At 59.3% G+C, this 114,070-nt stretch carries 112 protein-coding genes and 1 tRNA gene (2 of these 113 cut by a window edge); 84 read left to right on the forward strand and 29 right to left on the reverse strand.

The genetic code is table 11. The features are described 5' to 3' along the window. From murA to FHT78_RS23195, 10 genes are all read left to right on the forward strand, one after another. Positions 1-372, forward strand: partial view of a UDP-N-acetylglucosamine 1-carboxyvinyltransferase gene (gene murA / locus FHT78_RS23150; protein WP_183748918.1) — the 3' end only. The gene continues 921 nt to the left of window position 1, outside the view; the window shows 372 of its 1,293 coding nt (coding positions 922-1,293); its start codon lies off the left edge, out of view; the stop codon is at positions 370-372. Between the two features lie 114 nt (positions 373-486). Further along, positions 487-924: a DUF2948 family protein gene (locus FHT78_RS23155; RefSeq protein WP_183748919.1), complete on the forward strand. Its 438-nt coding sequence runs from the start codon at positions 487-489 to the stop codon at positions 922-924. 35 nt (positions 925-959) lie between these two features. Then, on the forward strand, positions 960-2,258 hold the full coding sequence (gene hisD, locus FHT78_RS23160; protein ID WP_183748920.1) for a histidinol dehydrogenase: 1,299 nt from the start codon (positions 960-962) through the stop codon (positions 2,256-2,258). Positions 2,259-2,262: 4 nt separating this feature from the next. Then, positions 2,263-2,736 carry a UPF0262 family protein gene (locus FHT78_RS23165; RefSeq protein WP_183748921.1) on the forward strand — a complete coding sequence of 158 codons (474 nt, stop codon included), beginning with the start codon at positions 2,263-2,265 and terminating at the stop codon, positions 2,734-2,736. Next, complete coding sequence (locus tag FHT78_RS23170; protein WP_183748922.1) at positions 2,733-3,218, forward strand: low molecular weight phosphatase family protein; 486 nt, start codon at positions 2,733-2,735, stop codon at positions 3,216-3,218. Before FHT78_RS23165 ends, FHT78_RS23170 begins: the two co-directional genes overlap by 4 nt. Positions 3,219-3,337: 119 nt before the next feature. Further along, a complete protein-coding gene (gene infA, locus FHT78_RS23175; RefSeq protein WP_003545338.1) occupies positions 3,338-3,556 on the forward strand; it encodes a translation initiation factor IF-1 in 219 nt (72 codons plus the stop codon). Between the two features lie 58 nt (positions 3,557-3,614). Continuing rightward, a complete protein-coding gene (locus FHT78_RS23180; protein WP_183748923.1) occupies positions 3,615-4,235 on the forward strand; it encodes a Maf-like protein in 621 nt (206 codons plus the stop codon). 20 nt (positions 4,236-4,255) lie between these two features. Then, on the forward strand, positions 4,256-4,468 hold the full coding sequence (gene yacG, locus FHT78_RS23185) for a DNA gyrase inhibitor YacG (RefSeq protein WP_113298516.1): 213 nt from the start codon (positions 4,256-4,258) through the stop codon (positions 4,466-4,468). Between the two features lie 176 nt (positions 4,469-4,644). After that, a tRNA-Phe gene (locus tag FHT78_RS23190) sits at positions 4,645-4,720 on the forward strand. Positions 4,721-5,095: 375 nt separating this feature from the next. Next, positions 5,096-5,902, forward strand: a complete 807-nt coding sequence (locus FHT78_RS23195) for a Ku protein (RefSeq protein WP_183748924.1) — start codon at positions 5,096-5,098, stop codon at positions 5,900-5,902. Positions 5,903-5,944: 42 nt separating this feature from the next. On the opposite strand, the gene ligD is transcribed toward FHT78_RS23195, so the two are convergent. From ligD to FHT78_RS23215, 4 genes are read right to left on the reverse strand one after another with little or no spacing between them, the layout of a single operon-like run. Next, positions 5,945-8,464 carry a DNA ligase D gene (gene ligD, locus FHT78_RS23200; RefSeq protein ID WP_183748925.1) on the reverse strand — a complete coding sequence of 840 codons (2,520 nt, stop codon included), beginning with the start codon at positions 8,462-8,464 and terminating at the stop codon, positions 5,945-5,947. Between the two features lie 2 nt (positions 8,465-8,466). Beyond that, on the reverse strand, positions 8,467-9,309 hold the full coding sequence (locus tag FHT78_RS23205) for a Ku protein (RefSeq protein WP_183748926.1): 843 nt from the start codon (positions 9,307-9,309) through the stop codon (positions 8,467-8,469). A gap of 12 nt (positions 9,310-9,321) precedes the next feature. Next, positions 9,322-9,555: a DUF2188 domain-containing protein gene (locus FHT78_RS23210; protein WP_183748927.1), complete on the reverse strand. Its 234-nt coding sequence runs from the start codon at positions 9,553-9,555 to the stop codon at positions 9,322-9,324. Positions 9,556-9,587: 32 nt separating this feature from the next. Continuing rightward, positions 9,588-9,851, reverse strand: coding sequence for a hypothetical protein (locus tag FHT78_RS23215; RefSeq protein ID WP_183749150.1), 264 nt, complete (start codon positions 9,849-9,851; stop codon positions 9,588-9,590). Positions 9,852-10,006: 155 nt separating this feature from the next. On the opposite strand from FHT78_RS23215, the gene FHT78_RS23220 reads away from it, so the two are divergent. From FHT78_RS23220 to FHT78_RS23230, 3 genes are all read left to right on the forward strand, one after another. Next, positions 10,007-10,435, forward strand: coding sequence for an OsmC family protein (locus FHT78_RS23220; RefSeq protein WP_183748928.1), 429 nt, complete (start codon positions 10,007-10,009; stop codon positions 10,433-10,435). A gap of 94 nt (positions 10,436-10,529) precedes the next feature. Continuing rightward, on the forward strand, positions 10,530-11,981 hold the full coding sequence (locus FHT78_RS23225) for an FAD/NAD(P)-binding protein (RefSeq protein ID WP_183748929.1): 1,452 nt from the start codon (positions 10,530-10,532) through the stop codon (positions 11,979-11,981). Between the two features lie 116 nt (positions 11,982-12,097). Further along, positions 12,098-12,994, forward strand: coding sequence for a DMT family transporter (locus tag FHT78_RS23230; protein WP_183749151.1), 897 nt, complete (start codon positions 12,098-12,100; stop codon positions 12,992-12,994). A 157-nt stretch (positions 12,995-13,151) separates the two neighbouring features. On the opposite strand, the gene FHT78_RS23235 is transcribed toward FHT78_RS23230, so the two are convergent. From FHT78_RS23235 to FHT78_RS23250, 4 genes are all read right to left on the reverse strand, one after another. Further along, positions 13,152-14,726, reverse strand: a complete 1,575-nt coding sequence (locus FHT78_RS23235) for a VOC family protein (protein WP_183748930.1) — start codon at positions 14,724-14,726, stop codon at positions 13,152-13,154. Positions 14,727-14,814: 88 nt separating this feature from the next. Next, on the reverse strand, positions 14,815-16,410 hold the full coding sequence (locus FHT78_RS23240) for a response regulator (RefSeq protein WP_183748931.1): 1,596 nt from the start codon (positions 16,408-16,410) through the stop codon (positions 14,815-14,817). A 3-nt stretch (positions 16,411-16,413) separates the two neighbouring features. Further along, positions 16,414-16,839 (reverse strand): response regulator, encoded by a 426-nt coding sequence (locus tag FHT78_RS23245; RefSeq protein WP_183749152.1) that lies wholly within the window; start codon positions 16,837-16,839, stop codon positions 16,414-16,416. After that, positions 16,826-18,967 (reverse strand): PAS domain-containing sensor histidine kinase, encoded by a 2,142-nt coding sequence (locus FHT78_RS23250; protein ID WP_183748932.1) that lies wholly within the window; start codon positions 18,965-18,967, stop codon positions 16,826-16,828. The genes FHT78_RS23245 and FHT78_RS23250 overlap by 14 nt, the downstream gene beginning before the upstream one ends. A gap of 201 nt (positions 18,968-19,168) precedes the next feature. On the opposite strand from FHT78_RS23250, the gene FHT78_RS23255 reads away from it, so the two are divergent. From FHT78_RS23255 to FHT78_RS23265, 3 genes are all read left to right on the forward strand, one after another. Next, complete coding sequence (locus tag FHT78_RS23255; RefSeq protein WP_183748933.1) at positions 19,169-19,540, forward strand: response regulator; 372 nt, start codon at positions 19,169-19,171, stop codon at positions 19,538-19,540. Positions 19,541-19,993: 453 nt separating this feature from the next. Further along, entirely contained in the window at positions 19,994-20,698 is a 705-nt protein-coding gene (locus FHT78_RS23260; RefSeq protein WP_183748934.1) for a helix-turn-helix transcriptional regulator, read from the forward strand. A 31-nt stretch (positions 20,699-20,729) separates the two neighbouring features. Beyond that, positions 20,730-21,167 carry a response regulator gene (locus FHT78_RS23265; protein WP_183748935.1) on the forward strand — a complete coding sequence of 146 codons (438 nt, stop codon included), beginning with the start codon at positions 20,730-20,732 and terminating at the stop codon, positions 21,165-21,167. A gap of 10 nt (positions 21,168-21,177) precedes the next feature. Here FHT78_RS23265 and FHT78_RS23270 read toward each other — a convergent pair whose 3' ends face one another. The 4 genes from FHT78_RS23270 to ybaL form a co-directional block, all read right to left on the reverse strand. Next, entirely contained in the window at positions 21,178-21,894 is a 717-nt protein-coding gene (locus tag FHT78_RS23270) for a HAMP domain-containing sensor histidine kinase (RefSeq protein ID WP_183748936.1), read from the reverse strand. 96 nt (positions 21,895-21,990) lie between these two features. After that, a complete protein-coding gene (gene secD, locus FHT78_RS23275) occupies positions 21,991-24,540 on the reverse strand; it encodes a protein translocase subunit SecD (protein WP_183748937.1) in 2,550 nt (849 codons plus the stop codon). 93 nt (positions 24,541-24,633) lie between these two features. Beyond that, positions 24,634-25,053 carry a hypothetical protein gene (locus FHT78_RS23280; RefSeq protein ID WP_183748938.1) on the reverse strand — a complete coding sequence of 140 codons (420 nt, stop codon included), beginning with the start codon at positions 25,051-25,053 and terminating at the stop codon, positions 24,634-24,636. Positions 25,054-25,066: 13 nt separating this feature from the next. Beyond that, on the reverse strand, positions 25,067-26,890 hold the full coding sequence (gene ybaL, locus FHT78_RS23285) for a YbaL family putative K(+) efflux transporter (protein ID WP_183748939.1): 1,824 nt from the start codon (positions 26,888-26,890) through the stop codon (positions 25,067-25,069). 78 nt (positions 26,891-26,968) lie between these two features. Here ybaL and FHT78_RS23290 point away from each other — a divergent pair, with 78 nt between their 5' ends. Continuing rightward, the gene (locus FHT78_RS23290) at positions 26,969-27,229 is read left to right on the forward strand and encodes a helix-turn-helix transcriptional regulator (RefSeq protein ID WP_183748940.1); all 261 of its coding nucleotides are present in this window, start codon (positions 26,969-26,971) and stop codon (positions 27,227-27,229) included. A 6-nt stretch (positions 27,230-27,235) separates the two neighbouring features. On the opposite strand, the gene FHT78_RS23295 is transcribed toward FHT78_RS23290, so the two are convergent. Next, a complete protein-coding gene (locus FHT78_RS23295; RefSeq protein WP_183748941.1) occupies positions 27,236-28,660 on the reverse strand; it encodes a glycosyltransferase family 39 protein in 1,425 nt (474 codons plus the stop codon). A gap of 652 nt (positions 28,661-29,312) precedes the next feature. On the opposite strand from FHT78_RS23295, the gene FHT78_RS23300 reads away from it, so the two are divergent. From FHT78_RS23300 to FHT78_RS23360, 13 genes are all read left to right on the forward strand, one after another. Then, positions 29,313-30,941: a globin-coupled sensor protein gene (locus FHT78_RS23300; protein ID WP_183748942.1), complete on the forward strand. Its 1,629-nt coding sequence runs from the start codon at positions 29,313-29,315 to the stop codon at positions 30,939-30,941. Positions 30,942-31,004: 63 nt separating this feature from the next. Then, complete coding sequence (locus FHT78_RS23305; RefSeq protein ID WP_183748943.1) at positions 31,005-31,301, forward strand: STAS domain-containing protein; 297 nt, start codon at positions 31,005-31,007, stop codon at positions 31,299-31,301. Then, entirely contained in the window at positions 31,298-31,663 is a 366-nt protein-coding gene (gene cheY1 / locus FHT78_RS23310) for a chemotaxis response regulator CheY1 (RefSeq protein WP_003570362.1), read from the forward strand. The genes FHT78_RS23305 and cheY1 overlap by 4 nt, the downstream gene beginning before the upstream one ends. An 18-nt stretch (positions 31,664-31,681) precedes the next feature. Then, complete coding sequence (locus FHT78_RS23315) at positions 31,682-33,976, forward strand: chemotaxis protein CheA (RefSeq protein ID WP_183748944.1); 2,295 nt, start codon at positions 31,682-31,684, stop codon at positions 33,974-33,976. A gap of 6 nt (positions 33,977-33,982) precedes the next feature. Then, the gene (locus FHT78_RS23320) at positions 33,983-34,450 is read left to right on the forward strand and encodes a chemotaxis protein CheW (protein ID WP_183748945.1); all 468 of its coding nucleotides are present in this window, start codon (positions 33,983-33,985) and stop codon (positions 34,448-34,450) included. Further along, positions 34,447-35,358 (forward strand): protein-glutamate O-methyltransferase CheR, encoded by a 912-nt coding sequence (gene cheR, locus FHT78_RS23325; RefSeq protein WP_183748946.1) that lies wholly within the window; start codon positions 34,447-34,449, stop codon positions 35,356-35,358. The genes FHT78_RS23320 and cheR overlap by 4 nt, the downstream gene beginning before the upstream one ends. Next, complete coding sequence (gene cheB, locus FHT78_RS23330; RefSeq protein ID WP_183748947.1) at positions 35,355-36,401, forward strand: protein-glutamate O-methylesterase CheB; 1,047 nt, start codon at positions 35,355-35,357, stop codon at positions 36,399-36,401. The genes cheR and cheB overlap by 4 nt, the downstream gene beginning before the upstream one ends. Then, the gene (locus tag FHT78_RS23335) at positions 36,401-36,790 is read left to right on the forward strand and encodes a response regulator (RefSeq protein ID WP_183748948.1); all 390 of its coding nucleotides are present in this window, start codon (positions 36,401-36,403) and stop codon (positions 36,788-36,790) included. Before cheB ends, FHT78_RS23335 begins: the two co-directional genes overlap by 1 nt. Then, positions 36,787-37,341 carry a chemoreceptor glutamine deamidase CheD gene (cheD, locus tag FHT78_RS23340; RefSeq protein WP_112541540.1) on the forward strand — a complete coding sequence of 185 codons (555 nt, stop codon included), beginning with the start codon at positions 36,787-36,789 and terminating at the stop codon, positions 37,339-37,341. Before FHT78_RS23335 ends, cheD begins: the two co-directional genes overlap by 4 nt. A gap of 16 nt (positions 37,342-37,357) precedes the next feature. Then, a complete protein-coding gene (locus FHT78_RS23345) occupies positions 37,358-37,747 on the forward strand; it encodes a hypothetical protein (RefSeq protein WP_183748949.1) in 390 nt (129 codons plus the stop codon). A 114-nt stretch (positions 37,748-37,861) separates the two neighbouring features. After that, complete coding sequence (gene fliF / locus FHT78_RS23350; protein ID WP_183748950.1) at positions 37,862-39,559, forward strand: flagellar basal-body MS-ring/collar protein FliF; 1,698 nt, start codon at positions 37,862-37,864, stop codon at positions 39,557-39,559. 592 nt (positions 39,560-40,151) lie between these two features. Further along, on the forward strand, positions 40,152-40,889 hold the full coding sequence (locus FHT78_RS23355) for a helix-turn-helix transcriptional regulator (protein WP_183748951.1): 738 nt from the start codon (positions 40,152-40,154) through the stop codon (positions 40,887-40,889). 8 nt (positions 40,890-40,897) lie between these two features. Continuing rightward, positions 40,898-41,644, forward strand: a complete 747-nt coding sequence (locus FHT78_RS23360; RefSeq protein WP_183748952.1) for a helix-turn-helix transcriptional regulator — start codon at positions 40,898-40,900, stop codon at positions 41,642-41,644. Positions 41,645-41,734: 90 nt separating this feature from the next. On the opposite strand, the gene FHT78_RS23365 is transcribed toward FHT78_RS23360, so the two are convergent. The 6 genes from FHT78_RS23365 to motA form a co-directional block, all read right to left on the reverse strand. Further along, the gene (locus tag FHT78_RS23365) at positions 41,735-42,175 is read right to left on the reverse strand and encodes a hypothetical protein (RefSeq protein WP_183748953.1); all 441 of its coding nucleotides are present in this window, start codon (positions 42,173-42,175) and stop codon (positions 41,735-41,737) included. Between the two features lie 5 nt (positions 42,176-42,180). After that, positions 42,181-43,260 carry a flagellar biosynthesis protein FlhB gene (gene flhB, locus FHT78_RS23370; protein ID WP_183748954.1) on the reverse strand — a complete coding sequence of 360 codons (1,080 nt, stop codon included), beginning with the start codon at positions 43,258-43,260 and terminating at the stop codon, positions 42,181-42,183. Positions 43,261-43,391: 131 nt separating this feature from the next. Next, entirely contained in the window at positions 43,392-44,429 is a 1,038-nt protein-coding gene (gene fliG, locus FHT78_RS23375) for a flagellar motor switch protein FliG (protein WP_183748955.1), read from the reverse strand. 28 nt (positions 44,430-44,457) lie between these two features. Then, positions 44,458-45,081: a flagellar motor switch protein FliN gene (fliN, locus tag FHT78_RS23380; protein ID WP_183748956.1), complete on the reverse strand. Its 624-nt coding sequence runs from the start codon at positions 45,079-45,081 to the stop codon at positions 44,458-44,460. 66 nt (positions 45,082-45,147) lie between these two features. Continuing rightward, positions 45,148-46,095, reverse strand: a complete 948-nt coding sequence (locus FHT78_RS23385) for a FliM/FliN family flagellar motor switch protein (protein WP_183748957.1) — start codon at positions 46,093-46,095, stop codon at positions 45,148-45,150. Beyond that, on the reverse strand, positions 46,096-46,968 hold the full coding sequence (motA, locus tag FHT78_RS23390; protein WP_183748958.1) for a flagellar motor stator protein MotA: 873 nt from the start codon (positions 46,966-46,968) through the stop codon (positions 46,096-46,098). Positions 46,969-47,215: 247 nt separating this feature from the next. On the opposite strand from motA, the gene flgF reads away from it, so the two are divergent. The 13 genes from flgF to fliP all read left to right on the forward strand — a co-directional run bounded on the left by flgF (position 47,216) and on the right by fliP (position 56,158). After that, positions 47,216-47,950 (forward strand): flagellar basal-body rod protein FlgF, encoded by a 735-nt coding sequence (flgF, locus tag FHT78_RS23395; RefSeq protein ID WP_183748959.1) that lies wholly within the window; start codon positions 47,216-47,218, stop codon positions 47,948-47,950. Positions 47,951-47,965: 15 nt separating this feature from the next. After that, positions 47,966-49,366, forward strand: a complete 1,401-nt coding sequence (gene fliI, locus FHT78_RS23400) for a flagellar protein export ATPase FliI (protein ID WP_183748960.1) — start codon at positions 47,966-47,968, stop codon at positions 49,364-49,366. Positions 49,367-49,368: 2 nt separating this feature from the next. Next, a complete protein-coding gene (locus FHT78_RS23405; protein ID WP_183748961.1) occupies positions 49,369-49,911 on the forward strand; it encodes a flagellar protein in 543 nt (180 codons plus the stop codon). A gap of 169 nt (positions 49,912-50,080) precedes the next feature. Further along, positions 50,081-50,473, forward strand: coding sequence for a flagellar basal body rod protein FlgB (gene flgB, locus FHT78_RS23410; RefSeq protein ID WP_007816099.1), 393 nt, complete (start codon positions 50,081-50,083; stop codon positions 50,471-50,473). Between the two features lie 4 nt (positions 50,474-50,477). Continuing rightward, positions 50,478-50,897, forward strand: coding sequence for a flagellar basal body rod protein FlgC (flgC, locus tag FHT78_RS23415; protein ID WP_183748962.1), 420 nt, complete (start codon positions 50,478-50,480; stop codon positions 50,895-50,897). Continuing rightward, a complete protein-coding gene (locus tag FHT78_RS23420) occupies positions 50,897-51,238 on the forward strand; it encodes a flagellar hook-basal body complex protein FliE (RefSeq protein ID WP_183748963.1) in 342 nt (113 codons plus the stop codon). The genes flgC and FHT78_RS23420 overlap by 1 nt, the downstream gene beginning before the upstream one ends. Before the next feature lie 19 nt (positions 51,239-51,257). After that, positions 51,258-52,046, forward strand: coding sequence for a flagellar basal-body rod protein FlgG (gene flgG / locus FHT78_RS23425; protein WP_183748964.1), 789 nt, complete (start codon positions 51,258-51,260; stop codon positions 52,044-52,046). 15 nt (positions 52,047-52,061) lie between these two features. Next, on the forward strand, positions 52,062-52,544 hold the full coding sequence (gene flgA, locus FHT78_RS23430; RefSeq protein WP_183748965.1) for a flagellar basal body P-ring formation chaperone FlgA: 483 nt from the start codon (positions 52,062-52,064) through the stop codon (positions 52,542-52,544). Next, positions 52,541-53,662 (forward strand): flagellar basal body P-ring protein FlgI, encoded by a 1,122-nt coding sequence (locus tag FHT78_RS23435; protein ID WP_183748966.1) that lies wholly within the window; start codon positions 52,541-52,543, stop codon positions 53,660-53,662. The genes flgA and FHT78_RS23435 overlap by 4 nt, the downstream gene beginning before the upstream one ends. Next, on the forward strand, positions 53,659-54,198 hold the full coding sequence (locus FHT78_RS23440; RefSeq protein ID WP_183748967.1) for a MotE family protein: 540 nt from the start codon (positions 53,659-53,661) through the stop codon (positions 54,196-54,198). The genes FHT78_RS23435 and FHT78_RS23440 overlap by 4 nt, the downstream gene beginning before the upstream one ends. Next, positions 54,195-54,908 (forward strand): flagellar basal body L-ring protein FlgH, encoded by a 714-nt coding sequence (flgH, locus tag FHT78_RS23445; protein ID WP_183748968.1) that lies wholly within the window; start codon positions 54,195-54,197, stop codon positions 54,906-54,908. The genes FHT78_RS23440 and flgH overlap by 4 nt, the downstream gene beginning before the upstream one ends. A 12-nt stretch (positions 54,909-54,920) precedes the next feature. Beyond that, a complete protein-coding gene (locus FHT78_RS23450; RefSeq protein WP_183748969.1) occupies positions 54,921-55,424 on the forward strand; it encodes a flagellar basal body-associated FliL family protein in 504 nt (167 codons plus the stop codon). Continuing rightward, positions 55,421-56,158, forward strand: coding sequence for a flagellar type III secretion system pore protein FliP (gene fliP, locus FHT78_RS23455; RefSeq protein ID WP_183748970.1), 738 nt, complete (start codon positions 55,421-55,423; stop codon positions 56,156-56,158). Before FHT78_RS23450 ends, fliP begins: the two co-directional genes overlap by 4 nt. 102 nt (positions 56,159-56,260) lie before the next feature. Here the strand turns inward: fliP and FHT78_RS23460 are convergent, their stop codons facing one another. Beyond that, positions 56,261-58,180: a glycosyl transferase gene (locus FHT78_RS23460; protein WP_183748971.1), complete on the reverse strand. Its 1,920-nt coding sequence runs from the start codon at positions 58,178-58,180 to the stop codon at positions 56,261-56,263. Positions 58,181-58,585: 405 nt separating this feature from the next. On the opposite strand from FHT78_RS23460, the gene FHT78_RS23465 reads away from it, so the two are divergent. The 26 genes from FHT78_RS23465 to folD all read left to right on the forward strand — a co-directional run bounded on the left by FHT78_RS23465 (position 58,586) and on the right by folD (position 83,954). Next, positions 58,586-59,494 carry a flagellin gene (locus tag FHT78_RS23465; protein ID WP_183748972.1) on the forward strand — a complete coding sequence of 303 codons (909 nt, stop codon included), beginning with the start codon at positions 58,586-58,588 and terminating at the stop codon, positions 59,492-59,494. 280 nt (positions 59,495-59,774) lie between these two features. Further along, positions 59,775-60,683: a flagellin gene (locus FHT78_RS23470; RefSeq protein WP_183748973.1), complete on the forward strand. Its 909-nt coding sequence runs from the start codon at positions 59,775-59,777 to the stop codon at positions 60,681-60,683. 253 nt (positions 60,684-60,936) lie between these two features. Further along, the gene (locus FHT78_RS23475; protein ID WP_183748974.1) at positions 60,937-61,845 is read left to right on the forward strand and encodes a flagellin; all 909 of its coding nucleotides are present in this window, start codon (positions 60,937-60,939) and stop codon (positions 61,843-61,845) included. Between the two features lie 290 nt (positions 61,846-62,135). Then, a complete protein-coding gene (locus FHT78_RS23480; RefSeq protein ID WP_183748975.1) occupies positions 62,136-63,089 on the forward strand; it encodes a flagellin in 954 nt (317 codons plus the stop codon). 191 nt (positions 63,090-63,280) lie between these two features. After that, the gene (locus tag FHT78_RS23485; RefSeq protein WP_183748976.1) at positions 63,281-63,919 is read left to right on the forward strand and encodes a hypothetical protein; all 639 of its coding nucleotides are present in this window, start codon (positions 63,281-63,283) and stop codon (positions 63,917-63,919) included. After that, positions 63,916-65,196, forward strand: a complete 1,281-nt coding sequence (locus FHT78_RS23490) for a MotB family protein (protein ID WP_183748977.1) — start codon at positions 63,916-63,918, stop codon at positions 65,194-65,196. Before FHT78_RS23485 ends, FHT78_RS23490 begins: the two co-directional genes overlap by 4 nt. Before the next feature lie 4 nt (positions 65,197-65,200). Further along, complete coding sequence (motC, locus tag FHT78_RS23495) at positions 65,201-66,499, forward strand: chemotaxis protein MotC (RefSeq protein WP_183748978.1); 1,299 nt, start codon at positions 65,201-65,203, stop codon at positions 66,497-66,499. A gap of 4 nt (positions 66,500-66,503) precedes the next feature. Then, a complete protein-coding gene (locus FHT78_RS23500; protein WP_183749153.1) occupies positions 66,504-67,946 on the forward strand; it encodes a flagellar hook-length control protein FliK in 1,443 nt (480 codons plus the stop codon). Continuing rightward, on the forward strand, positions 67,885-68,451 hold the full coding sequence (locus tag FHT78_RS23505; RefSeq protein WP_183748979.1) for a lytic transglycosylase domain-containing protein: 567 nt from the start codon (positions 67,885-67,887) through the stop codon (positions 68,449-68,451). The genes FHT78_RS23500 and FHT78_RS23505 overlap by 62 nt, the downstream gene beginning before the upstream one ends. A gap of 280 nt (positions 68,452-68,731) precedes the next feature. Then, a complete protein-coding gene (locus FHT78_RS23510) occupies positions 68,732-69,403 on the forward strand; it encodes a winged helix-turn-helix domain-containing protein (protein WP_183748980.1) in 672 nt (223 codons plus the stop codon). Between the two features lie 127 nt (positions 69,404-69,530). Next, positions 69,531-70,853 (forward strand): flagellar hook protein FlgE, encoded by a 1,323-nt coding sequence (locus FHT78_RS23515; RefSeq protein ID WP_183748981.1) that lies wholly within the window; start codon positions 69,531-69,533, stop codon positions 70,851-70,853. 20 nt (positions 70,854-70,873) lie between these two features. Beyond that, positions 70,874-72,325 carry a flagellar hook-associated protein FlgK gene (flgK, locus tag FHT78_RS23520; RefSeq protein WP_183748982.1) on the forward strand — a complete coding sequence of 484 codons (1,452 nt, stop codon included), beginning with the start codon at positions 70,874-70,876 and terminating at the stop codon, positions 72,323-72,325. Between the two features lie 3 nt (positions 72,326-72,328). After that, positions 72,329-73,381 (forward strand): flagellar hook-associated family protein, encoded by a 1,053-nt coding sequence (locus FHT78_RS23525; protein ID WP_183748983.1) that lies wholly within the window; start codon positions 72,329-72,331, stop codon positions 73,379-73,381. A gap of 36 nt (positions 73,382-73,417) precedes the next feature. Further along, a complete protein-coding gene (flaF, locus tag FHT78_RS23530; RefSeq protein ID WP_183748984.1) occupies positions 73,418-73,765 on the forward strand; it encodes a flagellar biosynthesis regulator FlaF in 348 nt (115 codons plus the stop codon). Next, entirely contained in the window at positions 73,762-74,211 is a 450-nt protein-coding gene (flbT, locus tag FHT78_RS23535; protein ID WP_112541506.1) for a flagellar biosynthesis repressor FlbT, read from the forward strand. The genes flaF and flbT overlap by 4 nt, the downstream gene beginning before the upstream one ends. Then, the gene (flgD, locus tag FHT78_RS23540; protein WP_183748985.1) at positions 74,202-74,660 is read left to right on the forward strand and encodes a flagellar hook assembly protein FlgD; all 459 of its coding nucleotides are present in this window, start codon (positions 74,202-74,204) and stop codon (positions 74,658-74,660) included. Before flbT ends, flgD begins: the two co-directional genes overlap by 10 nt. Positions 74,661-74,764: 104 nt before the next feature. Further along, entirely contained in the window at positions 74,765-75,031 is a 267-nt protein-coding gene (gene fliQ, locus FHT78_RS23545; RefSeq protein WP_112570812.1) for a flagellar biosynthesis protein FliQ, read from the forward strand. Between the two features lie 91 nt (positions 75,032-75,122). Continuing rightward, positions 75,123-77,210: a flagellar biosynthesis protein FlhA gene (gene flhA, locus FHT78_RS23550; RefSeq protein ID WP_183748986.1), complete on the forward strand. Its 2,088-nt coding sequence runs from the start codon at positions 75,123-75,125 to the stop codon at positions 77,208-77,210. Further along, positions 77,207-77,959, forward strand: coding sequence for a flagellar biosynthetic protein FliR (fliR, locus tag FHT78_RS23555; protein ID WP_183748987.1), 753 nt, complete (start codon positions 77,207-77,209; stop codon positions 77,957-77,959). The genes flhA and fliR overlap by 4 nt, the downstream gene beginning before the upstream one ends. Before the next feature lie 5 nt (positions 77,960-77,964). Beyond that, entirely contained in the window at positions 77,965-78,375 is a 411-nt protein-coding gene (locus tag FHT78_RS23560) for a hypothetical protein (RefSeq protein WP_183748988.1), read from the forward strand. Between the two features lie 34 nt (positions 78,376-78,409). Next, entirely contained in the window at positions 78,410-78,976 is a 567-nt protein-coding gene (locus FHT78_RS23565; protein WP_183748989.1) for a rod-binding protein, read from the forward strand. Positions 78,977-78,987: 11 nt separating this feature from the next. Further along, positions 78,988-79,353 carry a hypothetical protein gene (locus tag FHT78_RS23570; RefSeq protein WP_183748990.1) on the forward strand — a complete coding sequence of 122 codons (366 nt, stop codon included), beginning with the start codon at positions 78,988-78,990 and terminating at the stop codon, positions 79,351-79,353. Beyond that, entirely contained in the window at positions 79,353-79,895 is a 543-nt protein-coding gene (locus tag FHT78_RS23575; RefSeq protein ID WP_183748991.1) for a hypothetical protein, read from the forward strand. The genes FHT78_RS23570 and FHT78_RS23575 overlap by 1 nt, the downstream gene beginning before the upstream one ends. A 290-nt stretch (positions 79,896-80,185) precedes the next feature. Then, positions 80,186-81,034 (forward strand): WecB/TagA/CpsF family glycosyltransferase, encoded by an 849-nt coding sequence (locus FHT78_RS23580; RefSeq protein ID WP_183748992.1) that lies wholly within the window; start codon positions 80,186-80,188, stop codon positions 81,032-81,034. Between the two features lie 121 nt (positions 81,035-81,155). Continuing rightward, complete coding sequence (locus tag FHT78_RS23585) at positions 81,156-82,934, forward strand: succinoglycan biosynthesis protein exop (protein WP_183748993.1); 1,779 nt, start codon at positions 81,156-81,158, stop codon at positions 82,932-82,934. A gap of 120 nt (positions 82,935-83,054) precedes the next feature. Further along, positions 83,055-83,954 (forward strand): bifunctional methylenetetrahydrofolate dehydrogenase/methenyltetrahydrofolate cyclohydrolase FolD, encoded by a 900-nt coding sequence (folD, locus tag FHT78_RS23590; RefSeq protein ID WP_183748994.1) that lies wholly within the window; start codon positions 83,055-83,057, stop codon positions 83,952-83,954. 14 nt (positions 83,955-83,968) lie between these two features. Here the strand turns inward: folD and FHT78_RS23595 are convergent, their stop codons facing one another. After that, positions 83,969-84,994 (reverse strand): substrate-binding domain-containing protein, encoded by a 1,026-nt coding sequence (locus tag FHT78_RS23595; protein ID WP_183748995.1) that lies wholly within the window; start codon positions 84,992-84,994, stop codon positions 83,969-83,971. 297 nt (positions 84,995-85,291) lie between these two features. Here FHT78_RS23595 and FHT78_RS23600 point away from each other — a divergent pair, with 297 nt between their 5' ends. From FHT78_RS23600 to FHT78_RS23625, 6 genes are all read left to right on the forward strand, one after another. Next, positions 85,292-86,653, forward strand: coding sequence for an ABC transporter substrate-binding protein (locus FHT78_RS23600; protein ID WP_183748996.1), 1,362 nt, complete (start codon positions 85,292-85,294; stop codon positions 86,651-86,653). A gap of 171 nt (positions 86,654-86,824) precedes the next feature. After that, positions 86,825-87,838 carry a sugar ABC transporter permease gene (locus FHT78_RS23605; protein ID WP_183748997.1) on the forward strand — a complete coding sequence of 338 codons (1,014 nt, stop codon included), beginning with the start codon at positions 86,825-86,827 and terminating at the stop codon, positions 87,836-87,838. Position 87,839: 1 nt separating this feature from the next. Beyond that, positions 87,840-89,003 (forward strand): carbohydrate ABC transporter permease, encoded by a 1,164-nt coding sequence (locus tag FHT78_RS23610; protein ID WP_183748998.1) that lies wholly within the window; start codon positions 87,840-87,842, stop codon positions 89,001-89,003. Positions 89,004-89,038: 35 nt separating this feature from the next. After that, positions 89,039-90,691 carry an alpha-glucosidase gene (locus tag FHT78_RS23615; protein ID WP_183748999.1) on the forward strand — a complete coding sequence of 551 codons (1,653 nt, stop codon included), beginning with the start codon at positions 89,039-89,041 and terminating at the stop codon, positions 90,689-90,691. A gap of 20 nt (positions 90,692-90,711) precedes the next feature. Further along, on the forward strand, positions 90,712-91,803 hold the full coding sequence (gene ugpC, locus FHT78_RS23620; protein ID WP_183749000.1) for a sn-glycerol-3-phosphate ABC transporter ATP-binding protein UgpC: 1,092 nt from the start codon (positions 90,712-90,714) through the stop codon (positions 91,801-91,803). Between the two features lie 114 nt (positions 91,804-91,917). After that, a complete protein-coding gene (locus FHT78_RS23625; protein WP_183728680.1) occupies positions 91,918-92,331 on the forward strand; it encodes a hypothetical protein in 414 nt (137 codons plus the stop codon). 74 nt (positions 92,332-92,405) lie between these two features. Here the strand turns inward: FHT78_RS23625 and edd are convergent, their stop codons facing one another. The 5 genes from edd to FHT78_RS23650 all read right to left on the reverse strand — a co-directional run bounded on the left by edd (position 92,406) and on the right by FHT78_RS23650 (position 99,370). Continuing rightward, a complete protein-coding gene (edd, locus tag FHT78_RS23630) occupies positions 92,406-94,232 on the reverse strand; it encodes a phosphogluconate dehydratase (protein WP_183749001.1) in 1,827 nt (608 codons plus the stop codon). Positions 94,233-94,300: 68 nt separating this feature from the next. Beyond that, on the reverse strand, positions 94,301-94,999 hold the full coding sequence (pgl, locus tag FHT78_RS23635) for a 6-phosphogluconolactonase (protein WP_183749002.1): 699 nt from the start codon (positions 94,997-94,999) through the stop codon (positions 94,301-94,303). An 18-nt stretch (positions 95,000-95,017) separates the two neighbouring features. Then, positions 95,018-96,493, reverse strand: a complete 1,476-nt coding sequence (gene zwf / locus FHT78_RS23640; protein ID WP_183749003.1) for a glucose-6-phosphate dehydrogenase — start codon at positions 96,491-96,493, stop codon at positions 95,018-95,020. Between the two features lie 135 nt (positions 96,494-96,628). Further along, entirely contained in the window at positions 96,629-97,924 is a 1,296-nt protein-coding gene (locus FHT78_RS23645) for an FAD-binding oxidoreductase (protein WP_183749004.1), read from the reverse strand. Between the two features lie 9 nt (positions 97,925-97,933). Further along, positions 97,934-99,370: a glutamine synthetase family protein gene (locus tag FHT78_RS23650; protein WP_183749005.1), complete on the reverse strand. Its 1,437-nt coding sequence runs from the start codon at positions 99,368-99,370 to the stop codon at positions 97,934-97,936. 177 nt (positions 99,371-99,547) lie between these two features. On the opposite strand from FHT78_RS23650, the gene FHT78_RS23655 reads away from it, so the two are divergent. The 5 genes from FHT78_RS23655 to FHT78_RS23675 all read left to right on the forward strand — a co-directional run bounded on the left by FHT78_RS23655 (position 99,548) and on the right by FHT78_RS23675 (position 107,099). After that, positions 99,548-100,681, forward strand: a complete 1,134-nt coding sequence (locus tag FHT78_RS23655; RefSeq protein ID WP_246715405.1) for an NAD(P)/FAD-dependent oxidoreductase — start codon at positions 99,548-99,550, stop codon at positions 100,679-100,681. A 165-nt stretch (positions 100,682-100,846) separates the two neighbouring features. Further along, the gene (locus FHT78_RS23660; RefSeq protein ID WP_183749007.1) at positions 100,847-100,990 is read left to right on the forward strand and encodes a hypothetical protein; all 144 of its coding nucleotides are present in this window, start codon (positions 100,847-100,849) and stop codon (positions 100,988-100,990) included. 308 nt (positions 100,991-101,298) lie between these two features. Continuing rightward, positions 101,299-103,827, forward strand: a complete 2,529-nt coding sequence (locus FHT78_RS23665) for a HAMP domain-containing methyl-accepting chemotaxis protein (protein WP_183749008.1) — start codon at positions 101,299-101,301, stop codon at positions 103,825-103,827. A gap of 253 nt (positions 103,828-104,080) precedes the next feature. Continuing rightward, a complete protein-coding gene (locus FHT78_RS23670; RefSeq protein ID WP_183749009.1) occupies positions 104,081-105,925 on the forward strand; it encodes a methyl-accepting chemotaxis protein in 1,845 nt (614 codons plus the stop codon). Positions 105,926-106,229: 304 nt separating this feature from the next. Beyond that, the gene (locus FHT78_RS23675) at positions 106,230-107,099 is read left to right on the forward strand and encodes a LysR family transcriptional regulator (protein WP_183749010.1); all 870 of its coding nucleotides are present in this window, start codon (positions 106,230-106,232) and stop codon (positions 107,097-107,099) included. Positions 107,100-107,110: 11 nt separating this feature from the next. On the opposite strand, the gene FHT78_RS23680 is transcribed toward FHT78_RS23675, so the two are convergent. The 3 genes from FHT78_RS23680 to aceA all read right to left on the reverse strand — a co-directional run bounded on the left by FHT78_RS23680 (position 107,111) and on the right by aceA (position 109,854). Then, on the reverse strand, positions 107,111-108,211 hold the full coding sequence (locus FHT78_RS23680; protein WP_183749011.1) for a helix-turn-helix transcriptional regulator: 1,101 nt from the start codon (positions 108,209-108,211) through the stop codon (positions 107,111-107,113). Positions 108,212-108,314: 103 nt separating this feature from the next. Then, positions 108,315-108,551: a hypothetical protein gene (locus FHT78_RS23685; RefSeq protein ID WP_183749012.1), complete on the reverse strand. Its 237-nt coding sequence runs from the start codon at positions 108,549-108,551 to the stop codon at positions 108,315-108,317. 13 nt (positions 108,552-108,564) lie between these two features. Further along, entirely contained in the window at positions 108,565-109,854 is a 1,290-nt protein-coding gene (gene aceA, locus FHT78_RS23690) for an isocitrate lyase (protein ID WP_183749013.1), read from the reverse strand. 178 nt (positions 109,855-110,032) lie between these two features. On the opposite strand from aceA, the gene FHT78_RS23695 reads away from it, so the two are divergent. The 4 genes from FHT78_RS23695 to FHT78_RS23710 form a co-directional block, all read left to right on the forward strand. Continuing rightward, positions 110,033-111,427: an XRE family transcriptional regulator gene (locus tag FHT78_RS23695; protein ID WP_183749014.1), complete on the forward strand. Its 1,395-nt coding sequence runs from the start codon at positions 110,033-110,035 to the stop codon at positions 111,425-111,427. A gap of 128 nt (positions 111,428-111,555) precedes the next feature. After that, positions 111,556-112,653: a polyamine ABC transporter substrate-binding protein gene (locus FHT78_RS23700; RefSeq protein WP_183749015.1), complete on the forward strand. Its 1,098-nt coding sequence runs from the start codon at positions 111,556-111,558 to the stop codon at positions 112,651-112,653. 88 nt (positions 112,654-112,741) lie between these two features. Beyond that, entirely contained in the window at positions 112,742-113,884 is a 1,143-nt protein-coding gene (locus tag FHT78_RS23705; protein WP_183749016.1) for an ABC transporter ATP-binding protein, read from the forward strand. A gap of 4 nt (positions 113,885-113,888) precedes the next feature. Beyond that, positions 113,889-114,070, forward strand: the beginning of a protein-coding gene (locus FHT78_RS23710) for an ABC transporter permease subunit (RefSeq protein WP_183749017.1). It continues 730 nt past the right edge of the window; the window shows 182 of its 912 coding nt (coding positions 1-182); its start codon is at positions 113,889-113,891; its stop codon lies beyond the right edge, outside the window.

The raw sequence follows: 114,070 nt of genomic DNA on the forward strand, positions 1-114,070 counted from the left end.
ACCGATCCCTTCCCGGGCTTCCCGACCGACCTGCAAGCGCAGTTCATGGCGCTGATGACCCGCTCTACCGGCATCTCGCACGTCACGGAAACCATCTTCGAAAATCGCTTCATGCATGTGCAGGAACTTGCCCGCCTCGGCGCGAAGATCTCGCTGTCGGGCCAGACGGCCAAGATCGAAGGTGTCCAGCGGCTGAAGGGGGCGCCGGTCATGGCGACCGATCTTCGTGCCTCCGTTTCCCTCGTCATTGCTGGCCTTGCCGCCGAAGGCGAAACCATGGTTTCCCGTGTTTATCACCTCGATCGCGGCTTTGAGCGGCTGGAAGAAAAGCTGACCCGCTGCGGCGCCATCGTCGAACGCGTCAGCGAGTAAGAAAAGCGCACTTATGCGCCCTTTATCCTGGTTGCGTATTTGGCCGTCGCGCCTTATTTCCCTTGTCTGACGGATCGCCGCAGTTGCGGCAGAAAGACATGGGATAGAGGCTGGATGACCGACCTGAAGCTTGTTGCGCTCGATGCCGAGGACCTGGCGGTCATTTCCGCGCATGTACAGGACAGCGTCTTTAAGGTGGCCGATATCGACTGGTCGCCGCGCGACAAGCAATTTGCGCTCGCTGCCAACCGTTTCGTCTGGGAGGAGGCGGCCCGCAAGCGCAAAGGCTTTGAACGCCGCCGCGCCGCACTCGTCTTCAAACGCGTGCTGTCCGTCCGCTCGATCGGCATCGATCGCTCGAGGCGTGACGATGTGCTGTCGCTCCTCGCCTTGCGTTTCGAGCAGAAGGGCGACGGGCCGGAAGGCACGCTCGAGCTCTCGCTCTCAGGCACGGCCTCGATCGTCCTCAATGTCGAATGTATCGAGGTACAGCTTGCCGATATCGGCGGCGCCTGGGAAACCGGCTCCAGGCCGCGCCACCCCGGCACCTGAGCGCAACAGTTTCGAGTAAAGAAGGAATTCCTGCCTTGGCAATCTGGCTCAATCAGACATCCGACGATTTCGAGCTGCGCTTCGCGGCATTTCTGACCACCAAGCGCGAGATCTCCGAAGACGTCAACAATGTCGTGCGCGCCATCATCGATGACGTGCGCGCGCGCGGCGATGTCGCTCTGGCGGAATATTCTAAGAAGTTCGACAGCATCGATTATGCCACCGTGCCGATGCGCGTGAGCGAAGAAGAAATTGAGAAAGCCGTCGAGGTTACCCCATCCGAAGTCCTCGGCGCGCTGAAGGTCGCCGCACTCCGCATCGAATCCCACCACCGCCGACAGCTCCCGAAGGATGATATCTACGAGGACGCCATGGGTGTTGGGCTCGGCTCGCGCTGGACGGCAATCGAAGCTGTCGGCCTCTATGTGCCCGGCGGCACGGCGAGCTATCCGAGCTCGGTCTTGATGAATGCCGTACCGGCAAAGGTTGCAGGGGTCGATCGCATCGTTATCGCCGTGCCGGCAACGGGCGGTTCGGTCAATCCGGCGGTGCTGGCCGCGGCCAGACTTGCCGGCGTCAATGAAATCTACCGCGTCGGCGGTGCGCAGGCGATTGCTGCCCTTGCCTATGGCACGGAGACGATCGCCCCGGTTGCCAAGATTACCGGCCCAGGCAATGCCTATGTCGCCGCCGCCAAGCGGCAGGTCTTCGGCACCGTCGGTATTGACATGATCGCCGGCCCCTCTGAAGTGCTCGTCATCGCCGACAAGGACAACAATCCCGACTGGGTCGCCGCCGATCTGCTCGCCCAGGCAGAGCACGACGAGAGCTCTCAGGCGATCCTGATCACCGACGACGAGGACTTCGGCAAGGCTGTGGAAGCAGCCGTCGAGCGGCAGCTGAAAACGCTGAACCGTGCGGAAACCGCCGCCGCCAGCTGGCGCGATTTTGGCGCACTCATCCTTGTCTCCGATCTCAAGGATGCCATTCCGCTTGCAAACCGTATCGCCGCCGAACATCTGGAACTCGCCGTCGCCGATCCCGATCTCTTCGTGGACAAGATCCGTAACGCCGGTGCCATCTTCATCGGCGCCCATACGCCCGAAGTGATCGGCGACTATGTCGGCGGCTCCAACCACGTGCTGCCGACCGCGCGCTCGGCCCGCTTTTCCTCCGGCCTTTCGGTTCTCGATTTCGTCAAGCGCACATCGATCCTGCGGCTTGGCCCGCAGCAGCTTCGCGACCTCGGCCCGGCAGCGATTGCATTGGCCGTTTCCGAAGGCCTCGATGCCCATGCGCGATCGGTCGCGATCCGCCTGAACCTCGAAAGGTGAGGGAATGGCGAAGGACGGCTTCCGGCTCTGCGACGTTGTCCTTGACGATACGATCGGCCGTTCGACGCCTGATGTCGAGCATGAGCGGGCGGTGGCGATCTTCGACCTGATCGAGGAGAATTCTTTCACACCCGTCGGCCATGCCGGCGGGCCTTACCGACTGAACATTTCGCTGGTCGATTCCAAGCTGGTCTTTTCCATAACCACCGAAAAGGGCGAGGATGTCGCAACGCATATCCTGTCGCTGACGCCCTTCCGGCGGATCGTGAAGGACTATTTCATGATCTGCGAGAGCTACTATGAAGCGATCCGCTCCGCCTCGCCGAGCCGCATCGAGGCAATCGATATGGGGCGACGCGGCATTCACAATGAAGGCTCGCAGACGCTGAAGGACCGTCTCTCGGGCAAGATCGATGTCGATTTCGACACCGCCCGGCGTCTCTTCACGCTGGTCTGCGTGCTCTATTGGCGCGGATGACGGCGATGGAGCCGCATATCGAAACGCAGGACGGAAAGCGGCCGGGCGCCATCCTCTTCATGTGCGGGCTGAATGTCATCCGCTCGCCGATGGCGGAAGTGATAGCCCGTAGCATTCTGCCAGGTAATACCTATATAAGGTCCGCGGGCGTCCGCGCCGGTGAACGCGATCCTTTCGTCGATGTCGTGCTGGAGGAAATCGGGCTGTCGCTCGGCCGCCGACAGCCGCAGACGCTGGACGAGCTCGAGGACGATTATTTCGACCTCATCATCACGCTCTCGCCGCAGGCCCATCACGCAGCGCTCGAGTTGACACGGTCCAGCGCTGTTGATGTCGTCTATTGGCCGACGATGGATCCGACAGTGGCGACCGGAACGCGCGAGCAGATACTGGATAGCTATCGCGGGGTTCGAGATCACATGACCGACCTTATCGAAAGCCGGCTGCTCAAGAGAAATGGCATCGCCGCGCAATCGGCATGAAACAAAAGATAGAAAGCCCGATCTACGAGGTTCACAAATCCCCGTTGATTGTGTAGTTTCCGCGCAAATTTTGAGGCGCCCAGCGCCGCTTTGCCAACATACAGGAAGAAAACCCTTATATGCCGAAAGAAGAAGTCCTCGAATTCCCGGGTATCGTGACCGAACTTCTGCCGAACGCGACGTTCCGCGTGAAGCTCGAAAACGAGCATGAGATCATTGCCCACACCGCCGGCCGTATGCGCAAGAACCGCATCCGCGTTCTCGCCGGCGACAAGGTTCTGGTCGAAATGACGCCCTACGACCTGACGAAGGGCCGCATCACCTACCGCTTCAAGTAAGCTTGGTCTGCGAAGCTCTCCGGAGCTTCCGCTCCCGCCTGCCGATGGTCGAGGTTCCATGGCGCTGAAATACAAGCTCATTCTGGCCTCGGGCTCGCCCCGCCGCGTCGATCTGCTCAATCAGGCCGGCATCGAGCCTTCGCGCCTGATGCCGATGGATATCGACGAGACGCCGAAGAAATCGGAGCATCCGCGCTCGCTCGCCCGCCGCCTCTCTGGCGAAAAGGCGGAAGCAGCGCTTGCCGCCATCAAGGGCGACATCACCTGGAAGGGCAGCTATATCCTCTCCGCCGATACGGTCGTCGCTGTCGGTCGCCGCATCCTCGGCAAAGCGGAATTCGCCGATGAGGCATCGAACTCCCTGCACCTGCTCTCCGGCCGCAACCATATGGTCTATACGGGCATCTGCCTGATCACGCCTGATCGGAAAGTGCGCCAAAAAATTGTCGAGACCAAGGTGCGCTTCAAGCGTCTGTCGAGTTTCGAGATCGAAAACTACATCGCCTCGGGCCAGTGGCGCGGCAAAGCCGGTGCCTATGGCGTCCAAGGGCTGGCGGGCACCTTTGTACAGAAAATGGTCGGATCCTACACCAATGTCGTAGGGCTGCCGCTTTACGAAACCATTCTGCTGTTGACCGGCGAGGGCTTCGATGTCCACAGCCGTTGGCCCGAAGGCTGATCTCCCGCAAGGAGCAAACCATGTCTGATGAAATGAAAACCGGCGGCAAGGTTGAGCCGTTGCGCAAGACACGTCCTTGCCCGGAATGCGGCAAACCGTCGAACCGCGAACACTATCCCTTCTGCTCCAACCGCTGCCGCGAAGTGGACCTGTCGCGCTGGCTGACGGGGTCCTACGCCATTCCCGTGGCAGATGATGAGACGAAGGCGGATTATCCCGACGAGGAAAGCTAGGTTTTCCACCGCGAAGCCCTTATTTTTCCTCGCAAATCACCAAAGTCAGCAAGACCGTCAAAAAACTATCATTTGATGCTTGCCATGGGCGAACAAGATGCTATAACCCCGCTCGCTTCCGGGGCGCACCAAGGCCTCGACATTCTAAAAGCGGAATGTTTTCGTGAAGCAGGTTAGCCCAGGTAGCTCAGTTGGTAGAGCAGCGGATTGAAAATCCGCGTGTCACTGGTTCGATTCCGGTCCTGGGCACCATTTGATTTCACTCCATAATTAGCAAACTTTTGACCTCCCCAGCTCGCGAAATTGGCGTCCGTGGTAGCACACTGGTAGCGGCGATCTGGTAGCGACGGGTCGAAACAGTCGGCCCGCTCGATCGCGGCGAGGAAAGCGTGCACGTCCCTTACATATTCGTCTATCCGGCCCGCAAAATGGTCAGGCTCGGGCTCTGCAACATGGGAGAGGGCTTAATCTTTCGCTTGTATGAAGCGGCGTGAAGGCGCGCACTCATGACCGCGCAGCGCGATCCTCCGGCGTTGCATTCCGTAGAAACTCGCCAGTGGAGCCGGAAATTTTCACTCGATCTATACCAGTGGCGGAACCTCCCGCCGCCGTCACCGTTTATGCCGAATGGCCCGGCAAGCATTCTGGAAAGGTTACCTCAAACTCTCTCTTGTCACCGCGTCCGTTTCCCTGACGCCGGCGACGACGGAGTCGAGCAAGGTGCGGTTTCATGTGCTGAATCGCGCGACGAAAAACCGTGTCGAAAGCCGCTATGTCGATAGTGTCACGCACAAGCCCGTTGCCGAGAAGGATCAGGTGAAAGGCTATCCGCGTGGCGAGGATGATTATGTTCTGCTGGAGGACGAGGAGATCGAAGAGGTGGGGCTGGAAAGCACCCGCACCATCGATATCGACAGCTTCGTGCCGCGTGGTTCGATCGACTGGATCTGGTACGACAAGCCGCATTTCCTGGCGCCGGAAGACAAGGTCGGCACGGAAGCATTCTGCGTAATCCGGGAAGCCATGCGGGCCAATGATGTGGTCGGCATCGCCCGGCTGGTGCTCTATAGGCGCGAGCGGGCCGTGCTGCTGGAACCGTTAGACAAGGGCATAGTTCTTTGGACCCTGCGCTACGGTGACGAGGTGCGCGAACCGACCGCCGAACTCGACATGAAGGCAAAGGTCGACAGTGATTTGCTGGCTTTGATGAAGAAGCTGGTCAAGGAAGAAACGAAGGAATGGGACCCTTCGATGGTACAGGATCCGGTTCAGAAGCGGCTGAAGGCCTTGATCCGCGGCAAGGAAAAGAGCCTCAAGAAGGCTGCTCCGGCCCGCAAGCCGGCGCCGGTAAAATCGACCGGCAACGTCATCAACATCATGGATGCGCTGAAGAAGAGCCTTGCGGCCGAAAGTGGTCGCGGGAAGTCGCGGTAGTTCTAAAGGCTTCTCCCTACAAGGGGAGCGTCTTTCAAGAGCCTATCTCTTCCGCTTCTGCAACGGCTTGGCTGCTGCAAAGAACCCATCCCATGGATCCTTGCTGAGTGCATCGAGGCGCGCCGGCGTATTATCGACGGTGAAATAAGCAGGGCCGATTTCGGTTGTCAGCTCACTCCATTCCAGCGGCATCGAGACGGCGGCACCTGGCCGGGCGCGCGTGGAATAGGCAGCAACAGCAGTGTTGCCGCGGCCGTTCCGGAGGTAGTCGATGAAGATCTTGCCGCTGCGCTTCGCCTTGGTTGCGGTTGCAAGATAGCGGTCGGGGTCATCTTTCGACATGCTGTCGGCCAGCCACTTCGCAAAGCCTTTCACATCCACCCAGCCGGCCTTCGGCTCAAGCGGCGTCACCACATGTAGGCCTTTGCCGCCGGAAGTCTTGACGAATGCCGCAAGGCCCTCGCCCTCGATACGCTCCTTCAGTTCGTAAGCTGCCGCTATCACATTTTCCCATGGCACATCCTCGCCGGGGTCGAGGTCCATGGTGATCATGTCGGGCTTTTCCCAATTGTTTGTGGTCGTGCCCCAGGGATGGATTTCCAGCACCGCCGATTGCACCAGCGCTACGACGCCATCGAAATCGGTAACGCGCAGCAGCTTCTCGCCGCCCTTGTCTTTGGGATCGGTGATTTGCTCGATATGTTCGTTCATGCCTTTCCAGGCGTGCTTCTGGAAAAACCGCTGGTGGCCGGAAATCCCGTCAGGCAGGCGCAGCAGAGCAAGCGGCCGGTTGACGACATAAGGTGCCATGAAACGCCAGACCTGCGCATAGTAATTGGCGAGACCTTCCTTGGTGACGCCCTCGTCCGGCCAATAGATGCGGTCGGGATGGGTCAGCTGCACTGCCGATTTCGGCAGGTTTTTGGCGGTTGTCTTTTCCATCTCGCGCACAACGTCCTTTGCCGGCTTGTCCTCCCGCAGTCCGCGAAAGGCCGCGTGGCGCAGATTACCATCCGCCGACCATGCGCGGAACTCCACTTCGGCAACGAGCTGCGGCTTAACATAGTGCAAGCCTCGCCGCTCCTCGGCGGTCAGCTTGTCGTCGAAGGAGTTTTGCTTCATCTCCATTGCCGACAACCGCTCGTAAAGCATCTGTGCCGTCGCGACAGTGTAACCAGTGCCGACGCGGCCGACATGCTTCAGCGCGCCGTCCTCGTAATAACCCATGGCGAGCGAGCCGATAGCATTCTTCATAGCGGTCGAGGGTACGTAGCCACCAATGACGAATTCCTGCCGCTGCGAGCATTTTGACTTGATCCATTCGCCGTTGCGGCCGGAGACATATTTGCTGTCGCTCAGCTTGGAGACGACGCCTTCGAGACTGAGCCGGCAGGCATGGTTCAACACGAGACCGCCGTTCTCATTGAAGTGCGTGCTATAGCGCAGTTTGTCGCTATTTTCCGGAATTAGCTTCTCCAGCAGATGTTTGCGTTCGAGAAGACTTACGTTGAGCAGGCTATATCCATCGAGATGGATGAGGTCGAAAGCATAGAAGACGAAGCGGTCGTAACGGCCTTCACCGAGATCATGCTGCAGGGCGGAGAAATCCGATGCGCCGGTATCGCGCTCCACAACGAGTTCACCATCGATGACGGCCGTTTCAACAGGCAAGGAAGCGAAGGCATCAACGACGTCCTTGCCGAATTTCTCTGTCCAGTCCAGACCTCCGCGTGTCAGCATCCTCACGCGCCCGTCCTCGATCTTCACCTGCAGCCGGTAGCCGTCGAACTTGATCTCGTGGATCCAGCGTTCGCCGGCCGGTGGCTTGGGCTTCAGCTTGGCAAGCTCCGGCTCGATGAAGTCGGGCATGGCTCCCTTTTTCGCGCCTTTCGGCCAATCCCGCTGCAAGGCAGGGGCCTTTGCCTTCCGAGCTGGCGCCTTGGTCTTTACGGCAACAGCCTTGCCGCCCTGAGGTTTGGATTGCCAGGTTGCGTCAGGGTTTTCGGCGACCTCTTCCAGCTCGCGGCCGGTTTTGGCAGATTCCGGACGCTCTTTGAGGATATCCGGTGCACCCTCATGCCGGGCCTCTTCGTCATCGCCTTTGATCAGCAGCCAGTTCTCGCGCTTCTCGCCCGGCTTTCCGTGCATGCGCACCAGATGCCAACGCCCCTTCAATTTTTCGCCGTCGAGTTCGAATTCCATATGCCCCTTGCGGTAGGCCCTGTGCGGATCGCCAAGCGGCGTCCAGGTACCGCGGTCCCAGACGATCACGGTACCGCCGCCGTACTGGCCCTTCGGAATGATACCTTCGAAATCGCCATAGGACAGAGGATGGTCTTCGACGTGGACAGCGAGGCGCTTATCTTCAGGATTGAGGCTTGGGCCTTTTGTAACGGCCCAACTTTTCAACACGCCGTCCATCTCCAGCCGAAAATCGTAATGCAGCCGTGTGGCGTCGTGCTTTTGAATGACGAAACTGTTGCCCTTCACTCGGGCTGGCTTACCGCGCGGCTCCGGCGTGATCTTGAAATCGCGTTTCGCCTGATACGTCTCGAGCGCCATGATCAGCTCGCCTTTCTGCTGCTTCTATCGGAGGTTTTGCGCGGGGCAGGCTTTTTCGCCGGCGCCTTTCCGCCCATTTTCGCACTTTGGCGCAGCGCCTCCATGAGGTCGACCACCTTGCTCTCCGGCTCGCGCTTGCGTTTTGGCGGCGCGCGGCCTTCGATCTTGGCTTTCACCAGTTCGACGAGTGCCGCCTCGTACCGGTCGTGATATCCGCTCGGGTCGAAGCTGCCCTGTTTGGTGGCAATGATATGCCCGGCGAGCTCCAGCATCTCCTTGTCGAATTTGATATCGGGAATGTCCTTGAAGACGGAGCCTGCTGAGCGCACCTCATAGTCGAAGTTCAGCATGGTCGCGATGATGTGGTCGTCATGCGCGCGGATGAGCAATGTACGGTTGCGTTGGAAAAGCACGGCTTCGGCAAGGGCTACGACTTTACCATCGAGCATGCCTCTGGCAATCAATGCGAGGGCTTCCGCATCGTGCTCGTCGACCGGCGCCAGATAGTAAGGGCGGTCGAAATAGAGCTTGTCGATCTCATCGCAGGGAATGAAGCCCTGCACATTCAGCACCTTGTCGCTTTCCGGCATGATCTCGGCAATTTCGTCGCCTTCGATGAGGATGTAGTCGCCGCTCTCCATCCTGTAGCCCTTGACCTGCTCGTCGCGCTCCACGGGCTTGCCAGTTTCGCTATCAACGAACCGCCGCTCGACACGATGGCCCGTCCTGCGGTTGACGATATTGAAAGAGACGCGGTCGGAAGAGGAGACGGCCGTATAAAGGCCGACGGCGCAAGCGAGGTCGCCGACCTTCAGATGGCCCTTCCAGCTTGCGCGTGCCGCCATCGCCTCCTCCGTTCAGAGCCTGCTGTTGCCTTTGCCGGTTTCGATCTGCTGGAATTTCCAGCCGCTCCCATCCGGCGCCGGATAGGCGAGCAGCGCATCGCCGTTACCGATCTTCTGGCGTGCGGCTGCGTTTCTTGCGCGATCCATCGCCTGTTCTGCCGTGGCGTAGGGTTCGGACAACGTGTCGCCGAGCTTGTAGGCCCAGCCACTGTCATGCGGAACGATCTGATAAGTGATGTCGGCCATATGCTTTCCTCCTTGTCAGCCGTTTTGGTCATTCATTGCCGAGGCGAGCGGCTGCGCCGCTCGTCGAGCGCGATGATCTTTTCAAGCGATGCGATATCCTCGCTGGTCACGACAGGAACCGGATCGGCGGCGATCGCTTCCAGTACCTCTTTGGACACTGCACCGTTGCGGATTGCCCATTCCAACGTCTCGCGTGTCTCCCGCTCGGCCTTGAGCTGCGCATAGAGCGCGACGATCAGCCGGTCGCGAACATCCATATTTTTGTGCTTGCGGTCGATGTGACGGACATTGGGCATGAGAAAATCGTGCCTCTTCATGAGGTCGCTTCTGAAAAAAACTTCTGAGGGGTAGAAAGGTTCCGTTCGGCAGCGCTCAGCGGAATCAGATCACCACATTGCGGCTTTGAGCTGCAGACACTATTTGAAAGCTATATTCGACAGAGGATTTAAAAATGGCCGATCTCAAGGCTCGTCTCCGTCCCACCGGTGCAAATGCCGTTCTTGGCCGTACCGGTTTCCCGCATGTCACGTCGGTCACCGGCGGCGAGATCGATATCGTCACCAGCCCGTCACAGCCGGGCTTCAACCCGCTCGATCTGCTTTATTCCTCGCTTTCGGCCTGTCTCGTGCTGAGTGCCCGCATGGCGGCCAGCCAGCTCGGCATCCTCGACAAGATCACCGAGATCACCGCCGATGTAACCGGGGAGAAAGCGGCGGAAGGGCTGTCGCGCGTCGCGACATTCAACATCATCTTCTCCATCAAAGGCGACATCGACGAGGAAACGCGACGCAAGATTGCACATATGGCCGAAGACGAGATTTGCACGGTCAGCAACACCATCAGAGGCACCCCGGAATTCGCAACTACGATCTCCGGCTGATCGGATTGCCCGGTTTCAGCATAAAAATTATAGACAATAAGCCCGGAGCATTGCGTGGCCCTCGTGCTCAACCTATGCTCCGGCATCGATTGAAATGACGCCGGCTGAGATGCAGTTCCAGACAGAATCTTCGACCGAACAGAAATCGCAGCGGCCGCTTGTCGCCATCATCGGAGGCGGCGTTTCCGGGGCAGGTGTCGCCTATCATTTGCTGAAGCTCGCCGGCAACGATGCACCAGATATCGTGGTCTTCGAGCCACGCCCGATGCTCGGCCGTGGTCTTGCCTATGACACCGTGGATCCGGCGCACCGCATCAATGTGCCGGCCGCCAAGATGAGCCTGCAGCCGGATGATGTAGAAGAGTTCCAACGCTGGATCGAGGCGAACAATGCCGTGCGCGACGATCCCGAAGCCGCACGCGAGAACGGCCAGCTTTTCCCGCGCCGGCGCGTGTTCGGCGATTATGTCGGCTCGCTTCTGCAGCCCTTCCTGAAGTCGGGCGCCATCACTCATCGCCGCGCCACGGTGACCGCCATCCGTCGCAGGCGTGATGGCTGGGTGATCTCCGACGACAAGGGCGGACTGACGGAGGCCGATATCGTCGCCGTGGCTACCAGCCATCCGCCGCCGGTGGCGCCGGGCAGGCTGGCGGCCACTCTTGGCGATCACCCGCGCTTCATTGCCGATACTACGAAACCGGGCGCCCTCGAGGTCGTGCGGCCGCAGGATAGGGTTCTGGTCATCGGCAACGGGCTGACGGGAGCAGACGTGATTGCCTCGCTTGCGCGAAACGGCCACGAAGGTCCGATTGTCGCGATTTCCCGCCGCGGCCTGCGCTCTCGCGGCCATGCTGCGGCTCCGCAGGAGCCCTTCGGCGATTTCATCGCCGATCCGGCATCCTCGGCAGTCGCGCTGTTGCGTAAGATTCGGCTGACCATTCGCCAGGCAGCCGAGCAGGGCTTGAGCTGGCATGCCGTCATCGATCAGGTGCGCTCCCAGGGACACGATCTCTGGCGGACTTTACCGGTCGCCGAGCGGCGGCGCATCGTTCGGCATCTCAGACCCTATTGGGACGTTCACCGTTTTCGCATCGCTCCCCAGGTGGAGGCAGTGCTCGATGCAGCAATTGAAGCTCGCCGGCTGGAAGTGCTTGCGGGGTCCGTTGCCGATGCCAAGGTCGAGGGTGAAACGATCCACGTTATGCTGCAGCCGCGGCATGCCGGCGAAAGATTGGAACGGACGTTCGATGCCGTCGTCGTCACAACCGGTCCCGCACATGGCGGTATTTTGCAGACGCAGCCCTGGCTCGGTGAACTCGGGCGCGAAGGCTATCTCGTCCTTGATCCGACCGGTCTCGGACTTGCTTGCTCCGAGCGCTCCGAAGCAATCGGAGCGAATGGCCAGGTGATCCCTTCTTTGCTCATTTCCGGTCCGCTTGCACGCGGCACCTTCGGTGAATTGATGGGATTGCCGCAGATCACGGAACATACGGTCTTCGTTGCTCGCGAGATCGCCGAAAAGCTGAAAGAGGCAGCCACGAGATAGTTCGCGGCTCTATTTTCCATCGGCCTGTCGTTCTCTGACTGTCATCGAGACCCCGCTTCTGATACTCGCAGCGTGTCGCGGCTTGCAGGGTGAGCCGCACAGAAAGCCTCGAGATCATGTCGCAAGCCTCTTCTTCCGTTTCCGAAAGCTCTTCTTCCAGCCGTCTTCCGCTTGTCGCCCTCATTATCGGCGGCGCGGCGATCGGCGGATCGCCGATCTTCGTGCGGCTTTCCGAGGTCGGGCCGATGGCAACAGCCTTCTGGCGAGTGGCGCTGGCACTGATACCGATCTTTATCTTCTCGCTTTTGCGCAAGGATAATACCGGCCCCAGGCCGAAGAGCCTGGCCGATTATGGGATGTTGATCCTGCCTGGCGCCGTGCTGGCGCTTGATCTGTCAGCCTGGCATCTGTCGATCACCATGACCTCGGTTGCCAACGCGACACTGCTCGCAAACCTTGCACCGGTCTTCGTCACCGCCATCGGCTTTCTGTTCTTCGGGGCCAAGGTTACCCGCGTCTTCCTGCTCGGCCTCGTCCTGGCATTGGCCGGCGTGGTTGTGCTGAAGGGCGGGCCTGCTGCCTTTGGAAATGGCGATCTGCGCGGTGATGGCGTCGCCATGATCGCCGCCGTCTTCTACGCCTGCTATATCCTGGCGATCGGTGCGTTGCGCAGCCGTTTCGATACGATCCGTATTATGCTATGGAGCACGGCCTCTGCCGCAGTCGGCGTCTTCCCGCTCGCGTTTTTCTTCGAAGGCCACATGCTGCCGGCAAGCCTTTACGGCTGGTCGGTGGTATCAGGCCTTGCCTTCGTCAGCCATGCGGGCGGGCAAGTGGCGATCGCCTATGCGCTTGCCTATCTGCCGGCCGCCTTCTCCTCGCTGACGCTGCTTCTCCAGCCGGTTGTCGCGGCCATTCTCGCCTGGGCGCTGCTCAATGAATCCATCACGGCAATGCAGGCCTTGGGCGGCCTGATCGTTCTTGCCGGCATCATGATCGCAAGACGGGGATAGCTTCGCTTAAGGAAGCTTGACCATTGGCTGCTAGACTGTCCCGGAGTATGTCTTGTACAGGATGCCGGTTTTGCAAGGCTCGATGCCATCGATCGCGATGCTCCGCCAACGCTTGGTGCGGTCCCGGCGTCATGCCCGGACAGCTTCCACTGGTAGGCTATTGGGTTTCTTGCAGTTTGCTTTCTTGCAGCAGCCATTTCTGAATGATTGGCACGTCGGCGTCGCTCAGATCGTGACCGCCGGGGATGACGTCGGAATCGACGGTTGCCCCCGACGTCTTCAGCCGCTCTTCCAGCTCACCGGCATATCTGCCATACGCATCCATCTTGCCGCTGATGACGAGCAGGTCCGTGCCCTTCAGATCGGCATGCGGATAGGTGCTGAGGACCGGCATGGAGCGCAGCAACACCGCCTTATGAATGAGGTTTGGGTGAAGGTAGAGCAGTGAATTCAGTAAGTTAGCGCCATTCGAGTAGCCGACATAGACGACCTTCTTTGGATCGAGACCGTAGGATTTGACCGCGCCTTCGATGAAGGCAGCGAAGGCTTCGGCCTCGTTCTTGATGTCGTCCTGGTCGAAGGAGAAAGGCGTGAGGCGCTTGTACCAGCGCGGAAAGCCTTCCTCGGTCGCGCGGCCACGCACGCCGAGAAGGGTGGCGCGTGGAGCGACTTTGTTCAGCAGCGGCATCAGCGTCGTTTCGTTCCCCCCGGAGCCGTGCAGCAGTACAAAGACGCTGCCGTCTGGATCCGGCGGCGTATAGAAACGATGGACGAAAGGCAGCTCGCGATAATTGACGCGCGGCTGGCCGGGCATGGAAAACTGCGGCAGCACGACCTTCAATTCGCTGAGATTGGTGATCGAATCCTTTGGCGGGATGAAAAGCTTGCTTCCAAGTGTGGCCTGCGGCTCATCCACCAGCATGCCCGGCTGGTTGGTAGCAAGTTCTATGAGCGTGCCGCCGGGCTCGCGGGCATAGAGTGAGCGGAAGTACTTGCGATCGTGCAGATTGGTTGCCGAGGCATTTTCCTTTTCGAGCGCCCTGTGAACGGCAAGCACGGCATCGTCGTCATCTGCGCGGAAGGCGATATGGTCTACCGTGCCGGTACCTGGCGCACCGGACCAGAAGCCACGCGCATCGCGCACATCGATGATGTCTCCGGACTGCGAGACGAGGCGGTCGATCGTGCCGCGATTTGCCTGGAACCTGTAGCCGAAATGGCTCTCGATGAAATGGCGGCTTTCGGAGGGCTTTTCGGTGAGCATGGTCGCGCCACGTACGCGCTGCACGGCGTGTTCGATCGGCACATCGCCGCCCTTCCAGACGGCCGTCGATTTCAGATCCTTGGTGCCGGCAAGCTTGACGATGACATTGTCGGGGTCCTTCAGCCGCAGTACCGGTTCGCCGAATTCATCCGCGGGGCCTTCCGAGCGGAAGCCGAAGCGCATCGCACGCGTCAGCCAGTAACCGATACTGGTCGGATCGATCGCCAGAGACATTTCGCTGATCTGGCCGTAGCCAGCCCGGCCGGGTGCTCCGTCCTCCCAAACGAGGAAGGTGACGAGCGAGCCCGGATTGCCCTCGGCGTCGCCGTAGAAGAGATGAAGCTGCGTGGCGTCCTCGAAACCAGCCGTCTGTTTGACGAGCCGCATGCCGAGGAATCCGGCGTAGAAATCTACGTTCGCCTGCACCTTGCGGGTGATCAGCGTGATATGGTGTATGCCTGAAGCCATGGATGAAAGCCCGAATTGAAAAGGCGAGGCCAGGAGCGCGAGGATAAGGGTCGTTGCTAGCATCATACCGTTGCCAATGGCCTTTTCTCTAATTTTGTTCCGCAAAAAGCACAAGTGCGTCGCCGTGCGGCACGAGCTCCAGCGTCTCGACCTCCTCCAATGCTTCTTCAAGTTGTTGCAGCGTTGCCGGCTTGACCATATAGGCGAGCGCGCCGAGGTCTTTTGCCCGTTGCATGTCGCTTTCGTCGCTGGATGTGCTGAGCACACAGACGGGAATCTGGTTCAGCCGCCGGTCGGCCGAGAGCGCACTCAGCACTTCGAAACCATCCATGATAGGCATGTTGATGTCGAGCAGCATCAGGTCGATCTGCGGCTCGCCCGGGACGCCGACACGCTGCTCCAGAAGCCGTATCGCCTCCCGGCCGTTGGTCGCCACATGCAGATTGAAATTCACCTTCTCGCGCCGCATCAACTTGATCTTCAGAAGCTGGATATCTGCCGGGCTGTCTTCCACTAGCAGCACTTCGGCGAGCCTGCCGCGGCTCTCGTTCGCATGGTCGGATGCTTTTGCCATCTGCGGCTGTCCGCGGATGACCGGCTGATCGCTTGATATTTTAGCGAGCGGTAGTTCGAGCAGGAAGGTCGCACCCCTTCCGTTCTTCGCCTCGCACCAGATCGACCCGCCATGCAGCTGCGCGATGCGGCGGCATATGGCAAGCCCGAGCCCTGTGCCTTCGATGCCGCGGCCGACGAGGCGTTTGAAGGGTTGAAAGATCAGCTCGCGATGATCGGGATCGATGCCCGGCCCGTTGTCGCCGACCGTCAGACGGCATATCCCCTTGTCTGCTATGGCCGAAATGCGCACTTCCGGAACGGCATCCTCACAATAGCGGATCGCGTTGGAAACGAGGTTCTGTAGCAGCTGGATCAGCAGCGTCGCGTCGCCCATCACCTCCGGCAGCGGGCCGCGGGTGATGGCCGCCTGCCGACTTTGGATCTGCTGATGCAGGTTGTGCTCCACCCGATCGAGCACGGCAGACAGCGGCACCGGCCTGAGCTCAAGCTCGCTCGAAACCTCCAGTCTCGTAAAGCCGGAGACCTTGACGATCAGGTCTTCCATGTGGTCGGCGGCGCTCAGTATATAATCGAGAAGCTCACGGTCCTCGGCCGGCAGTTCGGCTGAGCTGTGCAGGATGCGGCTGAAGGATTTGATCGTTCGCAGCGGCTCTTTGAGATCATGCGCCATGGCGCGGGTGAAGATTTCGAGCGATTGCCGCTTCTGCTCGAGCTTTGCTTCCAGTGCACCATGCATCATGGCGTTCTGGATGCAGCGATGCAGCGTCTCCGGCGAAAGCGCGTCCTTGGTGAGATAGTCGCGCGCGCCGCTTTTCATCACTTCAACGGCGACGGTCTCATTGCCCTGGCCGGTCAGCATCACCACATTGGCGCCCCCATTTTGGGCGAGGATTTCCGAGAGCACGCCAAGGCCGTCGCGGCCGGGAAGCGAATAGTCGAGCAAGATGCAGTGAGGGTGCCTCTGGCTGTTGAGGGCGAGACCCTCGTCACCGCTCTCGGCCTCGATCACGGTATAGTTCGTGCCGGGGACCCGCGCCAGCATGCGTCTATAGACTTCCCGGTCGTCTATGTTGTCGTCGATGATGAGAACGCAACAGTTTTCCGCCAAATGTCAGTCCTCTAAAGGCAGGATTGCGATTTCGAACCAATATTCCTTGAGCCGCTGGATAGCGGCGAACAATCCGTCGAGATCGACCGGCTTCTGTACATAGGTGTTGGCGCCGAGCGCATAGCAGCCCTCGATGTCGCGCTCGTCGTCCGATGTCGTGAGGATCACGACGGGGATCTTGCGCCAATGCACGTTGGACTTGATCGCCTCCAGGGTCTTGCGCCCGTCGAGGCCGGGCATATTGAGGTCAAGCAGGATGAGGCCGGGCTTCGGCGTCATGGTGGCGAGTACGTCAAGCGCCTCCTGGCCGGAGGCGGCCCATCGGATGGGGTTGCGCAGATTGGTTCGTTTGAAGGCGCGCGTCGTCGCTTCGAAATCGTCCTCGCTATCCTCGACGATGAGGATCGGTTGCATGTCACGCTGCTGCATTCTGGCCCTCACGCTTCCTTCCTAAGGTAAAATAAAACGTCGTGCCGATGCCGACTTGTGACTCCAGCCATATCTCACCATTGTGGCGCCCGATGATCTTGCGCACGAAGGTGAGCCCGGCGCCGGTGCCGTCCTCGGAATCCTGCGATTTTTCAAGCCGTTTGAAAATACGGAAAATATCCTCGTAGAATTCTTCGGGTATGCCCTTGCCGTTGTCCTTCACGTAGAAGACGTTGCGGGCTGTCATCCCGTCCTTGCCGACATAGCGTTCCAGATAGCCGACGCTGACGAGAGGCAAGGGCTTGTCGTTATATTTGATGGCATTGGTAATGAGATTGCGGAACACCTCGGTAAGGCGAGGTGCATCGCAGACAACCTCCGGCAGCACGCCATCAATGACGATCTTCGCATGCCGCTCCTCCAGAAGGAGCTCCATGGTGGTGGCGACGTCGCGGATGATCGAACCGATGTCGGTTCTTTTGACCGCCAGCTGCTGCCGGCCTATGCGCGAGAAATAGAGAAGATCGTTGACGAGTTTTTCCATGCGTTGACTGAGCCTGACCAGCCGGTTGAGCCTGCGCACACCGTCTTCGTCGAGCTTGTCTTCATAATCTTCCAGGAGGAAGCGGGAATGATTGTGCAGGCCACGCAACGGCTCCTTGAGATCGTGCGAGGCGATATAGGCAAATTCGTCGAGATCGTGGTTGGAGCGCTCGAGATCAGCTGTATAGGCTTCGAGTTGAGCCAGCGTCGTTTTCATCCGCTCCTCCTGGCGCACGCGCTCGCTGATGTCGCGTACTATCCCGACGAAGGTCTTGCTGGAGCCGCCGACGACGGCGCTGACCGACAGGTCGATTGGGAAGACCACACCGTTCTTGCGCCGCCCGGAGACCATGCGCGTGGTGCCGATGATCCGTTCCTCGCCGGTGCGCCGGTAATTGCTGAGATAGGCGTCATGTTCGGAATGATAGGGTTCCGGCATCAGCATCTTGATGTTTCTGCCGATCGCTTCCTGCGGTGTGTAGCCGAACATGGTTTCGGCGGCCGGATTGAAGCTCATGATCCGCCCGGCCTCGTCGATGGCGATCACGGCGTCAGGCGTAGTGCGCACCAGTGCGCTGAAGCGGATGCGCTCGGCTTCCAGATGCTGGCTGTTGCGCATGAAATAGAAGACGAAAATGGCAATCAGCCAGAGCGTCGCTGCCGTGATTGAACGATTGGCAGCTTCCCGCCAGTATTCGTTCTCAGCATGGTTGACGGCAAAAAAGCCAAGCAGGATCAAGAGAGTGCAGACGAACGCGAAGAAAATCGGCGCGTTACGATTTCCGAACCAGAGCGCGGTCAGCACGAGCGGGACATAGAGAATACCGTTTGCCACGCCAAGTGGCGTATAGAGATCGACGATGAGGCTGGTAAAACAGATCGATGCCGGTATCCAGAGGGGGATCTGCGCCCTGTTGGTCGGCAACATCCACCAGGATCTGGCAAGAAGCCCGCACCCGAAAGCTACCAGACCGACGGCCGTAGGAAGAGCCATCGCGGCATAGGGACCCCAGCGATATCCCTGTTCGGCATGGGTGATGTATCCGGCAAGCGCGATCATGCCGAGCGTGATGACGATATAGCTGCTGAGTTCCTGCACGAGCTGGCCGCGTGATCTTCTCCCGTAGAGCGCAAAGAGAATGGAAAGATTGGTGATCAGGAAGATCAGCGCCGTGTTCGGCCCCATACCGCCGCCGACCTGTTCGACAAAGGTTGGAGAGACGAAAAACTGCGTTAGGAACATATCGACATTATGTATCCTGCGGCCGAGTGTGATGATCTCCATCAGGCGCATGCCGGAAAGCAAGGCGGCCAGGCCGCAAGCAATGACGGGTACGATGCGGTTAGGCTTGCCTGTCTCCATCGATGTGGCTAGCCCGACACCCGACAGCACGAAGCAAATGGCGGTATTGAATGCCATGGACGGAAAGCCGGGTACGATAGAGATGATGATTTCGACCTCCAGCAGCCACCCGGTCAGCGCAGCTAGACCGAGCAAGACCAACAGGTAGCCGACGACGAGCGCGACCACGCGGTAGCGACCGCTTTCCGTCCCGTCTCGTCCTGATGTAACGGCATCCCGCACCTGCACCACCTCTCCGCCGTGTCCTGTAGCAAGCCATCTTTTCTGAATTCGCCGAATACTCAATAGGCAGATTGTTGGGCAAAACATGCTTTTCGACAGCAAACTCTCAAAGGTCGATATCGGATTTTATCAAAGTGGCGTTAATGTCTCAGTGAGGAACAATGCAGAACATCAGAAACAATATCCGGATTGTGGTGCCAAATGCCGATCTTGTTTTACGTCGATGACAGCAAGGATGATCTCTTCTATCTCGACTATATTCGAAGGAAACAGCAGGTGGATGTTGATCTATTCTGCTTTTCCAACCCAGAGGCTGCGTTCGAGGCGCTTGAGGAGCGTCTGGAACGAGGCGGCAGTGTGCCGGATGTACTTATCGCTGATCTCTATATGCCCCTCGACAGCGGCAGCAGTCTGATCGCGCGGCTACGGAGGGATGAGCGTTTTTCCGCCATGCGGCTCGGCATCTGCAGTGGTTCGGATGCGGTGGAAGACCGAGAACGGGCGCTTGCAGCCGGTGCCGATTTCTATCTGGAGAAGCCATTGGATTTTATTGGGTTCTTCGGCAATCGGTGATTGCGAAAATGCGACGGAGCTGCATACGCGATACGCCGGAAGTGCGTAGCGCAATTGACAAGCCGGGTAGCACATTTCAAAATGCAACCGAAGAGAGGAAAACCAAAAGGCGCTGAGAGAGCCGCCCGATCCGTGTTCGCCGCCACGAACGTCAGCCAACCCCTTAGCTGAATGGCCCGACCGGCTCTCCCGCGCTTACTTCCGGCACTGTCTTTCCGCATCCATGGATGTTGACTGCGGAGAGATTGGGATACCTAGGTAAGAGCTACTATTCGAGTAAACTGTCCTATGCATCACCTGTAGTCGAGATGTCTCCGCTTGCGATATCGAAAGTCCCCGTTTCGGTATCGGTCATCAACTGTCTCGCAATTTTTGTAGCTGTTCGCGTTTAAGACGTATATCCCAAGATTTCGGGATCGGCGGAAAGAGAATTGGGGAGGAGGAAGAGTGGGAATGACCAGTGCTGCCGCAGTCCCCTTTCATGCCGGTCCGGAACTCAGCCGGGCCATCAACCGCACAGATTTTTTTCGCCTGCTGAAAGCGGCCGCACAGCACTACACTTTCGACAATTTTACCTTGGCGCGCATCTCGGAAGCTGCAGCTCCGTTTGGAGAACGCGATGTCGTCATAACCAATGTCGCCGAACGGCGCATGAGCCTCTTCGTCAAGACTCTCAAGGAAGCTTTGGGAACTGCCAAGGCGCGAACAGCGCAGTTCTTGACGACGCCGGTGCATGGAAAAAGTGCGGCGATAGAAGGCTATCCGCCAGACCTCGTCTTCAATGAATTCAGCGGCAACACATTCCTCTTCATTCCACTGTTTACGCCGGAAGGACGTCGCTACTGCCTGGTGCTCAGCGGCCAGCGCCAGGAGCCGGATCAGGGCGAGTTGGCGGATATTCTGCTCGATGCCATACGCATCTTCGACAAGCTGTATGAGGAAATTCTGACTCAGGAAATGTCCGGTCGACTCACACAGCGCGAAACCGAAATCGTCAAATGGACGAGCGAAGGCAAGACCTCCGCGGAGATCGCCATTATCCTCGGCCTCTCCGAACACACGGTCAATTCCCATATCACGGCCGCAGTCCGGAAACTCGATGCCGTCAACCGCGTTCATATGGTGGCGATTGCCTTGCGAAACGGCCTGGTTTCGTGAGCCGGTTTCATGTCGGGGGAAAGATGAAACGATGAGTGTTGAAGCAACGCGCAGGAATGCGGTGAAGGTATTGTTCGTCGACGACGAGTTCATCGAATTCCGTTCGCTCAAAAAGAAGATTGCCGATCTTTCCGAACCGCGCGTCGATGTCGAATATTCTCAATCGATCGGTGACGCGCTGGACAAGATGAAGGCTGCTCGCTTCGATCTCGTCCTTCTCGACAACCGCTTGTTGCCGAATGCTGATTTTCGCGAGACCGTACCTGAACTCAGGGGCATCGGCTATACCGGCCCGATCGGCGTGGTGTCGACCGATATATCAGGGAACTATTTCCAGGAATTTCCCGATTACGGCGTCGATTTCCGCATCGGCAAAGATGAGATCGACGTCCAAACGCTACAACACATTATCCGAGAATACGTGACCTATAATGTCCCGGATTTTTGGAAGGACGATTACAGCATCTGACCAGGACGCTCTAAGCCGGCAGGCGGATCGCAAAGCGGCTGCCGCTCTCATCGGAATGGTCGAGCTTGATATCGCCGCCGAGCGTGCCGAGCAGGTCCCGCGTGGTCGTCAGGCCAAGCCCCGGTCCTTGCGCCGTGCCTGATTTCGGCAGCTTCCAGAAGGCATCGAAGATCTTCTCCTGATAGTCTGGCTCGATACCGCAGCCATTGTCGGCAACGATGATGCAGCAGTCCGCACCGTCCCGTGTGGCCGTCACGCTGACGCGCGGCGCTGCTGAGCCATGAAATGTCAGCGCATTCGAGAAGAGGTGCTTCAGAACAATGGTCAGAAGTGCGGCATCGCTGCGGATGAGGGGCAGATTGTCCGCATCAAGTGTCGCGCCGCTCACGGGAAATTCGTCCAGCGCTTGCTTCCAGGCCTCTCGTGCAAGGTCGGTGAGGCGCGCGTCGCTTATCGTGATCTGCGGTATCGTTCCCGCAAGGCTCATCAATGCCTTGGTCAGCCGCTGTGCCGTCTGGGCCTTCTCCATGATCATTCTGAGGCTCTGCAGCTGCTCGCCATCGAGCGTCGGCTCCAGATCGTCGAGCAGCATTTCCGCATACATGGCGATATGGCGGAGCGGTGATTGCAGGTCGTGCGAGGCGGTCGCGAGGAAGCGTTTGATGCGCTCCTCCTGATCGCCAGTGGAACCAGTTTCCGGCTTTTTCGCCGTCGGGTTGGAAGACATGTGGCGGTGCTCCCGATCTCTTTGAATTTAACATAGAAAGAGGGCGCCGGCTGTGCAACCGGCGCCCTCTCCAAGTCCCGCTTAAATGTCGGCGGTTTAGCCTGTCGTTTTGCGCGGCTGGCCTGCATCCGGCGGAATGATCTCTACGGCTGCATCGTTCGAAGCCGCGACTGCCTTGGCATGGCGGCGGCGCCAGTCGCCGAGGAAGAGCAAGATCGGTGCTGCGATGAAGACCGAGGATGCAGCCGCAACAAGAATGCCGAACGCCATCGGAATAGCGAAGCTTTCGACCGCGCTGCCACCCCAGATCGCCATCGGCAGCAACGAGAGGAAGGCCGTCGCGTTGGTATAGAGGCTTCGAGCCAGCGTCTCGTTTATCGACTTGTCGATGATTTCGCGCAGCGGCATCGACTTGTAGAGGCGCATGTTTTCACGCATGCGGTCGTAGACGACGACCTTGTCGTTCACCGAGTAGCCGACGAGCGTCAGGATCGCCGCGATGGCCGTCAGGTTGAAGTCCAGCCCCGTCAGCGCGAAGAAGCCGATCGCTTTGGTCACATCGAGTATGAGGGTGACGATAGCGCCGACCGCGAACGGCCATTCGAAGCGGTACCAGATGTAGAACAGCATCGCGAGGCTCGCGATCACGACGGACAGGATACCTGCCCAGGCAAGCTCGCCGCTGACCTTCGGACCGATGACGTCGGTGCCGGTGACGGTCGCCGACGGATCGATCTTAACGATCTCCGCCTTGAGCTTGGTCACGGCTGCGGTCTGCGCCTCTTCACCACCCTCTTGGCGCTGCGCGCGCACCAGCATGGTGTTGTTGTCGCCGAAGGACTGCAGTGCCACTTCGCCGAGGCCGAGGCCGTTCAGGCCCTCGCGGAAGCGGCCGAGATCGGCGGCCTCCTGCGTCTTCACCGACATCTGGATACCGCCACGGAAGTCGACGCCGTAGTTGAGGCCCGGATAGATGAAGAGGGCGATCGAAGCGATTGACAGCAGCGCGGAGACGGTTACGCCGAAGAAGCGCGCCTTCATGAACTGGATATGCTTGTCGTAGGGGCTGAAGGGGATCAGCGGCTTGATGTTGATAGTCTTCATCTTCCGGCGACGGGCGATTTCGATCATCGTCACGCGAACGAAAGCGACCGACGTGAACATCGAGATGATGAGACCGAGCGCCATGGTCACGGCAAAGCCGCGAACCGGGCCGGAGCCGAACCAGAACAGGATCGCCGCTGCAATGAGCGCCGTCATGTTGCCGTCGATAATGGTCGAGTAAGCACGGCGGAAGCCGGTGTCGATAGCAGCAAAGGCGCTCTTGCCCTTGCGGGTTTCTTCACGGATGCGTTCGTTGATCAGGACGTTCGCATCGACCGCAAGGCCGATGCCGAGCACGACGCCGGCGATGCCGGGCAGCGTCAGTGTCGCACCGACGAGCGTCAGTGCCGAGAAGGTCAGGATCGTGTGGATAAGAAGCGCGATATTCGCGAGGATGCCCCATGTGCCGTAGAGCACGAAGATGAAGGCAGCCACGAGCACGAAACCAACGACGCCTGCATAGAGACCCATGCGGATAGCGTCCGCGCCGAGGTCGGCACCGACCGTACGTTCTTCGATGACGGTCAGCTTGGCGGGCAGGGCGCCGGCGCGCAGCATAGCCGCGAGTGTATTTGCGCTATCCGTCGAGAAGTTGCCGGAGATTTGACCCGAGCCGCCGGTGATCGGCTCGCGGATGACGGGCGCGCTCAGCACCTTGTCGTCAAGCACGATCGCGAATGGATTGCCGACGTTCTGGCGGGTGATATCGGCAAAGCGGGTCGCGCCGGCGCTGTCGAAGCGGAAGGTGACGACCGGCTGCTGGCTCTGGTCGAAGCTGACGCGGGCATCCGAGAGGCGGTCGCCGGAAATCTCGACGCGGTCGAGAACCGGGTAGCTGTTGCCTTCGTCGTCTTTCATGATCGTCACGCCCGGACCGGCCTGGCCGTTCGGGGCGAGCATATGGAAGGACATCTTGGCGGTAGAGCCCAGAAGTTCGCGAAGGCGGGACGGATCCTGCGCACCCGGAAGCTGCACGAGAATGCGGTTTGCGCCGATGCGCTGGATCGTCGGCTCGGCAACGCCGACCTGGTCGACGCGCTGCCGGATGACTTCAAGGCTCTGCGCAACCGCATTGTCGACATTGGTTGCAATACCAGCCGGCGAGAAGCCGATGGTGATATTGCCGCCGTCAGCGGTGACCGAAAGGTCCGATTGGCCGGCGCTGATGCCGCTGGCGATGGTATTGCCGAGCGTGCGAAGCTGCGTGACGGCAGCATCGCTTTGCTGAGGATCGGCGAGCGAAACAACGATGTTATTATTGTTGCGAACGACTGACTTCGGCTGGATGTTTTTTTCGCGCAGTACACGGCGAGCATCCTGCAGCAACGAATTCAGGCGCTCCTTGGTGAGGTCGGCTTCATCGACTTCGAGCACGAGGTGCGAACCGCCGCGAAGGTCGAGACCAAGAGAAACCTGATTGTGCGGCAACCAGGAGGGGACGCGCTGCAGCACGCTCTGCGGCAGCGCGTTCGGCAGGGCGATCAACAGGCCGAGCACGATGATCACCGTATAGGTGAACACCAGCCATGGTGAATTACGCATGTTTTAAATCCTTGGATAATGCTTGGGCCGGCGCAACGCGCTGCGGCATGTCTACATGTCTGTTGGGATCAGAAGCACCCGATGCGACGGGATTCAGGCAGCCAGCGGCGGCGCGCGGGGCTGGTGAGCCCGGCTAGCGGCAAGGCGCAGCGGGCCCTGGAATTCAGAAGCCGGCGCGGCTTGGCGCCAGTCGGTGAATTGCAGCGCCGGCGCGGCGCTGAGAGCCGCCGGGCCGGCGTCATGGAGCTGTTGTTTCGGTGAAACCTTTCGGTCGCTGATCAAAAGCCCGCGGATGGCGTCGCGCGCAGTGATCTGCGTCTGCTGTGAATCTCGATTGGAAGACGAGAGGCTGTTTGGCGCCGATAAAGGGCCGATGACGATGTTGCCGCCGAAGAGCAGACCGAGATAGGCGAAAATCGCAACGACGACGGAAGCGGCAATGCGGTTCGCCAGACGGCGCTGACCCAGCTCCGTCTCTTCCGTCTCGGCGATTTCACTCCCAAATCGGCTCAAAGGCGCCAATCTCTCATTCTTTTTCCGGCGAAGGCTCCACAGGCGGCAGGATTGTACCAGCCGAAGGTCCGTCTTCATAGGGTGCACTGTCATGATGCACTTGGGCGAGCCGGTCAACCATGCCAAGCGCAATTTCCCGTTCGCCCATGATGACGGTATCGGCGCCGTATTGCCGCAGTTCCTCCACTTCGGCATCGGAATGGGCACGCGCGACGATCAGGATCGAAGGATTGACCGCACGGCCCTGCTCGGCGATGCGGCAGGCTTCGAAGGCGTTCGGGATAGCGATGACGAGACTGCGCGCGCCGGCAATATTGGCGAGATCGAGTGTTTTACGGGCAACCGCATTGCCTGAGAGTACCTCGATACCCTGGCTCTGCAGTTCGATAATTCGCTTGTCGGAATCCTCGATGACGAGGAAAGGCGTGCCTGATGACTTCAGGTTCTGGCCGACAATGCTGCCGACACGACCATAACCGACAAGGATCGCATGGCCGCTGAGTGAGGTCGGATGAACCTCGTCTATGTCAGTCTGTTCATCCGCATGCGCGGGTCGCGCATGCGTGGCCGGAGCAGCAGCTTCGGCTGACGGCTCTTCATGCTTGGGGCGTTCCAATAATGGCCGCATACGGTCGCAGACGAAGAAGAGCAGCGGGTTGACGATGATCGAGATGATCGCGCCGGCAAGGATAAGGTCGCGCCCTTCCGCTGGCAGCAGGCCGAGCTCGACGCCGAGGGCGGCGAGAATGAAGGAAAATTCGCCGATCTGCCCGAGGCTCGCCGAGATCGTCAGCGCCGTACTGACCGGCTTCCTGAAAAGCAGCACGATCAGGAAGGCCACGATCGACTTGCCGATCACGATGATAAAGACCGTTGCAAGCACCGGCAGCGGTCGCTCGATCAGGATGTTCGGATCGAAGAGCATTCCGACAGAGACGAAGAAGAGCACCGCGAAGGCATCGCGAAGCGGCAGGCTTTCCTGCGCAGCACGGTGGCTGAGCTCGCTTTCGGCGAGAACCATGCCGGCAAAGAAAGCGCCGAGCGCCAGAGACACGCCGAAGAGCTTGGACGCTCCGAAGGCAACACCGAGCGCGATCGCCAGCACGCCGAGGCGGAAGAGTTCGCGCGAACCGGTATGGGCGATGCGGTGCATGGTCCAGGGGATGAGCTTACGGCCGAAGACCAGCATCAGGACGACGAACAGCGCCACTTTAACCAACGTCATGGCGATGATGCCGCCGACGCCGAGGTCGAGGCCGAAAAGCCGGTTGAGGCCCGCCGAGAGAGGCTCAACCGGGCCATGACCATCGCCGGTGATGCTGGCGGCTGCCGGGATGAGGACCAGCGCGAGCACCATGGCAAGGTCTTCCACGATCAGCCAGCCGACGGCGATACGCCCACGCTCTGTCTCGATGAGACGCCGCTCCTGCAGGGCTTTCAGCAGCACGACCGTCGAGGCGACCGAAAGCGCCAGGCCGAAGACGAGGCTGCCGCCCGTCGGCCATCCCATGAAAGCGCCAAGACCCCAGCCGAGCAGCGTGGCAAAGCCGATCTGGACGACCGCGCCCGGCACCGCGATGCCACGCACCGAAAGCAGGTCCTTGAGGGAGAAATGCAAGCCGACGCCGAACATCAGCAGGATCACGCCGATTTCGGCAAGCTCGGGCGCGAGGCTTTGATCAGCAACGAAACCCGGCGTGTGAGGGCCGGCGAGAACGCCTGCGACAAGATATCCGACGAGAGGCGGAAGGCGTAGGCGATTGGCGATCGCGCCCAGGATGAACGCCAGCACGATGCCCCCGACGATGGTCGAAATCAAAGGCGTATCGTGGGGCATCGCTCTCTCCCGATCTGGAAATCTTGTTCCAAACATGACATATATGATTTATATTGACCAATATGGGTGGTTTGGATTATGGGTCAAGGCGCAAAACAGACCATTCTGACGCCCGCTTTGTGTCGCGCGGCTCGGGGTCTGCTTGATTGGACGCAGACGGACCTCGCCCAGAAGGCCGCCGTTTCCCGTAGCACGATACGCGATTATGAAGGCCGTCATCACGAAATCCATCGTGCGACGGAGGCGCAACTGCGCCTTGCCTTCGAGGAGGGAGGCGTAAAATTTACCGAAATAGAAGGCTGCGGAACCGGCATCTGCCTGCCCGGTCCAGTGAACTGAGCTGCCTTAGCGCTGCATTAGGCAGGCCGCACCGACCTTGTAGACATAGATCGTACCGCCTCTGTAGTTGCCTTTTTCCGGTTGCCAGCTTTTCAGCATTTCTGGCGTTTCGTTTGCACAACTCAGCGGCTTGGAGGTCAGGAAAAGGACCTGCCCGCTGGTATCGGCAGGCAGGGCGAATTCCTGTTCGTAATAGCTGTCCGGTAGATCGACCGGCGGACGGGCATAAATCTTGTAGGGTGCGGTTCTCAGCGTGTGGAAGAGATCGGCGACCATATCCCGGTTGTCGGTCACGATAATGCCAGTGCCGGCTTGTGCGGCAAGATCGGCAGCTTGCCGGCTGACGTCGGCCCGGCCGAGGTAGCGCTGCATGACCTCCTTACCGCCAGGCAGTACCAGTTGATTTGCGAAGATCGTTGCAAAGGGAAAGAGCAGGCAGGCAACGCCATTGATGGTGAGCGAGGTTCTGAGCCCCTTCGGCCACAGGCGGTGAAGCAGCCAGACCGCCAGCACGATGCCTGCCACGTAGGCCGTGACGCCCCAATTGGCATAGGCCTTGGCGATCGTCGCCTGCAGGGTAATGAGCAGCACGACCGGGATCGACAGCCAGACGAGCATCTTTTCACGCGGCTCGCTGCGGCCGCGGATCATGTTCCAGACGGCCCAGAGCATGGCGAAGAAAACGACCGGGCCGACGACGCCGAACTGCGCGGAGAAGAATTCCAGTCCCCCGCGAATATTGACGCCGAGATCGCTCCAATGGGCGATATCCTGCGTGTGGCGCACCGTCGTATTGTTGTTCTGAAGATTCCACCAGAGGTTTGGGAACGCGACGACCGCTGAAGTGACGACGGCAATGATGAGATCGCGCACCGAAATCCGCGCCGCCGGAATGAGCAGCATGGCAATCGCCCCGCCGGGCACAAGAAAGAGCACGGCGTATTTGGTAAGAAACGCCAGGCCGACCCCGACACCCATGAGAAGTGCAAACCCGACAGAGCGACGCTGCGTCAGCTCGAAATAGGCGATGAGCGCAATGGCTATGAAGAAGAGCAGGATGACGTCGGTGGAGAAGAAGGCCGAAGAAAGCGCAACCGCCGGCAGCGTGATATAAGTCGCACCGACCCAGCCTTCGATTTCAGACCCGATGAAGCGCTTCGCCATTTTCATTAGCATCAGCGCGGTCGCCATGTGGAAGAGGGGGCCGGGAAGCCGCAGCCAGTAAATGTCGCTGGAGCCGGCAAGCTCGGTGAAGAACCTGAGCACCCAGGCGATCATCGGCGGCTTGGAATAATAGCCGAAATCGAGGTTTTGCGACCAGAACCAGTATTGCGCCTCATCGACGAACAGGTCCGTCCTATCGAAATGCAGTGTCACGATGCGGAAGATCGTAAACGCCAGAATGATGAGGAGGCCGGTCCGAGCTGACATAATCCCTTACTTCCGCTGATACAGGAGCGCGTGTCGATACACCAACGGTGCCGGGCTGCCAACGGGAAAGGTAAAGGGAGATCTAAGGCGCAGTGGCCTGTTAGAAGACGCGAAGCGTGCGGTTGTCGCGGTGTGTCGCGATCAGATCGAGGAGGGCAACGGCCGCGGCGATCGAGAGGGCGATCAGGCAGGAACCCATTCCGAGAACTATCATTTCTCTTTCCTTATTGACGTGATGTCAGGCTCTATAAAAATGGGTCTATAACATAAAGCTTGCGTGTGCCTTGTAGCAGCGATGCAACTCTGCGCCAGTATTTACTATGTGAACTCCCGCCAATTGTTTCAAAAGCTGCAGGCGGGAATGGCTTATTAACCTTCAAGCAAGGAATTAACCATAAACATTGGGTTACACGTCGGAATGGGAAGATGCACTCGTTCCCACCAGGCATGACGCCGTACCGCCGTACCGGGTCGATCCGGTATCCATCTTCTTCAGGCAGCTCCGAAACAGAATTGCTGATCAGGAGACTTCAGTCCCCCGGCTGCGACCGGTGGCGAAGAGTATCTCCGCGTATCGGAATCATCGGAAGCTGCGAGGGTTTTTGGCCGGGCTCGCTCGGAAAGTGGTTGGGGACAGGCGTTGAGGCAGGACATGCCATCAGATCAGGCTCGTGGAGCACAGGCAGGCAGCCTGCGCGACCGCCTGCGCTTTGCTGGCCTCGACGCCGACCAATGCGAGACGGTCCGCCGCAACCGATCCTCCCTTGAAGCCCATCTGAAGGCCGGTCTGCGCGACCTCTTCCATCGTTTCCAGTCCTTCCCGGATGCCGCGCGCAATTTCGAGAGCGAGCGTCAGATCGAGCGTCTCCACGACCTGCAGTCCTCGCACTGGGATGTGCTGACGGATGCGCGTTTCGACAGCCTCTATGCCGAACGCGTCAAGGTTCTCTCCGATACCGAAAGCAAGATCGGCCTCGACCCTCGCTGGCACGTGGCCGGCCACGGCGTCATGCTGGAACATTTGATTTCCGGTCTGGCTGATGAGCTGACCGGTCGCCCGGTACTGCCGTCGGCTAAGCGGCGTGCTCGCGAGATCACCGACCTGATGACATCGATCATCCGCATCGTCATGGTCGATGTCGAAATCGCGGTCTCGCTCCGCTTCAATGCACTGCGCACCGCGCAGCAGCGCGCACTTGCCGACCAGCGCGCCGAAGGTAAAGCGGAAGTCGCTCGTATATTTGGCGATGTCATCGAAAGCCTCTCGGCCCGCGACTTGACGCAGCGCGCACCCGTCGATGGCGCTCACACGGAGATTGCTGCCGCGCTGAACGCTGCACTCGATAATCTCCAGACGGAATTTGCCGCGATTGCCGAACGCAATGCGAAGGCGGAAGCCGCAACGCAGTCGCTCGCCGGCGCATCCCGCAGCTTCGCCGGCAATGCTTCCGATCAGGCCGGGCGCCTGCAGCTTTCCGCTGCCGCCCTTGCCGGCATCGCCGAGCGGGTCCGCGAAGGGGCAGCCGGCAGCCGCACCGCCGAACGCGCCGCTGCCGCGACACGTGCTGCTGTCGAGGAAAGCGGCGAGGTCGTCGGCCGCGCAATCAGCGCCATGGCTGATATCGAACAGTCGGCCGAGAAGATCGGCCAGATTATCGGTTCGATTGATGAGATTGCCTTCCAGACGAACCTGCTCGCTCTGAACGCCGGCATCGAAGCTGCCCGCGCAGGTGAATCTGGACGTGGCTTTGCCGTCGTTGCGCAGGAAGTGCGGGCGCTCGCTCAGCGCTCCGCAGAAGCTGCCCGTGAAATCAAGACGCTGGTGACTACCACAAAGACGCAGGTGGACGCCGGCGTGCAGATGGTCGGCCGCACACAGGATTCGATAGCCAGCATCGTCCGCCAGGTGACCGACATCAACGCCGCAATCGCCGGCATCGCTGGCGAGACGAGTGAACACGCCGCCGGTCTCGAAGGTGTGACCGCAGACGTTAAGAGCCTCGGCTGCGAAGTCGCCGACAATGCCGGCCTTGCGGGGCGTTCGGCCGAAGGTGCCGATCATCTTCACACGATCATTCTGGAACTCGGTCAGACGATCCGCGAATTCCGCGTCGCGCGGGAAAATGCCTATGCAACCCGGCCTCCTCAGGTGCGTGTTTCCGCCTCCCGGACCGTTGCGATCGCGACGCACCCCGAAGTGGCCGAAGACGATTACGAAAATGACGATTTCAGCATGCTTCAGCCTCTCGCGAGCGTCGGAGGTGGGCGGAATGTTTACTAACCTATCGGATTATGACGTCGGCTCGCTTTCGCGGGTCGGGGACAACGGGACAAGGAAAAGCTGATGGCAGCAAAGAAGAGTGCCAAGACGTTGGAGTTGCCAGCGGTTCTTGATCTCAATGAGGCTTCCGCATTGCGCGACAAGCTTCTCTCCATGCGAGGAAACCCTCTGGCGATCGATGCTTCGGCAGTCGAACGCATCGGCGCTCTTTGCGCTCAGGTTCTGATGGCGGCCGAGAAGACCTGGGACCAGGACAAGCAGTCGATCACCTTCTCGCAGGTGTCCGACGCATTTCAAAAAACCATGCAGTTGGTTGGCGTCAATATCGACCATCTGCTTGCCAAGGAGATCCGGCAATGAAGAAGAAAGTATTGACGGTGGACGATTCCCGCACCATCCGAAACATGCTTCTCGTAACGCTGAACAATGCAGGTTTCGAGACGATCCAGGCTGAAGACGGCGTTGAAGGCCTCGAAGTTCTCGAAGAGTCCAATCCTGACGTCATCGTCACTGACATCAACATGCCGCGCCTCGACGGTTTCGGCTTCATCGAAGGTGTCCGTCGCAACGAGAAGTATCGTGCGATCCCGATCCTGGTGCTGACGACCGAAAGCGACGCGGAAAAGAAGAACCGCGCCCGCCAGGCCGGTGCCACCGGCTGGATCGTCAAGCCCTTCGACCCCGCCAAGCTGATCGATGCCATCGAGCGTGTAACCGCTTAAAGCCCAGGATTTGCTCCTATGGATATGAACGAAATCAAAGAGATCTTTTTCCAGGAGTGCGAAGAACAGCTCGCCGAACTGGAATCCGGTCTCCTGAAAATGAATGATGGCGATCGCGACCCGGAAACCGTCAACGCGGTCTTCCGCGCCGTGCATTCGATCAAAGGCGGTGCCGGCGCCTTTGGCCTTGATGACCTCGTCGCCTTCGCCCACGTCTTTGAGACCACACTTGATTGCGTTCGTTCCAACAAGCTTGAGCCTACCCAGGATGTCTTGAAGGTTATGCTGAAGTCGGCCGACGTGCTTGCCGATCTGACCAACGCTGCCCGTGACGGCGGCAGCGTCGATGAAAGCAGAAGCCGCGGCCTCGTCAAGGAGCTGGAGGCGCTTGCCCACGGCGAGCTGCCGTCTCCCTCGGCAGTCTCCGAGGCGCCCGCACCGAAGCCGGCCCCGAAGGCCGCCCCTGCTCCGGTCGCTGCGGCTCCGGCCCCCGTGCCGACCGATGATAGCGGTTTCCAGCCGATCCCCTTCTCCTTCGACGATTTCGGTGGCGAAGAGAAGCCGGTCGATCTGCCGGCCTACGAAGTCATCTTCAAACCGCGCTTCGAACTCTATTCGAAGGGTAACGACGCTACCCTTCTGCTGCGCGATCTTTCCCGGCTCGGCGAGATGAGCATCTATTGCAATGCGGATGCTCTGCCGGGCCTCGATGAGCTCGATCCGGAAGGCGCCTATTTCTTCTGGAACATCACGATCAAGACGGACAAGGGCGAAGACGCCATCCGCACGGTCTTCGAATTCGCCGAATGGGATTGCGATCTGACCGTGAAGCCGGCCGAGGACAGCCAGCCGGGTGAGACCAACGAAGAACTGCCGATGATCCCGGTTCCGTTCGATCTCTCGATCCTGGATGATGGCGATGCTTCCGAAGCGCCGGCCGCTGCCGAGATCAAGGCGAACGACGCGAATTCCGCCGTTGCGGCCGCTGAAACGGCCACCAACGTCACGCAGATGGCTGCCGCCGCTGCGCGTGTCGAAAAGAAGGAATCGGCCGCCGCTGCCGCCGCTGCAGCGGCAAACGCCGCAGCCCAGAACAATGCCGCTGCCGGCCAGACGATCCGCGTCGATCTCGATCGCGTCGACCGCCTGATCAACCTCGTCGGCGAGCTGGTCATCAATCAGGCCATGCTCTCTCAAAGCGTCATCGAAAATGACACGACCGGCACGTCCTCGATCAATATGGGTCTCGAAGAGCTGCAGCAGCTCACCCGTGAGATCCAGGACTCGGTCATGGCAATCCGCGCTCAGCCCGTGAAGCCGGTCTTCCAGCGCATGTCGCGTATCGTCCGCGAAATCGCCGACATGACCGGCAAGTCGATCCGCCTGATCACCGAGGGTGAAAACACCGAAGTCGACAAGACGGTCATCGACAAGCTGGCCGAGCCGCTGACGCACATGATCCGTAACGCTGTCGATCACGGGATCGAAACGCCTGAAAAGCGTGCTGCCGCCGGCAAGAACACCGAAGGCACGGTCCGCCTGACGGCAAAACATCGTTCGGGCCGCATCCTGATCGAACTGGCCGACGACGGCGCCGGCATCAACCGCGAAAAGGTTCGCCAGAAGGCGATCGCCAACGACCTGATCTCCCCTGACGCCAATCTGTCGGATGAGGAAATCGATAACCTGATCTTCCTGCCGGGCTTCTCTACGGCCGACAAGATCTCCGATATCTCCGGCCGTGGTGTCGGCATGGACGTCGTCAAGCGCTCGATCCAGGCGCTCGGCGGCCGTATCAACATCACCTCGAGGCCGGGTCAAGGCTCGGTCTTCACAATGAGCCTGCCGCTGACGCTCGCCGTTCTCGACGGCATGGTGGTCACGGTCGCCGGCCAGACGCTGGTTGTGCCGCTGACGGCCATCGTCGAAACCCTCCAGCCGGAAGCCGCCGCGATCCATTCCTTCGGCGCCAACCACCGACTGATCTCGATCCGCAATTCCTTCTGCCCGCTGGTCGATGTCGGCCGCATCCTGAACTTCCGCGCCACCCAGGCCAATCCGGTCGAGGGTGTCGCCCTTCTCGTCGAATCCGAAGGCGGCGGTCAGCGCGCGCTCATGGTCGACGCGATCCAGGGCCAGCGCCAAGTCGTCATTAAGAGCCTCGAGGCGAACTACACTCACGTTCCGGGCATCGCCGCTGCAACCATTCTCGGTGACGGCCGCGTGGCCCTCATTCTGGACGTGGACGCAGTCGTCGGCGCCTCGCGCGGTCAGTCCCTCAAGGCGGAAATGTCTCTGGCGGCGGTAGGGTAAGGAACAATGTCGTACACGGCAAAAAATCTGACCCTGGGCGGAAACGAGCTTATCGCGTTTCGCATCGGCGATCAGGAATTCTGCGTGAACATCATGGCAGTCCGCGAGATCCGGGGCTGGACCCCGGCGACCGCGATGCCGCACTCGCCATCCTATATGATTGGCGTCATCAACCTGCGTGGTGCAGTGCTGCCGATCATCGATCTGTCGGCTCGACTTGGCATGAAGCCGGTCGATCCTACCGCCCGTCACGTCATCATCGTCGCCCAGGTCCGCCGCAAGGTGGTTGGCCTGCTGGTCGACGCTGTTTCTGACATTCTGACGGTCACCGACGATGACATCCAGCCGACACCCGAGATATCTTCGGACCTTCAGCGTCAGTTCGCCCGCGGCATTCTCTCCATCGAAAAGCGGATGATCTGCCTGATCGAACTCGAAGCCCTGTTTCCCGACACTGAAAGCGAAGCCGCATGAATGCAGTTGGCGTAAAAGATCAGAGGCAGTCTGGTTTCGACGAGGTTCTGGCGAGCGGGGAATACCCGCTGACGCGCCGCGATCTCTCGGAAATCGCGGCCATGATCTATGCTGATGCGGGAATCTATCTTAATGAGACGAAGGCCTCGCTGGTCTACTCTCGTTTGTCGAAGCATATCCGCAATCTCGGCCTTTCAGGTTTCCGAGAATATTGCGAGCTTGTTGCTTCGCCGGCAGGTGCTGCGGCCCGGCGTGAGATGCTGTCGCACCTGACGACAAACTTCACGCGGTTTTTCCGCGAAAACCATCATTTCGAACATTTGCGTGACCACGTACTGCCCGACCTCCTGAACCGGGCGCGCGCAGGTGGCCGTGTCCGGATCTGGTCGGCTGCGTCCTCGGATGGGCAGGAACCCTACTCGATCGCGCTGACCGTTCTGTCGCTGATGCCGAACGTGGCCGACTACGACTTCAAGATTCTTGCAACCGACATCGACCCAAAGATTCTCGCCATCGCCCGGATCGGCGCCTATGACGAAAGTGCGCTGGAAACCGTCTCGCCTGCCATGCGAAAGCAATGGTTCACAGAGGTCGAGATGCAGGGTCGCCGCAAATTCCAGATCGATGACCGCGTGAAGCGTCTCATTACCTACAACGAACTGAACCTGATGGCCCAATGGCCGTTCAAGGGCAAGTTCGACGTCATCTTCTGTCGTAACGTCGTGATCTATTTCGATGAACCGACACAGATGAAGATCTGGCAGCGGTTTGCCGGGTTGCTGCCGGAAGGCGGTCATCTTTATATCGGTCACTCGGAGCGTGTCTCGGGCGAAGCCAAGCACGTCTTCGACAATATCGGCATCACCACCTATCGCTACACGACCAAGGGTATCGGGAGGAAGGCATGAGCGCTCCGGCTAGAGTTCTCGTGGTTGACGACTCGCCGACCATGCGCGGCCTGATCGCGGCCGTCCTGAGTGCCGATCCCGAAGTCAACGTCATAGGCCAGGCCGGCGACGCTCTGGAGGCGCGCGAGGCGATTAAGCGGCTGAACCCAGATGTCGTCACGCTGGACATCGAGATGCCGAACATGAACGGCCTCGACTTCCTCGAAAAGATCATGCGCCTGCGACCAATGCCCGTCATCATGGTCTCGACCATGACGCATCGCGGTGCGGAAGCGACGCTCGCAGCCCTTGAAATCGGTGCCTTCGATTGTGTGGGCAAGCCGCAGCCGGGCGAGATACGCCCCTTCGGCGACCTCGTCGAGAAGGTGAAGGCCGCCGCCCGCACGCAGCGGAATTTCGCCAAGCCGGCCGCGGCTGCCGCCATCACGCCGCCCGCAGTCGCCGATTTCCGTGTCGGACGTAAGATCGTGGCGATCGGTTCTTCGACAGGTGGCGTGGAAGCGCTGATCGCCGTGCTGCAGAAGTTCCCGGCGAATTGCCCGCCGACCGTCATCACCCAGCATATGCCGCCGACCTTCACCAAGAGCTTTTCCGAACGGTTGAACCGCCTCTGTGCGCCGGTCGTGGAAGAAGCGACAGACGGCGCCCGTCTCGAGATCGGCAAGGTCTATCTTGCGCCTGGCGGCGAGCGTCACCTGCAGGTGTCCAATACGTCGGCGCCCTGCTGCCGGCTGGTCGAGCGAGGGCCCGTCAACGGCCATCGTCCATCGGTCGATGTGCTCTTCGACTCTGTTGCCGAGCTCGCCGGACGCAATGCCGTCGGCGTGATCCTCACCGGCATGGGGCGCGATGGAGCCGCCGGGTTGTTAAAAATGCGACATGCAGGGGCCAGAACGCTCGGTCAGAACGAAAAAACCTGCGTCGTTTACGGAATGCCAAGAGTTGCCTACGAACTTGGCGCAGTTGAACAGCAGCTTCCGCTTGCTGCCATCGGCGAAGAAATATTGAAAATGACAGCCGCCCGAAAGGAAGGGACCGAATAATGTCGATCGCGGAGAAAATTAAAGTTCTGATCGTTGACGATCAGGTTACGAGCCGTCTGCTGCTCAGTGACGCGCTGACGCAGCTGGGCTTCAAGCAGATCACCGCCGCCGGTGACGGCGAGCAGGGCATGAAGATCATGTCGGAGCAGCCGCACCACCTTGTGATCTCCGACTTCAACATGCCGAAGATGGATGGCATCGGCTTCCTGCAGGCCGTCCGCAGCAATCCGAACACCAAGAAGGCAGCCTTCATCATCCTCACGGCACAGGGCGACCGTGCGCTGGTGACCAAGGCAGCGCAGCTTGGTGCAAACAACGTTCTGGCGAAGCCCTTCACCATCGAAAAGATGAAAGCGGCCATCGAAGCTGTGTTTGGAGCCCTGAAATGATCACTGAGGGTGCGGCCCGCCGCGTGCACATCATTCAGGGTGAATACAAGGTCTTGAGCGATCCGGATGCGGTGCTTTCGACCATCCTTGGCTCGTGCGTGGCAGCCTGCCTCAGAGATCCCGTCGCAGGTGTCGGCGGCATGAACCACTTCCTGCTGCCGGGGACAGGCAACACCCCGATGACCGGCGGCGATGCCACACGCTACGGCGTGCATCTCATGGAACTGTTGATAAACGGCCTTCTGAAAAAGGGCGCGCGGCGCGACCGGCTGGAGGCCAAGATCTTCGGAGGAGCGAAGACGATCTCGACATTCTCGAATGTCGGCGAGCAGAACGCAGCCTTCGCCATGCAGTTCCTTCGAGATGAAGGCATTCCGGTGGTCAGTTCAAGCACGGGCGGCGAGCATGGACGAAAGATCGAATATTGGCCGGTGTCCGGCCGTGCCCGGCAATACCCCCTGACCGGCGCCGAAACCCAGAGAACCGTCGCTCTCGAGCAGCGTCCCGCCGCTCCGCAGAAGCCCGCCGAGACAAGTATCGAATTCTTTTAGTGGCGAGGATTTTCATATGACTTTTACACCGATCATCGAGCCGCCGGCGCCGGTAGAGGCGCTGAGCGACATATTGATGCGCATTGTCTCCGAGCTTCACGACGTTGCCTACCTGATGGAACGGATCGAGCCCCAGTTGATCGAACTGGGAGGCCCGCAAATCCTGAATTCCCCTGATAGCATGAAGGTGATGCAGGGCATCGACCTCGCCGTGCAGAAATCGCGCGGGCTGGCCGAGTTCATCGACACCATCACCGGTGAAATTCCGCAGAGCTGGTCGATCGATGTCGCCACCGCGCTGAGCCTCGTCAAGCTTGCCGAAATGCAGAAAGCACTCGGCGGCGGAACCCGTCACGGCCACTCCCAGCCGCTTAGCAAGGCCGCCGGAGACTTCGATTTCTTCTGATACCGCAATTCATTCCGGCACGCGCTGAACGAAACGCTCGCACAAGTTTCGGCGTCTATTCGTCAAATGAGGCAATAAGCCTGCTTTGTCTTTGACGGATCGTGCGAGAACAGAATGAATCTGTTAAATCAATTAGTTCAGATCTTTAAGAACTTTGGTTCCCTTGGGCGGACGCGTTTGATGATCCTTGGTGGGGTCGGCGCCGCTTCCATCGCAATCATCCTGGCGGCCGCAATTTTTGTCAACAAACCGGCTCAGGAAACGCTGTATGTCGGCTTGGAGACGACCGATCTTAACCAGATCAGCATGGCGCTTGCCGAAAGCAATGTCGATTTTCAGGTCGGAGCGGACGGTTCGAGCATCACCGTCCCGGCCGGCATGACGGGCAAAGCGCGCCTGCTGCTTGCCGAGCGCGGCCTGCCCAACAGCGCCAATGCCGGCTACGAGCTGTTCGACAACGTCGGTTCGCTCGGCCTCACCTCCTTCATGCAGGAAGTGACCCGCGTCCGCGCCCTCGAAGGTGAAATCGCCCGCACCATTCAATCGATCTCAGGCATCACCGCCGCACGTGTCCACATCGTCATGCCAGAGGTCGGCAATTTCCGGAAGGCCGAACAGAAGCCGACGGCATCCGTCATGATTCGCGCCAGTGCCGCGACGGGGCGAAATGCAGCCACGTCGATCCGCCACCTCGTCGCCTCGGCCGTGCCGGGGCTTGATGTCGCTGACGTGACGATCCTCGATTCCGCCGGCCAGCTTCTCGCCTCCGGCGATGACGCTGCCAACGGTACGCTGAACCGCTCGCTCAATATCGTCCAGAACGTCCAGCAGGAAATCGAATCGAACATCGACAAGGCGCTCGCTCCCTTCCTCGGCATGGACAACTTCCGTTCCAGCGTGACTGCCAACCTGAACACCGACGCCCAGCAGATCCAGGAAACCACCTACGATCCGGAATCCAAGGTCGAGCGCTCCGTCCGTTCCACGAAGGAAGCCCAGCAGTCGCAGCAGAACCAGGCCGACAACGCGACGACAGTCGAGCAAAACATTCCGCAGGCAGCCCCTCAAGCTGGCGGCGCCACCGGTCCGCAGTCGCAGGACAAATCCGACAAGCGCGAAGAGCAGACCAACTACGAAATCAACAGCAAGACCACGGCCACGACGCGCAACAGCTACCGGGTCGAAAAGCTCTCGGTCGCCGTCGTCGTCAACAAGGGCCGCATCGCCAAGATGGTGGGCGAACCGGCAGATCAGGCCAAGATCGACGCCTATCTCGCAGAGATGAAGAATATCGTCGCCTCGGCTGCCGGCCTCGATACCAACCGCGGCGACGTCGTCACCGTCACCGCAATGGACTTCCTCGAGAACCAGCTTCTCGACGATGCCAACAACGGCGTTCATGTCATGGACATGCTGAGCCGCAATCTTGCCGGCATCATCAACTCGCTGGCCTTCGTCGCGGTCGCCTTCGTGGTGGTCTGGTTGGGCGTGCGTCCTCTCATCCGCACTGTCAACGGCTCGGGTTCATCCTCCGCCGCAGTCTTCGGCGATGCCTCTCCGGAATCAGCTGGCCTGGAACTGCCCGACTTCGCACCGGCTGGCGCTTCTGCAGGCGGGGCGCTCATGGATGGCTTCGGCTCCGACTTCGGTTTCGACAGCACAGAGGATCTGCTCAGTCTCGGCGACGACGACGGCAACTTCAACCGCCGCGTCAAGGAAGGCCCGGAACGCAAGCTCGCCCGCATGGTGGAGATCAACGAGGAGCGTGCCGCGAAGATCCTCAGGAAATGGGCCATCGACGAAGCAGCATGATGAAAAGGCCGGGAAACCGGCCTTTTTCTTTCTCATCTGCGGATACATAGCCCGGCAAAAATTACCTGCAATCGAGTAATCGCTCGTAAGGAGCCGATTATTCGACTGCAGAAAATGCGGACACAGAGATACCAGGCAACGGGACGACAGCGTTCGAATAGGGCACAAGTCTTATATAAGACGGACGAACAAGCATGTCTCTTGTCTGATAACAAACGTGCTTTCATACGTTTGAAATTTGCTTTCGCCAGAGGCATCCGGGTACTGCACTTGCTTAGCCGGAACTGTGATAATTGCGTCATTCAGACCGATAATTCCGCTTAGCATCACTCGCGCATAGAGCGAGGAACGTTGCGGCCAATGCCAGAATCATCCTAGCTTGTATATCGTCGCGAGAGTGGAGCGGTGATCGAATCACCGCATGGGAGGTCGCAAAAGTAAATCCCCAGAAGTCGGAGATGGTGATTTACGGTAGTTGGCTTACCCTTGAGTGATTCGAAGTGGGATTCGTGTCGGCATGTATTTGTATCCCTTTCACAAAACAGAACTTCTTTGCGAGAACCGACAGTTTCTCAGCCGCAGGTCACCGCCAATGGATATGGACATATTTCAGGCGAATAAGCAGATGGCGAACTTCGTCGGCGCCAATGTGCCGGATCTTTTGCCGCGCGACGAACTGATCGATCGCCTTCGCGTCATCGCCGAAGCCGGCAAATTGCAGGCCGGTTTGCGGGCGTTGACCGAGTACGTTGGCGCCATGCACTATCTGATGGCGCGTTGCGACCTCATCCAGGAAAGTGGTCTGGACTTTATCGTTTCGTCCGATTGGCCCTTCGATCTGGTGAAGGAGGTCGCCAATGACCTGGTCGCCGGTTATGCGCGCTCGACCGAATTCGAGAAGTGCATGCAGGTGCTCCAGCCGGGCTTCGCGCTGCTGCCCGAGAGCGCCGATTTACCGCACGGAGCAAGCCGGCAATATTGCTCGCTGACTTTGAATGTCGGCCGCTCTCGTCTGGTGCTGATGTTCCTGTTCAGAGAAGGCTTCGTTCTTTCGCCTGAGCGTCTCCGAGACGTAGGCCTCCTTGCAGGCTATTTCGCAAGCTTCCTTCGGTGCGGGGGCACGAAAGTCGACCGCGATTTCGAACTGACCGACCGGGAGCTGGAATGTCTCTTCTGGATTGCGGAAGGCAAGACAAGCGACGAGATCGCAATGATCCTCGGCATCTCCAGAAATACCATTAATAACTACATTACCAGCGTGATGCGGAAAACTGCAACGAAGACGCGTTCCGAGGCGATAGCCTTCGCCGTTCGCAACAATCTCGTTTGAGGGGAATTATGGGGCATCAACCAGGCAGGGCGATAAGCGGCACGGACCAGATGCGCATGGTACGTGTGAACAGGATTTCCAGCCGGTCTGACCTTTTTCCACGCTTGATTGCCATGCAGAAGCTTGCTGATGCACAGGGCTTCGCCGTCTTTCGCGTCAGCGGCTCCGGCGTGCCGGCAAAGCAGCGACTGATCTGCGAACTGGAGAATTGGGCTCCCGCGAATGCCGGCTTCGGCAAGGCCTTCATCGATGCCTATGGCGAGGCTTTGCTCGACCACATCGATCGCTCGCTGCTGCCGTTGTTCTGGGCCGGCAGCCATGATCGTACAGTTCCCGGTCCTGCCGACTTCTCACCTTTCATGGTGAGGCTGAAAGATGGCATGGTGCCGTTCTCCGGTCTTGCCTTTCCCGTGCGCCTCGGCGCTATCGGCAACGGCTTCGTGGTCCTCACCGGCGACGATCTGGATCCCCTGAGCGATACGATTATCGAGCTGCACGGCCGGTGCTGCAATGTGATGATGGACCTGCTGTCGCTCGATGAGCGGCGGGCGGCGGCGGCCGAAGCACTGAGCGAACGTGAGATCGCCTGCCTTCAGCTTGCCGGCGATGGCCGTATCAGTGAAGAAATCGCCGACAAGCTCGGCCTGTCCGTCCACACGGTGAACGCCTATCTTGGCTCGGCGACCATCAAGCTCGATTCCGTCAACCGTATCCAGGCGATCGCAAAAGCAATCCGCCTCGGCTACATCAGCTGAGACAGAAAGGCCCGGTGCCTACGGGCCGGGCCATACTGCCGGGTGGATGATGCCTTAAATCATGTCGCGCAAAGTCTGGATTGGTGCGCTTTAGCCGGCGAGTGCCTGCGGCTTTGCGACGATGTAGCGCGCGTCATGCAGGCTCCTTTGCAGAAAAGCCGTGTTTGCGTCCGGATCGCTGGAGGCGTTCTGGAAGGAAATATGGTTGATCTCGATGCCGGCATGGTCTTCGGCCAGCGTCAGCTGCGCATAAACAGTCACACCACGCGGCTTGATTTCGAGATCGAGCACAACTTCGGGCTTGCCGCCCCATTCCAGCGTATAATTTCCCCCCAAACCGAAATTGACAGTGCCGGGATGAAAAAACAGTTCCGCTGCGGAAGCGACGAGGTCGGCGAGATTGCCGTAATACTCGAAACGCAGCAGAGAAATGAGATCGGATGCGTCCAGAAGCCTGAGCTCGGTTGCGACCGGGCTGATCGCTTCTGCAAGAATTTTCTCACGCTGGGCAGAGTAGGGGCATTTTTTCATTCGACTTATCTTACCCGTTTGTTCTTGGCCTCCGCGGCGTAAACCCGATGAATGAGTTCCGCGACGGCCTTATAGAAGACTGACGGTATGACACTATCCACCGAGACTTGCGCAAACATGGAGCGCGCGAGAGGTGGATCCTCGAACACGGGGATGTTGTTTTCTTCGGCAATCTCTCTGATTTTCAACGCAATAAGGTCTTGGCCCTTGGCAAGGACGACAGGCGCGTCGTTCTCCTCGCGTACGTAACGCAGCGCCACGGCATAGTGGGTCGGGTTGGCGATGACGAGGGTGGCGCGCTGGACACCGGAGATCATACGCCGGCGGGCGCGGTCACGCATGACGGAGCGCTGCCTGCTCTTGACGAAGGGGTCGCCCTGCGACTGCTTATTTTCCTCTTTCACCTCGTGCTTCGTCATCTTCAGTTCGGTGAACCAATGATGACGCGTCCAGAAGACGTCAGCGATCGCAACGATCGCGGTGGCGATCAGCATGACGATGATGATCTTGCGCATCGCCGTCATCATGCGAACCATGATCGTTTGCGGATCGGAGAACATCGCATCGATGGAGCCGAAATATTCGCTTCTGAGGACGAAGAAAAGAATCACTCCGACGACGACGACCTTGAAGAGCGATTTGCCGAATTCCACGAGACCCTGAAGGCTGAAGAGCCGCGACCATCCCTTGATCGGTGAGATACGCGAGGCCTGCGGACGGATGCGTTCGAGAACCGGCGTCGGCAGGTTCTGAAAGACGGACGAGGCAATACCGAACACCATGAACATGATGAAGGCAGGGGCCAGAAGCGCAGCCACGGCCCAGCCAAGCTTCGCAAAGAGCGAGATGACGTCAGGCCCTGTCTCGATCTTCCACTGATCTGGCTGCTCGAAGATGTCACGCAAGGTTTCGGCCATGTGCGACGTTGCGCTCGGAAGGAAGAAGACGAGATAGATGAAGGTCGCCAGAATCGTCGTGAAGATCGCGATTTCACGCGAGTGGGGAGTATTACCTTTTTCGGCAGCATCAGACCGCTTTTTCGCGGTAGGGGCTTCTGTTTTGCTGTCCTTGTCGTCATCGGCCAAGTGTGCGGCCCTCCGTCAAAGAAAAGGGCCGCGACTGCAGCGCGGCCCATTTGCCAGAAGGTTAGTCCTGTGCGTGCTGTCGATCAACCACCGCCTTGTGAGCGAGGGGTTTTGTCAACAGCTGCGATGGCTCAAGCGGCAGCCGGGCCGCCTTCCTTTTCCTTGAGCTCGATCTGGCCGGCATTGGCCAGGCGAATCGCTTCCTGCGCGACGGCGCGCCTCGCAATCGCGATCTCGCGCGGATTGACCCCGGCCATGCCGCTCTGAAGATCCGATTCGATCATGCGGCGTTGGCGCGGACTGATGGAGGAAAGCACCGCTTCGCGAATTTCGGCCGACGCGCCACGTAGGGCGACGGTGAGAACGTCGGACGAAATATCGTTGAGCAGCATGACGCGGCTGCGCTGCGGCATGAACATGAGGTCTTCGAAGAGGAAGATCTTCGGACGAACCTTGTTGACCGCTTCGCGGCTGATCGATTCGAGCGAGGTGAGCAGTGTGTCGACCTGCGGCTTGTCCATTTCGTTCATCAGGTCGGCGACCTTGGCGGAGCCCGATGCATTGCGTTCCGCGTCGACCTCGGCAAGCAGCGTCATCACCTGGTTTTCGATGATCTGCGCGGCCTTGGGGCTGACGCCCTTCATGTTGACCGTGCGGTTCATGATGTCGGCGCGGCGGTTGTCGGGAAGCTGCAGCAGCACCTTCGCGCCGAAGGACGAAGGCATCATGGACAGGATATAAGCAACCGTCTGAGGATGTTCGCGCAGCAGGAACTGGGCGACGAAGGCAGGTTCCGCCTCGGCGAGACGATCCCAGATCGAAGTCTCGTAGGCCTGGAAGGCGGTACGGCGGCCGAGCAGGCTGTCGACCTCGTCAGGCGTCAGCCCTTCCTCGAGGATGGCTTCGATCGCCTTGGCGTTGTCCATCAGACCGGCGCCTTCGGTGAAGAGATCTTCGAATTCGCCGACGAGCTGGAGAAGTTCGTCCGGCGGGATGGCGCGAAGCGCCTGGGCAGATGCGATAATGGTCTGCAATTCGGCCTGCGTAAAATATTTCAGCAGTCGGCCGGCGACCCCCTTCCCCATAGCGAGGAGAACTGCCGCCGCCTTTTCAGCCTGGGTCAACGGTTTCCCGGCAAGTGCGCCGCCGAAATCGTCAAAGTCCATCATGGTCTAACCTCTCCGTCCCGCACAGGGATCAGGCTTTTTTCGTGCTCAAAACTTCTGTCAGTTTTACACCGAATCGCGTGTCATCGTTATCAAGAACCGTAATCTCGCCGCGTGCAATCTTGCGGCCGTTCACCATTATTTCGACCGGCTCGCCGATTTTCTTGTCGAGTGCGATCGTGGCACCCTCGGTGAGGTTCATCAGGCCGGAAACCTGCATGCGGCTCGTTCCAAGGACGATCTGGACATCGATAGGAATGTCCATGATCAGGTCGAAGTTCGAGTTCAGTGCGCTGCCGAGCGGTGCGGGAGCAGACTGGAAGGAGTTGCCGCCGAAGCTTGCGTCGCCAAGGCCGGGAGTGCCTGCGCCACCCATGCCCGCAGCATTTCCACCGAAATCGTCGCCCCCGAAATCGCTGCTCGCGAAATTGGTGTCGCCGAAGGCCGTTTCGCCGACATCGCCACCGAACGGCGAAAGGTCCGTTCCTGCCGCGAAAGCGTCATTCTGCAGGTCGTCACCGAACTGGGGAAAGTCGCTGTCCGAATCTTTCTTCAGCACGCCGCGCAGATCGTCGATAGCCTGATCCAGATCGGCTTCATTGCCCGGCATGTCCAGGGAGAGGTCACTGTTCTGCTGTGTCTTCTTCGTAGCCATGAAATCACTATTCCAGTTGAAACTTGCCTCAAACTGCCTTTCCGGCGCTGAAAGCGAGGGAACCGATTAATTCATTAAATGTCGGATCAGCTCGTCATCCGAATTCATGGTGTCTTTCACGCGCACCATGTAGTTCTCGCCTGAACGCCCGAATTCGCACACATACAATTCTCGGCTGTTGGCGCTAACTTCGACGCGTACGTCGCCGCTGTCGCGGAAAGGAATGACGTCGCCGGCCATCAGTTTGGAAATCGTCCTGAGCGTCAGATCCTGCAGACGGATCTTCGCTTCGAGGGTCACCTGCGACCGGCGAACCTGGTCGCCGATCTGCTCCGTCCACTCCGGCGACTTGCTTGGCTGCTTCTTCGGCTTCGGGGCTGAGACCTTGGTCTTGAGCAGCGCCGCCTGGGGGACGATCAGGCTGAATTCGGAAACGATGCCGGCAAGCGTGATCGACATGTTGATGGCCGCCGCGAATTCATCCGGGCGATCTTCCGGCGGACGGATGCGTGCTTCAAGAGCGAAGGGAGCCGACAAGTTGGGCTCGAATCCCCCCGGCGCGTTGACGGCCGAACGCAGCACCTTGGAAATCTTGTCGAATACCATGCCGGCCAGGTCGAGTTCGATAACGGAGAGAAGCCGGTCGGCCGGCTCCTCGATCGTCTCGGCGGCAGCGCCAAGCAGATGTTCCATCAGGGTGATGATGAAACCGTTGCCACAGCCGATGGTGATGTTCTGAGACCAGTTGCGCAGCGTCGCATCGACCAGCGTCATGTTGGTGCTGAGATCGTCGATCAGATGATTCTTGTAGCCGATCTCGCAGCCGAGATAGCCGACCGTCACGTCGAGGCCGGTTTCGCTCTTCAGCACGTCGGGAAGAAATTCGCTGTAGATATCGCCGAAGGAACTGCAGAGCTTGGCAACCCTGCCCCTGTCGCCGAGGCCGCCGGTCAATTTGGCAAGGAGGACGGGATCCATTGTCCGATTGTCATGCGAAGCATTGCTCATAGTCATTTAAGCTGCCTTGTTTTCGCCACCTGGGTTCATCATTTCCTGTTCCACTGCGTCGATCGACGGGCGTTCATACGCCGAGATCGTCTTGCGTCCATATTCGAGGGCGACCTGCGGCACCGAGCCGTTCATGTAGGCAAGCAGGGTCTGCTTGACGACGACGTAGAGGCGGTGCTGCTTGGAGCGGACGACCTTGATTTGCGAGATTAGGGGCGAGCAGACGCAGTAGGAAAGCAGAATGCCGAGGAACGTGCCGACGAGTGCCGAACCGATGAGGTGGCCGAGCACTTCCGGCGAGTCGTTGATATGCGCCATGGCCTTGATGACGCCGAGAACCGCCGCGACGATGCCGATGGCGGGGAACGAATCGCCCATGATCTGGATCGCGTGGTAAGGCTTCATCTTGTCATGAAGAATGGTGTTGATTTCTTCGTCCATCAGCGCCTCGATCTCGTGGGAGCGGGCATTGCCGATGATGATCAGGCGCACGTAGTCGCAGATGAAGGCCGTCAGTTCCTTGTTCTTCAGAACCGTCGGAGCCTGCTGGAAGATCGTCGATTCGGCCGGATTGTCGATATGTGCTTCGATTTCGTTGCGCGATTTCGTACGCAGGTCGCGCATCAGCGAATAGAGCACGCCGAGCGTATCGAGGTAGTTGCGCTCCCTGGGAACGGAATGCTTGAAGGCCTCGCCGAGCGCCTTGCCGGAGTCCTTCACCACCTTCATTGGGTTCGCCATGATGAAGCTGCCGATGCCGGCGCCGCCGATGATCAGGAATTCGAAGGGCTGAAAAAGAGCATCGACTTCGCCGCCCATCGCCATAAAGCTACCGACGATACAGCCGCAGACAACTATAAATCCGATAATAATATTCATCGTCAGCCCAATCTGAACGTTGCTTTCTTTGCGACGGATAGGGTTTGTGCCTTGCGTGAGGCTGATGAAAGCGGCTTCTGCGCGCTCATTTGCGCTACCAGCTTCGCGCAAGCATTTGCCTTCATATTGAACGTGACGAGTGGGTCTATGCGCCCATGTCTGAGATGCCGCTCAGCGGAACCCCGTGGCCAAACGAAAAGGTGTCAGGTGTTTCGTTCCGTTTATCGCCAATGTGGAGCTTACCGATATGCAATCCGGTCTTTACGTTTCCCTGTCGTCACAAATGGCCCTCGAAAAGCGCCTGACGACGATCGCCGACAACATGGCCAACGTGAATACGACCGGTTTTCGCGGCACTGAGGTAAAGTTCGATGAAATGATGGCGAACAACCAGAACAAGACGAACACCAAGGTTGCCTTCGTCTCTCAGGGCAATGACTACCTGAACGGCACCAATGGCGAATTGCAGCACACCGGCAACATGCTCGATTTTGCCGTCAAGGGCGATGCCTGGTTCTCTCTCGATACGCCCGCCGGCCGCGTTCTGACGAGGGACGGCCGCTTCACGATGCGCGATACCGGCGAGCTGGTTTCCATCCGAGGCTATCCGGTTCTCGATGCAGGCGGTGCGCCGATCGTCCTCAACACCGCCGGCGGCGAGCCTAAGGTCGGCACTGATGGCATCATCTATCAGAATGACCGCCAAGTCGGTTCACTCGGCCTCTTCGAAGCCGATATCAGCAAGGGCTACCTGCGCTACGAGAACAGCGGCATCATGACGACCGAGCCGCCGCGCGCGGTCGTCGACCGCTTTAATGTCGGCGTCGAGCAGGGCTATCTCGAAAATTCCAACGTCAACGCAATGCACGAGATGACGCAGCTCATCGAGGTGAATCGTGCCTTCGAAAGCGTATCGTCGCTGATGCGTGACAGCGAAGACTCGTTCAAGGAAGCGGTTCAGACGCTGGGCGGCAGCCGCTAAGACAAGGTGCAAAGCATGAACGTCACCCTGTTGACCGAGGACGCGCTCTCGCCGAAGCTCACACATCTCGGCGATCTCGCAAAACGCTACGCGTCGCCGGAATTCTCCGTGACCCATGGCGGTCGCGTGCACACCATCGCCGCCGGCCACTATACCGTCCGCGGCCTTTCCCGGCATGTGCGGCTTGGCGAGTTTGTGGCGCATAAATCGGCGACAGGTATCCATCTTGGCGAAGTGGTCAGGGTGGAGCCGGATCTGGTTTACGTCTGCCCGATCGAACCGGGCGAGCCGATCGGCATCCATGACATCGTCATCCGCAAAGGTGCATTCCGCATCTCTCCGTCGGACAGCTGGTGCGGCCGCACCATCAATTCCCTCTGCGAGCCGATCGACGGTCTCGGTCCGATCGCCGAAGGCCTGGATCGCCGCTCGATCTCGAACACTGCGCCGCCTTCGATGACGCGCCGGCGCGTCGAGAGCGGGTTCAAAACCGGCGTGCGCGCGATCGATATTTTCTCGCCGCTCTGCCTCGGCCAGCGTCTCGGCATTTTTGCCGGCTCGGGTGTCGGCAAGTCGACGCTGCTGTCAATGCTGGCCCGCGCCGACGCCTTCGATAAGGTGGTTATCGCGCTGGTCGGCGAACGCGGTCGCGAAGTCCGCGAATTCATCGAGGATACGCTCGGCAGCGACATGAAGAAGGCGATTGCCGTCGTCGCCACCAGTGACGAAAGCCCGATGCTGCGCAAGATGGCGCCGCTGACGGCTGTGACGATCGCCGAGCACTTTCGCGACAAGGGTGAAAACGTTCTCTTCATCGTCGACAGTGTTACGCGTTTTGCCCACGCAATCCGCGAGGTGGCGACCGCTTCCGGCGAGCCGCCGATTGCTCGCGGCTATCCGGCGTCCGTCTTCACCGATCTGCCGCGTCTTCTGGAGCGCGCCGGTCCCGGTCAAGAAGGCGCCGGCACCATCACCGCGATCATCTCCATCCTCGTCGATGGCGACAATCATAACGATCCGATCGCCGACTCCACGCGCGGTATTCTGGACGGCCACATCGTCCTGCAGCGAAGCCTGGCGGAAGAGGGGCGCTATCCGCCGATCGATCCGCTCGCATCCATCTCGCGCCTTGCCCGCAAAGCCTGGACTCCGGACCAGGAGAAACTGGTTTCGCGCCTGAAGGTGTTGATTCACCGCTTTGAGGAAACGCGCGACCTGCGCCTTATCGGCGGCTACCGTCCGGGTGCTGATCCCGATCTCGACATGGCCGTCAAGCAGGTGCCGATCATCTACGACGTCCTGAAACAGTCTCCGGGAGACCGAGAATCGCTGGATGCCTTCGCGGATCTTGCCGGAGCTCTCAAGGCCGCCGCCGGCGTACCCACTCCGAGCGCGCCCATCCAAAGGAGGGCCTGATCATGGCCGATTTCGAAGACGAACGGATCGCCGCTCTGAAAGAGCGCAACAAGGGAGCGCTGCTCGATCGCGCGTTGACCTTCTTGGGTCTGGCGCTTGCCGGCGCTTCCGCCTTCTTCCCTTGGTACGTCTTCTTCAACGCGGACAAGTTCGGCATTAGCGTTGCCGATAGCAATGCCTCTCGTGAATTGCCGAATTGGCCGGCGCGCAACGTCTTCAGCGTTTCACCTCTCGCCATGGTCAACAAGAACGATGAAGACAAGAAAGTTCCACCGATCGACAACATGACGACGGCAACCGTTTCCGAGCTCGGCAAGGAGCGCAACGGCGACGCCTCGATGGAGGATCAGCCCTTCCCTGGCAAGGGCTCTTTCCGTCTGCTGCACGTGGCCAACGGGCGGGCGCTCATTGAAGATCCCTCGGGCATGTATGTCGTGCGAGTCGGCTCGATCCTGCCGGACGAAAGCCGCCTTGCGACATTGGAACAGCGCGACGGCAAGTGGGTGATCGTGACTTCCAAGGGTGAGATCTACCAGAACAACTAGTTCAGGAAAAGACGAATCGCCGTGAGGCCTCGTCGGAGACAACGGCCGGGCGGCGGTTGGTCGCTGTCTGCCAGTAATCTCGAAGAATGGCTTGCGAAGCCCGCATTTACCGTAAGTCCCACGCAAGATTACCGCCCTAGGTTCGGTGTAGTAAAAACGGAGAGTTCTCATGCAACCGATTCAACTTTTCGACTTGGCTTCAAAGCAGGCGGAATGGCTGACGATTCGTCAGGAGGTTGTTGCCGGCAACATCGCGAATGCAAACACGCCGAAGTTCCGTGCGAAGGACGTGACGCCTTTTCAGGCCGTGCTCGACCAGTCGGACGTCACCATGGCGCGCACCAATCCGATGCATTTGAGCGGCAATGATTTCAGCACGAGCGGCGACATCGATGTGAAAGATGCAGCACTCGATCAGGAAATCGGCGTGCAGGAATCCGGCAACACCGTCGGTGTGGCTGAAGAACTCTCCAAATCGGGCGAGATCAAGCGTCAGTACGACCTGAACACCTCGCTGGTCAGTTCCTTTCATCGAATGATGTTGATGACGGTAAGGAAGTAGGCGCATGGATCCGCTTTCAGCAGCAATGAAAATCGCAGGTTCCGGGCTCGAATCGCAGTCGACACGCCTGCGTATCGTCTCGGAAAACATCGCCAACGCCCGCTCGACCGGCGACACGCCCGGTGCCGAACCCTATCGCCGTAAAACCATCACCTTCGGTCAGCAACTGGATCGCGCCAGCGGTGTCGAGACGGTCAACGTCAAGAAGATCGGCGTCGATGAAGGCGATTTCACGAAAGAATATGATCCGAGCAATCCGGCTGCGGACGAGAAGGGCATCGTCAAGATGCCGAACGTCAACATCTTGATCGAGATGGCCGACATGCGCGAAGCCAACCGCTCGTATGACGCCAATCTGCAGACGATCAAGCAGACCCGCGACCTTATTTCCTCGACGATCGATCTCCTGAAGAGCGGACAATAATGATCACCAGCGTACAGAATGTAAGCAATCTTTCGATGACCCGCGCGCTCGGCGCCATCGATAGCGAAAATTCCCCCTCCTCCACAACCGCGCCTTCATCTGCTGCGGCGGGTGCATCCAACGGGCTGAGCTTTGCGTCCGTCATGGGCAACATCGCGACCCAAGCCGTCAGCAGCCTGAAGGGCGCGGAAAACATGTCCTTTGCCGGCATCAAGGGTACGGCTTCCACGCGCGAAGTCGTCGATTCCATGCTGCAGGCGGAGCAGACGCTCCAGACTGCAATCGCCATTCGTGACAAGGTCGTCTCGGCCTTCCTCGAAGTCACCAAGATGCAGATGTAACTGATTTGAGGACGAACACATGAGAGCGCTCGCCATCGCAGCAACGGGCATGGATGCCCAGCAGACCAACCTGGAAGTCATCGCGAACAACATCGCGAACATCAATACGACCGGTTTCAAGCGCGCCCGCGCCGAGTTCACCGACCTTCTCTATCAGACCGAACGGGCAAAGGGTGTCGCCAACCGCGCTAACCAGGCTGTCGTTCCCGAAGGCGCCAACATCGGTCTCGGCGTTCAGACGTCGGCCGTGCGCAATCTGCATCTGCAGGGTGAATTGACCCAGACCGGTAACGACCTCGATGTCGCGATCGTCGGCAAGGGCTTCTTCCAGATCCAGTCGACCGATGGCACGACGCTCTATAGCCGCGCCGGTGCGCTCAACAAGAATGACCAGGGCCAGCTCGTCACCATCGACGGTTATGAAGTCATCCCGGGGATCACCATCCCGCAGGGTTCGACCGAACTGACGATCAGCCGTTCCGGCGAAGTCACCGCCAAGCTGCCTGGCCAGACCGATCCGACGACGCTCGGCCAAATTACGCTCGCCGACTTCGTCAATGAGGCAGGCCTGCAGCCGATCGGCGACAACCTCTTCCAGGAAACGCCGGCATCGGGCGATGCAGTCGTCGGCAATCCCGGCGAAGACAACATGGGTTACCTCAAGCAGGGTTACCTGGAATCCTCAAACGTCGATCCGGTCAAGGAAATCACCGAGTTGATATCGGCCCAGCGTGCTTATGAAATGAATTCCAAGGTGATCACGACAGCTGATGAAATGGCATCCATCGTCAGCAAGAACCTGAAGTAAGAGGGAAGGCCGAACATGATGTTTCGCCGGGCAGGATACATCCAAGGATGGGTGGCTGCGGCCACGATCGCAATCGCCGGCATGGTCATGCCGGCAGCAGCGGATGCCGGCATGGGTTATGCCGTCGTCCCGACGACGATCATCTATCCCGGCGACACGATTTCTAGCGCTCAGCTTCAGGAAGTCGAGGTCACCAATCCCAACCTCGCCGGAGACTATGCAAAGTCGATCTCCCAGGTCGAGGGGCTGGTTTCCAAGCGCACGCTCCTTCCGGGTCGGACGATTTCGGTCTCCGCCCTGCGTGAGCCTTACACCGTCACGCGCGGCTCCAACATCCGCCTGGTCTTCCAGCTCGGCCAGATGACTATTTCCGCTGCCGGCTCGCCTCTCGAAGATGGTGCGACCGGCCAGATGATCCGTGCGCGCAATATGGATTCCGGCGTCATCGTCAGCGGCACCGTGCTCGCCGACGGTACGGTCCATGTGAGGGCAAAATGAAGTTCTTCTTTCGTATCCTGAGCCTGGTTGCGGTTCTGGCGATGAGCCTGACCGATGTCGCGCCTGCATGGGCGCTGACGTCCCGCATCAAGGACATTGCCTCGCTTCAGGCCGGCCGCGACAACCAGCTCATCGGCTACGGCCTTATCGTCGGCCTGCAGGGAACAGGTGATGGTTTCCGTGCTTCGCCTTTCACAGAGCAGTCCATGCGCGCGATGCTGCAGAACCTCGGCATCTCGACGCAGGGTAGCCAGTCGAACGCCAAGAACACGGCAGCCGTCATGGTCACCGCCAACCTGCCGCCCTTCGCAAGCCCCGGCAGCCGAATCGATGTCACGGTCAGCTCGCTCGGTGACGCGACCTCGCTGCGCGGCGGCACGCTAATTATGACTTCGCTGTCGGGCGCTGACGGCCAGATCTATGCCGTCGCCCAGGGTGCCGCCGTCGTCACCGGCTTTCAGGCTCAGGGACAAGCCGCGTCCGTGACTGAGGGTGTGACGACGGCCGGCCGTGTGCCCGGTGGCGCCATCATCGAGCGCGAACTGCCGTCCCGCTTCAAGGATTCGGTCAATCTCGTCCTGCAACTCCGCAACCCGGACTTCTCCACGGCGATCCGTATCGCCGATATCGTCAACGGCTACGCCAAGGCGCGCTTCGGCGGCCCGGTGGCGGAAGCCAAGGATTCGCAGGAAGTCATCATCGAAAAGCCGCGCGAGGCCGATCTTACACGCCTGATGGCGGACATCGAAAACCTCGTGGTCGAAACCGACACTCCGGCCAAGGTCGTCATCAACGAGCGTACCGGCACGATCGTCATCGGTTCGGATGTCCGCGTCTCACCGGTCGCCGTCAGCTACGGCACATTGACCGTGCAGGTAACCGAAACGCCGCAGATCATCCAGCCTGAGCCCTTCTCGCGCGGTGAGACCGCAGTCCAGCCGCAGACGGATATCCAGGCGCAGAAAACAGGTGGGCGCGTTGCGATCATCGATGGTCCTGACCTGCGCACCCTCGTTGCGGGTCTCAATAATATCGGCGTCAAACCGGATGGCATCATCGCCATTCTCCAGGGCATCAAATCTGCAGGCGCCTTGCAAGCGGAGCTTGTGCTGCAATGAGCAAGATCACGAACGAGAACCCGATCATCGAACTGTTGCGCCGGCTGGCCTTGCCGGCCGCAGGCCTCGTGCTGCTGTCCATTCCAGGCGCCTTCGCCCAGGAAGTGGCGCCGGCAGGCGACATCACTTCGACGGACGAGGTCAAGCAATTCTGCGCCAATATCGCCGATCCGGCGCGAGATCAGCGCTATCTCCTGCAAAAACAGGAGCTCGAGAAACTGCGCGCCGATATCGACAGCCGCGTTGCTGAAATGGACAGGCGGAAGGCCGAGTATCAGGATTGGCTGAAGCGGCGCGATGATTTCCTCAAGCAGGCCGAGGCCGGTCTGACGGACATCTACAAGAAGATGAAGCCGGACGCGGCCGCCCTGCAGCTTCAGGATGTCAGGCCCGAACTCGCCGCGGCCGTCATCATGCGGCTCGGGCCCCGCCAGTCCAGCCTGATCCTGAACGAGATGGATTCCACCAAGGCTGCCAGCATCGCCAGCATCATCGCAAGTGCGTCTGATCCCAATACCTCGAAGGATCCTTCATGAATAAGCGTTTACCGGCTGTGATCGCCGCCGTCGCCCTCCTTGCAGGCTGCCAGTCGACGGCGGTCAACGAGATCGGCCGCGCGCCTGCCATGAGCCCGATCGGCAGCGGTCTCGCCTACGGTCAGACGCCGCAGATGGGGCTCTATCCGAAGCAGCCGCGCGCGGTGGCCCAGGGCTATTCGCTGTGGAGCGATTCGCAGGCCGCGCTCTTCAAGGACGCGCGTGCGCTCAACGTCGGCGACATTCTGACCGTCGATATCCAGATCAACGACAAGGGTTCTTTCGACAACGAGACAAACCGCAGCCGCAAAAATTCGAGCGGCATGAATTGGGACGTCAATGCTCAGGTCTTCGGCTGGACGCCGCAGTCTAAGACGGATCTGACTTACGGCTCCGACACGAGCACCGACGGTAAAGGCAAGATCGAGCGCACCGACAAGCTCAACCTTCTGGTCGCCGCGGTCGTGACAGGCATTCTCGAAAACGGCAACCTGGTCATCAGCGGCTCACAGGAAGTTCGCCTGAACCAGGAACTGCGTATCCTCAACGTCGCCGGCATCGTGCGTCCGCAGGATGTCAATTCCGACAACCAGATCTCCTACGACAAGATCGCCGAAGCCCGCATTTCCTATGGTGGCCGCGGTCGCTTGATGGAAGTGCAGCAGCCGCCGCGCGGCCAGCAGGCCGTCGATCTCTTCTCGCCGCTTTGAGGCTGAACCAAGATGGCAGACAACGAAACAGGCGAAGGCAAAAAGAAGTCGGGCGGCATGGTGATGACGATCATCGGCCTTGCCGTGCTGACGCTCGTCGGTGCCGGCGGCGGCTGGGCTGTCGGCAACATGGTGTCCCCGGCTATCCGCAGCGCTGCGGAGGCCGAACAGGCGAAAGAGGTCGAGGCCAAGAAGAAGGCCGAGGGCGGTCTTCCGAAGATCGCGAACGAAGCCAACAACATCGTGCTGCTCGACCCGGTGACCTCGAACCTTGCTTACCCCTCGGAAAACTGGATCCGACTCGAGGTGGCGCTGATGTTCAACGGGCCGCCGGATGTCAAGGTCGCCGAGGATATTCACCAGGATATCCTCGCTTATGTCAGGACCATTTCCCTTCAGCAGATCGAAGGGCCGCGCGGCTTTCAATATCTCAAGGATGACATCCAGGAACGTGTTGACCTTCGCTCTCAAGGGCGCGTATCGAAGGTCATGTTCAGGACCTTTGTCATCGAATGATTCGACTCATAGTCTTCCTTGCCGCCATGATGGCGGTGCCGGAACTGGCGGTGGCCCAGCAGCTGCCGACCGACCTGTTGAACATCCCGGTCGACGGCTCCGTCGCCGCCTGGATCATCAGGACATTCGGCCTTTTGACCGTGCTTTCGGTCGCACCGGGCATCCTCATCATGGTGACGAGCTTCCCGCGCTTCATCATTGCCTTTTCGATCCTGCGTTCCGGCATGGGTCTCTCTTCGACCCCCTCGAACATGATCCTTCTCTCGCTCTCGCTGTTCATGACCTTCTATGTCATGTCGCCGACCTTCGATCGGGCCTGGCAGGACGGCGTTCAGCCGCTGCTTGCCAACCAGATCGACGAGGCGACTGCGGTCCAGCGGATTGCCGAGCCGTTCCGCACGTTCATGTCTGCCAATACACGCGACAAGGATTTGGCCCTTTTTGCCGACTTGGCCCGCGAGCGCGGCCAGAACATCCAGACGACCGAGCCCATCGATTACCGCATCTTGCTCCCGGCCTTCATGATTTCGGAAATCCGGCGCGGTTTTGAAATCGGCTTCCTCATCGTCCTGCCATTCCTCGTTATCGACCTGATCGTTGCCACGATCACCATGGCCATGGGTATGATGATGCTGCCGCCGACCTCAATCTCGCTGCCCTTCAAGATCCTTTTCTTCGTATTGATCGACGGCTGGAACCTTCTGGTCGGCAGTCTGGTGCGCTCCTTCAGCTGATGGCGAAGAGGCGGTGCCGTCGCGTACTTCCTTCTCTTGCAAAGATGACACCCGCCGGATCGCTCCGGCGGGTGTCATGTTGCTGAACGCGCCTGATCAGCCTTAGCCATTCGAACCGAAGGGCTCGGTGCGCGGCGGCAGCGCCGGAACGTCGATGTGATCGGGGCCGAGGCCCTGCTTGGCGCGCGCAATCATCAACTCGTAGCCATGTTCGAGGTGATGGCAGAAGCGCTCGGCGTCGAAGAGCGGCGCGACGTACCGCTTCTCCTGCAGATGTTTCTTGTAGCCGGCAACTCGTTCGGGGTTGAGCGCGAGCTCGACGGCCAGATCTTCGTAAGCCTGGAGATCTTTGGCGACGAGATCCGGGAGGTCGATTGCCCTGAGCAGGCTTTCGCTGACGCGCGAAGCGAAGTTGGTACCTTTAACCGTCAGCACTGGCAGTCCGCCCCAGAGCTGTTCCGATGTGGTCGTGTGACCGTTGACCGGGAACGTATCGATGCCGAGGTCGGCTGCTTGCTGGCGGCTGATATGCAGTTCATAGGGGGCACGCGGGCAGAAGATGATCCGTTTTGCCGAGATACCATTGGCTTGGAATCGCGCCAGCAGATTATCCTTGTTGCGGGGCGTATTTGCCATCAGCCAGAGCACGCTGTCGGGCGCGCGTTTGAGGATCCTGGACCAGCTATCGACGACCTGCGAGGTGATCTTTCGATTACCGTTGAATGAGGCAAAAATAAAGGCGTCTTCCGGAAGCCCGAGCTCTTCGCGTGTGACCGGCTGCGGTCGCGGACGGTTTGCCGGATCGTTCGGCTGGTAGCTTTCCGGCATGCGCAGGAATTTCTCGTGATAGAAGGGCTTGGCAACGTCAGGCAGCACCGCATGGTCGCCAATGACGTAGTCGAGGTCGACATTGACCGTGCTGCCGGGGAAGCCAAGCCAGGCGACCTGGATCGGCGCCAGTGGCTGATTGAAGGACGAGGCGCGGCTTCCCGAGGTGTGGCCCTTGAGGTCGACCATGATGTCGATGTTCTCGGCGCGAACTGTATTCAGGACAGCTACGTCCGACAGGCCATATATATTGACGATCTTGCCCCACCGGCTGCGATCGGCGACGTTCTTCTCCAAAAACTCGGGTTGAGTGTGATCGAAGAGCGTAATTTCGAACCGGTTGCGATCATGAAGCTCGAGAACCCGCTGCAGCAGCTTCATCGTCGCGTGACCGTCCCACAAGTCAGAGGACATATAGCCGATGCGGATCTTGTCGGACCATGTATGCGGCAGACCGCGTCGATAACCCACGCGCACGGGGTCCAGCGGTTGCGTGCCAATCGTCGCATAGCGGTTGAAATCCTCGTTGCCGCACCAATGCAGGTGATAGAACGGGTTGTCCTTCCTCAGCGTATCGACGTCGCCCTTTGCAAGGGCGGCGTCGATAGGCGCCTGATGTTTGTTCGCCTCGTCGAATTCGTTGAATTCGCGCACGCAGACGAGATACAGAAAACGGAAGGCGAGGTTGCCCGGGAAGCGCCGGAAGAGGTTGCGGGCGAGCTGCTGGTTAGTTTCGTCCATGAGGTCGTCGCTGAGCAGCAGCGCGGCGAGCCGCATATGGTCCGGGTTCATGCTTTCGGACAGGATCTTCTTGAAGGGGCGCAGCAGATCCCGCCGCTGCCGGTGTACATAGATCGTCGCGATAATGAATGCGAGTTCCGCATCCTCCTGAGCCTTGTCGAGATTGCGCATCGCGATAAGCAGGGCATCGTCGTCGTTGCCGGCCTCCAGATGCAGCTTTGCGGCGGTCTTCAGGAATTCGAAGGCGCCTTGGGGAGCGCAGTCGGCCGCCAAGCCAAAAGCCTTGGCCGCGTCGGATTTGAAGCCGAGTTGCAGCAGGTTCTTGGCCAGGAGAGCGTAAGTCTTGGCATCCTTCTGGGTATCGATGAGCTGGTTTAGTGTCGCGAGGGACTGTGTATAGCGGCCCGCCTGATAATCCCGGGATGCCGCCGAGAACGAAACTTTGCTGTTCAAAACCTAACTCCGTGAGGAAATGTTCCGGCATGAAATGGTGACCGACGGGACGCGCGCAATCAGGCCCTCCCGCAGAATGCGAGTTGCCCGACGATACTATCCCGGCTTCTGCCACATTGGCATTCGAAGCTTGCTTGAAACCGGTGCAGCCGAATGCCCGCTCTCCAGGAAAGCTGCGACTTCGAAGACTGATTCAAGCAACGTTAACCATGCACTTGAAGCGGCCTGGCCGGGAGCCCCGCTTTTAAGAAGTTGGCAAGTATTGGCTGCGAGATTGCCCTGGACATGACGGGTTTGGGCCAAGAAACAAAGGCACCGAGTGGCATGAAGCTGGTCCGTCATCGCCGGTATTTATAGTCCGGTATGTCCTCCTTTTTTGTATCTAGTTTTCTAGGGGACACACTTATGACGAGCATTAACACGAACTCTTCCGCCCAGGCCGCTCTCCAGACGCTTCGCAACGTCAACCAGGGCCTCAACAGCACGCAGAACCACGTTTCCACGGGTTACCGCGTCGGCAAGGCTGCCGACAACGCTGCTTACTGGTCGATTGCGACGACCATGCGTTCGGACAACAAGGCTCTCGGCGCTGTTTCCGACGCTCTCGGCCTCGGTGCCGCCAAGGTTGACACTGCCTACACCGCCATGGACAGCGCCATCGACGTCGTCGGCGAAATCAAGGCTAAGCTCGTTGCCGCGACCGAAAACGGCGTCGACAAGGCGAAGGTCCAGGAAGAAATCGACCAGCTGCAGGACCAGCTGGTCAGCGTCGCCCAGTCGGCTTCCTTCTCTGGAGAAAACTGGGTTGCTGGTGCCAACGGCACCACGAAGAGCGTTGTCTCCTCCTTCGTTCGCGATGGCTCGAACGGCGTTTCCGTCAAGATGACCGACTACGTTCTGAACAACACCTCAATCGGCAACGTTCTGTTCGGCATGAGCGGTGGTCAGATCGAAACCTCCACCGGTATCCTCGGTACGTCCTACGGCGCGACCGGTTCTGTCTACGGCATGGACATCACCAACTTTACCCAGGGTCAGCTCGCAACCGCTCTGACCACTGTTGAAAACGCCCTGAAAGCCATGACCTCTGCCGGTGCAAAGCTCGGCTCGATCTCGACCCGCATCACGATGCAGGACGATTTCGTTTCCGCTCTGTCCGACTCGCTCGACTCCGGTATCGGCCGCCTCGTCGACGCCAACATGGAAGAAGAGTCCTCCAAGCTCTCTGCTCTGCAGACGCAGCAGCAGCTCGCGATCCAGTCTCTCTCGATCGCCAACTCCTCTTCGCAGAACATCCTGTCGCTCTTCCGCTAAGAGCGGTCCAGCAACATCGCCAAAAACGTCGAGGCCGGGTAATCCCCGGCCTCGAATGCTTTAATATAAGGTTAATGGAAACCCTTCTAAGTATCAGATATTTTTACGAAATTTCGTTCTCGAATTTAGTTTTCTTTAACCATCTTGCTGTTTTCTAGGCCCATCGAAACGGCGAGTTAACCTTAACGAGAATGGTTAACAGGCATGATGCTGATCGCTGTGGGCCGGCCCAAATCCGGAATGTCCCTTCCTAACATCTGCCAAAAGGGGCAAGCAAACTATGACAAGCATCAACACCAATAATGCTGCAATGGCCGCTCTCCAGACGCTGCGTGGCATCAACCAGGGCCTCAACAAGACTCAGGATCACGTTTCCTCCGGTTACCGCATCGGCAAGGCTGCCGACAACGCTGCCTACTGGTCGATCGCAACGACCATGCGTTCGGACAACAAGGCTCTCTCGGCCGTCTCCGATGCTCTCGGCCTCGGTGCCGCCAAGGTTGACACTGCCTACACCGCCATGGACAGCGCCATCGACGTCGTCGGCGAAATCAAGGCTAAGATCGTTGCTGCGACCGAAAACGGTGTCGACAAGTCGAAGGTTCAGGAAGAAATCGATCAGCTGCAGGACCAGCTGGTAAGCATCGCCCAGTCGGCGGCCTTCTCCGGTGAGAACTGGGTTGCTGGCGCCAACGGCACCAAGAGCGTTGTCTCCTCCTTCGTTCGCGACGGTTCCAACGGCGTTTCCGTCAAGATGACCGACTACGTTCTGTCGAATGCTTCCAACGGCAACGTCATGTTCGGCATGAGCGGTGGCCAGGTCGAAACCTCCACCGGTATCCTCGGTACGTCCTACGGCCCGACCGGCTCGGTCTACGGCCTCGACATCACCAACATGACCCTGGGTCAGCTTGGCACGGCTCTGACGACCGTTGAAAACGCTCTGAAAGCCATGACTTCTGCCGGTGCAAAGCTTGGTTCGATCACCACCCGCATCACGATGCAGGACGATTTCGTCAACGCCCTGAGCGACTCGATCGACTCCGGTATCGGCCGCCTCGTCGACGCCAACATGGAAGAAGAGTCCTCCAAGCTCTCCGCTCTGCAGACGCAGCAGCAGCTCGCGATCCAGTCGCTCTCGATCGCCAACTCCTCTTCGCAGAACATCCTGTCGCTCTTCCGCGGCTGATAGGATCGCGAAATATAACCCGCCGGCCGACCGGCGGGTCCTATGGAAATCGAGCCGCGCTTCGATGGAGCGCGGCTTTTTTAATTTCCGTTAACGATCGATTAACCATATTGCTGTTTTCTGCGTCTCAACGAGACGGCGAGTTAACCAAACGTAAGAACAGGTTAACAGGCATGAAGGCTGATCGTCGTTCCCGGGCGCTATTCCGGAATGTCCCTTTTATTAACGCCTGCCAGCAAGGGGCAATCATTTTATGACAAGCATTTTGACGAACGTCGCGGCTATGGCCGCCCTCCAGACCCTCCGCGGTATCAGCAACAATCTTCAGGATACTCAAAACCGCGTATCTTCCGGCTATCGCGTTGAAAAAGCTGCAGACAACGCAGCTTATTGGTCTATCGCAACGACCATGCGTTCGGACAACAAGGCCCTTTCGGCAGTCTCCGATGCTCTCGGCCTCGGCGCAGCAAAGGTCGACACCGCCTACACGGCGATGGACAATGCCATCGATGTCGTCAGCGAAATCAAGTCCAAGATCGTTGCGGCCACCGAAAAGGGTGTCGACAAGACCAAGATCCAGGAAGAAATCAGCCAGCTCCAGGCTCAGCTCATGAGCATCTCCCAGTCGGCTTCTTTCTCCGGTGAAAACTGGGTTGCTGGCAACACGACCAAGAGCGTCGTTTCCACCTTCGTCCGCGACGGCAACGGCAACGTCTCGGTCAAGACGACCGACTATGTTCTGAACGCGGCTTCCAATGGGAACGTCCTGTTCGGCATGACCACGACGGGCACCATCGATTCGAGCACCGGCATTATCGGCACCTCCAACGGCACGATCGGCTCGATCTACACCATGAACATCACTTCTTTTGGTCAGACGGAAATCGCTATGGCACTCACGGCTATCGAATCGGGCTTGGAGGCCATGACGAAGGCAGCTTCCCAGCTTGGCTCCATCTCCAACCGTATTGAACTGCAGGAAAACTTCGTCGCGGCCCTCGGCGACTCGATCGACTCCGGTGTCGGTCGTCTTGTGGATGCCGACATGGAAGAGGAATCGAGCAGGCTCACAGCGTTGCAGACGCAGCAACAGCTGGCGATCCAGTCGCTCTCGATTGCAAACTCCAGCGCTCAGAACGTCCTAACGCTCTTCCGCAGCTAAGCCGGCGGTTGAAGCTGGACCAAACCTTGTGCCGCCGATTTGCGGCAGTCTGGAAACCGCGCCATTCCGGCGCGGTTTCTATTTTATTTCAAGGGCTTGTGCAGATGCCGGCAGCGTTGTTTCGTTTCCCGTTTCCGCCCTTGCGAAACTGGTTGATATCGGGTTAACGTTGCCGGGAGTTGATTTGTTTTGCGACACACCGGTGTGGGAAACCCGCCGGGGGCATGAAGCCACTTCAGTCGCTGCCGGCAAAACCGGCCTGATCCCTTCACCTTTCCGAGACCATGTCGATGACCGTAAAGATTACCAACGCGGCCGCGGTGAGTGCGCTTGCAGTGCTGCGCAGCATCAATAAAGAATCAAACGACGTACAGCAGCAGGTTTCCACGGCGAAGCGGGTTGCGACTGCGGCCGACGATGCGACCTATTGGTCGATCGCCAGCGTCATGCGCGCCGACAGTACCAATCTGGGCACCATTGGCGATGCCCTTGGCCTCGGTGCCGCAAAGGTTGATTCGACCTATACGACGATGAATTCGGCCATCGATCTTCTGGGCGACATCAGAGCTAAGCTCGTTGCTGCGCGTGAGCCGGGTGTCGATAAGGACAAGGTCAACGCAGAAATCACCGAATATAAGAACCAACTCCAGACGATGGTCGAAGGAACGTCTTTTGCTGGTGAAAACTGGCTGTTGAACGGCGAGCCCGTGGCACCTCCGCAGTGGAAGATCATCGGCAGCTTCGTACGTGCTCCGACAGGCGAGTATCAGGCGCAGACCATTGAGTTCCCGTCGTCCCAAACCATTCTGATCGACAAAAATAACGCTGGCGGCGGCCTGTTTACCAAGGATGTCAACGGCAATCCTGACGGCACGCCAGTCCGCAATTACTATCTGCTGAATGCAAACTCCGGGACGCCGGCGACCGGCACGGAAATCTCCATCGGTAAGTCGACCACCGACTCGCAGATCACGGATATGGTGACGGCCACGGACGCCATGCTCAAGCAGCTTACGAATTCGGCAGCAGGGATCGGCATCATGAAGGCTCGCATCGACGATCAGATCGACTATACCGCAGATCTGTCCGACGGTGTCAAAAAGAGCGTCGGCGCCCTCGTCGACACCGATATGGACGAGGCATCGATCCGCCAGAAGGCTATCGAAACCCAGAAGCAGATGGCCGTAGAAGCGATTTCCATCCTCAATACGGCCGCCAGCAAAATTCTCATCCTGCTCGAGTAGTGGTCGGCACGGGGCGGCACCATTCATCCTCGCGCAAGTTTGAGTTTCTAGTTTCCGGCATGAAGGCAGCTTCCAATGCCGGCGAAAGGCTCCGAGCCTCTCCCGGACCGGGAACGGCATGCCGGCAAGGACGACGGTCATTTTTCAAGAGGGGGCATGCCGCGTGCTTCCCGAATACTGGACGGATTTTCATGAGCATTATGCTTTCCCGGTATTTGAAGGATTTCGGTGCGCCGAGTCCCTCGGAACCGATCATCGATGTGGATGATTTTGCCGTCGAAACCGCCTCTGCTTTCGCCGAATTGCCGAAAGAGCCCGAGATCGACGTCGAGGCAGAACGACGCGAGGCACATTCCGAAGGCTTCGCCGCCGCGACCGCTGAGCTGACCGAAAAATACGAACGTGAAGCCCAGGCCGTGGCCGAAGCGCACGTCCGGGAGATCGAGGAACTGAAACTCCGATACGAGGTCGAGGCGGCCGCTGTCATCGCTTCGCGGATTCGCGACATGGCAGAAGAGATTGCTACGCTCGTCAGCGAAGTGACCGCGACGGCCATCGCGCCGATCATGACCGAAGCCCTCGCCAAAAAAGCCGCCGAAAACCTCGCCGCCCTGCTGCGGGAGGCGGTCCTTGAAGGCGCCGCAGCGCCAATCATCGTGCGTGGTCCGGCCAAGCTTTTCGACATCCTCAAGGACGAACTTGGAGAGCATGCTGCATTGGTTCGCCATCATGAGGCCGATGACGTCGATCTTGCTGCCGAGATTGGCGAAACCGTACTCGTGACCCGCATTTCCGCCTGGGCGGCCAGCTTGAAGAAGGTTTCCGAATGAGCGACGGGGAAAACCACCACCACGGCAAGAACGAGATTATCATCGTCAAGAAGCATGGCGGCGGAGATCACGATGGCGCCCATGGCGGTGCGTGGAAAATTGCCTATGCCGACTTTATGACGGCGATGATGGCATTCTTCCTTGTCATGTGGCTGGTCAACGCTGCCAACGAGGAAACCAAGGCCTCGATCGCGACCTATTTCAACCCGATCAAGCTCTCCGATGAGAAGCCTACCGAAAAGGGTTTGAAAAAGCCGGTCGACCAGGCCGAGGGCGAGCAGAAGCAGGAAAAGTCGAAGAACAAAGAAGAGAACCCTAACCAGGGCAAGTCTGCCGCCGATGGCGAAGACCAGACCTCGACCTCCGGCGACAAGACCAATTATTCTGAAGCCGATTTCTTCGAAAACCCTTATTCGGTTCTCGCCGAGATCGCTCAGGAAGTCGGCCAGCAGGCAAATGTCAGCGCCAAGGGTGATGGAGGTGCCGCAGATTCAGGCCCGGCGACCGGCGCCGATGGGGGCGAAGCCTATCGCGATCCGTTCGATCCGGATTTCTGGACCAAGCAGGTCGAAGTCACCACCGCCGGAAAGCCGCAGCAGCCTTCGCCGCTCGATTCGAAGGCCGAGCCGAATGAGCTCGCCAAGGCCGAAAACGTTCAGCCTCCTACTCTGCTGAGCAAGGACCCCAACAGCGCTGCCGTCGCTGCTTCGACAGAGAAACAGGCAGACAAGAAGCCGGATAAAACGAAGGACAAGCAGGCTGACAAGACCAAGGACGCTGACAAAACCGAAGAGGCCATGCAGGCCGAAGAGAAGCAGCGGGCCGATGAACTGCAGCAGGAGATTGCACAGCAGATCGCCGGTGTCGCCGGCAAGCTCGCCGAGGGCCTGACGGTGACAGCGTCCGAGGGCGGCCTATTGGTTAGCATTTCCGACCAGAACGACGACTCCATGTTCAATGTTGGTTCTGCAGTGCCGCGTCAGGAAATGGTCCTTGCTATGCAGAAGATCGGCGCGATCCTGAAACAGAGGGGCGGGGCCGTCGCCATCCGCGGCCATACGGACGGACGGCAGTTCAAGGGCGATCTCAACGAGAATTGGCGACTGTCGATGGACCGCGCCCAGAGCGCTTATTACATGCTCGTTCGCGGCGGCCTCGATGAGAAGCGCATCTCCCAGGTCTCCGGCTTCGCCGACCGTCGCCTAAGGCTTCCCGAGGACCCCTATAACGCGTCGAACCGCCGGATCGAGATCCTCGTGCAGGCAGATCAAGGATAGTCCTATGACGCGCAGGAAGCATCGCTATTTCAGATATGCGGTCTTCGGCGTGGCGATGATATCGCCCGCCGTCGGTCATGCAGCGGATGCGGACGATATCGCGCCCTACAAGATGCTGCGCTCCCTGCAGTTCGTTCAGGACTCGGTTGTAACAGGCGATCATTCCGCCGGAGAAATGCAGCGTTTCATGCTTGGCAAGATCGATCAGCGCCTGCGCAACGTCGATCCGTCGGTTTACGATGACGACCGCAATGTCGATGCTGCACTGATCTACGTGATGAGCGGCGGCAATCCTCAAACGCTCGAATATCTCGTCAATCATGACGTCAATGGTTATTTCGATAATCGCGTCACCGACGTGCTGCGGAAATACCTTGGTGGCAAAGGCTTGCTCGTCTCGAGGACACTGGAAGAAACCGCCAAGGAATATGACGGCAAGAAAATCGGCCCTTATCTGGCGCTGATCGGTGGCAACGTGCTGATCGCCACGAGGCCAATGGATGCCCTTTCGCTATATGACAAGGCGCGGCTCAATGCACCTGGCACGATTGTGGAGGAGGCGGCGCTACGCCGCTCGGTCGCCATCTGCGTCGAAACCGGGCAGGTCGACAAGGGCCTCGCCTATTCGCAACGCTATGTCCGCCGCTTCCTGCACTCGCCATATGCCAGCCAGTTTGCCGATCTCTTCGTGAAGCTGATTGTCAGCCACGATCACGATGTCAGTCCGCAGACCGTCGTCGATATCCTTTCCTTCATGGACGCGCCGCGCCAGCGCGAGGTCTATCTGCGTGTCGCACGCGCTGCCGCGATCGCCGGAAAGCCGCAACTCGCCCGCATGGCTGCCCAGCGCGTTCAATCGTTGGGCGAGGGGACGGATAATCCTTTCGGACCGCTTGCCGATTTCTATAAGGGCATGGCGAACGTTCCCACCGACGATATCGACCAGGCTGCCAAATATATCGCCAATATCTCCGGAGCGTCTCTCTCGCCACAGGACCAGGCGCTGCAAGCCGCCGCAAGATCCGTTGCCGAGCAGATATTGCGGGCTCCGGACCCGGCAAGCCTGACACAAGGCTCATCCCCTAATTATACTAATCAAGAAATTACTTCTGAACAGGCTGCAGCCGCTACGGCGGCGAAACCGCGAGGAGCGCCGGCCGCTGTCCCGGAACCTGTTGTCGAAGGCACGGCTTCTGCTGGCACGGGAGGCCAGGATACCGATCCTTCATTCACCTCTTTCGTGACGACCAATCGATCCAAGCTCGACGAAATCGACGGTCTCCTGGCCCAAGAAGGCAAATAAGATGATGATGGATATCAGCGTCTCGGGCGGAGCGCCCGGCACGGATGCGTCTGCGTCCGTAAGGTCCGGTCGGGGAGCCGGTAAAGGCGAGACTGCGGATCAGAACGGCGGCTTCTCGGATGTGCTCTCCAAGGCCGGCAATAGCGATCAGGATGCGGATACCGTCGATACGTCAGGCCATCAGGACGTCAACGACGGCGCGGAGACCGTGGGGCGCAATCTGCGTGGCCGCAATCCGAAGCCGCTGATCGAGCTGAACGACGCCTCGCTCCAGGGACAGGTGGACGTACAGTCCGAAACTATTGCAAGCGTCGAGATACATGTGAAGTCCGAAAAGGACCAGGGCAAGAACGCGGGTGTGCTTGGGCTGGGCAAGCCAGGCGCCAAGGACCAGGCAGCCGAGGCCGCTGCGCAAGCAGTGGTTAAACCTGCCAAACATACCAAAACCAATGAGCTTGATAGCGGTATCGAGACAGGCGCAGATACGGCAGCCGGCGAAGGCGATATCACCGATGTGCTTGGTCTTTTGAAGAAGGAGCCTGGCGATGCTGCGGCTATCCTCCAGGCATCCGCACATCAGGTAGCGGCGAAGACCGACGACGCGCCGGCCGGAAAGAAGGACGCGCAAACCGGGGGCATACATGGCGCGAAAGCCGATGCGCACGTGTCGGATGCATTGGCAGCCGTCGCGCCGCATGGCAATGACGCGCGTGCGCCAGGAACGGAGAATGCCGAAGGCGTCGAAAGCAGGACGTTCAGGATCAGCCGCGCCGATGGCCGTGGCCAGTCGATGGATATGCATATCGGTACCGAGCAACCTGGCGAGAAGTCGGCAAAGTCGAGTGTCGAGAACGTGGCCGTTCTGGAATCGCGCCGTTATCTCGGCCTCGTTCAGAACCAGAATTCCGCAAACGTGACAGCAGCGCTGTCGGGTGACAAGGAATGGGCGCAGGCTATGCAGCCGAGCTCTGCTCTGTCGAACGCCGCTGAATGGACGAGCACCGGCAAGGTGGTGAATACCCTCAAAATCCAGATGAGCCCGATCGATCTTGGCCTCGTCACGGCGACGATGCGGCTGTCGGGCGATACGCTGAACGTTGATCTCAAGGTCGAAACCGGCGCGGCCTATCGCCAGCTCAAGGAAGACCACGGCAAGATTCTCGAGGCGCTGCGCAGCCAGGGTTATGCGGTAGATAACGTGACCGTCAGCATGGCTCCCGTGGATCGGTCCGATGCCGGCAATCAGGCAAACAGCCAGGGACAGACTTCTCAGCAGCAGCAACAGTCGCTCGCCCAGCAAGGCCAGGGCGGCGAGGCGCGCGAGCGCCAGAACCAGACAGCGCGACAGACGGATGGAGGCTTCAATGGTACGGGCGGGAACGGTGTTGAGAACGCTTCTGCTTCTGTTGACGCTGGCGGCAGCCGCTCTGGCAGCGTTTACCTCTAGCGCAACCGCCTCTACCGGCGCCTGCGAGCGCGAGATTCAGTCTGCTGCGGCCAAGTACGGGATTCCGGAGGGAATTCTCTATTCGGTCGGGTTGACGGAAACCGGGCGCAAGGGATCGCTCTATCCTTACGCGATGAACGTCGAGGGGAGGGCTCTGTTTCCAGTTTCCGAGCAGGCCGCATTACAGCAATTCGACGTCTCCAGCAGAGACGGCGCGAAGCTCATCGATATCGGATGTATGCAGATCAATCATTATTTCCATGGGGAGAATTTCAACTCCGTGGAAGAAATGTTCGACCCTCATCGCAACGTGGAGTACGCTGCCAGGTTCTTGCGCAACCTGCACGACCGCCACGAAACATGGACAATGGCGGTAGCTCGATACCACGCAGGTCCGAATAATAATCCGGCCCAAAAGCAATATGTCTGCCGCGTTATCGCAAATCTGGTCGCCACCGGCTACGGTAAGTGGACTCCCAATGCGAGTAATTTCTGCGCAAATTAATTCAATTAATAATTGAATCGTCGGATTATGACCAAACTGTGTCAGAGTGTGGCAGGAATTCGGCACAAATCCTGCCTGCAAGTCATAATTAAGAGCGTGTTAACTTTTCCACGAAATTTTTGTGTGCATAACGACCATGACCTACTATATATAGACCAAATCGGCACCCAATTCTTAATCAATTATTAATTTCCGCCATTAACTTTCACGAGTTGCCGCTGATTCGCGCGATTCGTACCCATGGATCATCGATGTGCCACACTGATTCGGAGGCGGACGAATGATCGTAGTGGTTGATGAGCGTGAGCTCGTGAAGGATGGATACACTTCTCTCTTTGGCCGTGAGGGCATTCCCTCAACCGGTTTTGATCCCAATGAATTCGGCGAATGGGTGCAGACCGCAGCTGATTCTGATATCGCTGCCGTCGAGGCATTCCTGATCGGCCAAGGACAGCGCACCATGGAATTGCCGCGCGCGATCAGAGATCGCTCAATGGCGCCCGTGATCGCGGTCAGCGACCAGCCATCGCTCGAAAATACACTTGCTCTTTTCGACTGCGGTGTCGACGACGTTGTGCGCAAACCGGTGCATCCGCGTGAGATTCTCGCGCGCGCCGCTGCAATCCGTCGCCGCCTGAAGGCGATCGCAAACTACACCGACATCGGCGCCATCCGCGTCTTCTCCGACGGGCGCGATCCGGAAATCAACGGCGAAACCTTCGCCTTGCCGCGCCGCGAGCGCCGCATCCTCGAATATCTGATCGCCAATCGCGGCCGCCGCGTCACCAAGACCCAGATCTTCAATGCGATCTACGGCATTTTCGATGAGGAAGTCGAAGAAAACGTCGTCGAAAGCCACATTTCCAAGCTGCGCAAGAAGCTGCGCAAGAAGCTAGGTGTCGATCCGGTCGATTCCAAGCGATTCCTTGGCTATTGCATTGATTGGAATTGATTTTCTGGCGCCGGCCACGCTGCTCGGGAAAGCCGGAATATTTCGGTCGGCGACCCGGCACAACAGACAGCTTCACGCAAGGCCCGCCAAATACTGTTGCACCTAACAGGTAAAACGAGGTTTTCAGATGAGCATTTTCGGCAGCATGAAGACGGCAGTATCGGGGATGAACGCACAGGCAAACCGCCTCAGCACCGTCTCCGATAACATCGCCAACGTGAACACGACAGGTTATAAGGCTGTCTCGACAGCGTTCTCGTCGCTGGTCCTGCCATCAGGCTCCGGTAACTACAACTCTGGCGGCGTGACGACGACGGTTCGTCAGGCTGTTTCCGACCAGGGCGATATTTCCTACACGACCTCAGGTTACGATCTGGCAATTTCGGGGGATGGCTTCTTCATCGTCCAGGGCGGTGATGGCGTTCCCGTCCTGACCCGCGCCGGCGACTTTACCAAGGACGACAGCGGCAACCTCGTCAACTCGGCCGGCTTCACGCTCATGGGTTATCCGTGGGGCTCCTCGGCTCCGGCCGTCGTCGTCAACGGTTTCGATGGCCTCGTTCCGATCAACGTACTCGGCGACCAGAAGCTGCAAGCCGTCCCGACCGCGAACGGCACCTGGACCGGCAACCTGAAGCCAGGCGCAACTGTGGTTACGGACCCGAATGCCCTGCCGAGCGCTAACGGCAGCCTGCCGGCCCCGCCAGCAGCCCCCACGGCCGCTACCAGCAATACCCAGAAGTACTCGATTGTTACCTATGACAAGCTGGGTAGCAAGGTAATGTATGACATCTACTATACGAAGATCCCAGCCGCCGTGCCCCCCGCATCGCCCGCCGGTACGGCAACCCAGTGGGAAATGGCCGTATTTCGTAACGCTGACAAAGCCACGACCGGTACGAGCTCTTTCCCCTACAGCTCGGCAGCAGTCTCTGTGAAGACGATCTCGTTCGATGATAAGGGCCAGATGCTGTCGCCGCCCGGCGCGACGATCACTGATCCGGTTACCGGCCTCACCATCAACATGAACCTCGACCTTTCCCAGGTTGGCGATAATTTCTCGGGTACGGGTAACGTCGACGGTCAGGGCGCAAACTCGCCGGTTGATATCACGATCGATGCCGATGGTATCGTGTACTCCAAGTATGACGACGGCAGCACCAAGCCCGTCTTCCAGATTCCGCTCGCCAATGTGCCGAGCCCGGACCTGCTGACGCTGATGACCGGCAACGTCTACTCCGCCAACGGCAAGTCGGGCGTAACCGTCACCGGTTTCCCGCAGACCAGCGGCTTCGGCAAGATCCAGTCGGGCGCCCTCGAAGGCTCGAACGTCGACCTCGCCGGCGAACTGACCGAAATGATCGAATCCCAGCGCAGCTACACCGCCAATTCCAAGGTGTTCCAGACGGGTTCCGATCTCATGGACGTTCTCGTCAACCTCAAGCGTTAATTCAGGGTAACGGGTAAGCCATGTCGCTCACTTCAGCACTTAACACCGCGCAGAGCATATTCAACAATACGGGCACGCAGAGCAGCATCGTATCGAACAATATCTCGAACGCCGGCAACAAGGACTATGTGCGCCGGCAGGCGATGCTCACCACCTCGCTGGGCGGCGCCCAGGTGGTCAAGATCAGCCGCGCGCAGGAAGATGCGCTGCTGAAACAATATCTCAAGGCGTCCTCTCAGGACAGCGCCCAGCAGACCCTGCTGGGCGGCCTTGAAGATCTGAAGTCGATCATGGGCGGCAACGAGAATGAAACGTCGCCTGAAACTGCGCTGCGTGCCTTTCGTGACAAGCTCGGCACCTTCCGCGCGACACCTGGGGACCTGATTGCTGCCCAGGGGGCGATTACAGCGGCGCAGGACGTCGTAACTTCGCTGAACAATGCCTCCAAGGCGGTGCAGCAGCAGCGTGCCGATGCCGACAAGCAGATCAAGAATCAGGTCGACTCGCTGAATAGCCTGCTGAAGCAGTTCGAAACGGCAAACAATGCCGTCAAGAAGGCGACATCAAGCAACGAGGATCCGTCGAGCGCTCTCGATGAGCGCGAAAAGGTTCTCAAGCAGATTAATCAGATTGTTGGCGTGTCCACAACGACACGCGCCAACAACGACATGGTGCTCTATACAGCTGACGGCACGACCCTGTTCGAAACGATCCCGCGGACCGTGAGTTTCGAGCCGACGCAGTCCTATGCGGCGACCACTGTCGGCAATAAGGTCTATATCGACGGCGTCGCCGTCAACATGGGTTCGGGTGCGTCGACAAACGCACAGGGCAGCCTGGCCTCGCTTCTGCAGATCCGTGACGACATCGCACCGACCTTCCAGAGCCAGCTCGACGAAGTCGCCCGCGGTCTTGTCAATCTCTACCAGGAAGACGGCAATCCCGGCCTCTTCGTCTGGACACAGGCGAACGGCACTGCAGGCGGGGTTCCGCCGGCCGGCGTAGTCATCGACGGCATTGCGGGAACGATTGCGATCAATGATCGCGTCGTCACCTCCAAGGGCGGCGATCCGACGCGGCTGCGTGACGGTAACATCAATGCGTCCAGCACGCCTGCGAACCCGGGGGGGTCGAGCGGCTATACCGCGGAACTCGACCGCCTCTATACGGCGATGGATTCCGGCATTCCATTTGATCCGTCGACTGGCCTCGACTCGAATGTCAGCATCCTGACCTTTGCCACCAACTCCATCGGCTGGCTCGAGCAGCGCCGAAGCGATGCAACCACGGCAGCGGAAAACACCCAGGCTGCCGCGGCCCGAACCGATGAAGCTTATTCCAACGAAACCGGCGTCAACCTCGATGAGGAACTGACGCTGCTTCTCGATATCGAACAGTCCTACAAGGCGGCGACCAAGATATTGAACGCCGTTGACGAGATGTTGAAAGCATTGCTGGATATTGCGAGTTAAGCCATGAAGAGCTCATTTATTTCAAGTTCGGCCATCCAAAATGCCATGCGGTTGACGATCCGTCAGGCGCAGAACCAGATGTCGAAGGCGACGATGGAAGCGACCACCGGCACCTACGCCGATATCGGTGTATCGCTTGGCGGTTACGCGGCCAAAAGCATCGACTTCACGCGCGAAGTGGACCGCATCAAGTCGATCAAGCTGAGCAATGCTCTCGTCGACGCCCGCATGGAATCGGCTCAGACCGGGCTCGATAAAATGAAGAAGGCGGGCGACGGCTTCCTGTCCAAGCTGACGGCCCTTCAGAGCAGCCACGATCCGGGCAGCATCACAGTCGCCATCCAGTCGGCCACGAGTGCGCTTTCCACGATGATGGATACATCGAACTCGATGGTGAATGGCGAATATCTTTTTGCCGGCATAAACACCGACATTCAGCCGCTCACCGACAAAACCGCTGCGACTTCGGCGGCGATCGTTACAGCTCTGACCACTTATGCGGCAGGCCTGCCGACACCCAAGCCGGTCAACCAGCTCACCGGGGACGAGATGAAGACCTTCATCGAGACCAAGGTAGAGCCGATGTTCAGCGAAGCGGCCTGGACGGATCCGACCACCGGTTGGTCCAAGGCGTCCAGTCAGAACATGACGAGCCGTATCAGCAATTCGGAAGTCGTCGAGTCCTCGACCAGCGCCAATTCCGAGGGCATGCGTTACTTTGCTCTGGCGACGGTAATGACCTCTGCGCTGATGGGCCAGAGCCTCAGCACCGACGCGATGAGTGCGGTCTCATCCAAGGCGATCACCTATACGACCCGCGCGACCACCGGTATCGTTACTCAGGCGAGCCAGCTCGGTCTGTCGCAGGAACGTGTCGAGAAGGCGAATGACGCTCTCGACGCTCAGTCGAACATCATGCAGACCAAGCTCGTCGATATCCAGGGCGTCGATCCCTATGAGGCCTCGACCCTTGTCAAGACTTTGGAAACCCAGCTGGAAACAGCCTACACAATCGTCTCGAAGATCCAGCAGTTGAGTCTCGTGAACTACCTTTGATGAGCAAAGGCGCGCTATATAAAGAAGGATGCATGAATGTATCAGTTCTCTTATGCCGAGGTCATGCAAGACTCGGTTGCCGACGCGAAAGAGCGGGAATGGCAGGTTCTCGAACGTTCGATAGAACTGCTTTCGGTGGCGCGCGACAAAGAGAAGTACAGCCGCGAGTCTATTGAAGCTCTCTTCTATACGCGAAGGGTGTGGATCAGCTTTATCGAGGACTTGAAGCATCCAGACAACCAGCTGGAGATCGAGCTCAGAGCGAACCTCATCTCGATTGCAATCTGGATACTGAAGGAATGCGACCGAATTAGAAAACGTCAGTCGAATAATTACCAGGGCATCATCGACGTTACCACCATCATCAGGGATGGACTTAAATGAAAAGTACACTTCGCATTTCTCTGAAGGCCGGAGAAAGAATCTTCATCAACGGCGCTGTCCTGCGTGTCGACCGTAAGGTCGCACTGGAATTCCTGAATGATGTGACGTTCCTTCTCGAAAACCACGTGCTGCAACCGGAAGGCGCGACCACGCCGCTTCGCCAGCTCTATTTCATCGCCCAGATGATCCTCATCAACCCAGAGGGCAAGGAACATTCGACGGCGATGTTCCGGAAGTCGATCACGATGCTGCTCACATGCTTCAAGAACGAGGAAATCCTTGCCGAACTGAAGCGTATCGATGCACTCGTCTCGACCGGCCGCGCCTTCGACGCGCTGAAGGCGATCCGCGGTCTCTACGCGATCGAAGACGGCATTCTCAACAATCACGAATTGCCTCCGACTATGGTCGAGCAGATTCGCAGGGAGATCGCACCATGGCGGTAGACGCACCTCAAAGCGTAGGTGGAGGCAGCAACACGTATGGCTCGTCCAACACTGCGCAGCAGAAGGCCACGCTGAACTACGACAACTTCCTTCAGTTGCTTGTCGCGCAGATGAAGAACCAGGATCCGACCGATCCGATGGATGCCAGCGAGCAGATGTCGCAGCTTGCTAGCTTCTCGCAGGTCGAGCAGACGATCCAGACGAACTCGAAGCTCGACACGCTGCTGACGAGCTCCAGCCTGACCCAGGCGAGCGGATATATCGGCAAGTACATGGAAAGCGCCGACGGCAAGACCAAGGGCACAGTCGAATCCGTCAAGGTTTATTCCGACGGCCTCATTGCAACGCTCGACAATGGCGGTAAGATTCTCATCCAGGCCGGCATCTCGCTTTCCGATTCGGCCCCGACCAACGCTTCTGGCGATGATACCGGTTCGGATGATACCTGAAGCGACGACGGGGCTTGGCGCTCGTTCGTTTGGATGATGCCAAAAATACCAGTCCGGTTAAGGCCGGACTGACTGCTTTCAAGGCGATATGAGGTTGCCTGACGATGAATGAAGCTGATGCACTCGACCTGTTCCAGGCTGCGATCTGGACCGTTCTCGTTGCCGCGGGTCCCGCGGTCATTGCAGCAATGGTCGTCGGTCTCGTGATCGCGCTGATCCAGGCGCTGACGCAGGTACAGGAAGCGACGCTTACTTTCGTTCCGAAGATTGTCGCCGTCCTGGTCACGATCGGCATTTCCGCTCCCTTCGTGGGCTCCCAGATTTCCATCTTCACCAATCTGGTCTTCTCGCGCATTCAGTCCGGCTTCTGAGCCAACTTCGCGCAAGCTTCGCCATTTAACTGTCGGTCCGAACTGGGCGGACTCCGATGTCCGCCTCCTCTCATGAAGAGACGGAATCGCTATGGCGCAACCACCTGCACTACCCCTTCCGAAAGTCGCTCCGAGCCTGCGTGATGTCGGCTTTGCCATGGGCATCATCGGCATCATCTGCATCCTGTTTCTGCCGATCCCGCCGTTCCTGATCGATATGGGACTGGCCTTCTCGATCGCCTTCTCGGTGCTGATCCTTATGGTCGCGCTATGGATCCAGAAACCTCTCGATTTCTCGTCCTTCCCGACCATTCTTCTGATCGCGACGATGACGCGATTGGCACTGAACATTGCGACGACGCGTGTCATCCTTTCGCACGGCAACGAAGGGCACGACGCTGCAGGCGGCGTCATTGCCGGCTTCGCGAGCCTGGTCATGTCCGGCGACTTCGTCATCGGTCTGATCGTCTTCCTGATCCTCATCACCATCAACTTCATCGTCATCACCAAGGGTGCCACACGTATCGCGGAAGTCGGCGCGCGTTTCACCCTGGATGCCATCCCGGGCAAACAGATGTCGATCGATGCCGACCTGTCTGCCGGTATCATCGACGAGAAGGAAGCCCAGCGCCGTCGTAGGGAACTGGAAGAAGAAAGCTCCTTCTTCGGTGCCATGGACGGTGCGTCGAAGTTCGTTCGCGGTGACGCGGTTGCGGGTCTTCTCATTACCGGTATCAACGTCTTCGGCGGCATCATCATCGGTTACTTCCGCCACGGCATGCCGATTGGCGAAGCGGCCGATGTCTTCGTCAAGCTGTCGGTCGGTGATGGCCTCGTCTCGCAGATGCCGGCCCTCATCGTTTCACTCGCCGCAGGCCTGCTCGTCTCACGCGGCGGCACCACCGGCTCTACCGACCAGGCGGTCGTCAATCAGCTGAGCGGCTATCCCCGTGCGCTCTCCGTCTCCGCCGTCTTGATGCTCGTCCTGGCCCTGATGCCGGGCCTGCCGTTTGTCCCCTTCGTGATCCTCGGCAGTCTTCTCGCCTTCGGTGCCTGGTTCATCCCGCGTCAGGTCGAAGCGGAAAACAAGGTCCGCCGCGAAGCTGAAGAAAAGAAGGTCGTCCAGAACAAGGAACTCGAAAAGGACTCGGTCAAGTCAGTTCTCCGCACGTCCGAAATCGAGCTTGCTCTCGGCAAGATGGTCTCGACCCGCCTTCTGGGTGCCCATCAGGAGCTCGCCTTCCGCGTCGGCAAGATGCGCAAGAAGTTTGCGACGCAGTATGGTTTCGTCGTGCCGGAAATCAAGGTGACGGATGATATCGGCATTCCCGAAAAGTCCTACCAGATCCGTATCCACGGCACGACCGTCGCCTCGAACCTGCTGCGTGTCGGCGAAGTTCTCGTCGTCACCGGTGCCGGCCGCAAGCCGAGCATTCCGGGCGACGAAATCCGCGAACCCGCTTTCGGCATGCCGGCGGTTTCGATCCTCGAAAACTTCGCCGACGATCTGAAGCGCGAAGGCTTCCAACCGATCGACAATGTCTCGGTCGTGCTGACGCATATGAGCGAGGTTATCAGAAACAATCTGCCGCAGCTTCTTTCCTATAAGGACGTGAAGATCCTGATCGATCGCCTCGACCCTGAATACAAGAAGCTCGCCGATGAAATCTGCTCGTCCCACATGTCGTATTCGGGGCTGCAGGCGGTACTGAAACTGCTTCTTGCCGAGCGCGTCTCGATCCGCAACCTGCACCTCATCCTTGAAGCCGTGGCGGAACTTGCCCCGCATGTCAGGAAGACCGAGCAGATCGTCGAGCACGTCCGCATCCGCATGGCCCAGCAGCTCTGCGGCGACCTTGCCGACAACGGCGTGTTGCGCGTCTTGCGACTCGGCAGCAAATGGGACCTTGCCTTCCACCAGGCTCTCAAGCGCGATGCGAAGGGCGAAGTCGTCGAGTTCGACATCGACCCGCGCACGCTGGAAGAGTTCAGCGAGCAGGCGACGAAGGTTATCCGTGAATTCATGGATAGAGGCCTGCCTTTCGCCCTTGTCACGTCACCCGAAACGCGCTCCTATGTCCGTATGATCATCGAGCGACTCTTCGCAACGCTTCCCGTCCTGTCGCATGTGGAACTGGCCAAGGGCATCGAAATCAAGATTTTGGGCTCGATTTCATGATTTCAGACCCGCAAGGGACAGTTCTGGCGCTGTTTCTGGTTTTCTGCCGGATCGGCGGCTGCGTGCTGACCCTTCCGGGTTTTTCTTCCGCCCGTGTGCCGGAGCAATTGCGTGTCTTCATCGCTGGCGGACTTTCGCTTGCGGTGCTGCCGGTGCTCTGGGACACGGTCTATCCGTCCGTTCACACCAGTTCCGGCACTTATATCGGCCTGATTTTCAGCGAATCGCTGATCGGTGTGATGTATGGCATGCTCGCTCGCCTCTATACGCTCGGCCTGCAGTTCGCGGCCTCTATCGTCTCCATGATGGTTGGTTACACGCAGCCAAGCACGACTGATGTCGTCGAAGACTCGGCCGAAATCAGCCTGACGGCCTTCATTATGATGACCGGCCTGATGGTTCTCTTCATCATGGATTTCCATCACATCGTCTTCCGCGCGCTGATCGATTCATACACGACCATGCCTTTCGGCGGCTTAATGCAGATGCGGGCCACGCTCATCACCTTCACCGATACGCTGGAACAGACCACCTACATCATGCTGCGGCTTTCGAGCCCCTATCTGATTTATGGACTGATCTTCAATGTCTCGATCGGCTTCATCAACAAGCTCGCGCCGCAGATTCCGGTCTACTTCATCTCCACGCCTTATCTACTGATGGGCGGCCTGTTCCTGCTCTATTTCTCGATCGCGGCAATGATCAGCCAGTTCGGCCAATCCTTCGCAGCACTATACGTGGGAAGGTGAGGGCGATGATCGAGAAGAAGCGCTCCGACAAGCTCAAGCGTCTGGTCGCGGTACAGCGGCACCTTGAAAAGATGGCGGAGTACGATCTCGCAGAAACCAGCCGCCAGCGCGCCGAAGTCAATGCGGCCATGGATGTCGCCATTCTTGCGCTGGGTTCGCTGGACCCCATCCATCGTGCTTTTTCGCAGAGTTATGCCGATCGATTCGGCAGGCTGAGCATCAAGGACCAGCAGTTGACCGGCATGCAGCAGGTGCATGAAATGCGTCTGACGCGCGAGCGCGCAAAAGGCGACCGGCTTGAAGAAAACAGGCTCGATGCCCTCCAGGCCGAGCGTCGCGAGGCAGATGACAATGCCGTCTACGACGTAATCGATCAGCAGTTCTCAACGCCAGCCTCCAGCAAGCTTCAAAAATAATAATCGCCACGATCTTACATTAGAGGATTGTAACGTGGCAATTTCACCCCCCAGCGATCTGGTGATGGACGTCGTCAAGGCGGCCGACCCCATGGAGGTCCAGGCTGCCCAGGAAAAGCTGAAGGCCAACCGCGCGGCCTTTGCTGCGACAAGTCTGGCCGACAGCGGCAACGGCTTTTCTTCCGCAGTCGACATTCTCGACCACGTCAAGCAGAAAAGTGGCCTGAACAATATCCAGAACCGCACCAAAACCGAGGAAGTACCGGAAACCTACCGGAAGTTCGAGGCCATGGTTCTGCAGAACTTCGTAAAGTCCATGCTGCCGAGCGAGGCCGAGAATGTCTTCGGCAAGGGCGCAACGGGCGACATCTGGAAGGGCATGATGGCAGAGCAGCTCGGCAACGTCATGGCCAAGGGCGACGGTATCGGCATTGCCAAGCAAATGTATGCCGAGCAGCTCCATCGCCAGGAGGGCAAGATCGTCAATGCCTCCACCGATGAAGACGATCGCAAGACCGCGATGAGCATGATCGATGAATTTCAACGCAAGACCTTCGGGACTCCCACTGCCGACAATAAGTCTGCAACAAGCGACGCATGATCGAGGATAAAATGGAAATAGTTTCGAACGAATACAGGATCAAATCCGTTCTCGGGCGCCTCGAAATGATAATCGACAATGAGAACAACCGGATCGGCAGCGATCCGCAATTCGATCTCAAGGTCTCCAATGCGCATAAGAGCCGGTGCCTGTACGAGCTCTCGATGCTCTTTCGCGACACCGATCCGGCCGAACTTGCCGCTTCGCATTTGGACCAGCTTCACGGTCTGAAGAAGAAGCTGGTGCTGAACGCCCGTCGCGTCGAAGCGCATCTGGAGGCAGTTCGCGCCGTTGCCGATCTTCTGAAGAATGCCGTGCAGGATGCCGATGCTGACGGCACCTATTCCCAGGAACAGTTTGTCGCGCGGGATAACTGATGATCAAGCTCGTCCTCACAGGCGTCTGGGTCTGCGCCGTCACGCTGGCATCGGTCTATTTCTCGGTGAACATGGCGACTGCGCCGGCGCCGGCTGTTGCGGATACCAAGCAAAGCGCGCTCGAACTTGTAAAGGGCGAGACGATCACTGTGCCTGTCATCGGCAATGGTGCGGTCAACGGTTATTTCCTCGGCCGCATCTCCTTCATGATGCACAAGGATATGATCGCCGGCCTCAATCTGCCGATCACGGAGATGACGACCGACGAACTCTTCAGCCTGCTCGTCGGCAACAAGATGATCGATGTTTCCAACGTCAAGGCCTTCGATCCCGGGGCTTTCCGCGCGGAGATCAAGAAGGGTATGAACGAACGTCTTGGCGGCGAATATGTGGCCGAAGTCATGCTGGAACAACTCGACTATCTCTCGAAGGAAGACGTGAAGGAAAATTCGGGCAGCAAGCCGCAGAAGATCGGCGCGACAGTCAAGATCGTCGAGACCGCACCTGCATCCGAAACGCCGGCTCCAGCCGCCGGTCACTGATCACCGTCGGCCGACCAGTTAGAAACGGCGCCGAAAGGCGCCGTTTCTGCGTTCTCGCCTTGGTTAACGAACGACTTATGCGCGCAGGAAAATTCAAGGATTTTTCCTAAGGGTTGTTTGAAACCGAGTTGATATAACGCCGGCACAAGCTTGGGAGGATGGCCGCCACGGGGCTGGGGGAGATCGCTTCAGGCAGGACGCTGCTGGTCCTCACACGACCTCCGCTGCGGAAACGTAGGCTTATTTTCCAGGATGTCGGGCGCATGACGCACCCTCGGCAGGAGGTTGGAATGAATCTGATTGCAAACTTCGCGGTGCTTGCATCGCGGCGGACGATTTTCGATCTGCCGGTCTGCGATCTCGGCTGGGACGACGCGCTGGTTTTCATCAACGAACTGGCTTCCATTCCCGTCGGGCAGACCGTGGTTTGCTTCGTCAACGCCCACAACATGCTGACGGCCCTGCGCGACGATGAGTACTATCAGATCATGTCGCACAACCTCGTGCTCCCCGACGGTATCGGCCTCAATATCGCATCTCAGGTCACGCATGGTTCGCCGTTTCCCGCCAATCTGAACGGCACCGATTTCGTGCCGGCCTTCCTGACCTTCATGGAAACGCCGCGTCGTATCGGCCTGATCGGCGGCGCGCGCGCAGTCGTTGAGAAAGCGGCCGAGAACTTTTCCAGGCACGCACCCTGGCACGAATTCTTGGTGATTTCCGACGGCTTTTTTGACAAGGCCGATCCCGAACCTGTTATCGCCGAGGTGGAGCGCCAGAAGCTCGATATCCTGATCGTCGGCATGGGCACGCCGCTGCAGGAAAAATGGGTCCACCAGAATATCCGCGCCGATCACGCGCGTCTCGTTCTGACGGTCGGTGCACTTTTCGATTTCGTTTCGGGGACTGTACCACGCGCGCCGAAGACCGTGCGCATGATGCGTCTGGAATGGGCCTACCGTCTGGTGCAGGAGCCGGCGCGCCTCTGGCGCCGCTATATTCTCGGCATTCCGGTCTTCCTCTTCCGGGTCTTCCAGTATCGCTTCAGCCGGCGCGCACGCATTCTCAGTCAGCCGGTTGAACGGGCGCACGCCGGGGACGAACAGAAGAGAATCGAGCAGATGAAGAAGGCCGGCTGATTACAGATTTCTGCAGGTTCCGGTTAACCATTTCTTTGCCATGTATATTTAGAGTAGCTTAATCCTCCGCGTCAGCGCGGTTGAGCGAACTCGGCCATCATGCGCATGAGATGTGACGCCAATGCACGATTCCAGGGCGAAAAGCAGTTTCCATGATCGCGCAACCAGCTCTTCGCGCGGCCAGCAGCAAAGTTATGCCGAAAAGAACACCCATCCGCCGGAGATCCGTCCTTCCGAAGCCGAACTGCTGCGCGCCATAGGCCGGCTGCTCTACGAACAGCGTGCGAAAGCGCGGCAGACTGAACCGCTGGTGGACCGGATCGAAACGATCCTCGGCTCGCGCCTTCAGGCTGCAAACGATATCGCCTTCGCTTCCGCATCTGAACCCTCTCGTCCTGCACCAGAGCTAACGACGCAAGTGGTTCAGGTTCACCGCGTCGCTCCCGTTGAAAAAGCACCCATTTCGCCGATTTCAGGCGAAATACGGCGCTCGAACTGGAGCAGGAGCGCTCTCATCGTTGCTGCCCTCTCGTTCGGAGGTGCTGCCACCCCTGTCCTGATGCCGTCCTCGCCCGCGCGTTACACAGCCGAAACGACGCTCGCCGTGGATGCGGACGCAGGCAACCGGGCTGCACTCGTTGGGGATACCGTCAAAAGGCTCTTATCGGTACCTGTCATCACCTCTGCCGTTGCGGCACTGAAGCTGGACCGCGATCCGGAATTTGCCGGCAACAGCCCCAATGCGCTTGGCATCGCCTTCGATCTTCTATCCGGCAGCGGTGCCGCCGCCGATCCGGCATCGCGCGCAGAGGCCGCGCTGAAATCTGCCGTGGCGATTATTCCCGACGACCGCGCTGGCACGATCCGTCTGATGGTAACGACAGGCGATGGCAACAAATCGACGCGCATCGCCATGCGGTTGTCCGATGCGGTGACCGGCGGCGGCGCCGCAGGCAAGGCGGCCGAGACGGCCGCTGCCTTGAAGAAGGAAAATGATCAGGCCCAGGCAGAGCTCTCAGCCTTCGGCCAGAAGAACGGCGAGGGCAATGTCAAGGTCGCGACGCAGTTGCAGCGCCAGATAGCCGGGCTCGATAGCGATCTGAAGAATGCCGACAACAATATCCTGACCGCCAAGGAACAGGCCGACAAGCTGAAGGCGGCCAAGCTCGCCGATGTGCTGGAAGGCTCGCTCGCCCCGGATATGATCTCGCCCGCCCTACAGGATCTGCGCGACAGATACGCGCTCGCCAAGACCGCACTCGCGCAGCTTTCGGCAGACCTAGGGCCGCGCCATCCGCGCTTGCTCCAGCAGCAGTCTGAGGTCGACGGTCTGAAGGACAGCATCGGCAAGGAACTGGGGCGCCTCGCCCAGAACGCAAATGCAGCAGCCAAGGCTGCCGTCGATGCGCGCAGGCAGCTCAGTGACCGCCGCAACGCGCTGATTGCCCAGAGTCGCGACACTGGCGTCGATCTCGCCAAGCTGACCGAATTGCGGGAAAAGGCATCTGCCGCCCGCTCGCGCCTGGAAGAGGAAGTTTCCACGACAGGTGCCGTCGGCGATGGCCGGGTGACGGTTCGCAAGCCCGCTCTCGTGCTGCCTGTTTCCGGCGACAGCAATTTCGGTTTCGACGCCCTGGTCGGCGGCCTTGCCGGTTTGGCAGCAGGCCTCGGCCTCGCCTTCGTGCCGCGTTTCTTCCGGCGGCAGCTCGAACGGACGCCGGTCGCAGTTCCTGTTCAGGCTCCAATTCTCGCCCCTGTGCCCGAACTTGCGCAGGTCCCGGCGTTGACACAGGTACCGGAGCCGGCACTCTTCCCGCAGGTGGCTGACGAGGTCGATGCACTGCGATCGCAGATCGCCAGCTTGCGCGATCGCTTTTATTCCTACCAGGTCTCCCAGTAGGCGAGCGCCCGACCGCAGATTGCCCTTGCATTTGCCGTTTTTAAACGAGATAGGGCGTTATCGGGAAATCATTCCCGCCGCGGGCGAATAGACTGGCGCGAAACTGGGCGGAGAAGACGCGTGACGACAGTAATCGACGGCAAGCAGGTTGCCGCATCCGTAATCGAAACCGTGAAATCGGCAAATGCTGCGCTGGAAGCCGCCAAAGGCGTCCAGACAGGCCTTGCGGTCATCATCGTCGGCGACGATCCGGCGAGCCACACCTATGTCAGTTCCAAGAGCCGCATGGCCAAGGAATGCGGCTTCAAATCGGTCCAGCACACGCTGCCGGCCGAGACGACGCAGGAGGAGCTTGCCGCCCTCGTCGCTTCGCTCAATGCCGATCCGTCGATCCATGGCATTCTCGTGCAGCTGCCGCTGCCGAAACATCTCGACAGCGAGCCGATCATCCAGTCGATCCTGCCGGAGAAGGATGTTGATGGCCTGAGCGTCGTCAATGCCGGCAAGCTTGCGACCGGCGACCTGAAGACCGGCCTCGTCTCCTGTACGCCGGCCGGTGCCATGGTTTTCGTCCGCCGCACCCACGGTGAGGACCTTTCCGGCCTCAATGCCACCGTCATCGGCCGCTCCAACCTGTTCGGCAAGCCGATGGCGCAGCTTCTGCTGAATGCCAATGCGACGGTCACCATCGTCCATTCGCGCACCAAGAACCTCGCCGAGATCTGCCGCAACGCTGATATTCTGGTGGCGGCCGTCGGTCGTCCGGAAATGGTCAAAGCCGATTGGGTCAAGCCGGGTGCCACCGTCATCGACGTCGGCATCAATCGCATCGCCGCCCCCGAGCGGGGCGAGGGCAAGAACCGCCTCGTCGGCGATGTCGCCTTTGCCGAGGTTTCTTCGGTTGCTGCCGTCATCACCCCGGTTCCGGGCGGCGTCGGCCCGATGACGATCGCCATGCTGATGGCCAATACCGTGATTGCAGCTCACCGCTCGGCAGGGCTGACGCCGCCGGTATTCTGATCAGCCCCTTTTGATCAACTCTGGGGCGCGGCGCCTGTCGAGGCTCTGACGATCAGCTCGGTCTTCCAGAGTTCCTGCTCAGGGAAGGAACCCGCCTGCTTGACTGTGCCGATGAGCCGCTGCGCGATGCGCACGCCGGCGGCCCGCAGTGACGAACGCGTCGTCGTCAGCGGCACGGAGAAATTTTCCGGCTTTAAGAGCGGCAGCACGTCGTCATGGGCGATCAGCGATATGTCCTCGCCGAGTTTCAGCCCGGCCTGATTGACCGCTCGGATTGCGCCAAGAGCCAGAACCGTGCTGGAGCATAAAATGGCAGTCGGCCGCTCGGCAAGCTGCAGGAAGCGCTCCATGGCGATCAGCCCTTCTTCATCCGACATCACAGTATGGCTCGTGCAGTCCTCCGCAAGCTCGAGCCCGCGTTCGTCGAGCGCCGCAATGAGGCCGTTCCTGCGGCGAATGGCGAAATCGAGATGCGCCGGCCCGTTCATCAGCGCAAAGCGCGTATGGCCAAGCTGCAGGAGAAGCCTCGCCGCCTCGTAGAAAGCTGCCTCATTGTCAATATCGAGATAAGGATAGTCCGGCTCCGAACCGAAGGAGCGTCCATGCACTACGAAGGGCATGGAGAGGGACTTCAGCATGGCGAGCCGCGGGTCGTGGCCGCGCATATAGGCTACGAAAAGCGCATCCACATTGCCGCTTATCGCCAGGCGCCGCAGCGCTGCGACCTCATCGTCGGGGTCTGCCGGCATGATGACGAAGTGAAAGTCGTGGCGCACCGCTTCCTCGCCGAGGCCGGCCAGGAATTCGCCGAAATGCACGTCCGACTGATGACCGGGCGCTGTCGGCATGACGAGGCCAATCGAACCGGCCTTGCCGGTGGCAAGTCGCTGGGCGGCCTTGTTGGGTCGGTATCCGGTTTCCTTGACTGCCCGGAGCACGCGTTCCCGGGTCGCCTCGCTGACTTCGGGATAGCCGTTAAGCGCGCGGCTCACAGTTGTCTGCGAAAGCCCCAGCAATTCCGATAGCTGTTTGAGATTCACCTGCTATGCTTCCTCCCGGCCTGCCCTGTGGCCGTCAAAATAGTGGTCGCCGCCTCCCAATGGCTTCCAAAGCGCTTTAAAATATGTAGCATCTGCTGCGCTTGACTCAAGAAAAATCGCTCCATATTCCCACATTACGCCTTGCTGCAGCGCGATACGACGGCGGTACTCCCGCTGTTTTCGCAAAATGGCTTGACTTCATTCGGCTGAAAGTGAATGAGTTGCGTTGTCAAAGCGCTTTGAAATTTCCTTTGAATGAAATTCTGCGCTATCGGATTGTGATGGGAGGTTGATCACATGAAAAAGTCATTCTTGATGGGTGTTGCACTTGCTGCGCTTTTTGCCGGCGCTGCGTCGGCCGCGGATTTGAAGTTTCCGCCGGGCCAGGACTCCAAGTTCAACTGGAAAAGCTATGATGACTTCAAGTCTGCCCATGCCGACCTGAAGGGACAGCCTCTGACGATCTTCGGCCCGTGGCGCGGTGAAGACGAAGCCTTCTTCCAGAGCATCCTCGCCTACTTCGTCGAGGCGACCGGCATCGACGCCAAGTATTCTTCCTCTGAAAACTACGAACAGCAGATTGTCATCGATACACAGGCAGGCTCGCCTCCGAATATTGCCATCCTGCCGCAGCCGGGTCTGTTGGCCGATCTCGCCGGCAAGGGCTATCTGACGCCGCTCGGCGACGATACCTCCAAGTGGGTCAAGGACAATTACGGCGCCGGCGACAGCTGGGTCGGCTATGGCACTTACAAGGGCAAGGATGGCAAGGAAGCCTTCTATGCATTCCCGTACAAAGCCGATGTGAAGTCGCTCGTCTGGTACGTGCCGGAAAACTTCCAGGAAGCCGGCTACAAGGTTCCGACGACCATGGAAGAGCTGCACGCTCTGACCGACCAGATCGTCAAGGACGGCGGTGTCCCCTGGTGCATCGGCCTCGGTTCAGGCGGCGCAACCGGCTGGCCGGCGACCGACTGGGTCGAAGACATCATGCTGCGTACCCAGAAGCCTGACGTCTACGACAAGTGGACCACCAACGAAGTGAAGTTCACCGATCCGGCCGTCGTTGCCGCGATCGACGAATTCGGCAAGTTCGCCAAGAACGAAAAGTATGTCGACGGCGGCGTTGCGGCCGTTGCTTCGACCGACTTCCGCGACAGCCCGAAGGGCCTCTTCGCTGTTCCGCCGAAGTGCTACCTGCACCACCAGGCTTCGTTCATCCCGTCCTTCTTCCCTGAGGGAACGAAGCTCGGCACCGATGCCGACTTCTTCTACATGCCGACCTATGCTGCACATGCCGATCTGGGCAAGCCGGTTCTGGGTGCAGGCACGCTCGTTACCATCGCCAAGGATTCTCCGACGGCTCGCGCCTTCGTCGACTTCCTGAAGACGCCCGTTGCTCATGAGCTCTGGATGGCGCAGTCGAGCTTCCTGACCCCCTACAAGGGCGTCAACGTCGATGCATACGCTAACGAGCAGATGAAGAAGGAAGGTGAGATCCTGACCTCGGCTACCACCTTCCGCTTCGACGGTTCTGACCTGATGCCCGGCAAGATCGGCGCCGGCGCCTTCTGGACCGGCATGGTCGACTTCGTCGGCGGCAAGTCCGCTCAGGACGCTGCAGCAGAAATCCAGAGCGCCTGGGACGGCATCAAGTAATCTCATGACAATCCATGCCGCCGGGTAACCGGCGGCATCACCGGAATGAGCGGCCGGGCTCCAGAGGGGGAGCCCGGTTGTGCCGGATCCTGTGGTCAAACACATCAGCTCTATTGACGATATCCGGCGTTAACCCTTCAGAATAAGACAGGGAAGCAGGGGAGGGACGAAATGCTGTCGCAGATAGTGTCCGCTTTGGGCGTCGTGGTCGTCGCCGTTTTCGCGTGCTCGGCCTATTTCTTTTTCTCGAATAAGATCCTCGATCTCGCCTTGCCGGTGAAGGACGGCGATATCCGTCAGGCCTCGCGCAATCTGAACCGGCGCGCGATGATCCGCCCCTGGCTATTTCTCTTCCCGGCGCTCTTCCTGCTGATCGTCTACCTTGTCTATCCTGTTGTCGCGACCTTCATCCTGTCCTTTTACGACCGGTCGGGCAATGAGTTCGTGGGCGCGACCAATTACTTGTGGGCCTTGAACGATCGCGAATTCCGCCAGTCGATCTTCAACAACATTCTATGGCTTGCAGTCGTGCCAGCTGCCTGCACCTTCTTCGGCCTCGTCATCGCCGTCATGACCGACCGCATCTGGTGGGGCAATATCGCCAAGAGCATCGTCTTCATGCCGATGGCGATCTCCTTCGTCGGTGCTTCCGTCATCTGGAAGTTCATCTATGAGTATCGCGGCGGCAACGATGTGCAGATCGGCCTCCTGAACGCCATCGTGCAGACTTTCGGCGGCACGCCGCAGGTCTGGATCTCTGTTCCCTTCTGGAACAACTTCTTCCTGATGGTGATCCTGATCTGGATCCAGACCGGTTTTGCCATGGTCATTCTCTCGGCAGCACTGCGCGGCATCCCGGAAGAGACGATCGAGGCCGCTGTCATCGATGGCGCCAATGGCTGGCAGATCTTCTGGCGCATCATGGTGCCGCAGATCTGGGGCACGATCGCCGTCGTCTGGACGACGATCACCATCCTTGTCCTAAAGGTCTTCGATATTGTGCTCACCATGACCAACGGCCAGTGGCAGACCATGGTGCTGGCGAACCTGATGTTCAACTGGCTGTTCCGCGGCGGCGGCGATTCCGGCCGAAGCGCCGTCATCGCCATCATCATCATGCTCGCCGTCACGCCGATCATGGTGTGGAACGTGCGCCGCGCCAACGCTGAGCTGAGGGGGCGCTGAGATGACGACCGCTGCACGTTACTTCAAGATTGGCCCCGCCCGTCTTTTCGTCCACTTCTGTGTTCTCGTCATCGTCATCGTCTGGCTGGTGCCCACACTCGGCATCTTCGTCAGTGCGCTCCGCGACAGGGACCAGATCACTGTTTCCGGCTGGTGGACCGCCTTTGCCGGCTCCACGCAGACGGTGGCCGCGCGCCTCGGCACCCCCGATCAGGCAAAGCAGGAAGGCGATATCTACGTCATCACGGGCAATGTGCTGGCCGATCAGGCTGGTCGCTCGGTCAAGGCCTTCGGCGTACGTGTGCAGCAGCCTTCGGCTTTCGAGGCCGGTCAGACCGCCGACCTCGGCGAGGGCGAAAGCTTGCTCATCAACAGCGACGGCAGCTACCGCTACATGAAGAATGTCGCCTTTTCGCCCGATGAACGTCCGCGCCGCATCTATGTCGCGGCATCGGCTCCGCCGGAATTCACGCTCGCGAATTATAAGACCGTTCTGACGAGCGAGGGTATCGGCCAGTCCTTCATCAACTCTCTGACCGTGACCATTCCGGCGACCATCATCCCGATCCTGATCGCCGCTTTTGCCGCCTACGCGCTGAGCTGGATGGAGTTTCCGGGCCGCGCACTGCTGATTGCACTCGTCGTCGGCCTCATCGTCGTGCCGCTGCAGATGTCGCTCATCCCGCTCCTGCGCCTCTATAACGAGATCGGCACCGCGATCGGTCAGCCGTCGAAGACCTATCCCGGCATCTGGCTGGCGCACACCGCCTTCGGCATGCCGCTCGCCATCTATCTCCTGCGGGCCTATATTGCCGGCCTGCCGAAGGAGATCATCGAATCCGCCCGCGTCGACGGCGCGAGCGACTTCGAGATCTTCACCCGCATCGTTTTGCCTCTGTCCTTCCCCGCGCTCGCATCCTTCGCGATCTTCCAGTTCCTGTGGGTGTGGAACGACCTGCTCGTTGCCATGGTCTTCCTCGGCACCGACAAGGACCACCTCGTGCTGACCGGGGCGCTGAACGCGCTGCTCGGTTCGCGTGGTGGCAATTGGGAAATCCTGACGGCGTCCGCTTTCGTCACCATCATCATACCGCTGCTCGTCTTCTTTTCGCTGCAGCGTTATCTGGTGCGCGGCCTGCTGGCTGGGTCGGTCAAGGGAGGCTGATCCATCCCAAGACGCAATTTCAAACAGGATATTCCATGAGTCTGGCTTCCCAATCCAATCTGACCGCCGACAAGGACTGGTGGCGCGGCGCGGTGATCTATCAGATCTATCCGCGCTCCTACCAGGATTCGAACGGCGACGGCATCGGCGACCTGAAGGGCATCACCGCCCGCCTGCCGCATGTGGCAAGCCTCGGCGCCGATGCGATCTGGATTTCGCCCTTCTTCACATCGCCGATGCGCGATTTCGGCTATGACGTCTCCGATTACGAAAACGTCGATGCGATCTTCGGAACGCTGATCGATTTCGACACGCTGATAGCGGAAGCCCATCGCCTCGGCATCAAGGTGATGATCGATCTCGTCATCTCGCACTCCTCCGACCAGCACCCCTGGTTCGTCGAAAGCCGCACGAGCAAGACCAACGCCAAGGCCGACTGGTATGTCTGGGCCGATGCCAAGCCGGACGGCACGCCGCCGAACAACTGGCTGTCGATCTTCGGCGGCTCCGCATGGGCGTGGGATCCGACGCGCATGCAATATTACATGCACAACTTCCTGACCTCGCAGCCGGATATGAACCTGCATAATCCGGAGGTTCAGGATCGCCTTCTCGATGTCGTCCGCTTCTGGCTGAAACGCGGCGTCGACGGTTTCCGTCTCGATACGATCAACTTCTACTTCCACGACAAGCTGTTGCGCGATAACCCGGCACTTGCACCGGAACGTCGCAACGCGTCGACTGCTCCTGCCGTGAACCCCTATAATTTCCAGGAGCACCTCTACGACAAGAACCGCCCGGAAAACCTCGAATTCCTGAAGCGCTTCCGCGCGGTACTGGAAGAGTTCCCGGCTATTGCCGCCGTCGGCGAAGTGGGCGATAGCCAGCGCGGCCTCGAAATCGTCGGCGAATACACCTCCGGCAATGACAAGATGCACATGTGCTACGCCTTCGAATTCCTGGCGCCCGATCCGCTCACGCCTGAGCGCGTCGAGGAAGTCATGAAGGATTTCGGTGCGGCCGCTCCCGATGGCTGGGCCTGCTGGGCCTTCTCGAACCATGACGTGATGCGCCATGTCAGCCGCTGGGGTTCGCTGGTCGCCGATCACGATGCCTTTGCCAAGCTCTATGCCTCGTTGCTGATGACGCTGCGTGGTTCTGTCTGCCTCTATCAGGGCGAGGAGCTTGCCCTCACCGAAGCCGATCTCGCCTATCAGGACCTGCAGGATCCCTACGGCATCCAGTTCTGGCCGGAGTTCAAGGGGCGTGACGGTTGCCGCACGCCGATGGTCTGGGACAGCCAGGTTGCCCAGGGCGGTTTCTCGACCGTGAAACCCTGGCTGCCGGTCCCGGTCGAGCACATCCTGCGCGCCGTCAGCGTGCAGCAGGGCGACGAGAATTCCGTGCTCGAGCACTACCGCCGCTTCATCGCCTTCCGCAAGCAGCATCCGGCCTTCGCCAAAGGCGAGATCGAGTTCGAGGATCCGCAGGGCGATGCGCTGATCTTCACGCGCGAACACGGCAATGAGACGCTGCTCTGCATCTTCAACATGGGACCGGCAGAAACCAGTGTCACCCTGCCGGCAGGCGAGTGGCAGGCTTTGGCGGGGCACGGCTTTAACAGCAACAATTACGGCGACAGGATCGATATTCCGGCCTGGGGGGCGTATTTCGCCCGCCTCGCTTAGGATCAGGAGGGGAGAGGAAAATGACTGGACTGACGCTTAAGGATATCCGCAAATCCTATGGCTCCGTGGATGTGCTCCACGGCATCGACCTGGAGATCAACCAGGGCGAATTCATCGTTTTCGTCGGCCCCTCCGGCTGTGGCAAGTCCACTTTACTCCGCATGATCGCCGGCCTGGAAAACATCACCGGCGGGGAGATGTATATCGACGGCATGCTCGTCAACGACGTGCCGCCCTCAAAGCGCGGCATCGCCATGGTGTTCCAGTCCTATGCGCTCTACCCGCATATGACGGTTTTCGACAACATGGCCTTCGGCATGAAGATCGCAGGTGAAAGCAAGCAGGAGATCGACCGCCGCGTGCGGGCTGCGGCCGAAAGCCTGCAGCTTACAAAATATCTCGACCGCCTGCCGAAGGCGCTCTCGGGCGGCCAGCGCCAGCGCGTGGCGATCGGCCGCGCCATCTGCCGCAACCCAAAAGTCTTCCTCTTTGACGAGCCGCTTTCCAACCTCGATGCCGCGCTGCGCGTCGCAACCCGTATCGAGATCGCCCGCCTGAACGAACAGATGGCCGATACGACGATGATCTATGTCACGCACGACCAGGTCGAGGCGATGACGCTGGCGGACCGCATCGTCGTTCTGTCGGCCGGCAATATCGAGCAGGTCGGAGCGCCGTTGGAGCTTTACGAGCGCCCCGCAAACCTCTTCGTCGCCAAGTTCATTGGCTCTCCGGCTATGAACGTCATCCCCGCAACGATCACCGATGCCGGCGAAAACACGACGGTGACGCTGACGGGCGGCAAATCGGTGACGCTCGATGTCGCCACTGCGGCATCGGAGAAGGGCAAGCAGGCAAGCTTCGGCGTTCGCCCCGAAGATCTGCGTATCGCAGGCCCCAACGAGGATTACCTGTTCGAAGGTGAAGTCTCGATCGTCGAGGCGCTCGGCGAAGTGACGCTTCTCTATATCGAAGGCCTGGTCCAGGGGGAGCCGATCATCGTCAAACTGCCCGGAATCTACGACGTGAAGCGCGGCCAGAAGATGCATTTTGTTGCCGACCGGCAGAAACTGCATCTCTTCGATGCGGCAGGTCACACCTATAGAAGATGACCATCCATTTTTGGTGGAATCCTTCTTCTTGAGGCTGTGGAGGGGGAGGATTCTCACTTTCTGTTAAACATGCAGTGCTAGCCTTTTCTCATCAAGACTGAGGGGACTAAGGCTATGGCCGCATCGAATCCGACACCTCCTAAATCGCACTTCCTGGCGAAGGAAGAATCTTTCATGTACGACCGCGAATCGCGGTTCAAGATGGAAGACACGATGAACGCCGCGCGCATTGAATATACGGAAAAGGGCGTCATGCATGCCGCCTCGCGCCGCTGCGATATCGTCCGTATCTCGATGAGCAGTGCGATCCTCGCGATCCTCACGCAGTACACGCTGCCGAAGCAGTTCTACTTGGATATTCCGGATGCCCGCATCACCAAGGTGGGCTGCCTGCTGATGAAGACCTTCCCGAACAACACGATCGAGGTTCGCTTCCTGCGCCTGCTGACGCAGAAGGAGCTGAACAAGATCTTCGTCTACAGCACGCACCCGGCTCACAAGGATTACGTCCTCGATATCCGCGCGTAACAGTCTCGCGTCTCGCTGGATATGAAAACCCGCGGTTTCGGCCGCGGGTTTTTCTTTGCATCGATGAGGAGATGTCAGTGGGCGTGGAAAAGCACGCTGGCACCCTGGTCGGAAGGCCCGACCGCGTGACGGAACGGCGCGAAAAGCTCGCGGCCCATGCCGAATTCATTGTCTGAAAGATCGATTGTCGCAGGCTCGCGCTCGGCCATGTCGGCGGCATCGACGAGAACTTCGAGCGTACCCCTGATTGCGTCGAGACGAATGATATCGCCGTCCTTGATGCGGGCGATCGGGCCGCCGTCGACGGCTTCGGGCGTGACATGGATTGCCGCCGGAACCTTGCCGGAAGCACCGGACATGCGGCCGTCGGTCAGCAACGCCACGCGGAAACCGCGGTCCTGCAGCACACCGAGCGGTGGGGTTAGCTTATGCAGTTCCGGCATGCCGTTGGCCTTCGGTCCCTGGAAGCGCACGACGGCGACGAAATCGCGGTTGAGCTTGCCTTCCCTGAAGGCGTCCTGCAGCTCCTGCTGGCTATGGAACACGATGGCCGGCGCCTCGATGATATGGCGCTCCGCCTTGACGGCGGAGATCTTGATGACCGCCTTGCCGAGATTGCCGCGCAGCATCTTCAAGCCGCCATTCGCCTGGAAGGGCGTCTCGATGCTGGCGAGTACCTTCGGATCGTGGCTCTTTTCCGGCGAGGGCTGGCGCACGACCGCGCCGTTTTCGCCGAGCTGAGCATCGACAGTATAGGCTTCGAGACCCTGGCCGAAGACGGTGCGCACGTCGTCATGCACCAGGCCTTGCTTCAACAGTTCCTTGATGAGGAAGCCCATGCCGCCGGCTGCCTGGAAATGGTTCACGTCGGCAAGCCCGTTCGGATAGACACGGGCAAGCAGCGGCACCAGTTCCGAAAGCTCGGCAATATCCTGCCAGGTCAGCACGATGCCGCCGGCGCGCGCCATGGCGACGAGATGCATCGTGTGGTTCGTCGAACCACCCGTCGCATGCAGGCCGACGACGCCGTTGACGATCGAGCGTTCGTCGATCATCTCGCCGGCCGGCGTGAACTCGTTGCCGAGAGCGGTAATGGCAAGCGCCCGCTTGGCGGCTTCGCGCGTCAGCGCCTCGCGCAGCGGTGTGCCGGGATTGATGAAGGAGGAGCCGGGCATATGAAAGCCCATGATCTCCATCAGCATCTGGTTGGAATTGGCCGTGCCGTAGAAGGTGCAGGTGCCCGGGCCGTGATAGGACTTGGATTCGGCTTCCAGCAATTCCGCACGTCCGACCTTGCCCTCGGCGAAGAGCTGACGCACGCGCGACTTCTCGTCGTTCGGCAGGCCCGAAGTCATCGGTCCGGCCGGGATGAATATCGCCGGCAGATGGCCGAAAGAAAGAGCGGCAATGACGAGACCGGGCACGATCTTGTCGCAGACGCCGAGGAAGAGCGCCGCATCGAACATGTTGTGCGACAGGCCGACACCGGCCGCCATGGCAATCAGGTCGCGTGAGAAGAGCGAAAGCTCCATGCCCGGCTGGCCCTGGGTGACGCCGTCGCACATGGCGGGCACGCCGCCGGCAACCTGGGCAATACCACCCGCCTGCGCTGCCGCCTCGCGAATGATCGCCGGATAGGTCTCGAACGGCTGATGGGCCGAGAGCATGTCATTATAGGCGGTGATGATGCCGAGATTGGGTACGCGGTCTCCCGCCAGCGCGTCCTTCTCGGCGGGGGAACAGATGGCAAAGCCGTGGGCGAGGTTGGCGCAGCCGAGAACCGAGCGGTTGACGCCTTGAGAGGCGGCAGCGCGCAGGCGCTCCAGATAGCGCTCGCGGGTCGGCTTCGAGCGTTCGACAATGCGATTCGTAATCGCAGCAATGCGTGCGTGAGCGGACATGGAAAATCCCTGCCTTGTTCTGGTTCGTCTCTGTCTGTTCGCCGGCTCCGGCGGCCTCTCAGGCCGTGTCAGGGAGCCCAGTAGATCTCGACCGGGGAAGTGGCCCGGCGCAGAATGGCACGGATCGGCATATCCGCCTCTTCACCGTTACCTTCTGCCTTGGCGAGAACGTCTTTTTTGCCTTCGCCCTCAATGTGGAGAATGAGCAGTTTGGCATCTTCAAGGGCGGAGAAGGTGAAGGTCAAGCGTGGCTCGCCGGCCCCTTCCGCGTCCATGGTGATGATGCCGCGCGGCGTCTGCGGATCAAGCGCGACGCTCAGATTGTTGCCGCCCGGAAAGAACGAGGCCGTATGGCCATCGCCACCCATGCCGAGAATGACGACATCGAAGGGGATGCCAATCTCGGCACTCTTTGTAGTCGCGAGCTTTGCGGCCTCCTCGACGGAGTCTGCCGGCTGGTAAAGCGGCACGAAACGCGCCGCCTTTGCCTTGTTCTGGAGAAGATTGGCATCGACCAGCAGATGGTTGGAGCGCGGATTGCCGGCGGGAACGAAACGTTCATCGACAAGCGTGATCGTCACCTTGGCCCAGTCGATATCACGCATCGAAAGTGCCTGGAAGAAGGCTTTCGGCGTGGAACCGCCGGAAACGGCAATGCTCGCCTCTCCGCGGGCTGCGATGGCTGCCGAAAGAGCGCCGGACACTTTGTCTGCAAGGTTGGCGGCGAGTTCGGCGGCGTTTGCGAAGGAATGCAGTGTCGATGCCATATCTTCGGACCCTTGGACTTAGATGTCGTCGTGCCAGGTGCGGCCGTCACGTTCGATTAGCGCGATGGCCTGGCTTGGACCCCAGGTGCCGGCCGTGTAGCCCTGCACCTGCTGGCCGGTGGATTCCCAACCCTTGAGGATCGGATCGACCCACTGCCATGCGGCTTCAACTTCGTCGCGGCGCATGAACAGCGTCTGATTGGAGCGGATGACGTCCATCAGCAGGCGCTCGTAGGCGTCAGGATTGCGGACGTTGAAGGCCTGGGCGAAGCTCATGTCGAGCGAAACGTTGCGCAGGCGCATGCCGCCCGGACCCGGATCCTTGATCATCAGCGACTGCTTGACGCCCTCATCCGGCTGCAGGCGGATGATCAGCTGGTTCTGGCTGATGCGGCCGGCGGCCTGGTCGAAGATCGCGTGCGGGATCGGCTTGAAGGTGATGACGATTTCCGACATGCGCCCGGCCAGACGCTTGCCGGTTCTGATATAGAAGGGAACGCCTGCCCAGCGCCAGTTGTTGATCTCGGCCTTGATGGCAACGAAGGTTTCCGTGTTGGAAACGCCGCCTTCGAGCTCTTCGAGATAGCCTTTGACCGGGCCGCTGCCGGAAGCGCCGGCGCGGTACTGGCCGCGGACGGTGGCCTGCTCGACGTTGGAGGCATTGATCGGCTTCAGCGCGCGCAGAACCTTGAGTTTTTCGTCGCGAACGGCCTCCGAATCCATGGAGGAGGGTACTTCCATAGCGGTGAGGCAGAGGAGCTGCAGGATGTGGTTCTGCACCATGTCGCGCAGCGCGCCGGCGGTGTCATAGTAACCGGCGCGGCCTTCGAGGCCGACGGCTTCGGCAACCGTGATCTGCACGTGATCGATATAGTTGGCGTTCCACAGCGGCTCATAGAGCGCGTTGGCAAAGCGCAGCGCCATCAGGTTCTGCACCGTCTCCTTGCCGAGATAGTGGTCGATGCGGAAGATCTGCTCTTCCTTGAAGGCGCGGCCGATACTGTCGTTGAGCTGCAGGGCCGAGGCGAGGTCACGGCCGATCGGCTTTTCGACAACGATCCGGGTCGACTTGGTGATCAGCTTGTGGTCGTGGATCTTCTGCGAGATGTCGCCGAAGATGCCCGGAGCGACGGCGAGATAGAAGGCGCGAACGCGATCTTTGCCCTCGTCGAGCAGCTTCTTCAGTTGATCCCAGCCGCTGTCCGTGCGGGCATCGACGGAAACATAGAAGAGACGAGAGCAAAACTTTTCGACTTCCGCCTCGTCATATTCGCCCTTCTTCAGGTGTTCCTTGAGCGCGTCCTTCGCGAATTTGCGGTATTCCTCATGCGAAAGCGGGCTGCGCGAAGCGCCGATGACACGGGTCGGCTCCGAGAACTGGCCCTCGATCTGGCGATGATACAGCGCGGGCAGAAGCTTGCGCTCGGCAAGGTCGCCGCTGCCGCCAAAGACGACGTAATCAAAAGGCTCAACGGGAATGATCTGGCTGCTCATGAGCTTGTCTCTCAATCATGCTTGGTTGGTGGCCGTTTTAATCTAATCGATTTAAAAAAGCCAGTGTGCGGTGCAATGAATCTGTCGGTCATCGGTTTTAAAGCGAATTTCCCGGAGAGGAAATCCGCAATCGAACTAAAACTTGTCGCGGAGAGCGAACCACGACAAGGCAAGGAAAAGCAGCGGTGCCCGCATGCGCACGCCACCCGGAAAGGCAGGAATATCGAGCGCCTTGAAGAGATCGAGATCGGCCGATTTCCCCAGCACCATTTCTGCGTAAAGCTTGCCACAGTAGTTTGACAGCATGACGCCGTGGCCGGAATAACCGCCGATGGAAGTGACGCCGGGCATGACCTCGCGCACGAACGGCTGGCGCGGCATTGTGATGCCGACCGAGCCGCCCCAGGCATGAGTGATCTCGATATTCTTGAGCGCGGGGTAAATTTCGGCGATTTGCCGGCGGATATGCTGCGAGATGTTACGCGGATTGTCGGCCGTATAGGCCTCGCGCCCGCCGAAGAGCAACCGTCCGTCCTTCATTTTGCGGAAATAGCGCACGACGAAACGCGAATCCGCCACCGCTTCGCCGCCCGGTATCACATCAGGGAACCGGTCGAGCGGTACGGTCGCGCCAATGAAGGAGCGTATCGGCATCACATGGCTTGCGGTGATCGGCTCCAGATTGCCGATATGTCCATTGCAGGCAATCAGCGCCCGGTTGGCGGTGATTGTACCGCGTTCGGTCTCGACGATGACCTTGCCGCTGGCCCGACCGATCGACTTTGCCTTGGTCATTTCGAAGATATCAGCCCCGGCATTGGCCGCAGCCCGGCCAAGGCCGATCAGCAGCTTCAGCGGATGGATATGGCCGGTGCCGACGTCGCGTACCCCGCAGTAGAAACGCCTGGAGCCGAGCCGCTCCTGCGTCTCCTCGCGGTCCATGAAGCGAATGTGCGGATAGTCGTAGCGGAAGGCTGCGATCTCGGCATTCTCGTAATAGTACCGCTTATAGCTTTCCTTGTGCGCAACGTTGAGCTGGCCGGGCACGTAATCCATATCGATCTGGTGCTCGGTCGCAAAATCCATGAGGTGCCGCTTGGCATCTTCGGCAAGATCGAAGAGCGCCTTGGAGCGCTCATAGCCGATCTTCTCTTCCATCTCTTCCGGCCACCAGCGCTGGCCGGTGCCGAGCTGGCCGCCATTGCGCCCCGAGGCGCCGTCGCCGAGCCTGAATGCCTCAATGAGCGTCACCGAGACACCGGCCCTGGCGAGATTATAGGCGGCCTGAAGGCCCGTATAGCCGCCGCCGATGATGGCGACGTCACACTGCCTGGAGCCGTCGAGTGCCGGATAATCCGGCCGCTCGCCGACTGTTGTCTGATACCAGGAAACTCCCGGCGCGATGGGGCTTTGCCATGTCTCTTTCGTCATGGCCGATCCTCAAACGTTCAGAAGGAGGAATTCCCGCTCCCAGGGACTGATCACCTGCATGAAGGTTTCGAACTCGCCCCGCTTCACGCCGGCATAAAGCCCGATGAATTCCTTGCCGAAGACTTCCTCGAAGGCCGGCTCGTCTTCGAGCAGTGCCACGGCTTCCAGAAGACCGCGCGGCAAGTCGATCGAGCCCTCATTGGCCGAATCCTCGGTCGGAGCGGTAGGCTCGATTTCCTTCATGATGCCGAGCAGACCGGATGCAAGCGAGGCGGCGAGCGCCAGATACGGATTGGCATCGGAACTCGGCAGGCGGTTTTCCACGCGCCGTGCCTGTGGATCGGAGACCGGCACGCGGAAGGCCGTCGTGCGGTTGTCGTAACCCCAGGCATTGTTGACGGGGCAGGACATATCCGGCTGCAGGCGGCGGTAGGAATTCACATAGGGCGCCAGCATGGCGAGCGCGCTCGGCACGTATTTCTGCATGCCGCCGATGAAATGGAAGAATTCCTTCGAGGCCGAACCGTCATTGTTCGAAAAGACGTTCTTGCCGGTCGCGATGTCGACGACCGACTGGTGGATATGCATCGCCGAACCCGGCTGGCCCTGCATCGGCTTTGCCATGAAGGTGGCGTAGATATCGTGCTTCAGCGCCGCCTCGCGGATCGTGCGCTTGAAGAGAAACACCTGGTCGGCAAGTTCGATCGGATTGCCGTGACGGAGGTTGATTTCGAGCTGCGCCGGTCCCTCCTCGTGGATCAGCGTATCGATCTCGAGGCCCTGCTTTTCCGAGAAGTGGTAGATGTCGTCGATCAGTTCGTCGAACTCGTTGATGCCGGCGATCGAATAGCCTTGGCCGCCGAGAATAGAACGACCCGAACGTCCCTTGGGCGGATGCAGCGGATAATCAGGGTCGTCATTCGTGGCGACCAGGTAGAATTCGATTTCCGGCGCCACGATAGGCTTCCAGCCGCGCTCGGCATAGAGGCTGAGAATGCGCTTCAACACGTTGCGCGGCGTGTAGGGAACTTCCTGTCCGTCGGAATCGACGATGTCGCAGATGACCTGCGCGGTCGGGTCGGTTTCCCAGGGCACCACGGACAGGGTAGAAAGGTCGGGCACGAGCTTCAGGTCGCTGTCGCGCGGCTCGTAGCGGAAGCTTTCGGTCTCCTCGGGATATTCGCCTGATATCGTGTGGCGGTAAATCGCCGAAGGCAGTGCGAGCGATGTGTTGGAGGTGAACTTGGAGGACGGCATCATCTTACCGCGCGGCACTCCGGCAAGGTCCGGCGTGATGCATTCGATGTCTTCGATCCCGCGTGCCCTCAACCATTGCGCCGCTTCCTTCCAGTTGGCAACACCGCGAAGAGATCCAGGGTCAGGGGGGAGTTTCTTCGAGGCGGGTACGTTTCTGGCAGGCTTCAGCGTCGTCTTTTTTGGGGACATGACACACCGGTTCGTGTTGATCGTAGCGCCATCATAACCGGAGTTCGCCAATTGGCGAGGGGGTGGAAGGCGTTGACATCTGCGCTTTGATGGAAAAAGAAGACGCTATTTCAGCAAGGAAAATGGATTTTGCAGCGTCAGAGCGATGTGATCGTCATCGGGGCCGGGGCCGCGGGCATGATGTGCGCCATTCGCGCCGGGCAGCGCGGCCGCTCGGTCACCGTACTTGACCATTCGCACGCTCCAGGCGAAAAGATCCGCATTTCCGGCGGCGGCCGCTGCAATTTCACCAACGTCAATGCCGGCCCGAAGAACTTCCTCTCCGCCAATCCGCATTTCTGTAAGTCGGCGCTTGCCCGCTTCACGCCGGCTGATTTCATCGCCATGGTGGACCGGCATGGCATCGCCTGGCACGAAAAGACGCTCGGACAGCTTTTCTGCGACAGCAGCGCCAAGGACATCATCCTCATGCTGCTCGACGAGATGCGTGCGGCAGGTGCTGTCTGGCATCTCGGCGTCGAAATGACAGGGGTTGAAAAGACCGAAAGCGGCTTTCGTGTCTCGACCTCCGAAGGGTTCTTCGACGCCGCCTCGCTGGTCATCGCAACGGGCGGAAAATCCATTCCGAAGATGGGGGCGACCGGCTTTGCCTATCGTATTGCCGAGCAGTTCGGTCTCGCTCTGACTGAAACGCGCCCCGCCCTGGTACCCCTGACACTTGACCCCGTTCTGCTTGAAAGCATCGCGCCGCTCTCAGGTATTTCCGCGCCTGCCGAGATCCGTCACGGCAAGACTGCCTTTCGGGAAGCCCTGCTCTTCACCCACCGTGGCGTCAGCGGCCCGGCCATCCTGCAGGTTTCCTCTTACTGGCGGGAAGGTGATGCCATCACCATCGATATCGAGCCAGATGTCGATATCGGCGCGCATCTGAAGAAGGCGAAACAGGTAAACGGGCGCCAGTCCGCACAGACGGCGCTTGCTGAAATCCTGCCGAAGCGCTTAGCGCAATATATCGTTGAGCGCGAAGCGGTCAGCGGTAACATGGCCGACCTCTCCGACAAGCTGCTGACCAAACTTGCCGATTCCGTACAGAACTGGTCCGTCAGGCCGTCCGGTTCGGAGGGGTATCGTACGGCGGAAGTCACGCTCGGCGGCATCGACACGGTGGCGCTCGATTCCCGCAGCATGCAGGCCAAGGCCGTTCCTGGTCTCTATTTCATCGGTGAATGTGTTGACGTGACAGGCTGGCTCGGCGGCTATAATTTCCAGTGGGCCTGGGCCTCCGGCTTTGCCGCCGGTGAGGCATTGTAAATGCGAATATTCGTAGACGTGAAACCTTTTCCTCGATTCAAGACTTCTTAAGATTGGCTGCGCCATCCTGTCCCAATGGCAGGTTGGCAAATCATTCCTAAATGAAGCTTTACCGGCAAGCCGTTTTATTGGATTGTTGTGCTTAGATAGAAGTGAGGTTTCGCAATGGACAGAAACACTCGACGCTCCCGCGCCATCGCAATCGCCCAGGCAAAGCCTGATACGAAACTCGTAGCTCTGCGCTATCTGATGCTTGCCGCCGGCGCGACCGCCGCCAGCATTGCGGTTCTTCTCTCCCACTTCATCTGATCTTTCGGCAGCTTAATGGAAGTCGTCTGGTTTCGCGGCTGATGTATTGCGATTCCCTAGCGCGCTGTTTGCAACTATTGTGCGAGAGCGGCTGATGCGCTCTTAGTGTTTATCCGAAAATTAACATATAATCTGACACATTAGGGACGATTATTTGGGTGTTTCCGGCCTTTGCCGGTAATGAAATGGCAATGACTGCCGCCCTTTCAGGGTTTCCCCAACTGTTAGTAGATCAGCTCGATATGCACCCGGCTGGCGCCAGAAAGGCCGCCGGCGGGAGGGGTGGTGTATGAAAGGCACAGCGCGCCATGTTCATTGACAAGATTCTGTCTCGTTTCAAAATTCAGACTAAGGTTCTGATTTTTGTTCTGCCATTCGTCGTCACCATTTCCGCCGTCGGTCTGACCGGTCTTTATGCCTCAGGTCTGCTGCAGGGCCGGATGGAGATTTCCAACAGCGTTCTCCAGTCGCTGAGCGGGTTCAAGGATCTCTACGCCTCGATGGATGACTTCCTACAGACCACCAACGAGCAGGCGCGTGACAAGCTCCATGCCGATATCAAAACCCAGGGGCAGACGCTGAACGCCACCATGGCGCAGATCGGCGACAATGCCGGTTATGAAAACCTGCAGGCTGCTATCGAGGGCACGAACGGCATTTCGGATACTGTCGGTAAGCTCTGGACGCTGCACGAGCAGGAGGTGGCCCTTCGTAAGCAGATCGACGATGCCCAGAAGGTGATGATCACCAACCGCTTCAACGTCAGCTACGACGCCAAGCAGTTGGAAGAAAATATCCGCACAGACGAAGGCAATGCGACGGCGACGCTGCGTGCAGCCGACCGCCTGCTGAAGGGCGGTGATACGCTGGCGGCCGCCATGAACGATTTCAACAAGGCGCAGACTCCGGCTGACAAGCTTAAGGCCGTGACCGATGCCCTTCCTGCGATCGTCAAGGCGCAGCGCATGATCGAAATCTCCGTCCCGCAGAACCAGAAGAGCATGACGCAATCGATGGCGCAGACCGTTAGTGATCTGAAGGCTCAGGCAACTGCGCCGGATGCCGGTACGGATGACGGCGTTGCCAATCTCGGCCGTCTCGTTTCCCGTTTCCGCCAGATGTCCACTTACACCCAGCTCACCGCCACCCAGATGATGCGTGAGGCAACGACGACCTTCGTGGAACTCGACAGCCGCATCGCTCAGACGAATTCCGTGCTGGAAGACACCCGGCGCCTTGAGAGCTCCATTTATTCGCTGCAGCTCGTGCTTGCCGAGTTCAATGCCAAGCCGAACAAGGAAAATCGCGTTCGCCTGAACCAGGAGATCGCCACGCTCAACACCATGCTGAATACCCTTCAGGCAAGCGCCAAGGGTATGAATTTCGCCGGTGACATCGTCGACGCGATTACGCCTGCTCTCGCTTCGATGGACAAGGGTGCACAAAGCCTCGTCGATGTGATCAATCAACGCACGACCGATTATGCCGCAGCGCGACAGCAGCTCGACGGCGTCTGGGGCCAGCTCACCAGCTTCGCGGAACAGCAGAAGCAGACTGCCGGCACCGAGCGTGAACAGGCCAACAGCATCTCCGTCGGAACCACCGCGCTCGGCATCCTGGTCTCCATCGTCGGCGGCATCGCACTGGTGCTGACGCTGCAGCGGCCGATCGCGCAGATCACCGCCGCCATGCGCCGCATCGCCGAAGGTGCGCTCGATACCAACATTTCCGGTGAGAAGCGTTTCGACGAAATCGGCGACATGGCCCGCGCGCTCGGCATCTTCAAGGAAAATGCCATCTCCAAGATCCGTATCGAGGAGCAGAGCGACGAAGAGCGTCAGGCGGCTGAGCATGAGCGCCAGCGCAACGATGCTGAAAAGCGCGAGATGGACCGCCAGATCGAATTCGCGGTCAACGCGCTTGCCGCCGGGCTCGAGCGTATGTCGCAGGGTGATATCTCGACGACGATCGAAACGCCCTTCATCGGCCGTCTCGAACAGCTCCGCCAGGATTTCAACGGTTCGATGCTGCGCCTGCAGGCCACGATGAGTCAGATCCGCGATAACGTCCAGATGATCCAAGGCAACGGCAACCAGATGGCCCAGTCCGCCGAAGATCTCTCCAAGCGCACCGAGCAGCAGGCCGCGTCGCTGGAGGAAACCGCCGCCGCCGTCGATCAGATCACCGTCACCGTACGCTCGTCTGCCGAGCGCGCCAAGGATGCCGACCAGATCGTCCGCCAGGCCAAGCGCAGCGCCGACGACTCCGCCGTCGTCGTTAACAACGCGATCGATGCCATGGGCCGTATCGAAGATGCATCGCGCCAGATCGAGCAGATCATCGGTGTCATCGACGAGATCGCCTTCCAGACCAACCTGCTCGCTCTGAACGCCGGCATCGAAGCCGCCCGCGCCGGTGAGGCTGGCAAGGGCTTTGCCGTCGTCGCCATGGAAGTCCGCGAGCTTGCCCAGCGCTCTGCCGCTGCCGCGCAGGAGATCAAGGGCCTCATCAACAAGTCGACGAACGAGGTCAATTCCGGTTCGCAGTTCGTACAGGAAACCGGAACGGTTCTCGCCAAGATTAGCGCCCAGATCGTCACGATCAGCCAGCACGTCGAAATGATCGCCCGCGCAAGTCACGACCAGTCGAGCGCGCTACAGGGGGTCAACTCCACCGTCAACCAGATGGATCAGATGACCCAACAGAATGCTGCGATGGTGGAAGAAACCACTGCAGCAAGCCGCGAGCTTGCAAATGAGGCAGACGCACTGCTGCATCTCGTGCAGCAGTTCAAGATCGATGGCGGCAGCGACGTGCAGATGTACCGCGCCGCCTGATTCCGATATTCAACCCGCAATAAAATGGCTCCATTTTCGGGGCCATTTTTGTTTTTGCTAAAATCTCCCTCAGGTTGTGCGAAATTGGATGGATTGAAATTTTCTGCCTCGGTGGCGACTGCGATGCTCATCAAGTCGTACTAAATTTGAAAAAACGCAAGTAAAACGCCTCGCGCAGCCCGGTGTTAAGGGAAAATTTTCCCTAACGCATTCTTATGAACCTGATACCGATTGTGTTTGCCAGAGGTTCCAGATGCTGCGTTTCTTTTCGACATCCATTGTGCGTCAGATCGTTGCGATCACGCTGCTTCTGCTTGCGGTCAGCACCGCAGCGATTGTCGGCGTGACCTATTACAATCTCGGCAGCTATGTCATGGATAGCGCGGTATCCGACGCGAAGGATGCAAGCCGCTCGATGGCGGTTCTCTATGGCGCAAGCGATGCTGATGTCCGCATCGATGTGAAGGACAACGTTCTGTCCGGCGTCACCGAAGATAAGATTCCCGCTTTCGGCGACTATTCGCTTGTTGATCGCACGGCGCAGTCGATCGCCGGCGTTGCCACCATCTTCGAAAAGCAGGGGGGCGATTACGTCCGCGTCTCCACCAATGTGAAGAAGGAAAATGGCGACCGTGCCGTTGGCACCAAGCTTGCCGCGGATCATCCCGCCCAGCCTGTGCTCGCACAGGGTAATGCCTATTACGGTCCGGCAGATCTGTTCGGCCGCAAGTTCATGACGGGCTATTTCCCGGTCAAGAATCCGTCGGGCGCCACGATCGGCATCCTCTTCATCGGCATACCGATGGAAGTCTATTACCAGCGGATGAACGAGCTGCAGACGCTGGTTCTTAGCGTCGGCGCCGTGGTGATGCTACTCGTCGGCGTGCTCGCTTTCTATGCGATCCGCCGTTCCGTGAGGCCGATGCAGGCGTTGACATCAAGCGTGCGTGCCATTTCGTCGGGTGATCTCGTCAGCGCCGTCCCCTGCGTCGAAAAGAAGAACGAATTCGGCGACATCGGCCGCGCGCTCGCTCTCTTCCGCGACAGCGCGGTGGTCCGACAGGAACTGGAAACGCAGGCCGCCGAACAGCGGGCCCTGAACGATGCCGAGCGCAGCCGCAACGATGCGGAGAAGCGCACGCTCGACGGCCAGATCGATTTCGCCGTCAATCAGCTTGCCGCCGGTCTGGGGCGCCTGTCCCAGGGTGATGTTTCGCAGACCATCGAAACACCCTTCGTCGGCCGGCTCGAACAGCTCCGCATGGATTTCAATACGTCGCTCCTGCGCCTTCAGGATACGCTGACGCGCATTCGGGCAAGCGCCGCTTCCATCCAGCGCAACAGCGGTTCGGTTTCCGCCTCGGCTGACGAACTCTCCAAGCGCACGGAATCCCAAGCCGCAAGTCTCGAAGAAACGGCTGCTGCCGTCGAACAGATCACGGTTACCGTCCGCTCGTCGGCCGAACGCGCCCATGAGGCAAACAATGTCGTCGCCGCGACCAAACGGACGGCGGACGGTTCCGGTACCGTCGTCGGTGATGCCGTCGCCGCCATGGGCCGCATCGAAGACGCTTCGCAGCGTATCGAACAGATCATCGTGGTCATCGACGACATCGCCTTCCAGACCAACCTTCTGGCGCTGAACGCCGGTGTCGAGGCGGCGCGCGCCGGTGAGGCCGGCAAGGGCTTTGCCGTCGTGGCTCAGGAAGTGCGCGAGCTTGCCCAGCGTTCGGCCAATGCCGCCAAGGAAATCAAGGCGCTGATCGAACAGTCGACCCGCGAGGTAAATGCCGGTTCCGAACTCGTGCAGAAGACAGGCAGCGTGCTCGCCTCGATCAGCCACGAGATCATCGCAATCAGCGGTCACGTCGAGACCATCGCCACGGCAAGCCGCGACCAGTCCGCCGCCCTTCAGGACGTCAACAGTTCCGTCAATGCGATGGACCAGATGACGCAGAAGAATGCCTCGATGGTTGCCGAAGCCACGCAGGCAAGCCGCCAGCTGGCAGAAGAGGCCGACATGCTGATGGCGCTCATCGAGCAGTTCCGGCTTGGCGAAGGCGCTGCCGCTCATGGCCGCGTGAGACAGGCGGCCTGACATCCGCATTCATTTCTGCCGGGCTGCACTTTCGTGCGCCCGGCGCCTCTATTTTCCGGCTCGGTTAGCCAGGCGACAAATCGCACCAAGGGGCCGTTTGCAACCGTATTGTAAAACGCGTCTTCGTCTTTTATCCGGTCGCGTCTCGTTTGCTGCAGCAATCTAGCCCGCTGCATCCGGCCAGCAATATCTGCGATCAGAAAACACTCAATCATCGTGATGTCCTTTCGTTTGTGGACATCGATTGATCTACACATCAAAATCCGCTTCTTAAACAGGCGAAATCCCATTATGTCTTTCACTCATGAAAAGCGGCAATTGGGATTCCTATCAGCTTTTCCTGCAGGTTGCCCGCAGCGGCGGTCTGACGGGCGCAAGTGCCGCCACTGCTTTGAGCCCGGCGACGATCGGCCGGCGCATGCTCGATCTCGAGCAGGAACTCGGCCGCGCACTCTTTCACCGCAGCCAGACAGGCTACCGCCTGACCGCTGATGGACAGACCCTCGTCGATCATCTGCAGGAGATGGAAGCCGCCGCCCGCAAGGTCGAAGCATGGCGGCAATCGTCCGAGGGTGGGGCCACCGTCAGGATCGCTGCCGGCACATGGATCTCTTGGCTGCTGACCGAGAATTTTTCGGCGATCCGCATGCCGGGAGATACGTTCGGCATCTCTCTGGCGATTGGCGAGGCGCGAGCGAACCTGAATTACCGGGAAAGCGATATCGGCATCCGCGCCTTTGAGCCGGAGGAAAGCAATCTCGCCGCCCGTTTGCTCGGCGAAGTCGCCTATGCGGTCTATGTCAGGCGCAATGCCAGCCAGGACGATGGCAGGTGGATTGCCGTTGGCGCGGAGGATGCGATCTCCTCCTACCTGCGCTGGCCCTATCAGAATGCGGGATCCGCCATCGTCGCGACGGTCAACCGTCCGCGCTCCCTGCCGGATCTGGTGCGTGCGGGTGCGGGAAAGGCGGTGCTGCCCTGTTTCGTCGGCGATCTCTATCCCGAACTGGAACGGTGCGGTGGCGAACTGCCTGAGCTGCGTCACCGCCAATGGATCGTCATGAATGCCGAGGATCGTCACCGCCCGGAAATCCGCATGGTCGCCGATCGAATGACGAAGCTCTTGAAAAGCTACACCGATCTCTTCGCCGGTAAGCGCGCCAGCCGCGGTTAGCCGGAATTGCGTTACGGCATCAGCCGCCGCACGAGCGCTACCTGGCTGTTCACCCCGAGCTTCGAATAGATGTTCTTGAGATGCGACCGCGCCGTCTCATAGCTGACATCGTTCGTCCGTGCGACCTCGCGCAGCGACAGGCCCGCCGCGATGCCGGCAGCGATCCGCATTTCCGCCGCCGTCAGCTGGTCGATGCGCGGTAGGGCGTCGTTGAGATCGGGCCGCAATGGAACGCTCGTCCGCTCGATGATCATCGCCACCATCGGTCCTTCAAGAAATTGAGTGATGAAATCCGATTGCATCTTCACCAGCGTGCATTTGAAGCTGCTGTTCTTCATCCTGATTAGCGTGCTCGCCGGCGAAGCTGTCTGCAAGCGGTTGCGCAGCAGCACCGACAGACGGGAGGCGAGCTCCCCGTCGTCGATCACGATCCGCCCGGTCGAGGTGACGCCGATCGCCTCGCCCTCCGCGATCATGCGCTCCGCCTCAGCGTTGATGGAGCGGATATTCTGATCCTCGCCGATATAGACGATGCCGACGCCGATCGCGTCGAAGAGCGCCAGTCCGTTTTCATTGTTATGAGGGTCGCGGTGCTCGCGGCGAATGAAATCGAAAGCGCGGCGCAAATGCGGCGCCAGGTCGCTGAGCAGTTCGGCATTGCTGCGATTGAAATCCGGATCGGAAGACGAGGTCAGCGTCGAAAGGTTGAAGGAGCGTCCGCGTTCGCGCATGATCGTCACGCCGACACTGCTTTCGCAGCCGATCCAGCGAAGGTAATCGCCGTAGAACTCCGTCTTCAGAAGCTGCTCGCGCGGCAGCATCTGATCGGCGATCACGCCAAGGCCGATCGGCCGGGTGGCGGCGCGCGGCATCCACGGATTGATGGCCGCATAGTGGTGGTTATAGGCGTCGCTTTCCTTTTCCGTGAGACCGGAGGAAAGGGAGAGACCGCCGGTGCGCGCTACGGCATCGTGGAAAAACAGCGTCGACTTGGCATCAGGCATCGTCGCGGTCAGCGCGTCGAGAAAGGCTTGCCACGACGTCTCGCCGAAGAGCGCGCCATAGATCAGATCGGTCAGAACGTCGAGTTTTGCGTGCGGCGGACCGGGCATATGCATTCCGTTCGAAGATATGCTCAATTATGCCGCGACTCCGCCAGGCAGACAATTGCGTCAAATAGCGTAGGTCCGGCGGTCTCTACCACCGGACCTACCCTTAATTTCTGTTTGCGACGATGACCGGGATCAATAGATCGCCCCAATTGCCGTCGCCGCCATGATGCCGGGCGGAGCGCACCAGCTCCACCGAAACACCGGCCTCGACCGCCTTCATTACCGACTGGTTCAGCCTGTGCAGATCGTTGGCGAGCATACGGATCACCGTCTGCTGGTTATCAGTCATGCTGCTTGCCTGTTCTTCCGTCCGTTCGCGGACGCGTGCGATGGATGCCATGTTTTGTTCTCCTCTACTCGGCAGCCGGTTTGAACTGGGCGTGTTCGGTTGATTCTCCCATGGCCGTCGTCGAAGCACGGCCGCCCGATATCGCCAGCGACACGGCATCGAAATAGCCGGTGCCGACTTCACGCTGATGCTTGGTGGCGGTATAGCCGCGCGCTTCCGCCGCGAATTCCGCCTGTTGAAGCTCGCAATAGGCCTCCATCTGCCGCTCGCGATAATCGCTGGCGAGCTCGTACATGCCGTAGTTCAGCTGATGGAACCCGGCGAGTGTGATGAACTGGAACTTGTAGCCCATGGCGCCGAGTTCGCGCTGGAACTTGGCGATGACAGCATCGTCGAGGTTTTTCTTCCAGTTGAAGGATGGCGAGCAATTATAGGCAAGCAGCTTGCCGGGATGCACTTTGTGGACGCCTTCGGCAAAGCGGCGTGCTTGTTCCAGGTCAGGCTTCGACGTTTCGCACCAGATGAGGTCGCAATGGTTCGCATAGGCGACCGCACGTGCAATGCAGGGTTCCAGCCCGTTGCGAACCTGATAGAAGCCCTCGACCGTGCGTCCGGCATCATAATCGACGAAAGGCTGGTCGCGCTCGTCGATGTCAGAGGTCAGAAGTTTGGCCGCTTCGGCATCGGTGCGGGCGATGACGAGCGTCGGCACGCCCATGACATCGGCCGCAAGCCGCGCCGCGTCGAGATTGCGGATATGCGCGGCGGTCGGGATCAGCACCTTGCCGCCAAGATGGCCGCATTTCTTCTCCGAAGCCAGCTGATCCTCGAAATGAACGCCGGCTGCTCCCGCCTCTATGTAGGCTTTCATGATCTCGAAGGCATTGAGTGGTCCGCCGAAACCGGCTTCAGCGTCAGCGACGATGGGCGCAAACCAGGTCTCGACCGAAGGTGCTTGACCTTCCGCCGTCTCGATCTGATCGGCGCGCTGGAGCGTCCGATTGATGCGTTTAGCAAGCTCCGGCCCGGCATTGGCGGGATAGAGCGATTGATCCGGATACATTGCTGATGCCGTGTTGGCGTCGGCTGCAACCTGCCATCCGGAAAGATAGATCGCCTTCAGCCCGGCGCGTACCATCTGCATGGCCTGGTTGCCGGAGAGCGCGCCGAGCGCATTGACGAAATTCTCCTCATGCAGAAGCTGCCAGAGACGGGCAGCCCCCATTTCGGCCAGCGTGTAGCGAAGCGCGACGGAGCCGCGCAGACGCTCTACATCGGCGACGGAATAGGGCCGTTCGATACCGTCGAAACGGCCAGCGGGGGCATTGCGGATGAGCTTGTAAAAATCTGTCACGCCAATCTCCTCTTGGACTTCAAACGCCTGAGCGCTGATGACAGAATTTACAAAACGAGGAAATTATCCAGAAAAACCTTTGATTACCGGCAAGGAAAGAGGTTAGGATGTGGGAATTTACAGGACTGTTTTGTAATTTTGTAAAAAATTGTAAACTCTGGAGTGTAAAGGATGTGACATGGCGGAACGGAAGATATTTGCGGGGCCGAAAGTCAGGCGTATCCGCAATACGCTTGCATTGACTCAGACTGCCATGGCCGAGGCGCTGGAGATATCGCCTTCATATCTGAATCTGATTGAACGCAATCAGCGCCCATTGACGGTACAATTGCTGCTCAAGCTCTCTTCCGTCTACCGCATCGATCTTGAGGAACTGCAGGGTGAAACTCCCGGCGGCCTTGGCCAACTGAAGGAAGTGTTCGCCGATCCGTTGCTGTCGGGTGAGTTGCCGGGTGATCAGGAACTTGTCGAAGTGGCCGATGCCGCGCCGAACGCGGCCGGTGGCGTGGTCAAGCTCTACCGCGCCTATCGCGAGCAGGCCGCCCGGCTTTCCGACCTGACCGCCTTGATGGCGGGGGACGACCGTGTGCCGGTCGCGTCCGGCCGCCTGCCTCTGGATGAGGTGAGGGAGGTGCTGGAGCGCCGTCCCGCCTATTTCGCCGACATCGAGGCGGCGGCCGAAAGTTTCGCCAATGGACTTGCTGCCGGCGGTGACCTGAAGGACTGGCTGAAGAACGAGCGCGGCATCGCCACTCGCATCCTGCCTGTCCACGTCATGCCGGATCTGCGTCGCCGCTTCGACCGTCACTCGATGCGGCTTTTTTTATCCGAGCGCCTTTCGCGGGCCGATCAAGCGCAGGAGATAGCCATCGAAGTGGCCAGGCTCGCCCTGCGGCCCGAGATCGAAGCCGCGCTCGACGAGTTGCCCTTGTCATCCGACGAGGCGCGGCGCATCGCCCGCTTCGAACTCACGCGCAGTGCGGCGCTCGCCTTGCTGATGCCGTACGGAGCCTTTCTTCTTGCCGCACAGAATACCCGATACGACATCGATCTCATCCGCGCCCGTTTCGCTGTTTCCTTCGGCCAGGCTGCGGCGCGCCTCGTCATGCTGCAGCGTCCCGGTGCTGCGGGCATTCCGTTCTTTCTCATGGAGCGCGATGCCGTAGGGCATGTGATCCGCAGGGCAGGCGCCCACGGGTTTCCTCAGGCACGCTTCGGCGGCAACTGTCCGAAGCTCAATATCCATGCAGCCTTTCAGGAGCCCGGAAGGATATTGGCAGAAACGGTCGTCATGCCCGACGGTTCGACTTTCCTGACGGTCGCACGCACGCTGGAAGGGCCTGTTGTCGAATTCGGCGAACGGGTGCGGCGCACGGCTCTGCTGATCGGTTGCGATGCCGCCCTGCGCGACAGTCTGGTCTACGGTCGAAGCGATGTCCTACCGGTCGCCGTCGGCCCCGCCTGCCGCCTTTGCGAGAGGCGCGGATGCCTTTCGCGGGCCGAGCCGCCGCTCACCCGTCCACTCGCACTGGACGAGACTTCCGCCGGCCTTGGAAGCTTCGATTTTCAGTGATTGTGAAATCGTTGACACTGCAGGATTTTGCGCTTGTAGGCTCAGAAATTCCTTTCTAGTCTGCGTTCAAACCAGAGGGAAGAAGAGGTGTCCGCTGGCGCGACGCCTTTAAAAAAACAGGAGATATTATGAGGTCAAGAATAGCCAGCCTGACGGCAGTTGCCGTTGTCGCTCTCCTTGCTGCTGCGCCGGCCTTCGCCCAGGAGCGCGTGGTCAACGTCTACAACTGGTCCGATTATATCGACAACTCAATCCTTGAAGACTTCACCAAGGAAACCGGTATCAAGGTTGTCTACGACACGTTCGATTCCAACGAAACCGTGGAAACCAAGCTGCTCGCTGGAGGCACGGGTTACGACGTCGTCGTTCCGACAGCCGACTTCCTGCAGCGCCAGATCCAGGCCGGCGTCTTCCAGAAGCTCGACAAGTCCAAATTGCCGAACCTTTCTAACATGTGGGATGTGATCCAGCAGCGCACTGCTGAATATGATCCGGGCAACGAATATGCTGTCGATTACATGTGGGGTACCGATGGCATCGGCTACAACGTCAAGAAGGTCGCCGAAATCCTCGGTCCCGATGCCAAGCCCGGCCTTGAAGTGATCTTCGATCCGAAGGTTGCCGCAAAATTCAAGGATTGCGGTATCTATGTGCTCGATACGCCGAAGGACGTGATAACCACGGCGCTGCGATATCTCGGCCTCGACCCGAACTCCACCAAGGCCGAGGATTTCAAGAAGGTCGAAGAGTTGCTGACGGCCGCTCGCCCCTACATTCGCAAGTTTCACTCGTCCGAATACATCAACGCCCTTGCCAATGGCGATATATGCATCGCCTTCGGCTATTCCGGTGACATGTTGCAGGCTCGCGACCGCGCGGCCGAAGCCAAGAATGGTGTGGAGGTCAACTACTCGATTCCTGTGCAGGGTGCACAGATGTGGTTCGATATGATGGCGATCCCCGCCGATGCCAAGCATGTGGCCGAAGCGCATGAATTTCTGAACTACATGATGAAGCCGGAAGTCATCGCGAAAGCGAGCGACTTCACCTTCTATGCCAACGGCAACAAGGCCTCGCAGCAGTTCGTCAGCAAGGAGGTGCTGGAAGACCCCGCCGTCTATCCGACGGATGAGGTAATGAAGGGTCTTTTCACGGTCCGGCCGTGGGATCCGAAGACCCAGCGCACGGCGACGCGAATCTGGACGAAGGTCGTCACTGGCCAGTAAGACGATACCAGGCCCGGACGGAAACGTCCGGGCCTTTCAATTACCGGCCTGGGGAGGCTGGCTGAAACCGTGTATTTCGGGGAATAATATGAAGTCTCTCGGTAATATCCGCCGCGCGTTCGCGCCATGGACCGATCCGTCTGCAAAACCCTTCATTGCTTTTAAGAATGTCACCAAACGCTTCGGCGATTTTACTGCCGTCAATGACCTGTCGCTGAATATCTATCACCGCGAGTTCTTCGCGCTGCTCGGCGCGTCCGGCTGCGGCAAGTCCACGCTCTTGCGCATGCTGGCCGGCTTTGAGCAGCCGACATCGGGCGAGATCGTGCTCGATGGCGCCGATCTCGCCGGCACGCCGCCCTACAAGCGGCCCGTCAACATGATGTTCCAGTCCTATGCCCTTTTCCCGCATATGACGGTCGAGAAGAACATTGCCTTCGGCTTGAGGCAGGATGGAATGCCGAAGGACGAGATTGCCGAGCGCGTATCGCAGATGCTCAAGCTCGTGAAGCTCGAGCAGTTCGCCTCCCGCAAGCCCAACCAGCTCTCTGGCGGTCAGCGTCAGCGCGTGGCGCTCGCCCGTTCGCTCGCCAAGCGCCCGAAGGTGCTTCTGCTCGACGAGCCGCTCGGCGCGCTCGACAAGAAGCTGCGCGAGGAAACCCAGTTCGAGCTGATGGACCTGCAGCAGAATCTTGGCCTGACCTTCGTCGTGGTCACCCACGACCAGGAGGAAGCAATGACCATGGCAGATCGAATCGCCGTCATGAGCCATGGCAAAGTGGTGCAGGTCGCAACCCCTGCCGAAATCTACGAGGCGCCGAATTCCCGTTTCGTTGCCGACTTCATTGGCGATGTGAACATCTTCGATGGCAAGGTGACGATGTCAGGGAACGGCGCGGTCGAGCTTGCAGTCGAGAGCGGCTTCACGATCCGTATTGCCGCGCCCGAAACGCTTGCTGTCGGCAATACGGTTGGTGTTGCCATTCGCCCGGAAAAGATTCGCGTCACGCGGGCGGCACCTTTGAATGCTTCGATCAACGCAGCCAAGGGTGAGATCTGGGATATTGCCTATCTCGGCGACATGACCGTTTTCCATATCAGGCTACCGAGCGGAAAATTCGTCAGAGCCTCCTCCCTCAACGCACAACGTTCCGTCGACGACCCCTTCACCTATGATCAGGAAGTCTGGGTCTCCTTCGATGAGAATGGTGGCGTGCTGTTGAAGGATTGAGCCTATGGGAACGTTTGCCTCACGCTTCTACAACCGCCTCGTGATCATCATTCCCTATGCCTGGCTGCTGCTCTTCTTTCTGGCTCCGTTCTTCATCGTCTTCCGAATTTCGCTATCGACGACGGCAATCGCCATACCGCCGTATGAGCCGGTCTTCGCACTTGCCGACGGCTGGAGCGGTTTCTG

The sequence above is a fragment of the Rhizobium sp. BK196 genome, from assembly GCF_014193255.1.
Lineage (GTDB): Bacteria > Pseudomonadota > Alphaproteobacteria > Rhizobiales > Rhizobiaceae > Rhizobium.

Bases quoted from the DNA above. Each gene is read 5' to 3' on its own strand.
- FHT78_RS23155 (WP_183748919.1), top strand. From the start codon at position 487: ATGACCGACCTGAAGCTTGTTGCGCTCGATGCCGAGGACCTGGCGGTC.
- FHT78_RS23165 (WP_183748921.1), top strand. From the start codon at position 2,263: ATGGCGAAGGACGGCTTCCGGCTCTGCGACGTTGTCCTTGACGATACG.
- FHT78_RS23170 (WP_183748922.1), top strand. From the start codon at position 2,733: ATGACGGCGATGGAGCCGCATATCGAAACGCAGGACGGAAAGCGGCCG.
- infA (WP_003545338.1), top strand. From the start codon at position 3,338: ATGCCGAAAGAAGAAGTCCTCGAATTCCCGGGTATCGTGACCGAACTT.
- FHT78_RS23180 (WP_183748923.1), top strand. From the start codon at position 3,615: ATGGCGCTGAAATACAAGCTCATTCTGGCCTCGGGCTCGCCCCGCCGC.
- yacG (WP_113298516.1), top strand. From the start codon at position 4,256: ATGTCTGATGAAATGAAAACCGGCGGCAAGGTTGAGCCGTTGCGCAAG.
- FHT78_RS23195 (WP_183748924.1), top strand. From the start codon at position 5,096: ATGGCCCGGCAAGCATTCTGGAAAGGTTACCTCAAACTCTCTCTTGTC.
- ligD (WP_183748925.1), bottom strand. From the start codon at position 8,464: ATGGCGCTCGAGACGTATCAGGCGAAACGCGATTTCAAGATCACGCCG.
- FHT78_RS23205 (WP_183748926.1), bottom strand. From the start codon at position 9,309: ATGGCGGCACGCGCAAGCTGGAAGGGCCATCTGAAGGTCGGCGACCTC.
- FHT78_RS23210 (WP_183748927.1), bottom strand. From the start codon at position 9,555: ATGGCCGACATCACTTATCAGATCGTTCCGCATGACAGTGGCTGGGCC.
- FHT78_RS23215 (WP_183749150.1), bottom strand. From the start codon at position 9,851: ATGCCCAATGTCCGTCACATCGACCGCAAGCACAAAAATATGGATGTT.
- FHT78_RS23220 (WP_183748928.1), top strand. From the start codon at position 10,007: ATGGCCGATCTCAAGGCTCGTCTCCGTCCCACCGGTGCAAATGCCGTT.
- FHT78_RS23225 (WP_183748929.1), top strand. From the start codon at position 10,530: ATGACGCCGGCTGAGATGCAGTTCCAGACAGAATCTTCGACCGAACAG.
- FHT78_RS23230 (WP_183749151.1), top strand. From the start codon at position 12,098: ATGTCGCAAGCCTCTTCTTCCGTTTCCGAAAGCTCTTCTTCCAGCCGT.
- FHT78_RS23235 (WP_183748930.1), bottom strand. From the start codon at position 14,726: ATGGCTTCAGGCATACACCATATCACGCTGATCACCCGCAAGGTGCAG.
- FHT78_RS23245 (WP_183749152.1), bottom strand. From the start codon at position 16,839: ATGCAGCAGCGTGACATGCAACCGATCCTCATCGTCGAGGATAGCGAG.
- FHT78_RS23255 (WP_183748933.1), top strand. From the start codon at position 19,169: ATGCCGATCTTGTTTTACGTCGATGACAGCAAGGATGATCTCTTCTAT.
- FHT78_RS23260 (WP_183748934.1), top strand. From the start codon at position 19,994: ATGACCAGTGCTGCCGCAGTCCCCTTTCATGCCGGTCCGGAACTCAGC.
- FHT78_RS23265 (WP_183748935.1), top strand. From the start codon at position 20,730: ATGAGTGTTGAAGCAACGCGCAGGAATGCGGTGAAGGTATTGTTCGTC.
- FHT78_RS23270 (WP_183748936.1), bottom strand. From the start codon at position 21,894: ATGTCTTCCAACCCGACGGCGAAAAAGCCGGAAACTGGTTCCACTGGC.
- secD (WP_183748937.1), bottom strand. From the start codon at position 24,540: ATGCGTAATTCACCATGGCTGGTGTTCACCTATACGGTGATCATCGTG.
- ybaL (WP_183748939.1), bottom strand. From the start codon at position 26,890: ATGCCCCACGATACGCCTTTGATTTCGACCATCGTCGGGGGCATCGTG.
- FHT78_RS23290 (WP_183748940.1), top strand. From the start codon at position 26,969: ATGGGTCAAGGCGCAAAACAGACCATTCTGACGCCCGCTTTGTGTCGC.
- FHT78_RS23295 (WP_183748941.1), bottom strand. From the start codon at position 28,660: ATGTCAGCTCGGACCGGCCTCCTCATCATTCTGGCGTTTACGATCTTC.
- FHT78_RS23300 (WP_183748942.1), top strand. From the start codon at position 29,313: ATGCCATCAGATCAGGCTCGTGGAGCACAGGCAGGCAGCCTGCGCGAC.
- FHT78_RS23305 (WP_183748943.1), top strand. From the start codon at position 31,005: ATGGCAGCAAAGAAGAGTGCCAAGACGTTGGAGTTGCCAGCGGTTCTT.
- cheY1 (WP_003570362.1), top strand. From the start codon at position 31,298: ATGAAGAAGAAAGTATTGACGGTGGACGATTCCCGCACCATCCGAAAC.
- FHT78_RS23315 (WP_183748944.1), top strand. From the start codon at position 31,682: ATGGATATGAACGAAATCAAAGAGATCTTTTTCCAGGAGTGCGAAGAA.
- FHT78_RS23320 (WP_183748945.1), top strand. From the start codon at position 33,983: ATGTCGTACACGGCAAAAAATCTGACCCTGGGCGGAAACGAGCTTATC.
- cheR (WP_183748946.1), top strand. From the start codon at position 34,447: ATGAATGCAGTTGGCGTAAAAGATCAGAGGCAGTCTGGTTTCGACGAG.
- cheB (WP_183748947.1), top strand. From the start codon at position 35,355: ATGAGCGCTCCGGCTAGAGTTCTCGTGGTTGACGACTCGCCGACCATG.
- FHT78_RS23335 (WP_183748948.1), top strand. From the start codon at position 36,401: ATGTCGATCGCGGAGAAAATTAAAGTTCTGATCGTTGACGATCAGGTT.
- cheD (WP_112541540.1), top strand. From the start codon at position 36,787: ATGATCACTGAGGGTGCGGCCCGCCGCGTGCACATCATTCAGGGTGAA.
- FHT78_RS23345 (WP_183748949.1), top strand. From the start codon at position 37,358: ATGACTTTTACACCGATCATCGAGCCGCCGGCGCCGGTAGAGGCGCTG.
- fliF (WP_183748950.1), top strand. From the start codon at position 37,862: ATGAATCTGTTAAATCAATTAGTTCAGATCTTTAAGAACTTTGGTTCC.
- FHT78_RS23355 (WP_183748951.1), top strand. From the start codon at position 40,152: ATGGATATGGACATATTTCAGGCGAATAAGCAGATGGCGAACTTCGTC.
- FHT78_RS23360 (WP_183748952.1), top strand. From the start codon at position 40,898: ATGGGGCATCAACCAGGCAGGGCGATAAGCGGCACGGACCAGATGCGC.
- FHT78_RS23365 (WP_183748953.1), bottom strand. From the start codon at position 42,175: ATGAAAAAATGCCCCTACTCTGCCCAGCGTGAGAAAATTCTTGCAGAA.
- fliG (WP_183748955.1), bottom strand. From the start codon at position 44,429: ATGATGGACTTTGACGATTTCGGCGGCGCACTTGCCGGGAAACCGTTG.
- fliN (WP_183748956.1), bottom strand. From the start codon at position 45,081: ATGGCTACGAAGAAGACACAGCAGAACAGTGACCTCTCCCTGGACATG.
- FHT78_RS23385 (WP_183748957.1), bottom strand. From the start codon at position 46,095: ATGACTATGAGCAATGCTTCGCATGACAATCGGACAATGGATCCCGTC.
- motA (WP_183748958.1), bottom strand. From the start codon at position 46,968: ATGAATATTATTATCGGATTTATAGTTGTCTGCGGCTGTATCGTCGGT.
- flgF (WP_183748959.1), top strand. From the start codon at position 47,216: ATGCAATCCGGTCTTTACGTTTCCCTGTCGTCACAAATGGCCCTCGAA.
- fliI (WP_183748960.1), top strand. From the start codon at position 47,966: ATGAACGTCACCCTGTTGACCGAGGACGCGCTCTCGCCGAAGCTCACA.
- FHT78_RS23405 (WP_183748961.1), top strand. From the start codon at position 49,369: ATGGCCGATTTCGAAGACGAACGGATCGCCGCTCTGAAAGAGCGCAAC.
- flgB (WP_007816099.1), top strand. From the start codon at position 50,081: ATGCAACCGATTCAACTTTTCGACTTGGCTTCAAAGCAGGCGGAATGG.
- flgC (WP_183748962.1), top strand. From the start codon at position 50,478: ATGGATCCGCTTTCAGCAGCAATGAAAATCGCAGGTTCCGGGCTCGAA.
- FHT78_RS23420 (WP_183748963.1), top strand. From the start codon at position 50,897: ATGATCACCAGCGTACAGAATGTAAGCAATCTTTCGATGACCCGCGCG.
- flgG (WP_183748964.1), top strand. From the start codon at position 51,258: ATGAGAGCGCTCGCCATCGCAGCAACGGGCATGGATGCCCAGCAGACC.
- flgA (WP_183748965.1), top strand. From the start codon at position 52,062: ATGATGTTTCGCCGGGCAGGATACATCCAAGGATGGGTGGCTGCGGCC.
- FHT78_RS23435 (WP_183748966.1), top strand. From the start codon at position 52,541: ATGAAGTTCTTCTTTCGTATCCTGAGCCTGGTTGCGGTTCTGGCGATG.
- FHT78_RS23440 (WP_183748967.1), top strand. From the start codon at position 53,659: ATGAGCAAGATCACGAACGAGAACCCGATCATCGAACTGTTGCGCCGG.
- flgH (WP_183748968.1), top strand. From the start codon at position 54,195: ATGAATAAGCGTTTACCGGCTGTGATCGCCGCCGTCGCCCTCCTTGCA.
- FHT78_RS23450 (WP_183748969.1), top strand. From the start codon at position 54,921: ATGGCAGACAACGAAACAGGCGAAGGCAAAAAGAAGTCGGGCGGCATG.
- fliP (WP_183748970.1), top strand. From the start codon at position 55,421: ATGATTCGACTCATAGTCTTCCTTGCCGCCATGATGGCGGTGCCGGAA.
- FHT78_RS23465 (WP_183748972.1), top strand. From the start codon at position 58,586: ATGACGAGCATTAACACGAACTCTTCCGCCCAGGCCGCTCTCCAGACG.
- FHT78_RS23470 (WP_183748973.1), top strand. From the start codon at position 59,775: ATGACAAGCATCAACACCAATAATGCTGCAATGGCCGCTCTCCAGACG.
- FHT78_RS23475 (WP_183748974.1), top strand. From the start codon at position 60,937: ATGACAAGCATTTTGACGAACGTCGCGGCTATGGCCGCCCTCCAGACC.
- FHT78_RS23480 (WP_183748975.1), top strand. From the start codon at position 62,136: ATGACCGTAAAGATTACCAACGCGGCCGCGGTGAGTGCGCTTGCAGTG.
- FHT78_RS23485 (WP_183748976.1), top strand. From the start codon at position 63,281: ATGAGCATTATGCTTTCCCGGTATTTGAAGGATTTCGGTGCGCCGAGT.
- FHT78_RS23490 (WP_183748977.1), top strand. From the start codon at position 63,916: ATGAGCGACGGGGAAAACCACCACCACGGCAAGAACGAGATTATCATC.
- motC (WP_183748978.1), top strand. From the start codon at position 65,201: ATGACGCGCAGGAAGCATCGCTATTTCAGATATGCGGTCTTCGGCGTG.
- FHT78_RS23500 (WP_183749153.1), top strand. From the start codon at position 66,504: ATGATGGATATCAGCGTCTCGGGCGGAGCGCCCGGCACGGATGCGTCT.
- FHT78_RS23510 (WP_183748980.1), top strand. From the start codon at position 68,732: ATGATCGTAGTGGTTGATGAGCGTGAGCTCGTGAAGGATGGATACACT.
- FHT78_RS23515 (WP_183748981.1), top strand. From the start codon at position 69,531: ATGAGCATTTTCGGCAGCATGAAGACGGCAGTATCGGGGATGAACGCA.
- flgK (WP_183748982.1), top strand. From the start codon at position 70,874: ATGTCGCTCACTTCAGCACTTAACACCGCGCAGAGCATATTCAACAAT.
- FHT78_RS23525 (WP_183748983.1), top strand. From the start codon at position 72,329: ATGAAGAGCTCATTTATTTCAAGTTCGGCCATCCAAAATGCCATGCGG.
- flaF (WP_183748984.1), top strand. From the start codon at position 73,418: ATGTATCAGTTCTCTTATGCCGAGGTCATGCAAGACTCGGTTGCCGAC.
- flbT (WP_112541506.1), top strand. From the start codon at position 73,762: ATGAAAAGTACACTTCGCATTTCTCTGAAGGCCGGAGAAAGAATCTTC.
- flgD (WP_183748985.1), top strand. From the start codon at position 74,202: ATGGCGGTAGACGCACCTCAAAGCGTAGGTGGAGGCAGCAACACGTAT.
- fliQ (WP_112570812.1), top strand. From the start codon at position 74,765: ATGAATGAAGCTGATGCACTCGACCTGTTCCAGGCTGCGATCTGGACC.
- flhA (WP_183748986.1), top strand. From the start codon at position 75,123: ATGGCGCAACCACCTGCACTACCCCTTCCGAAAGTCGCTCCGAGCCTG.
- fliR (WP_183748987.1), top strand. From the start codon at position 77,207: ATGATTTCAGACCCGCAAGGGACAGTTCTGGCGCTGTTTCTGGTTTTC.
- FHT78_RS23560 (WP_183748988.1), top strand. From the start codon at position 77,965: ATGATCGAGAAGAAGCGCTCCGACAAGCTCAAGCGTCTGGTCGCGGTA.
- FHT78_RS23570 (WP_183748990.1), top strand. From the start codon at position 78,988: ATGGAAATAGTTTCGAACGAATACAGGATCAAATCCGTTCTCGGGCGC.
- FHT78_RS23575 (WP_183748991.1), top strand. From the start codon at position 79,353: ATGATCAAGCTCGTCCTCACAGGCGTCTGGGTCTGCGCCGTCACGCTG.
- FHT78_RS23580 (WP_183748992.1), top strand. From the start codon at position 80,186: ATGAATCTGATTGCAAACTTCGCGGTGCTTGCATCGCGGCGGACGATT.
- FHT78_RS23585 (WP_183748993.1), top strand. From the start codon at position 81,156: ATGCACGATTCCAGGGCGAAAAGCAGTTTCCATGATCGCGCAACCAGC.
- FHT78_RS23600 (WP_183748996.1), top strand. From the start codon at position 85,292: ATGAAAAAGTCATTCTTGATGGGTGTTGCACTTGCTGCGCTTTTTGCC.
- FHT78_RS23605 (WP_183748997.1), top strand. From the start codon at position 86,825: ATGCTGTCGCAGATAGTGTCCGCTTTGGGCGTCGTGGTCGTCGCCGTT.
- FHT78_RS23610 (WP_183748998.1), top strand. From the start codon at position 87,840: ATGACGACCGCTGCACGTTACTTCAAGATTGGCCCCGCCCGTCTTTTC.
- FHT78_RS23615 (WP_183748999.1), top strand. From the start codon at position 89,039: ATGAGTCTGGCTTCCCAATCCAATCTGACCGCCGACAAGGACTGGTGG.
- ugpC (WP_183749000.1), top strand. From the start codon at position 90,712: ATGACTGGACTGACGCTTAAGGATATCCGCAAATCCTATGGCTCCGTG.
- FHT78_RS23625 (WP_183728680.1), top strand. From the start codon at position 91,918: ATGGCCGCATCGAATCCGACACCTCCTAAATCGCACTTCCTGGCGAAG.
- edd (WP_183749001.1), bottom strand. From the start codon at position 94,232: ATGTCCGCTCACGCACGCATTGCTGCGATTACGAATCGCATTGTCGAA.
- pgl (WP_183749002.1), bottom strand. From the start codon at position 94,999: ATGGCATCGACACTGCATTCCTTCGCAAACGCCGCCGAACTCGCCGCC.
- zwf (WP_183749003.1), bottom strand. From the start codon at position 96,493: ATGAGCAGCCAGATCATTCCCGTTGAGCCTTTTGATTACGTCGTCTTT.
- FHT78_RS23645 (WP_183749004.1), bottom strand. From the start codon at position 97,924: ATGACGAAAGAGACATGGCAAAGCCCCATCGCGCCGGGAGTTTCCTGG.
- FHT78_RS23650 (WP_183749005.1), bottom strand. From the start codon at position 99,370: ATGTCCCCAAAAAAGACGACGCTGAAGCCTGCCAGAAACGTACCCGCC.
- FHT78_RS23655 (WP_246715405.1), top strand. From the start codon at position 99,548: ATGATGTGCGCCATTCGCGCCGGGCAGCGCGGCCGCTCGGTCACCGTA.
- FHT78_RS23660 (WP_183749007.1), top strand. From the start codon at position 100,847: ATGGACAGAAACACTCGACGCTCCCGCGCCATCGCAATCGCCCAGGCA.
- FHT78_RS23665 (WP_183749008.1), top strand. From the start codon at position 101,299: ATGTTCATTGACAAGATTCTGTCTCGTTTCAAAATTCAGACTAAGGTT.
- FHT78_RS23670 (WP_183749009.1), top strand. From the start codon at position 104,081: ATGCTGCGTTTCTTTTCGACATCCATTGTGCGTCAGATCGTTGCGATC.
- FHT78_RS23675 (WP_183749010.1), top strand. From the start codon at position 106,230: ATGAAAAGCGGCAATTGGGATTCCTATCAGCTTTTCCTGCAGGTTGCC.
- FHT78_RS23680 (WP_183749011.1), bottom strand. From the start codon at position 108,211: ATGCCCGGTCCGCCGCACGCAAAACTCGACGTTCTGACCGATCTGATC.
- FHT78_RS23685 (WP_183749012.1), bottom strand. From the start codon at position 108,551: ATGGCATCCATCGCACGCGTCCGCGAACGGACGGAAGAACAGGCAAGC.
- FHT78_RS23695 (WP_183749014.1), top strand. From the start codon at position 110,033: ATGGCGGAACGGAAGATATTTGCGGGGCCGAAAGTCAGGCGTATCCGC.
- FHT78_RS23700 (WP_183749015.1), top strand. From the start codon at position 111,556: ATGAGGTCAAGAATAGCCAGCCTGACGGCAGTTGCCGTTGTCGCTCTC.
- FHT78_RS23705 (WP_183749016.1), top strand. From the start codon at position 112,742: ATGAAGTCTCTCGGTAATATCCGCCGCGCGTTCGCGCCATGGACCGAT.